Raw genomic sequence first — 110,417 nt, 5'->3', positions numbered from 1 at the left:
TGGAGACCATGTATGACGCGCCCGGCATCGGGCTGGCCGCCATCCAGGTCGGCATTCCGAAACAGATGCTGGTGATCGACCTCCACAAGGAGGGCGAGGAGAAACAGCCGCAGATATTCATCAATCCCGAGATCCTGCGCTCGTCGGACGAACGCTCGGCCTATGAAGAAGGCTGCCTGTCGATCCCGGATTACTATGCCGAGGTGGAACGGCCGGCGAAGGTCACCGTGAAATATGTCGACATCGCGGGCAAGGAACAGATCGTCGAGGCGGAGGGCTTGCTCGCCACCTGCCTGCAGCACGAGATCGACCATCTCAACGGCGTGCTCTTCATCGACTATATCTCGCGGCTGAAGCGCGAGATGGTGATCAAGAAATTCACCAAGGCGAAGATGCGGGCCTAATAGCCCGATCATTGATAATCCGATATTCTGGCACTATGATATCACTGATATCAAAGGAGCGAACGCATGGGCGATCTGCTAATCCGGAATGTGCCAGAGGATTTGAAGCGAGGGCTCGGACAAATCGCTAGCTCGACAGGCAGAAGCATGTCGGACGCGGCGAGAGAGATGCTCCGTCGCGGTATCCTCGAGCATCAGACGCAGGAGAACGAACTAGCCGCTGGGAATCCATACGAGCAATTACGGGCACTGTTCGCGCCTTTCGATGAGGAAAGCGACCAATTCTCCGAGATCATGGATGAAATCGAACAACAAAGAAAGAAGGACTTCGGTCGTCCTTTTAGCTTTGAGGAATGATAGTCCTCGATACCAACATCGTTTCCGAGACCAGCCGGCGGCTTCCGGATGCCGCCCTCGTGTACTGGCTTTCCATTCAACGCACGGAAGAACTATATCTGACGGACATGACAATTACCGAGCTTTTCTACGGCGGTGAAAAGCACCGTCTCAAGCACGGGTCCTCACGGTATCTCGACAATGCAAGGGAAATACTCGAAATCCGCTATGCTACGCGCATTCTCCGTTCGAGCAACGCCTCGTCCGCACTGGCGGGTTTAGTGAGAGCTCGGCGAGAAATGAATGGTCGCATGATGACAATCCAGGACGCCCAGATCGCCGCCATCTGCCTCTCCCACGGCGCCACGCTCGCCACCCGCAACACAAAAGACTTCGAAGGGCTTGATCTCTCGCTCGTAAACCCGTTTGAAGGCGCCTGAGATTTTCGAACGGACAGGCCGATGAGCTTACGCATCATTTTCATGGGAACGCCGGATTTTTCCGTGGCCGTGCTCAAGGCGCTGCATGAGGCTGGCCACGAGATTGTGGCGGTCTATTCGCAGCCGCCGCGTCCGGCCGGCCGGCGCGGGCTGGAGCTGACCCCCTCCCCGGTTCATCGCGCGGCCGAGGCGCTCGGCATTCCGGTGCTGACACCGCTGAATTTCAAGCAGGCCGAGGATGTCGAACGGTTCAGGGCGCTCAGCGCCGATGTCGCGGTGGTCGTAGCTTATGGCCTGCTGCTGCCGGAATCGATCCTCACCGGCACGCGGCTCGGCTGCTATAACGGCCATGCTTCGCTTCTGCCGCGCTGGCGCGGCGCGGCGCCGATCCAGCGGGCGATCATCGCCGGCGACAGCGAGACCGGCATGATGGTGATGAAGATGGACAAGGGGCTGGACACAGGCCCCGTTGCGGCGACCGCCCGGGTGGCGATCGGCGAGAACACGACTGCTGGCGAATTGCACGACGCTCTGTCGGAGACCGGTGCCCGGCTGATGGTCGAGGCCATGGCAAAGCTTGAACGCGCGGATCTGCCATTGACGCCGCAATCGGATAACGGCGCGCGCTATGCCGCCAAAATCGGCAAGGACGAAACCCGCATCGACTTCTCCAAAGCCGCCGAGGATGTCCACAATCACATGCGCGGACTCTCACCCTTTCCGGGCGCGTGGTTCGAGGCGGAGATCGGCGGCAAGGTCGAGCGCATCAAGGTACTGCATTCGGAGCTCGCGAGTGGATCGGCGGTTGCGGGCACGGTGCTCGACGACAATCTCGCGATTGCCTGTGGCTCCGGTGCCGTCCGGCTGACCCGGCTGCAAAAGGCGGGCGGCAAGCCACTCGATGCAGAGGAATTCCTGCGCGGCACGCCGCTCATCCATGGCATGAAAGTCGGCTGATGCCTCGTTTCCGCATGCTGGTCGAATATGACGGGACGCCCTATGTCGGCTGGCAGCGGCAGGACAATGGCCATTCCGTGCAGGGTGCGATCGAGAAGGCGATCCATTCGATGACCGGCGAATGGGTATCGCTGCGCGCCGCCGGCCGCACCGATGCCGGCGTGCATGCCTACGGTCAGGTCTGCCACGTCGATCTCGGCCGCCAATGGAAGGCGCAGACGCTTGCCAATGCCGTCAACGCCTACCTCGCGATGGCGAACGAGAAGGTCGCGATCATAGAAGCCGAGGAAGTGCCCGAGACCTTCGATGCACGCTTTGCCGCCACCAAGCGGCATTATCTATACCGCATCATTTCGCGGCCCGCGCCGATCGCCATCGAGGCGATGCGCGCCTGGCATATCAAGAAGCCGCTCGATCACGAGGCGATGCATGCGGCGGCCCAGATGCTGGTCGGCTATCATGATTTCACCACCTTCCGCTCGGCACGCTGCCAGGCGCGGAATCCCGCCCGCACCATGGAGCGGATCGACGTGAGCCGTAGCGGAGAGCTGGTCGAAATTCGCGCCTCGGCGCAGAGCTTCCTACACAACCAGATCCGTTCCTTTGCCGGAACGCTGAAAATGGTCGGCGAAGGCAAATGGACGCCCGAGGATGTGAAGGACGCACTGGAAGCCAAGGACCGCACGCGCTGCGGGCCGGTCGCGCCGCCTCACGGGCTCTATTTCATGACGGTCGATTACGGCGACGTATCACAGCTTCTCCGCTACGAACCGGACGACGAAGAAGACCTATAGATCCGGTAGCAGTGCCAGTGCCTGGGCGATCTTGTACTGGCTGAGTTGCGGCACGACGTAGAGCGTCAGCAACGAGGTAGCGCTCACCAGCGCGCTGCCGCCGACGATACGGTCGATGATCCGATAGGACAGAAATGCCGTCAGCAGCATTGACGCGAATTGGGTGCTCTCGGTGAGAAGCGCACTGCCCGGCACATAGATCTGGATGAGATTCTCGAACGAGAAAGCCCATTGCAGCGGCACGGCAAGCCAGTTGAGCGCGATGACGATGGCGGGCGCGAACTGGCCGAAGCCGCCAAAGCGAGCGACTACGAGGAATATGACGGTGGTGATGACCGTGCTTCCGTAATCCACCGCTGCGAGCTTGAAGTAGAAATCAACGCCAATGACACCCGGATCTGGATGAATCGACAGGACGAGCGTCTTGACCGCCAGATAGCTCAATAGCGTCGGCGGCAATACATAAACCAGCGACCACCAGGACCGCCAGAAACCCTGCTCGGTTAGATCGAGATAGCCCAAGCCTTCAGGTTTACCCTTGAGGACGAGCCAGAGTCCCCTGAGATAGTAGACGACCTCCTCAAGCCGCGGCATCGGCGAACCAGCGTGCGATGAAGGTCTCGTAGATCTGGGTCAGCGCCTCGAGATCGGCGACGGGCACGCATTCGTCGACCATGTGCATGGTCTGGCCGACCAGGCCGAACTCGACGACCGGGCAATAATCCTTGATGTAGCGCGCATCCGACGTGCCGCCCGTGGTGGAAAGCTTCGGCACACGGCCGGTGCGCTCCTCGACAGCGGCCGAAAGCGACGCGATCAGCCGGTCGTCGCGCGTGAGAAAAACCTGGCTCGGCCGCTCGGCCCAGACGATGTCGTAGCGTGCGGGCGGACGGTCGGGCCGGAGCGTGACGTTTGCCGCGCCAGCATTCAGGCGGCGGACGATCTCTTCCTGGATGGCTTCGGTCGTCCTGCTGTCATTGTGGCGGATGTTGAACGAGAAGGTGACCCTGGCCGGGATGACATTGGTCGCCTTGTTGCCGGTGTCGATGCTGGTCACTTCAAGATTGGACGGCTGGAAATCCGCCGTGCCGGTATCGAAAGGCGGATCCATCAGGGCCGCCGCCATGGCGAGCGCGGATCGCACCGGATTGTCGGCGAGATGCGGATAGGCAACGTGCCCTTGAACGCCATGCACCGTGACCGTGCCGGATACAGAACCGCGCCGGCCGTTCTTGATCATGTCGCCGAGCTGGTCTGGATTGGTCGGTTCGCCGACGAGGCAGGCATCCCACCGCTCGCCTTTCGCATGCGCCCATTCCAGCAGCTTGATCGTGCCGTTGATCGAGGGACCTTCCTCGTCTCCAGTGATCAGGAACGAGACCGAGCCTTTCGGTGCGCCACGCTTTTCGACATGCCGGGCGATGGCGGCGGCAAAGCAGGCGATCCCGCCCTTCATGTCCACCGCGCCACGTCCGTAAAGGATGCCGCCGTCGATCTCGGCGCCGAAGGGCGGATGCGTCCATGCGGCTTCGTCGCCGGCAGGCACGACATCGGTATGGCCGGCGAACATCAGATGCGGACCCGATGTGCCCAGCCGGGCATAGAGGTTCTCGATGTCAGGCGTGCCCTTCTCGGTCGCGATCACGCGTTCGACGGCAAAGCCGAGCGGCGCAAGCATCGCTTCAAGCGCGGAGAGCGCGCCGCCTTCGGCAGGCGTCACGGAGGGGCAGCGGATGAGGGTCTGGAGATTGGCAACGGGATCAGTCGTCATGATGTGAGAGCGATAGCCGATCGGCCAAAAACTGTCACGGGGAAAATCGGCTTTTCATTGCGGGCGGTTGGGATAGTCGCCGAAGTCGTTCGGCGGTCCGGATGGCCAGAACAGCTTGGCGGTGAGCATGATCATAGAGACGAAGCCTATGAGGCTGACAACGATCAGGTCGAGCGTGGAGGACGCCAGCATGGCATCATTGTCCTGCCGGCCGGCTGCGAACATCTGGCCGATGGCGACGGCCTGCGCACAAACCAGAACAGGAAAGCCATAACATAAGGTTGCCGGAATATCCGGCCCGACGGGCTGAACAGGAGCCAGAACATGCCGGGCTCCGGCGTTGGGTCTGCATCCCAACGCCCTCCGGAGATCAGTCTCGCAGAAGTTCGTTGATGCCGGTCTTGGAGCGAGTCTGCTCGTCGACGCGCTTGACGATGACGGCGCAATAAAGGTTCGGCGCGGGCTGGCCGTTGGGCATCGTCTTGCCCGACGCCATCGAGCCGGCGACGACCACCGAATAGGGCGGCACTTCGCCATATGTGACTTCACCGGTCGCGCGATCAACGATCTTGGTCGACTTGCCGATGAAAACGCCCATGCCGAGCACCGAACCTTCGCGCACGATGCAGCCCTCGACCACTTCCGAGCGGGCGCCGATGAAGCAATTGTCCTCGATGATCGTGGGGCCGGCCTGCAGCGGCTCCAGCACGCCGCCGATACCGACGCCACCCGAGAGGTGTACATTGGCGCCGATCTGGGCACAGGAACCGACGGTAGCCCAGGTATCAACCATGGTGTTGGCACCAACATGAGCACCGAGATTGACGAAGGATGGCATCAGGATCGCACCCGGCGCGATATAGGCCGAGCGGCGCACGACGGCGCTCGGCACGGCGCGGAATCCGGCCTTTTCGAACTCGTGGGCGCTCCAGCCGTCGAACTTGGAAGCGACTTTGTCCCACCAGACCGCATCGCCCGGGCCGCCCTTGATGATTTCCATCGGGTTCAGCCGGAAGGACAGCAGCACCGCTTTCTTGAGCCACTGGTGAACGGTCCAGGTGCCATCCTCGCCACGCGAGGCGGCGCGTGCCTTGCCGCTGTCGAGAAGATTGAGTGCGTGCTCGACGGCATCGCGGATTTCGCCGCGGGTCGAGACATTGACATTCTCACGGTCGTCGAAGGCAGCGTCGATTGTGCGTTCGAGCGAGGCAAGATCGGTGGCGGTCATGTCAATTCCTTAAACTTTGAAGGATTATTCTGGTCGAAAGAATGCGGCCTGTCGGCCGGGTCTATAGCGGATGGAAATGGCGATGGCAAAGGGGAAAACCGACAGTTTGAGACGCAAGGACGGCGCTTGGCAGCCTCTGGAAAGCAACCGCGTGGACAAGAGCCGCGCGGCGCAGGTGCCCGACACGCCGCAGACGCTTTCGCCGTCCTACAGGCTTGCCTATGCGGATCCGGATTTCCTGTGCAGCGAGGAACTCCGACCGCTGAGATTGCAACTCGAACTTATGAAGGTGGAGATGGCGCTGTCGGATCGCGACATACGCTCGACAGTAGTTCTGTTCGGCGGCGCGCGCATCCCGGCGCCCGGCCAGGAGGCGTGGGCGGCACGCAACGAAGTGCAGAAACGCAATCTGGAAGCTGCGTCCATCTATTACGACGAGGCGCGCCAGTTCGCCCGGCTCTGCGCGCAATGGTCGGCCGAGTATGACCATCGCGAATATGTGGTGGTGACCGGCGGTGGACCTGGTGTGATGGAAGCGGGAAACCGCGGCGCCGACGACGAGGGCGCGCCGAGCGTCGGGCTCAACATCGTATTGCCGCACGAACAGGCGCCTAACATCTATGTGACGCCCGATCTGGCGTTCAATTTCCATTATTTCGCGATCCGCAAGATGCATTTCATGATGCGGGCCAAGGCGATCGCGGTCTTCCCCGGCGGCTTCGGCACGCTCGACGAATTCTTCGAGGCCGTGACGCTGATCCAGACCGGGCGCATGGCGCGCATCCCGATCCTAATGTTCGGCGCGGAATTCTGGCGGAAGGTGATCAATTTCGAGGCTTTGGCCGAATTCGGCACGATCGCACCCGAGGACGTGGAGCTCATCCAGTTCGTCGACACGGCCAAGGAAGCCTTCGACATCGTGAAGGCCTATTACGCCGAAGAGCAGGCATGAAAAAGCCGCCCGTCAGAGGCGGGCGGCCCGGATGTCAGCTTGGCTGTTCGATCAGCGCTTGAAGTCGGCGGTGGTAATGTAGCCGTCGCCATCCTTGTCGCGCTTCTTGAACATGCGCTCGGAAACGCGCGTCAGTTCGCTCTCGGACAGCTTGCCGTCGCCATTGGCGTCGATCTTGTCGAAGCGCTTGGAGATCTTCTTGGCCGGGAACTTCACGAAATGAAGACGGCCTTCGCCGGCCGCGCGGGCCTGCTTGCGGTGGGCCTTCATCGTCGCCTTGGCATTGGAGATCTCGTCTGCACCCAGCGCGCCATCCTTGTTGATATCGAGCGCGGCGAAGGTCACGGCGATGCCGCGGGCCAATTCGCTCTCTGAGATCTTGCCGTCGCCATTGAGGTCGGCGCGCTTGATCATCCGATTGATGCGCTTTTCCTTCTTCGCCGGATCCTTGGCGGCGAAAGCGGGCGCGGTTGCGGTGACGGCAAAGACGCCGGCGATAGCGGCAATGAGTGCGGTCTTGATTTTCATGTCTGGGCCTTTCAGTCGATAGAGCAAGTCTATCCATAAACGCAGCGGTTGCTGCATGGTTGCTTCCTCTGGGGCGGCGCTGCGGGAACAAGAGACGATCGACCGCTCTGCCTGCCAAAGTTGAACCCGGTATAGGGCGTGCCGGCTGAACGCGGGCTGAACACCGGGTTCATCTGACATTTTTCGATTATTTGGAGGTTTTGAACAGCCGCACCGGACTGCCCGGCCCGCGCTTTATGATGCTCTTGGCTTCGAGATCGAGCTGAACCGCCTTGAGCCACCAACCCGCCTTGTCGCCGCCGGGAAAATACTCCTCGGACAGATGCGGCAGGAGGGCGTCCTTTGCCTCGACCACGGTCAGGCCGGGCGGACTGCCGGGGAGGATGGTCATCAGCGCTTCGCGCATCGCCATGTATTTGGCGCGGTTCACGCGCTCGGTGTGGTGCGGCGAGGTAATGCTTTCGATCGTGATCTTGTCATCGGTATCAGGCATTGATCTCTCCATTGACTGATATCTTCGGGCTCTTGAAACCCATGGCAATCCAGGCGCCGAGAAGCTTGGCGTAGAATCTTGCCGTTTGCAGCGCCCCGCTCGGTACGTCGCCCGCAAGGGCGGCGCCTTCCGGCCGGTCGCCGGTCATCGTGCGCAGATCGAGGGGCGGCAGAGTGCCCTCGGGCCACAGGCCTGCATAGAGGCTCAGCCAGTGACCACCCTCGAATTCGAGGAAGATCGGCGTGTTGCAGCAACTCGCGACGACGCGGCGCGTCTTGGAAGTTGGCGTGAGGCGAAACTCCCGGAGCAGTTCGCCGCCTTGGGCGAAGCGTATACGATCCTTGCGGTAGAGCACGAATTGCGTGCCGCCGTTGGCTTCCAGAATCGGGTGGGAAACGGGGAGCTTGTCGAGCCTGGCGCCCGCCTCGCGGCAACTGGTGCAATGGCATTCGGTACTGATGATCGGCGTGCGCTCCACTTCGAGATGGACCTTTCCGCAGGCGCAGGCGAGTTGGGAACCTTGTGTCATGCCAATACCTCCTCCGTATCGGGGCAGTTGAACAAAAGACGAATGTATCGACCGAGGTGATCGAGCGCTTCACGCGCCAGCTCGGCATCGTTTCCGGCCTTGGCAATCACGAACGCGCCTTGAAGGACGGTCTGCGTGTGACGTGCCAGGCTTTCGGCCGTCCAGTCGCCCGATATGCCGCGATCCTTCATGGCTGCGGCAATATCCCCCTCAAGGGTCGCGGCATGACCAAGCATATCGTCGCGACAGGCATCGCGAATCGCTGGCGATGTCGCGTGCATCTCCTGCACCATCGTACCGGCGAGACAACTGAACTCGGCAATATCACCTGTTATGATCGACTTGCGGAAAGCCACGTAAGCCAGAAGACGATCGAGCGGATCGTCTGGCGCATGGTACGGGGCATCGGCCAGCAGACCATCCGACGTCGCCTGCCAATGCCGCACGGCTGCTACGCCAAGGGCTTCCTTGGTCTTGAAATGGTGAAAATACGATCCCTTCGTCACTGCGGCGGCCTCGCAAAGGTCCTCCACGGACGTTGCGGCAAAGCCCTTGGCGCGGATGACATCGACAGCCGCATCCAGAAGCCTTGTTCTGGCGTCGCCACGTTCGGGATGTTGTTTGGTCTGTCTTGGCACGCATAATACATACCGTACGTACGGTATGTTTGCAAGCAGACAAACTTCGATGCATAGCGCACCCGCTGAAAACAGGTGCCATCAAAAGGTCGATGCTTTGAAACCTAGAGAATGGCTTTCAGGAAATCCGAGAGCTTGTTGGTGACGAAATCGATATTTCCGTCATCGTCGTTGTGCTCTTCCCAGCGCTCCAGGCCCTTGTAACCCGGCTCCGGCAGGATCAGCACAGTCTTCATGCCGAGCAGCCTGGGCACGACGAGATTGCGCGGCAGGTCCTCGAACATGGCGGCATGCCTGGTATCGACACGATGCAGGCTGGCGAACTTGTCGTAGGTCGCATTCGCCGGCTTGGGTACGAAATCGGCCGCGACGATATCGAAAATGTCTTCGAAATGGTCGAGCACGCCGAGCGCGCGGGCGGCGGCTTGCGCATGTTTTACCGTACCATTGGTGAAGATGAACTTGCGGCCCGGCAGCGCCTTGATCGCATCGGCAAGATCGGCATCGGCCAGCACCGGCGAATAATCGATCTTGTGTGCCGCATCCAGGAAGTGATGTGGATCGACGCCGTGATGGTGCATCAACCCGGCGAGCGTCGTGCCGTGCTCGTGATAGTATTTCTTCTGCAGCGCGCGCGCCTCGTCATAATCGAGGCCAAGGTAGTCGGCGACATAGGACGTCATGTTCCGGTCGATCTGCGCGAAGAGATCGACATGATGCGGATAGAGCGTGTTGTCGAGATCGAACACCCAGTCGGTCACATGGGCGAAATCGGCCTTCGATGGAAGCGAGGTTTCAGCGGTCATGGCCGTGGGGTTATGGCAGGGTGGCATGTTTGGCAAGGGCCATTGCCATCAACACTCCGCGAATCTCCCGCAATCCCGCCCGGATCGAGCCGCAATTCCGCTCCCTTCGGTTCGCTCAATGAGGGCAACGAAAACGGGGGACACTTCACATGCGCATCGTTCTGATCAATCCACCGCATACATCGATCGGCAGCCGCATTCCGGACGACCATCTGCCGCCGCTCGGATTGCTCTCGATCGGCGGGCCGCTGGCCGATGGCGGTCACGTTGTGCGGCTGGTCGATGCCGACCGGACCAATATGCAATTGGTGCGGATCGTCAGCGAGGCCTTGAGCGATGTGCCCGATGCGATCCTGATCGGACATTCCGGCTCGACGAGCGTGCATCCGACCGCCGCCCAGCTCTTCCGCATGCTGAAGGCGGTGCGGCCCGAAATCCTCGCCGTCTATGGCGGCGTCTTCCCGACCTATCACTGGCGAGAAATCCTCGCGGAATGCCCTGAGGTCGATCTCATCGTACGTGGCGAGGGAGAGGAGACGGCCGAACTGATGAATGCCGTCGAGGCCGGCCTGCCACTGGCCCGGATTGCCGGCATTGCTTTCCGCGATGCATCGGGCAAGGCGACCGCTAGCCAACCACGACAGGCCGCGAACGACCTCGACCGCTATCGCATCGGCTGGGAATTGATCGACCATAGGCTCTACAGCTATTGGGGCGGCAAGCGCGCCGTCATCATGCAGTTCTCGCGCGGCTGCCCGCATCTCTGCAACTACTGCGGCCAGCGGGGCTTCTGGACCCGCTGGCGTCATCGCGACCCGCAGGCATTCGCTGCGGAGATCGCCCGGCTCTATCGCGAGGAAGGCGTCGTTTTCATCAATCTCGCCGACGAGAACCCGACGTCGTCGAAGAAGGCGTGGAAGGCCTTTCTCGAAGCGATGATCGCCGAGAACGTGCCCGTCCAGATCGCGGGCTCGACCCGCGCCGACGACATCGTCCGCGATGCCGATATCCTGCATCTCTATCGCAAGGCCGGCATCGTGCGCTGGCTGCTCGGCATGGAAAGCACCGACGAGGCAACGCTGTCGATGATCCGCAAGGGTGGTGGCACATCAAAGGACCGCGAAGCCATCCGCCTGCTGCGCGAGCACGATATCATCTCGATGGGCACATGGGTCGTCGGCTTCGAGGACGACCGCTGGTCCGACCTCTGGCGTGGCTTCCGGCACCTGCTCGCCTACGATCCCGACCAGATCCAGATGCTCTATGTGACGCCGCACCGCTGGACGCCCTATTTCCGCATCGCCCGAGACAGGCAGGTGGTCGAACCCGATATCCGCAACTGGGACTACAAGCACCAGGTGCTCAAGATGAAGCACTTCCATCCGCTGATGCTGGTGCTGGCCGTGAAGGCGATCGAGGTTATGGTACAAGCCCGACCGAAGGCGCTCTATCGCATCCTGTTTCATCGCGACCCTGTGCAGCGCCATTCGATGCGCTGGTACACGAGGATGGGTCGCCGCGTCTGGTTCCGCGAAATGCTCGAGGCGCTCTTCCGCCGGCGTCTTCTCAAGAACGGCCCGGTGCTCCAATCCTTCTGGGGCGCACCGCAGGATGCCGAGGAGGAATCCATGATGCCGCCGCAGCGCCGGCCCAATCAGCCGGTCGGAGAGAAGGATATCGCCGCCTGATCAATTCAGGCGCGAAAGACCTGTGCATCCACAGCGTGCAGGCTTGCCCGCTTGCGAACGCCGTGCTTGTTATCCCCGGGAAAGCATGGCGAATAAGAAGGCGTCGCCGTCCGTAGGAAACCCGACACATCCATTTCGACGAAGGGCGGCCGATGGCATTTGGAACACGGGTTGAGGGAAATCTCCGGCGCGCGGAGTTCCGCGGCAATGCCGGTGAGTACTTCGGCATCTGGATCGTCAATATCCTGCTGACGATCATCACTCTCGGCATCTACGCGGCGTGGGCCAAGGTCCGCCGGATCCGCTACTTCCGCGGCAACACGTTCCTCGATGGACACTCCTTCGATTATCATGCCACCGGGCTGCAGATATTTCTCGGCTGGTTCATCGCCTTCGTAGTGATTTCCATCATCAACGTCGTCACCAGCGTCTACCCGCTGCTTGGCCTCGTGTCGCCCATCGCCTTCATGGCGATCCTTCCGTTCTTCATCGCCCGCAGCCTTCGCTTCAACGCACGTGTATCGAGCTATCGCAACATCCGTTTCGATTTCACCGGAAAGGCATGGGGTGCGTTCGTCTCCATCCTCCTGGGCGGCCTCGTCGCGGTCTTCTCCTTCGGCATCCTGGCACCCCTCGCCAGCAGGTGGAGCTATCGCTATATCTTCAACAACCTGCGCTACGGCGACCGCGGCTTCGAGACCAACCCTGGAGTCGGCGCGATCTATCGCGGCTGGCTGCTGCCGGCGCTGATGGTGGTGATGGGCCTGCTGCTGGCAGCCGCGATCGGCTGGCTGTATGTGGCGCCGTTCGTCCTTGATGTGACCAACAACATGGACCAATACAGCAAGGACGAGCAGGTCGGTCTGACGATCGCGGCTATCTATGCCGTGATCATCCCCATTATCCTCGTTTTCGTCGTGGCCGGCATCATATATCGCGTGGTGGTGCGCAACGTCGTGATGAACTCGATGCTCTTCGACAAGGTGCATCCGCTCCATAGCGACCTCTCGCGCGGCGGCTATTTCTGGATCGTGCTCTCGAACTTCCTGATAACAGTGTTTTCGCTCGGCCTGATGCGGCCCTGGGCGGCGGTACGGGAAGCGCGCTATTTGGCCGAGCACAGCGGGATAACCCTGAAGGGTGATGTCGGCGAGGTGATGTCCTCGATCCTTGCCTCCGGCTCTGCCTTCAGCGCCGAGTTCCTCGAGATAGAGGGTATGGACTTTGGCTTCTGACGGCGTCGAGATCGCACGCGGCACCTGGCACCCGCCGAAATCCAACGCGGCGATGGCCGCCACGCTGCTCGCCGATGGCGTGCGGCTTTCGATCCGGCTCGATGGCGATGGGGCCATCGCCTATCGCGACGAACTCCCGTCGGTCAAGGTTTCCGACAGGATCGGCAGCATCCCTCGCCGCATCATGCTGCACAACGACTCCACGTTCGAAACCCATGACAACGATGCGATCGACGGGCTGCTGAAAGCACACAGGGCCGATCGCAGCGGCTGGATATCGGAACTCGAACAGTTCCGGCCACGACTGATCGGGTTCGTCGTGCTCGTGTTCCTGTTGGCTACTCTCGTCTACCGCTACGCCCTGCCCGCGCTGGTGGAAGTCGCCGTGCTGGTGACGCCACCCGCCGTGCCTGGCTGGCTGGCCTCAGGTACGCTGGCGTCGCTCGACCAGACCATGCTCTCGGCCAGCAAGCTGCCACTTGCCGAACAGCAGAAGATCCGTGCCGGCTTCGATGAGATCGCTGGTTTCTCGACGCGCGGCAAGGCGAACTACAATCTGAACTTCCGCGATGGCGGCTTCATTGGGCCGAACGCGTTTGCGCTACCCGACGGCTCGCTCGTCATCACCGATGCGCTGGTCGAGATGGCAAAGGGCGACATGGAGATGATCCTCGGAGTGCTGGCGCACGAGATCGGCCATGTCGAGAAAAACCATTCGCTCAGGCAGATGTATCGCGCCGCAGGCCTTGCCGGGCTGATCATGCTGATCGCAGGCGATGTCGGCTCCGGCGGCGAAGAGGTGCTGACGGATGGCGCGGCCCTTCTCTCGCTCTCCTATTCGCGCAGCGCCGAGAGCGAGGCCGACCGGATTTCGGTGGATTTGATGTCCAAGGCCGGCCATGATCCGGCGGCGATCGGCCGGTTCTTCAAGCTGCTCGAGGATCGGCTCGGCGACAAGGGCGGCACCAGCATGCTGTCGACCCATCCCGGCACGCCGGAACGGCGCAACCAAATCGATGAATGGGCGAAGGAAGTTGGCGGCGGTGGGTAGCCAGGGCTTTTGCGGCATTTGCAAGCGGCCGCTGGAGATGCCGGATGATCCGATGTCCGCGGATTGTGGCGGCGATTGTTGGGGATGTATTGGCTTGTTGGAATCCGAAGGTGGCTTCCAACCATCTGTCGATGCTGTAGCTCAAGAAATCCGCGACGGATGGCGGGAGGAAAGCGGGACCGCAAAACGGCCCCGCTCCTAGATCAGTCTTACTCCGTAGCACCCTCATTGAAGCCGACCTTGTCGACCAATTCCGAAGCCTGCTTGCGGTTCTTGGCGATCTCGATCAGCGGCAGCGGATCGGGCTTGATCTCGCCGTAGCCCTTGACGATTGCCGACGGCTCGGCGCCGGGCAGCACGGGATATTCGAACACCTGTTCGGCATAGATCTTCTGCGCCTCGCCCTCCGACAGGAATTGCATCAGCCTGAGCGCGTTGTCCTTGTTCGGAGCGTTCTTCGCCATGGCCATGCCGGAGATGTTGACATGCGTGCCGCGATCGGCGGCGTTGGGGAAGATCACGCGCAGCGAATTGGCCCAATCCTTCTGTTCCGGCTCCTTGTCGTTGGTCATCATGACGCCGACATAATAGGTGTTGGCGATAGCGAGATCGCATTCGCCGGCGAAGATCGCCTTGGCCTGGCTGCGGTCGGAACCGTTGGGCTTGGTGACGAGATTGTTCTTGAGGCCGGTCAGCCACTTCTCGGTATAATCGGCGCCGTGATGGGCGATCATCGAGGCGATAAGGCCGATATTGTAGGAGTGCTGGCCGTCACGCATGCAGATCTTGCCCTTCCACTTGGGGTCGGCGAGCTCTTCATAGGTGATCGCGGTTTCCTTGACGCGCTCCTTCGAAGCATAGACCACACGGCCGCGCGTGGTCAGGCCGAACCAATTGCCCTCGGGGTCGCGGAAATTGGCTGGGATGTCCTTGTTGATGATGTCGTCGGTCACGGCCTGCGTGACGCCGCCATCCTTGGCTTCGGTCAGGCGGGCGATATCAACCGTGAGGATGACGTCGGCCGGCGAGTTCTCGCCTTCAGCCGTCATGCGCTCGACGAGGCCCTTGTCGAGGAAGAGCACGTTTGTCTTGATGCCGGTTTCCTTGGTGAAGGCATCGAGCAGCGGCTGGATCAGTTCAGGCTGGCGATAGGAATAGATATTCACTTCGCCATCGGCGAGTGCCGGAAAGGCGCCGAGAAGTGCCAGTGTTGCGGCGAGCGATGAGATGGAAGCCGTCTTGTGCATTGTGTCCTCCTGAACTTGACTTTTTGGGTTTACATTACCCTGCTCTAAACATCATCCGAGAGCCGCCCGTCAATGCCCAAAAGCAAATTCTAACATGATTGTGACTTTCAGCTTTTTGGAATTGTTCCAAACTGCGGAACGGTCTATATAGGCTGCAACAAACCCTCGAGGAGAATGGCATGCGGCTGACGAAGCAGACGAATTACGCAGTGCGCATCATGATGTATTGCGCCGCGAACGGCAGCAAACTCAGCCGCATCCCCGAGATCGCCAGGGCCTATGGCGTTTCCGAACTCTTCCTGTTCAAGATCCTGCAGCCTCTGCACAAGGCCGGCCTGGTGGAGACGCTTCGCGGCCGCAACGGCGGCGTGCGCCTGGGACGTGCCGCCGACAAGATCACGCTGTTCGACGTCGTTCGCGTCACCGAGGAGAATTTCTCGATGGCCGAATGCTTCGACGAAGGCGCCCAGGATTGCCCCCTGATCGACAGTTGCGGCCTCAATTCGGCTCTTCGTCGCGCGCTCAACGCCTTTTTCGACGTGCTGTCGGACTACACGATCGACGACCTGGTCAAGGCGCGTCCGCAGATCCACATGCTGCTCGGCCTCGAAGTTCCCACAACCGTTGCGGCGTAAAACATTCTCGGACGCAAATCCGCTGGCAATTTCATATCCGATGTTCTAACCGATTGAAAAAGACATCGAACGGGAGGCTCCGGATATGATCCTGTGCTGCGGGGAAGCGCTGATCGACATGCTGCCGCGTCAATCGACACTGGGCGAAGCGGCCTATGCGCCCTATGCCGGCGGGGCGATTTTCAACACGGCGATCGCGCTTGGCCGGCTCGGCATCCCTACCGGCTTCTTCACCGGAATCTCGGACGACATCCTGGGCGATGTGCTGCGCGAGACGCTCGCTGCCTCCAACGTCGATTTCGGCTTCTGTGCGATCTCGGGCCGCCCGACGACGGTGGCCTTCGTCAAGCTTGTCAACGGCTCAGCCACTTACGCCTTCTACGACGAGGGCACGGCGGGCAGGATGATCACGACGGATGATCTGCCGGCGCTTGGAGACGATGTCGAGGCACTGCATTTCGGCGCCATCAGCCTCATCCCCGACCCCTGCGGCCGCACTTACGAAGCACTGCTCGCCCGTGAGCACGAGGCCCGCGTGATCTCGCTCGATCCCAATATCCGTCCGGGCTTCATCAAGAACAAGCAATCCCACCATGACCGCATCATGCGCATGGCTGCACAGTCGGACATCATCAAATTCTCCGACGAGGATCTGGAATGGTTCGGCATGAGCGGCGACCATGATGCGCTGGCAGCACAGTGGCTGAATATCGGCCCCAAGCTGGTGGTGATCACCAAGGGCGCCGATGGCGCGGTGGGCTATACGAAAAACATGAAGGTCGATGTGCCGAGCGAACGGGTTGATGTGGTCGACACGATCGGCGCCGGCGATACGTTCGATGCCGGCGTGCTGGCATCGCTGAAGCGCGACGGCCTGCTCACCAAGTACCAGGTCGCGAACCTCGACCAGAAGGCCGTGCGCAATGCGCTGGCAATGGCGGCGAAGGTCGCCGCGGTCACCGTCTCCCGGGCGGGCGCCAACCCGCCCTGGGCACATGAAGTGGGACTGTAGGGGCCCAAGCTCAGGGAACGCGGCCCCAGCCAAGCAGCTTGTCGATCTGGCCAAGCGTATAGGTATAGCGCCGCACGACGGACTTGAACGGCCCCTTGTTGCCCTCGATGGTCGTCACGATACCGTTCTCATAGGACTCGACGATACCGATATGTCCCATCCATCCGGTCTTTGAACCGCGCCAGAAGACCAGGATGTCGCCCGGCTCAGGCGGGTTATTGACATCAGCCGTGTAAGTCCAGCCCTTAGCCTTGAACTTGGCCAACGTGTCCCGCGCGCCGGCTGTGGCGGCATAGGGCATGTGCCCGGGATTGCCGGTGTGGAAGCAGTAGGAGGTGAACGAAGCGCACCAGCTGTCGCCCGCTCCCGCGCCCGTCACGGCATGGTATTTCATGACATCGGGACCGTGGTTGTCGCTGCCGCTTTCGCCATTGCCAAGTTCCTGGCGGGCGACTTTCAGAGCGTTCCATCCCGCCGTCGAAACGGTAGCCGGCTTGGCGTTGTTGCCGGGAGCCGGGATCGCCGGTATCGTCGGCATCGGGATCTTGCCGAGAGCGACATCGAGCGCCCAGCGTGTCAAAGGCCCGACTTCGCCGTCGACCTTGAGCGGCATGAGATTAGGGCCGATATTTGCGGATTGGAACGCCATCACCGCGTCCTTGACCGTCTGGGTAAAGACATTTCCGGTGGTGCCGTTCGGCTTGAAGCCGGCGGCGGCAAGGTCGTTGATGAGCTGGAGGACCTGTATTCCGGCCAGCCCGAGTTTCAGCAATGCAAGCATGCTACTCTCCCCTGAAGACAATAAGCCTCGCACCGGCACCGACGAGCGGCGCAGTTTGGCTTGCGTTTCAACAACTTGGGTTCGTCCGGACTCCCGTGCATTACACTGGCACATTTATTTAAAATTGCAATAAATAATATATGCAACCTATTTCACGTTCAGGATGCAGGATTCCGGCTGCGGGTGGCAGTCAAAGGGATACATGTTCTGGAGAGGGATTACTAAGCTGACGACCAGCGGGACTGGTCTCAGAATTCCACTTCGAGCTCGATGATCTCGTCGGCCTCGGCGGTGGCGCCTTCGGCCCATTCCTTCATCAGGTCCCAAGCGAGCACCATGTCGCGGTAGGCGGCGAGCGCCGGGGGCAGATCGACGGCATAGGTGAGGAAGCGCGAACAGACCGGCGCATACATGGCGTCCGCGACGGTCGGCTTGTCGCCGAAGAGCCAGGGGCCGCCATAAGCGTCGAGACATTCCCGCCAGATCTCCTTGATGCGCTCGATATCGGGGCGTGCGCCTGTGAAGACCTTGAAGCTTTCATGCCGTGCCTTGATGTTCATCGGCAGCGCCGAGCGCATGTTGTGAAAGCCCGAATGCATCTCGCCGCTTACGGCCCGGCAATGCGCACGCGCCACGGCCTCCCTGGGGAGCAGCCCCTTCTTGGGGAAAACGTCGTTGAGATATTCCGCGATCGCCAGCGTATCCCAGACCGCGACACCCTTGTGGGTCAGCCTCGGCACCAGAACCGATGGAGAGAGCAGCAGCAGTTCCCGGCGCGCCTTGGGATCATCGAGATCGACCGGCAGTTCCTTGAAATCCAGCCCCGCCATCTTGCACAGCAGCCAGCCGCGCAGCGACCAGGACGAGTAATTCTTCGAGGAGATCGTAAGCGTCGTTTCCGGCATATCGGCTTATCCTGACAAGGATGCTGCGACCGCGATATATTATCTGGCCAGCCGGGAAAAAATGCACTAGTTTTTCGCATTGCACAATGAAAAATCGCGGCGGGCGGCTCATGCTTTACCAGGTCTACCAGCTTCAGGATGACTTCGCCGCGACATGGCGCCTCTGGGCGCGATCGATGCTCGGCCTGCTGAACACAGGCCTTACAGGCACAAAGCGCTTTTTCGCCGACGAGTATTTTGCCGCGCTGGAAATGATCTCCCGCTTCCAGCTGACCCACACACGGCCGGACTTCGCGATTGCGAAGGTGCCGAGCGGCAACAGCGAGGCCGAGGTCACCGAACAGGTGGCGCTCGACCTGCCTTTCGGCAAGCTGCTGCACTTCGCCAAGGATATCGAGACGCCACAGCCGAAAGTGCTGGTGATCGCGCCGCTGTCCGGCCATTTCCCCACCCTCTTGCGCGGCACGGTGGAAACGCTGCTGCGCGATCACGACGTCTACATCACCGACTGGACCAATGCCCGCGACGTGCCGGTCTCGGCGGGCAAGTTCGGCGTCGAGGACTATGTCGAATATATCATCCGCTTCCTCGAGGCGATCGGGCCGGGTGCGCATATCCTCGCGGTCTGCCAACCCTGTGTTCAGGGCCTCGTCGCGACTGCGGTGATGTCGCAGCAGAACCACCCCTGCACGCCGCGCTCGATGACGCTGATGGCAGGTCCGATCGATCCGCGCGAGAGCCCGACCGATGTCAACGAATTCGCAGTCTCCAAATCGCTCGGCTGGTTCCAGACTTCGGTGATCTCGACCGTGCCCATTCGTCATGCCGGCGGCGGGCGTCGGGTCTATCCGGGCTTCCTGCAGCTCGTCGCCTTCATGGCGATGAACATGGACCGCCACCGCAACGCCCACAAGAAGCTGTTCGAGCATCTGGCCAAGGGCGAGGTGAAGGAAGCCGAGAAGATCAAGACCTTCTACGACGAGTATTTCGCCGTGCTCGACCTCACCGAGGAATTCTATATCGAGACTATCGACCGGATCTTCCAGAAGGCCGAACTGGCGACCGGCGATTTCATGTATCGCGGCACCAGGGTCGATCCCGGCGCGATCCGCCGCACCGCGCTGCTGACGGTCGAAGGCGGCCGCGACGATATCTGCGCGCTCGGCCAGACGGCCGCGGCGCACGAACTCTGTTCGTCGCTCCGCCCTCATCTCAAGCGCCATCACCTGCAGGCCAATGTCGGCCATTACGGGGTGTTCAACGGCCGGCGTTGGGAGAACGAGATCTATCCCGTCGTGCGCAACCATATCCTGGCGATGGAATAGCGCGTGGCGTCGCGCTATGAGTCTTCTCTCACGGGAGGCACGAATGGCGGGCGAGACAAATCTGGAAAAGCTGTTGGCCTCGATGGAGCCTTCACTGCGCGACGGCGACTTCGTTTTCGCCACCGTTCCAGGCAAATCCGTGCCGCCGGGGCTCAACCCGATCGGCACCTTCATTGAAGACGAAGGCCTGACGCTGATATTGCCCGCCGGCGAGGCCGAGGCTCTTGCCGCCAGCGGCCCGATGCGGTGCATTACGCTTGCCGTGCATTCTTCGCTTGACGCGGTGGGCCTAACGGCCGCCTTCGCCACCGAACTCACCGCGCATGGCATCAGCGCCAACGTGGTCGCGGGGTATTATCACGATCATATATTTGTCGGCGCGGGCGAGGCGGAGAGGGCAATGGCTGCACTCAAGGCGTTGTCGGGGCGGTACAGGTAGACGCCAGCGCCGCGCCTACATCATATCTCGCGGCACGGTCTTCTCGAACGTCTTCTCGAAGAACTGCTTATCCCCGTCATAGGCCTTCACCTCAGCGCTGATCACCCAGTCCTGCTCGGTGCAGGTCATGCGCACGCTGGAAACCGTGCGGACGAACCAGCCGTCGCGGGCCATGTCACAGACCCAGCTCGCCTCGCCCGTCATGGAGAGCGGATCGCCTGATGTGATCGACCACTCCTCCTCGCGGATCTGGCGCGTGGCGAGCCCGGTGCCGGGATGCTCGTGGCGGCCGGTGTCCTCGTGGATGCGGTAGATGGTGGTTGCGGTAGAGAGCTCGCGGGTAACGCTGCGGCGCGTCGCCGATGGGATCTGCTCGAGATAGACCGGTAGCGGACTGGGATTTTCCGGTTCCTTCATCTCGATCCTCTCCGCCGCGCCGAGCTTGGGCATGGCAAGCGCGATCGAGCCGGTCTCGATGATGAGCGCTGCATCATGGGGCGGCGGCAGTATTACCGGCCAATAGGATGTCGAGAGCGAAAGCCTGATCCTGTGGCCGGGCGCGAAGCGGTAGCCGCAGGCATCGAGTTCCATTTCGATCTCGGTCCTGGCGCCCGGCACCAGAGGCTCGGGATGTTCGTTCGATGTGCGATGGGCGAGGTTGAGCACGCCGAAGGAGACGCGCAGCGCCGAGCCATCCGGATGCACGTCGACGATACGGGCGCAGAGATTGGCGAGCGGCGCATCCGAACTCAGCGTCAGCTTCAGCTTCGGCATGCCGAGATAATCGACGGCTTCAGTGAGGACAGCGGTCTCGAAGACCAGCGAACCTGCATCGTCACCACGCTGGTCGACTGCCATTTCGGCATCCGGCTTCAGCGTGAAATATTCGCCCGACGAGGTTCCGGTATCGAGTGGTGACTGGAGATGGACGGCACCCACGCCGCCCATGCCTTTTCCGAGCTTGCCATCGGCACCGACATGGAAGAGATCGGCCGCTGGCGCCGACCAAGTGTCCTTGGCGACCCAGAAACCGGGATCGAAATCGCGGCGCACGGCGGGCTTGACGGCATCCATGATATAGGCGCGCACCTGCGGCACGCTCTCGGCGCCGTTCTCCTCGCCGCGCAGCCAACGGTTCCACCAGCGGATCGCCTCGCCGAGGAAATCGACGCGCGGCTTCGGCCAGGCGAAATGCGGATATTTATGCACCCACGGGCCGATAATGGCCTTGGATTTCGCGCCGAGGCCGGTGACCGCCTTCAGCGGCGTGTTGCGGTAGCCATCGGCCCAGCCGGCGATCACCAGCGCGGGGATTTCGACATCGGCAAAATTCTCTGAAATCGAGCCGTGCTTCCAGAAATCGTCACGGCGCTGGTGCTGCAGCCATTCCTCCATGAAGAACGGCTCAGCCTCCAGACGCTCCTGCCACATGTCGCGCCAGCGGTTGCCCGTCAGATCAGGATCAGGCGAGCGGGACTGGTATGCAAGCATGGTTCCCGCCCAGGAAAGCTGGGCGGAGAGATGCGTGCCGTTCTTGTAGTGGATGTCGTCATTGTAGCGATCGACCGTCGAGGCGATCGAGATTACAGCCTTGAGCGCCTTCGGACGGAGCGCGGCCACCTGCAAGCAATTGAAGCCGCCCCAGGAAATGCCCATCATGCCGACCGAACCATTCGACCAGGGCTGGGCCGCGATCCATTCGATCAGTTCGACGGCGTTGGCGAGTTCCAGCGGCGTGTATTCACCGTCGATCACGCCGTCGGATTCGCCCGAGCCACGGATATCGACACGCACGCCGGCAATACCGGCCGCCGCGAACACCGGATAGGTCGATTCATCGCGCGGGCTGGTTCCATCACGCTTGCGGTATGGCAGGAATTCGAACACCGCCGGCACTGGGTCAGCCTCGGCATTGTCGGGCATCCAGATGCGGGCGGCGAGCCTTGTGCCGTCCTTCAACGTGATCCACTGGTTTTCGATCGTGGTGAAGGAACGGTCGGTCATGTTGGCCTCGTGTGAATTGTATAAGACCCCGCCACAAGCGAGTTGGGTGTTCACCCCTCACCAACTTCGGCCAAGCGATCGGCTTCGCCTCTCGCGGCCTTCGTATCCTCTCCCACAGGGGGAGAGGTAAGGTGCCCCGCTCTCGGCCTCGTTTGAGGCAAGGCGGTGCTGCGAGGTTTACCTCTCCCCTTGTGGGAGAGGATAGCAAGCCCGAACGAGACGAATGTCGAGTTCTTGGGCGCGCTTGGTGAGGGGTGAGCACCCACCTCATCGAAGCAGGGTCAGGAACTGAATCTCAATTCAACTTAGCGCGCCGCCACTCGAACGCAACACGAATTGCGGCCAAATCCCAGCCCAATCGCGCCCTACCACCCCGGCTGCATCGCCCCGGCGCGCACCCGGCCGATGCGCGGAAACACATTTATGTCGCGGCTCATCTCGTCCTCGACCACGCTCGGCGGCGTGATGTTGTCGAGGCAGGCGCTGATATGGGCGGTGATGGCATTGGTGAGCGAAGTCGAAAGACCCGGCCGCTTCATGATGCCGATCTGTACCGGCGCCAAAGGCGGAAAGCCATCGGGCTGGCCGAGCACCTTCATGCCGGTCCGGAGCGCCGATTCTGGCAAGACCGAGACCGCCATGCCGGCGAGCACGGCCGATGCAACCACGGTCGAAGACCAGCTGGTGAACAGGATCTGATATTCGCGGCCGATCGCATCGAGCGAGGCACAGGCGAGACGCCGCCACTGACAGTCGCGACGGCCGACCGCCAGCGGCACCGGCGCATTCTCCGGCAGTGGATGGTTGGCCGACATCACCCAGCAGAGCGGCTCGGTGCGCACGACCTCGGACTCACGCTCCAACGGATTGTGGGTGACAAGCGCGATATCGAGTTCGCCCTTCGACATCTTCTCGGCAAGGTCCACCGAGGGCTCGCAGACGATGTAGAGTTCGACATTGGGATGCGAGCGGGCGAAGCGCTGGATGATCTCCGGCATGTAGCGGTCGGCATAATCATCAGGCGTGCCGATGCGCAGCGTGCCTTCGAGGCGGTTGTCGTCGAAGGCCGCGACGGCCTCGTTGTTCAGCCGGATCATGCGACGGGCATAGTTGAGCAGCTTCTCACCCTCGGGCGTCAGTCGGTTGCCGCGGCCGTCCTTGACGAAGAGCGGCTTGCGGATGCGTTCTTCCAGCCGCCGCATCTGCATGGACACGGCCGACTGCGTCTTGAACACCCGGTCGGCGGCCTTGGTAAAGCTGCCGGCATCGGAAATGGCGACGAAGGTCTGCAACTGGTCTATGTCAAGCGGTGCGGTCATGGCCCAACCTATCCATCAGAGTGATTGATGATTACCATTAGAAACATTCGTTGGACTGATCAATAGATTTCTTGCATATTTTCAGCATCGAAAGCGATAGCTCAGGCCAAACAAACCACGGCCCGGGCGCCAAGGAGATACCAATGTCCATCTGTGAAGAAGCGCCCGCAAGCGCAATTGCGGGCAGAGGAAACCTATTGTCGAAATTCAACGCAACCGCGCTTCTTGCCTGGAGCGTTGCGGCACTCGGCACTTGGCGCAACCGGCGTGTGGTGGCTGACATGCGCGACTTCGACGACGCACAACTCGCCGATATCGGGTTGAGCCGTCGCGATGTCGAGATCGCACTTCAGGCGCCGATCAGCACCGATCCGACGCTGCATCTGATCGCCGCGCGCGACAATCCGCTGAAGGGCGTGCGCCATAGCTAATTCGTGGGGGCTCCCCGTCCCCACGCCGCCTGAAACCGTTCCGACCTCCCCCTTGAACCGTTTCCCCGCAGGGTGTCCGCCAAGCTACCCTGCATGACTGCCCGGTCCCGTTGCCTTCCCAAGCAACTGGCCGGGCTTTTTCTTTTTCAGATGTGCATGATGCTGACAGATAGTGGCAGGGGCCTGTCGTATAACGCTTGAATATGCATCGAGCCAATGCTGCGCAATTCGGCTCCGGCCGCATGGCAATGCCAACTCATTCACGCAGCCGGCGCACGACCTGACAAAGAAATTCAAAATGCCGGAGCCTATGCAGGTCCGGCCAGGAGATTTTCAAATGACGATGTTCAACGAAGCACACACATCGAGGATGACACTCCTCGACCGGCTCTCCGCCTTCGTCGCGGCGCTCGGCGGGATGCGCAGGACTCGAAGCGCGTTGCGCGATCTCGACGCGCTCGACGACAATCTGCTGCGTGACATCGGCCTCTCCCGGGGAGATATGCTCGATATCAGGACAGCACCGCTGTCTTCCGATCCCGATACGGTCCTCCGCCGCGCGCGGATGCGCAACATGTTCTGATCGCGACGTCGATCATTCCGGCATTGTGAACAGCGATATCTGGCCGCGAATGATCGTCTTGTAGTCTTCGAGGACAGTGTTTTTGTCCTGTCCGTCGGACAGCGCAAGCCTGACAGCACCGGTCGTGAGCTGGAACATCAGGAAAGCAACCCTACGGAAATCCTCATGGCGCGACGCCGGTACGAAGGGTCGGCCGGCCTCGCAGAAGCTGTCGGCCTGGCGGCGGGTGCTTTCGACATCGAGGTTCAACAGCGCCTTGTCGGCCTGGACAGCGTTGATCAGGTCGAGGATGGCCGGGTCCGAATGAACCCGCTCGAAGAAATAATCGAGCATGTCGGACGCCGATCGCTGCAACCCGTCGAGATCGGCCACCTCGGCGGCCCGGCCACCGATCGCGCCTTCGATCTCCTCCGTCCATTGCTGGAACAGCGTCGCGATAATCGCCGACTTGTTGGGGAAATATTGATAGACCGAGGAGATCGGCCCTCCTGCAAATGCCGCGATCTCGCGCATCTTGACGCCGTCGATGCCCTTTTCCCCGATCAGGCGCTTGGCGGCGGCGAGAATTTCTTCCACCCGCCCGCGACTTCGTTGCTGCTTGGGCGGGCGTCTCAGTTGACTATCCATGCGATACCGGTTCCACGCGTGACTGCGATCTGAATTGTAGCGGGTTATTACGCCCAGGGCTTCAAGCCGGTTCACACCGGGCTAAAATAAATCTTGCGAATATTGACAATTGCCAAAATAGGCGCCGCCGTTGTGGATAAGGGAAGGGATTGCTATAGGTCAGTCCCCTCCAACATGGACCTTCCCCGCATGCAGCAGATCGCCTTTCTCGGAACCGGATTGATGGGCGCACCGATGGCGCGCAACCTCCTCAAGGCAGGCTTTTCGGTTACCGCTTGGAACCGTTCGGCCGACAAGGCGGAGGCGCTGAAGACCGATGGCGCCACCGTCGCGGCTTCTGCGGCGGACGCTGTGCGGAATGCCGATATCGTCATCACCATGGTGTCCGACGGCAGCGCGGTGCGTGCGCTGCTCGATGGCGGCGTGGCCGATGCGATGAAGCCGGGCGCGATCCTGGTCGATATGAGCTCGATCAAGCCGCGTGAGGCGCGTACGCATTTCGACCTACTCAAGGCGAAGGGAGTAAGCGCATTAGACGCACCGGTTTCCGGCGGCACCAAGGGTGCGACCGACGGCACGCTGGCGATCATGGCCGGCGGCGAGGAAGACGCTTTTGAGACGGCTAAGGCGGCGCTTTCGGTAATGGGCCGCCCCACGCTGGTCGGCCCACCCGGCACCGGCCAACTCGCCAAGCTCGCCAACCAGGGCATCGTCGCCACCACCATCGGCATCGTCGCCGAAGCGATGCTGCTGATGCAATCGGCCGGCGCCGACATGAACCGGCTGCGCGAGGCGCTGAAGGGCGGCTTTGCCGATTCGATCATCCTGCAGCAGCACGGCAAGCGCATGGCCGACGGCGATTTCGTGCCCGGCGGGCGTTCGGCACTGCAGTTGAAGGATTTAAATAACTTGCGCGAGGAGGCCGAGAGCCTCGGGCTGGCGCTGCCGCAGGCGGAGTTGCAGCAGGCGCGTTATCATCGGTTTGTGCATGAGTTGGGTGGGGCGGATCTGGATCACGCGGGGCTGTTTCTGGAGCTGAAGGATCGGCAGAAGGGGTAAGAGAGACCCTTCTCCAACACTCAGTTCGACAGGTCTTGGCCCAAAGCGGGCTGAGTTTGCACTATCCAGCTAAACTCAATTTGCTTGCACGTCACGATGGTGCAAAAATCTTGAGATATGCGCCAGCTCTGCCAAACGCGACCATAGAATGATACATCAGAAAATTGACACCGAGCGACTGCGCCTAAGGCGATGGAAGCGCGAGGATCACGCTCCCTTTGCAGAACTGTGCAGCGACCCCTACGTGATGCAATTCATCGGCAACGGCTCGACTCGAACCGCTGAACAAGCAGGGCGATCCATTGCGTCGTTTGAAAGAGAATGGGACGAAAAGGGCTACGGCTTGTTTGCCGTTGAAGAAAAGCGAACAGGCGATTTGATAGGCTTTACGGGCTTGTCTAGGCCCGATTTTTTGCCCGAGATACTGCCTTCAATCGAAATTGGCTGGAGGTTTTCAAGGCCGTCCTGGGGCAAAGGCCATGCGAGCGAAGCTGCTGCCGCCGCCCTATCGTTCGGCGTTACTGAATTGGGTATCTCAGACATTGTAAGCATTTGCCAAATTGGGAATAGGGCTTCGGTGCGTATCATGCAAAAGCTAGGCATGGTTTTTGACCGCGAGACTATCGATCCAACCTGCGGGCGTGAGATTGAAGTCTACAGGCTTCCCGAGCAGCTAGAGTAAGTCTGGCGTAAATCAGACAGCCCTCTGGTGCCATTCCATAATGATAGATTACCTGCTCACTGATGACCGCTTTTGGGGCACGAATCTGCCCCTTGCCGTGGAAGGCACGTGGCGGATGCTCACTGTTTCGGCGCGAGACCATCGAGCAGGAAGTCGAGGCCCTTCCTGAAAGCACCATCCCAATCATTGTCCAACAGCAGGCGAGAGCGCTCGATCGTCGGGTAGTGTTCGCACAGGCGCGTAAGGCGCTCCTGGGCCGCGGCCTGGTCGTCGTCCGAGAGGTCGAAGCTGGCGCGGGTGATGGTGGCGCCGATCACATAATTCCAGAGCGACCATATCGCAACGTTCAAATCCGCGTCCGCTACGCCGGCGCCGGACAGTGTCTTGCTCAATAGTTCCAGGCGAATGAGAATGTTCGGGCCGAGCGACCGGCGCGGCAACAGCGATACCGACCAGGGATGCCGCAGCATGCTGGCGCGCCAGTCCTCGATCATATGAACGACGTCCCCGCGCCAATCTCTAGCCTCAGCGCCTTGCGCCGGCGCGCGATATTCGAGCACCGAGTCGAGGGCCAGATCGAAAACCTCGTCCTTGTTATCGACGTGCCAATAGAGGCTCATCGCGCCCGCGCCGAGGCGATCGGCCAGCCGCCGCATCTTCAATCCGTCGATCCCTAGGGCGTCCAGCAACTCTATCGCTGTCGCCACGATCCGCTCCAGCGAGAGGGGCGGTTCCTGCGAGGATTGTGGTGACATATCTTTCCGCTGAGGCCGTTTGCCCTCGGCGTCGCTACGTTTGGCTGCCATCCGTTTTCCTTGCTGACCAGAGCGTCGATTTAAGCTGGCAATATCGAAATGTCGATATTGAGCGATTGACTCGTACGACGTACGATGCGATTAAATCGTACGTCGTACGAGTCAATCATAACGGCAATAAACTGAAGTTCAATCCTGCAGGCCGCGAGCGTCGATTACTCGCAGTTCTCAGAGCCAGGAGAAAATCATGTCACGCGCAATCAGGCATCTGCTTATCGGAGGGCTAATCATCATGACCACGGGCGTTTCCACCCAGACAACGGCGAACGAGAACGATCGCAAGCTGACCATCGTCAATCCAAAAAACCTCTATGACCCGACGCCGAATGGCTACAGCACGGCGGTGATCGTGCCTGCCGGAGCCCGGGTGGCCTATATCTCCGGACAAGGCGGCCAGGACAGCACCGGCGCCCTGTCGCCGGACTTCGCCGTGCAGGTGAAGCAGGCCTATGCGAACCTACGCGCCGCGCTGGATGGGCTCGGTGCCAAGCCGGATCAAGTTGCCAAGCTAACGATCTTCGTGGTCGATCACGACATGTCCAAGCTTGGGGTGCTGACCCAGGAGGTCAAGGAAATGTTCGGCGACACGCTGCCGGCGCAGACCCTGGTTCCCGTCCCCAAGCTTGCGATCGACCCGATGCTCTTCGAGGTCGAGGCCATCGTTGTTCTGGAATAGTGGCGGCGAGAGATCAGGCGTCATCGTGGGGGCAAAGCTGCTTCCATTTGGAAGATTGGCGCGGGCTTTGGTATTCAGGCCCGCGCCGGCGCAGTCAGCGCCAGCACCTCGTCCGCCGGCCTGATCCTCAACCGCGTGATCCGGTTCTTCACCCGCTTCATCACGATGAAACGCTTGCCGTGGAAGGTGAACGACGATCGCTCCTCGGGGATCGACCGGCTTTCGTAGATCACCAGCCCGGCGATCGTCGTGGCGTCTTCGTCGGGCAACGCCCAGCCGAGCGCGCGGTTGAGGTCGCGGATCGACACCGCGCCATCGACCACCACAGAACCATCGGCCTCGCGCCGCACGCCGGAGAGGTCCGGCTGATGTTCATCGGAGATGTCGCCCAGCACTTCCTCGAGAATGTCCTGCATGGTGATCATGCCCTGCACCTCGCCATATTCGTCGACGACGACGGCGAAATGGGTGTTGCGGTGGAGGAACGCCGCGAGCTGGTCCTTCATGCTGGTCGTATCCGGCACGAACCAAGGCCGGTCGGCGATCTTCATGATGTCGAGCATTTCGGGCGTGCTACCCGGCACGGTCAGGGCGCGCAGGATATCCTTGGCGTGGATGATGCCGACGATATTATCGGTCTCGTCTTTCCACACCGGCATGCGCGTGAATGCGCTGTCGAGGATCGTCCGGACCGCGACCTCGGGCGGATCGTCGGCATTGATCGCCTTCATCACAGTACGATGGATCATGACGTCGGAGATCTCGCGCTCGTCGAGTTCCTGCCAGCTGTCGCGCTCCCGCGACGAGCCGTTGCCGTTGTTGTCTCGCGGCGCGTTGGCCTGGGCATCGCCGCCATTGCCCAGACGGCGCGGCTCGGTCTGTCCGTTGCCGGCGAGGCGACCAAGCCATGCGGCAAAGCGCGCGAGCCAGTTCATGCGCCTAGCCCTCCAGCTTTTCCCGGAGGAACGACAAGACTTCTGAGGCAGGCACATCGTCGGCGACGAAGGACTGGCCGAGGCCGCGCGTCAGGATGAAGGTCAGCTTGCCGCCCTTCACCTTTTTGTCCTGGGTGATGGCTTCGAGCAGCACCTCGGCCGGCGGCAATCCGCCCGGTATCTCGCCCATGGTGACCGGCAGGCCGACCTCGCGCAGATGCTTTTCCACGCGGCGGCCGAGATCGGGGCTTGCGAGGTTCATCCGCGCCGAGAACTGATGCGCCAGCACCATGCCGATCGACACGCCCTCGCCATGCACAAGCCGAGCCGAATCATATTGGGTCGCGGCTTCCAACGCGTGGCCGAATGTATGGCCGAGATTGAGCAGCGCTCGGCGACCGTTCTCGCGTTCGTCCTCGGCAACCACATCGGCCTTGGCCTGGCAGGAAATCGCGATCGCCTCGATCCGGGCCGCGCCGCCTTCGAACACCGCGCGCCAGTTCTTCTCCAGCCATTCGAAGAAATCCGGCTTGTCAATCAGGCCGTATTTGGCGACCTCGGCATAGCCGGCGCGGAACTCGCGCGGGGAGAGCGTATCGAGCACGTCGGTATCCGCCAGCACGAGGTCGGGCTGATGGAACACGCCGATCAGGTTCTTGCCATGGCGGGAATTGATGCCGGTCTTGCCGCCGACCGAGGAATCGACCTGCGCCAGCAGCGAGGTCGGGATCTGGATGAAACGCGTGCCGCGCCGCACGATGCCCGCCGCAAATCCGGTGAGATCGCCGATGACGCCGCCACCCAGCGCGATCACCGCATCGTTGCGCTCGATCTTGGCTTCCAGCACATGGTCGCAGGCCTTGATCAGCGGATCGAAGCTCTTGGTCTTCTCGCCCGCCGGCAGCGTCAGCGGGAACACCGATATGCCGGCTTCGCCGAGGCTCGCGGTGAGCGGCTCGAGATAGCGAGCGCCGACATGATCGTCGGTGATCACAGCCATGCGCTTGCCCTTGAGACGTGCTGCAATCTCGCTGCCTGCGCGCGCGATCAGCCCCGGTCCGATCAATATGTCATAGGACCGGTCGCCGAGTTCGACGCGGACGGTCTTTTCCAGTTCACTCATTGCCACTCTCATTTGCCAACGCAGCCACCGCACCGATCACTTCGGACGCGATCACGTCCTTCTTCTCGTCACGCGATTTGACCGTCAGATCGGCCTGCGCATAGGTCGGGTAGCGCGCGATCATCAGGTTCTCCAGCGTCTGCCTGGGATTTTCAGTCTTCAAGAGCGGCCGGTTGTCGCGCTTGATCACCCGTTCCCACAATGTTTCGAGATCGGCATCAAGCCAAAGCGACAGGCCGCTTGACTGGATCGAGGCGCGCGTATCGCCATTCATGAAGGCGCCGCCGCCGGTCGAAAGCACGCGCGGCCCAGTGCGGAGCAATCTTGTGATCACCCGGTTTTCCAGCTTGCGGAATTCCGGCTCGCCATATTTCTCGAAGAGTTCGGGAATGGTCATGCGCGATACGCGCTCGATCTCATGGTCGGAATCGATGAAGGGGATGCCCATCTCGGACGCCACCAGCTTGCCGATCGCCGATTTGCCGGCGCCCATCAGACCGACAAGCACGAGATTGCGCTTGCCGAGAACCCGCCGGGCGAGATCGGCCGCAGCACTGGTTCCGATGGTGGTTCCCTCCATGAAGCCTTTCCCGCATTGCATTCAAGTTCCTATGGGTAAAAGAACCGCAAGCGTCAAGGTGGCGAGCCGCATTCGCGCTTGCACAAGCTTGCCCGGCAACTCATAAATGACAGGGCCATTTCATCGAATCGCCGCAGGAACACCCAGCCAGCCAATGCCCACGCTTTTCCGCTTTCTCTACTGGTGTGCGCTGATAGCAGGTGTGGTCTATGCGATCCTCTTCGCGCTGGCCTATTTCGTGGAGCCGAAACCGCGCGACGCAACGATTGAAATCCCGTCCGAGCGGACCAATCCGCCGCCGCAATGAGGTGACGCCGTGCGCGATCTGTCCGCCGCCCATGCGGAAGCCTTTCTCGAAATGATGAGCGCCGAACGTGGTGCCGCGAAGAATACGCTTGTATCCTATGAGAGGGATCTCGACGAACTCTCGGCCTTTTTGAAGACCCGCAGCGCATCGCTGACATCCGCAGGCTCGCCGGACCTGCAGGCCTTCCTCAGTTACATGGCGCGCGAGGGCTACAAGGCTTCGTCACAGGCGCGACGGCTCTCGGCGATCCGGCAGTTCTACAAATTCCTCTATGCGGAAAATATTCGCGAGGACGATCCGTCGGGCATACTCGATGCGCCAAAGAAAGGCCGGTCGCTGCCCAAGACGTTGAGCGAGGAGGACACCAACAAGCTGCTGCTGCTGGCCGAACAGGAGGCCGCCCGCGAGGGACCGGGCAGGCTCGACCGGCTGAGGATGCTCGCTTTGCTCGAACTCTGCTACGCCACCGGCATGCGGGTGACCGAGCTCGTCTCGCTCCCTGCCCGCGTGCTGGGTGAGAACGGCCGGTTCCTGATCATCAGGGGCAAGGGCTCGAAGGAACGGCTGGTGCCGCTGACCAAGACGGCCGTAGCGGCCATAGCGGCCTATGGCGCGGAGCTGAAAGCCGTGCATGGCGACAAGGAATTCGCCTTCCTCTTTCCGGCTTCGAGCGCCACCGGCTACCTGCCTCGCCAGGTCTTTGCCCGCGACTTGAAGAGCCTCGGCACTCGGGCCGGCATCCGCGCGGCAGCGCTGTCGCCGCATGTGATCCGCCACGCATTTGCCAGCCACCTGCTCGCCAATGGCGCGGATCTGCGCGTGGTGCAGGAACTGCTGGGCCATTCCGACATTTCCACCACGCAGATCTATACCCATGTGCTCGATGAAAAGCTGCGTGAACTGGTCGAAACGCACCACCCCCTTGCAAAAACCACAAAAAACAGGGAATAGGATGCCGCGCGGCGGACAATGAAGCCGGAAACGGGTGACCATGCATAACTATCTCGATTTCGAAAAGCCGATCTCCGATCTCGAAGGCAAGATCATCGAGCTCAAGACGCTCGCCGAGCAGGACCAAAGCGTCGATACGTCGGACGAGATCGCGCGGCTTGAAACGCGCGTCCGCGACGCGATGGCCGATATCTATTCCAAGCTGACGCCGTGGCAGAAGACCCAGGTCGCGCGCCATGCGGACCGTCCGCATTTCATCGATTACCAGACGCAGCTGTTTTCCGAGTTCACGCCGCTGGCCGGCGATCGCAAATTCGCCAACGACGATGCGATCCAGGCGGGCTTCGCACGGTTCCGCGGCGAGCCCGTTGTGCTGATCGGCCAGGAAAAGGGCTCCGACACCAAAAGCCGCATCCGCCACAATTTCGGTTCGGCCCGCCCCGAAGGTTACCGCAAGGCGATCCGCATCATGGAACTGGCCGACCGTTTCGGCCTGCCTGTCATCACGCTGGTCGATACCGCCGGCGCCTATCCCGGCATCGGCGCCGAAGAGCGCGGCCAGGCCGAGGCTATCGCCCGCTCGACCGAGACCTGCCTCGGCGTCAAAGTGCCGATCGTCTCGATCATCATCGGCGAAGGCGGCTCCGGCGGCGCCATCGCGATCGCCACCGGCAACCGCGTCTACATGCTCGAACACGCGATCTATTCGGTGATCTCGCCCGAGGGCGCGGCCTCCATCCTGTGGCGCGATTCGACCCGCGCCAAGGAAGCGGCGCAGAATATGAAGATCACGGCGGAGGACCTGAAGTCGCTCGGCGTCATCGATGGAATCATCGCCGAGCCGATCGGCGGCGCCCATCGGGCACCTGAAAAGGCGATCGCTTCGGCCGGCGAAATCATCGCGTCGTCGCTCTCCGAACTGAAGGGCCGCAAGGACTTGCGCGAAGAAAGACGGCAAAAGTTCCTCGCAATGGGCCGTCAGCTCTGAAGTGCCACGATACCGCCCCAACTAGGCCACAATCTTTCCCTTTGAAAGACTTGGCGGTTTGCGCGGTATGAAGGTGAGCAGCAGTGGTTAACCGGATGTGAACAATCCAGTAACCAATTTTGACTTATAAGTTTCGCTTGGTATCATTACGCGCAAGAGCTTCCGGGCGCGCGTTTGCATAGTGGACATTGGTGGCATGCGGTTATCTCACGGACTTGTATTTGCTCTGGGACTGGGCTTGCTGGCGAGCTGCAATTCCCAGGATGCGCTCGTCGGGATCGAGCATGTGTCGAACCGCGTCGAGCATCCGCTTCCCGCCAAGATGCGCTCCAAGCTCGCCAAGATGAACCTTTCCATGTCGTCGCCGATCATGATGCGCATCTTCAAGGAAGAGGCGGTCATGGAAGTCTGGAAGGCGAATTCCCAGGATCGCTACCAGCTCGTCGCGACCTATCCAATCTGCGCCTGGTCCGGACAGCTTGGTCCGAAGAAGAAGGAAGGCGACCGCCAGGCGCCCGAGGGCTTCTACACGATAACGCCGGCACAGATGAATCCCAGTTCGAGCTACTATCTGTCGTTCGACATGGGCTATCCGAACAAGTTCGACCGTGCTTACGGCCGCTCGGGCCGCAACCTGATGGTCCATGGGGCTTGCTCTTCTTCGGGCTGCTATTCGATCTCGGACGCCGCGGTGCTGCAGGTCTATGCGTTTGCGCGCGATGCCTTCAAGGGCGGCCAGAAGAGTTTCCAGATTCAGGCCTTTCCGTTCCGCATGACGGCGGAGAACATGGCCAAGCGCCGTTCTTCCGAACATTACGAATTCTGGAAGAACCTCAAGACCGGCTACGACCATTTCGAGATCACCCACCGCCCACCGGTGGTCGATGTCTGCGGCAAGAAATACGCGTTCAATGAGGTCGGCGGCTGTAACTCGGGGACGCCTCCGGCGCTGACCGCAGCCTACCAGAGCTATTCCAAGAGCTACGAGCAGGCTTTCAACGCGTCAACGACGAAGTATTCGGCCGATTGGAAAGACACTGCCGAGTGGGACCGCAAGGCGCAGGAGCGCCTCGACCGGCGCATGGGCAAGGTCCGCGCGATCCCGAACGACGCCGATTATGTCGTGGTCGACGCGCAGGCCAAGAAATCCATGACCTCGGATGCCGTCGCGTCCTATTCCGAAGCGAAAAAGAAGGTCGAGGACATCAAGAAGGGCGTCCGGCCGACCGTCGAATATATCTCGGTCGCGGAAGTCGCCTACCGCAAGAAGCTCGCGGACGAAAAGCGCAAGGAAGACGAGAAGCTCGAAAAGCGCCTCGCCAAGGCAAGGATCCCGGTTCCCGAGCCCAATCCGATCAAGCCCGTGATGCAGGCTTATGTCGCCGAGGAACAGGACGAAGACGCGCCGTTCTGGAAGGTCTGGGAGCGCAAGATCAAATCCGCGCCGCCGGTCGAAGTAACGACTGCTGATCCGAACGCCTTGCCTGTCGTCGTCGATGGCACCGCCAAGACGGACGAAAAGAAGGCGATCAAGACCGAGGCTGTTGCGGCGAAGAAGCCGGCCGACGCCAAAGCAGATCAGGCCGAACAGGCTGTCCAGCCACCGGTCGCTGCCGCCGACAGCCAGCCCAAGGAAAAGCCATTCTGGAAGGTCTGGTAATATCCGTGGCGGACGACATTGCCGCCACGCTCGACCTGCGCGGGCTGAAATGCCCCTACCCCGTGATCAAGACCGAGAACCGGCTGGTCAAAATGGCTGCCGGCACCCTCATTTCCGTGGAAACCACCGATCCGCTTTCAGCCATCGACATCCCGCATTTCTGTAACGAGAACGGCCACGCGCTGGTATCGCAGGAGACGCTGGAGACGGGGCACAGGTTCGTGATCCGCAAGAGACTTGACTGAACTATCGGACTTCATGCATCTTATGCATATTGCATAAGAGCAGGAGGCCCCAATGCTGAAAGTCAGCGCAGCCGAATTCCAGCGCAATATCGGCAAATATCAGGACATCGCTCTTAGAGAACCGGTCGCGGTGACGCGTAACGGGCGTGAAGGAACGGTGCTGATCTCCGCCGACGAGTACCGCGACCTGCACAAGAATTATCGAAGAGTCATGCGACTGGAGGATTTCACCGAGGAAGACATTCGCGCCATCGAAAATGCCAGGCCTTCGCCAGAATCGAAGGCTTTCGACCATGAGGTGGAGGACTGACGGTGGCGCCGTTGCGGCCAATCCCCGGCCAAGTCATCCGGTATTCCTACCTCTGGGCCGACGAACATCGGCGCGGCCGCGAAGAGGGTGCGAAAGATCGACCGTGTGTGGTTATCTTGGCCGTCGAGAGCATGCAGGATGGCAATGAGTTCGTGACGGTGCTGCCGGTAACGCATAGCCCGCCCGGCAATCAGACGCATTCGATAGAAATTCCACACGCAACCAAGCTTCGTCTCGGACTTGACGATCAGCGTTCTTGGATCGTGCTCAGCGAAGCCAATCGCTTCACATGGCCAGGACCTGATATTCGGCCGGTTCCGGGTCAGACCTCAATGATCTACGGCGAACTTCCCAGCAAACTATTCGAACTCACACAGCAGCGCTTTCTGACAGCGCTTCGTGAGCAAAACACATCTCTAGTCCCCCGCACCGAATAGTGAACGCTCCATCTCCCACTTGCACTGTTGCAATTCTCGCCCCTTGGGATCATCTCTAATCCAACAGAGCCAGCCCTAGCGGGAAAAACATGTCTTCCAGTCAGGATTTATCACGCCGGGCCGCGCTCCAGATTCTTGGAACAGGAACACTCGCCATGACGCTTACCACAGCAGAACCCGCAGCCGCCCAGGCGGCCAAGCCGAGCTTCGCCGTTACCCGGCCCATCCATATCCGTTCGGTGGCGCTGAGGGTTCGCGACCTCCCGATGATGACCTCGTTCTACAGCCAGATCATGGGCATGGACGTGCTCGCGCAAACCGAGAGCGAAAGCGTTCTCGGCAAGGATGGCGAGATGCTCTTCACACTGAAATCCCGGCCCTCGGACGAGCCGGACGACGGCCGTTCCGCCGGCCTGTTCCACACCGCCTTCCTGATGCCGGACCGGGCGTCGCTCGGCCGCTGGCTGATCTTCGCGGTCAAGAACAATGTGCCTTTCACCGGCTTTTCCGATCACCTCGTGTCCGAAGCACTCTATCTCGACGATCCCGAGGGCAATGGCATAGAGGTCTATGCCGACCGCGCGCCAGAGAGCTGGCGCTGGAACGGCGACCAGATCGCCATGGCGACCGAACGTCTCGACATCGATAGCCTCGTCAGCGGATTGCCGGGCGATTCGACCATGCCCTTCGTGGCGCCGTCGGGCTTCCGCATCGGCCATGTGCACCTGCGTGTCGGCGATACGGCCAAGGCCGAGGATTTTTACATCAAGACCGCCGGCCTCGACATGATGGCGAAGATCCCCGATGCCAGCGCGATCTTCCTCGCCAATGGGCGCTACCACCACCATATCGGCGCCAATGTCTGGCGCAGCCGTGGCGCCGGCATGCGCAGCGAAAAGATGAACGGCCTCGACAATCTCGCCTTCTCGGTCTCCGAGCCATTGATGGACGGGCTGCGCGGACGATTGCGCGGCGCCGGTTCCGATTTCCACGAGAGCGGCGATACGATCGAAGCACTCGATCCCTGGGGTACGCGCGTGAAGTTCGTCAGCGCGGCTTGAGACGCAAGTGCGGCTCGGCCTACCGATCCCGTCTTAGAGCCTTCCATTTAACAATGAAAGGCTCTACACAAAATCGGCACTTGTGACGTCGGCGGCGTTGACCTTCAGCAGTACGAATATGTCACCATTGCCGAAATCGACGATCGTGTTCTTTCCGGACTGGCTGATGTCGGCGGATGCGAACGTGGCCTGGATGAAATCCGGTGCCGCACCACCGCCGTCGGCATCGAAGTCGTTGATCGTGTCGCGGCCCATCCCCGCCGCGAAAATGAAAGTATCGTTTCCGCCGCCGCCGATGAGAACATCGCGGCCCTCGCCGCCTTGAAGCTCGTCATCGCTGCCACGGCCGTTGAGGATATCATTGCCGTTGCTGGCGGTGAACGTGTCTTCCTGGTTGGTGCCGATATATTTCAGGCCGCTGGCGGCCAGACGGACGGCAAGTGACAGGGTGAATTCAGACATGTCTATACCGGCGAGTTGGCCGGGATCAATCCTGAGACCGGATAGCATTTGCAGCGGCGCACCATCGGGATCGGTGAACGTCACCTTCTGGATGGTCCCCGCGCTCAACCGACCCATGTCGTAATCGAAATTTTTGCCTTCGAAGAAGACCTTCTGGAAGGATGACGTGTCGAGACAGACGACCTTGCTCTTCGTACCCGAGAGCACGATCAGCGCCTCGACATCGAGCGCGGTATCGTAATAGGCATCGAATAGCTTCACCGTCGGCTTGGCCATGGTGATCTCCCTTGATCAATGATCCGTTGGCATTCGCTGTCCCGGCGGCATGCTTTGCGCTGGCGAGCCCTGTGTCAACCCTGCTTGGCCTTATTGCCAGATTTGGAACGAGATGGTCATGGAGGGTGCGGCCGGAACGGGGGCACGTCCCGGCCGCTGGAGGTCAGGCGAGTTTCTGTTTAAGAAACTCGACTGTCCTGGACCATGCGAGGTCCGCCGCTTGCCTGTTGTAGCGGGCGGACGACGTGTCGTTGTTGAAGGCGTGGTTGACGCCGTCATAGACGAAGATCTGGAAGTCCTTCTTGTTGGCCTCGAGTGCGGCCTTGTAGGCGTCGATGCCTTTATTAATACGGTCGTCGAGGCCGGCATAGTGCAGCATCAGTGCTGCACTGATCTTCGGCACCTCTTCCGCCGGCACCTGCGCACCGTAATAGGCGACGCCGGCCTTCAGGTCCGGCGACAGTGTCGCCAGCCGGTTTACCTGGCCGCCGCCCCAGCAGAAGCCGATGGCGCCGACATTGCCGGTCGAATTCTGGTGGCCCTTGAGAAATTCCACGGCCGCAACGAGGTTCGAGCCATAGATATCCTGCGTGATCGCGCCGATCATCTCGCGGGCCTTGTCCTCGTCTTCGGGCGTGCCACCCGAAGGCGAAAGCATGTCCGGCGCCATGGCCAGGAAGCCTTCGAGCGCCAGCCGCCTCGTGACATCCTTGATATGCGCATTGAGGCCGCGGTTTTCATGGATCACGATCACCGCCGGAAGCTTGGTCGCGTCCTTGGGCATGGCCGCATAGGCCTTGATGTCGCCCGGCGCGCCGCGATAAGTCAGGTCCGTGGTGGTCAGCCGATCGTCGTTCTCGGGAATGACCTCCGCTGCGGCCTTGCTGGCCGCGAGCATCGGGGCGATTGCGGCGGCTGCCGCGCCCGAGCCGGCCAGTGCCCGCAGTTTGCGCATGAAGTCGCGGCGATCGAGCGTCAGATGGGTATATTCATCATAGGCACTGATCATCGCCTGGGTGATTTTGGGATGTTCCAACGGCACGTCCTCCCTATTCACAGGTGTGCGAGCTTAAAGAAAGAACCCGCAAAGATCACGGCACGGGCGATCAAAACCGCATGCGCGCATTCAATTTAGCGTGATGAAACGCAATTGCCGGCGCTTGCGTTCCGTCGCGCTATTCGACATGCCAGCCGTGGCTGACGATCAGCGACTGGCCGGTCAGCGCGTTGGTCGGGAAAGCCGCGAAGAAGAACGCCGTCTCGGCGACATCCTCGATGGTCGTGAACTCGCCATCAACGGTCTGGCCGAGCATGACCTTCTTGATCACCTCCTCCTCGGATATGCCGAGCGTCTTGGCCTGCTCCGGGATCTGCTTCTCGACCAAGGGAGTGCGGACGAAGCCGGGGCAGATCACATTTGACCGGATAGCGAATGTACCGTTCTCCTTGGCGACCGAACGCGCCAGCCCGAGCAGTCCGTGCTTGGCGGTGATATAAGCCGATTTCGCGGGCGAAGCCTCCTTGGAATGAACCGAGCCCATATAGATGATCGCGCCGGACTTCTGCTTCTGCATATGCGGCAGGCAGGCCTTGGTGGTGAGGAAGGCGCCGTCGAGATGGATGGCCAGCATCTTCTTCCAGTCCGTGAAGGCAAAATCCTCGATGCGGTTGACGATCTGGATGCCGGCATTCGAAACCAGGATATCGACCGTGCCCCATTTGGCGACGACATCGGCGACGCCCTTGTTGACCTCGGCTTCGCTGGTCACGTCCACGGCGATGCCGATCGCCTCGCCCGGACCTTGGGTGTTAAGTTCGGTCGCGGCGGCATTGGCCGCTTCAATCTTGAGATCGGCGATCGCCACCTTGGCGCCCGCCGCGACATAACGCTTGGCGATGCCGAGGCCGATGCCGCTCGCGGCGCCGGTGACGATGGCGACTTTGCCCTTGAGGTCCATGATAGTCTCCTTCACGAATGCTGTTTGTCGTCTCTGCGGTGGTCGATGGACACGAAGCCATCGTCCGGGATTACGCGGTTCTGCCACTGGCGGGAAGCGAAGGTCTTTCGCACATCGTCGTAGCCTGCCTTCCAATGTTCTTCCATGGTCAGCCGCGAGAATTCGTTGTCCATGGAATGGGTCTCGTAAGGCTTGCGCGCGTAGATCAGATGCACTGCCCTCACCGCGCCGCGATCCTCCTGTTTCCGTAGGATCCTGACATCGCCATCATCGGTGAATTCGAGTGGCAGCCGGTCGAGCAAGCGCTTCAGCGCCTTTTCGTGGCGCTCGTTCCTGGCCGCCTCATTGGTGTTCATACGGGTGCGGCTGGAATAGCGGATCTCTTTTTCGCGGGCGAGCACATCCGACATGTCGCGCGGCATCATGCCCTTGGCGGAGAATAGGTCGACCTGGAAGACGCAGATATCGTCCACGGTCCGCCGCTCGTCGAGCACCCATTGGAACGGCGTGTTGGAAACCAGGCCGCCATCCCAGTAATATTTGCCGTCGATCTCGACGGGCGGAAAGCCGGGCGGCAGCGCGCCGGAGGCGGCAACATGGTGCGCCGTGATCGGCCTCGGGTCATATCTCTGACGGCAGGGATGATTGTCGAAATAGGCGAAATCGCCGGTGACGACCTCGACCGCGCCCAAGCTGAGGCGGACGGCACGGCGGTTGATCAGGTCGAAATCGACCAGCGTCTCCAGCGTCTCGATCAGCGGCGAGGTGTCGTAGAAGCTGATCGCGGCGTCGGGATCGGCGACATATTGCCAGGGCATCAGGCTGCGCGGCAGATAGAACCCGTTGACGCCGACCGCCGAGTTGAAGGCGGAGGAATATTCGTTCAGCCATTTGCGGATCAGCGGGCCGGTCTCGAATGGAAGCGTCTTCGGGCCGCCCGACGCCATTTCCCAGAACGCGCGCAGCTTTTCGACGCGCCTCTCCTCGGGATTACCTGATATGATCGCCGCATTGATCGCGCCGATGGAAATGCCTGCGATCCATTCGGGCCGGACGCCGGCATCGTGCAGCGCTTCATAGGCGCCCGCCTGATAGGCGCCCAATGCGCCGCCACCTTGCAGAACCAGGTATTTCTTGTCCTTGCCGAGGTCCATATGAACATCCTCGCGGAAGTGGCCCGCGCCTTTGCAGCGCAATATTCATATAGGGATCAGAGTGCGCCGCACAAATTAATTCAAGGCAATGTTCGCGGCAAGCCAGAGCCAGAGCAGGCCGTTGACGACAAAGCCCGCGATGAAGACGGGCACGCGGTGCCGCAACCGGTTCTGGCCGACATGGACGATCGCATGGGCGATTCGCAGAACCACGAAGATCCACGCAAGAATAACCGGTACGACGGTCGCATGCCCCGCGGCATAGGTCGCGATGCAGCCGGCGATGAAGAGCACCGGCAGTTCATACTGGTTGGTAAGGTTGTTCCGGAGGAAGAGCGTCTCGGCCGGCTCGGCCACATTGTCGCGGAACTGCGAAAGCCTCGCCTTTCCCGCCTTCACCGCAGCCTGCCTCCGGGTAAACAGCATGTAATAGAGGACGTAGATCAGAGCGACCTGCACGATCACAGGCCAGAAGATTGCGGTTGATTGGGTCATGAACGGCGCTGTCCGTGGCTTCGCCTAAAAGATCTTGAGATACAGATATACGAGCAATTGCGGCGCGGCGATCACCACGGCGGCGATATAGGCCCACAGTTTGACGATGGTTGTTCGCGATGCCTTGAGGACCCTGGCATCATCCGGCAGCGCCGGCAGGGCGTCGATCATCCGGCCGAGCTGGATATTTTCCAGGTAATCCCCGACCAGCGCAATCACTGTGGTGCCGATGCCGAGAACCTGCAGAGCCGGAATGAAATACGGAATCATCCGCGCCGTAGCGGGGTCTCCGGCAAACAACAAGTTTGCCGCGATGAAGACGAAACCAAGAATGGCCGGCACGCGAAGGTCGAGTTTTCGCACGCGATTGACGCGGTCCAGCTGGCCGGCATCGCCGCCCAGGTCTTTCAGGAAGGCGATGATCTCCGTGTCGTAGCCCGACAGGCGCAACTGGAGCCCCGTGAACCGGGGTGCCAGCCTGCGCATTTCCCAAAGGGTCATGCCCCCAAGCATAATGGCAGCCGCGATCAGGATCAGCCAGCCATGTTCTTCCATCAGCCGCCGCCGTGGTAGTTCGGGCTTTCCCGAGTGATGGTCACACCATGCGGATGGCTTTCGCGCAGGCCGGCGCCGGAGATGCGCACGAAAGTCGCCTTCTCCTGGAAATCCGGAATGTCCTTGCCACCGACATAGCCCATCGAGGCGCGAAGGCCACCGGCGAGCTGGTGCAGGACGGACGCGACCGGCCCCTTGTAGGCAACCTGTCCCTCGATACCCTCGGGCACCAGCTTCAGCGTATCGCGCACTTCCGCCTGGAAATAGCGGTCCGCCGAACCGCGCGCCATCGCGCCGACCGAGCCCATGCCGCGATAGGCCTTGAAGGAGCGGCCCTGGTAGAGATAGGTCTCGCCCGGGCTCTCGTCGGTCCCGGCCAGCAGCGAGCCGACCATGACGGCCGAGGCACCGGCGGCGATGGCCTTCGCCAGATCGCCCGAGAACTTGATGCCGCCATCGGCTATCACGGGAATATTCTGCTTCTGGGCCGCATCGACGGCGCCCATGATCGCGGCGAGCTGCGGCACGCCGACGCCCGCGACAATGCGGGTCGTGCAGATGGAGCCCGGGCCGATCCCGACCTTCACCGCATCCGCGCCCGCATCGATCAGCGCCTGGGTGCCATGCGGCGTCGCGACATTGCCGGCCATGATGCGGATCGAGTTGGAAAGCTTCTTGGCGCGGGTGACCGCATCCAGCACGCGCTGGGAGTGCCCATGTGCGGTGTCGATCACCAGCAGGTCGATGCCGGCATCGATCAGCCGTTCGGCCCGTTCGAAACCATCGTCGCCGACGCTGGTGGCAGCAGCGACGCGCAGACGACCCTGCGCATCCTTGGAGGCATTCGGGTTGAGCTGCGACTTCTCGATGTCCTTGACGGTGATGAGGCCGATGCAGTGACCCTCGTCATCGACGACCAGCAGCTTCTCGATGCGGCGATTGTGCAGCAGCCGCTTGGCTTCCGTCTGGTCGATCGTTTCCTTCACGGTGACCAGATTGTCCTTGGTCATCAGTTCATGGACCGGCTGGTCCGGATTGGTCGCGAAGCGCACATCGCGATTGGTCAGGATGCCGACCAGCTTGCCGGTGCGGGCAGTGCCGGTGCCGAGCACGACGGGAATGCCCGAGATCGAATAGGTCTTCATCAGGCCCAGCGCTTCGGCGAGCGTGCCATCGGGGCTGATCGTCACCGGATTGACGACCATGCCGCTTTCGAACTTCTTGACCTGGCGGACCTGCTCGGCCTGCTCGATCGGGGTGAGATTGCGGTGGATGACGCCGATGCCGCCGGCCTGGGCCATGGCGATCGCCAGCTTCGCCTCGGTGACGGTGTCCATTGCGGCCGAGAGAATGGGAAGGTTGAGTTCGATATCGGCCGCGATCCTGGTGGCGATATTGGTCTGCCCCGGCATGACCTCGGAATGACCCGGCTGCAGCAGCACATCGTCAAATGTGAGCGCTTCGAGTCCTGTCGCTGTTTCTATGAGACGTGCCATGCCATGCTCCTTGAATACAACCCGGGAACGGCTTGGGAGACCGCTGACGGGCGAAAAATCTATCGGAAGATGACGCGGGCTGGTAACACGAAGAAACGCCGAAGGGAACAGGCCCAAGCATGAATTTTCAATGAAAATCCGGAATAGCTGCGGCTCCGCATTTTCAAGCCTGCATGATGCCGGCTCAAGACGAAGCCGGCACCCGGCGACCTCTACTGTGTTGCTGGCCGTACCAACGGCTGCGGGATCGATCCCATCGGCGGAATGAACACCGAGAAGTCGTCACTTGCCGCAATCACTTTGGCGACCGGATCTTCCGCCGCATAGGCGGTCACGGGCACTTGCACGGGGTTGCTGCCGCCACTGAATTCGGCTTCGGCCATCGAACGCACCGAGGCCGCATTGAGAACCAATGCGCAGGCATTCGGCAGGGCCGACATCATCAGATGCTTCGGCTTGACGATCTTTGTCGGCTTCGTGGGCTTGGCCACCGGGCGTGGCTTTACCCGATTGAGCCATTCGGTCACCTGCTTGCCGCAGCCGCTATCCGGACCGGGATCGACCTGGTCCTCGCAGTTCACCGAACCGGCGGGGCACTTCATGCGGATATGGAAATGATAGTGATGTCCGTAGATCGGCCGCATCTTGGAGAGCAGCGCGCGATCACCGCCTTTCAGCGTATCGCACATCTTCTTCTTGATCGCAGGGTGCATGAAAACGCGCTCGACCCGAGGATAGCTCGCCGCGCGGACGATCAGGCGTTCATGCGCCTTGGACCATTTGCGGCTATCGACCGTCATCATGTCCCTCCTCAGCACCGAGGCTTCGGGAACGACCTCGCGTTCGTCGTAGCTCATCGTGTGCGAGGGCATCGGGGTCAGCCATATGTCGGCATCGAGGCCGATCTGGTGCGAAGCGTGGCCGGACAACATCGGGCCGCCGCGCGGCTGCGAAATGTCGCCGATCATCAGGCCGTTCCAGCCGTCCTCGGCCCTGGATTCGCGGGCGAGACGCTCGACGAGCGCGATCATATCCGGATTGCCCCAGCGCCGGTTGCGCGAGAGGTGGATGACCTGCCAGGCCGGTCCATCGACGGGGATGGCGATGCCGCCCGCAAGGCAGCCCTTGGCGTAGAAGCCGAGCGACTGCGTCGGCTGCTTGGAGGGCAGGTTCTGCTTTCCGAAAAGCTGCTTTGCCGGCACGGCATCCGCCGCGAGCACTGCAGCGGGAACGGCCAAGACCGACATGATCAGCGCCAGAAGCCGGAAACAAAATGACTTCACATCGTTATCCCTAGTCAGGAGTTCCCGCCCCACGGGAACGTGATTTGCCTCGCAGTCTAACCAATTCCATGATTCTGGTGAATCCGTGGTGAATGTGAAAAGAGGCCCTCGGCAGCCACTAAATTTGCCATGATCGCTTTTTCTATGCGAGTGTTGCCGCAAATCGGCAGTGAGATCGGAAGGACGGTATAGATGCGTTTGCTTGTTTCGGGGTTGCGCGGGGGATTTTCAGCGGCGCTTGTTGCGCTTTCCCTGGCCTGGCCGTCCATGGCGGCGGACCTCAACTGGACCAACGGCATCTCGGTCATCGGCGAGCTCAAATATCCCCCGGGCTTCAAGCATTTCGACTATGTGAATCCGACCGCACCAAAGGGCGGTGATCTCAGGCTCACCGAACTCGCGACCTTCGACAATCTCAACCCGGTGATCAACAAGGGCAATATCGTGCTCGGCATCGGCCTCGTCTACGAGACCCTGATGAAAAGCTCGCTCGACGAGTCCTTTTCAAGCTACGGGCTGATCGCCGAGAGCATCGCCTATCCGGCCGACTTTTCGTCGGTCTCCTTCAAGCTCAATCCCAACGCGAAATGGGCGGATGGCCAGCCGGTCACGGTCGATGACGTGCTCTTCTCCTTCGAGAAGGCCAAGGAATACGACCAGTCCAAGCTGTTCTATTACCAGCACGTCAAGGCCGGCAAGAAGACCGGCGACCGCGAGGTCACCTTCGAATTCGACCTCAAGGGCAACCGGGAACTTCCCGCCATCATGGGCCAGTTGATCGTGGTGCCGAAGCATTGGTGGGAGAGCACGGGTCCCAATGGCAAGAAGCGCGATATCAGCGCGACCTCGCTCGAACTCCCGATGGGCTCTGGAACCTACAAGATCAAGTCGATGAAGCCGGGTTCGTCCATCACCTACGAACTGCGCGACGACTATTGGGGCAAGGACCTGAACGTCAATATCGGATACGACAATTTCCGCACAATCAACTACACGTTCTTCTCCGACATCAATGTGGAATTCGAGGCTTTCCGCGGCGGCAGCAGCGACTACTGGTCCGAGAACGAGGCCAAGCGCTGGAAGACCGCCTACGATTTCCCAGCCGTCCGTGATGGCAGGATCAAGAAGGAGGAACTGGAGAACGACTATCGCAATTCGGGCGTACTCGTCGGCTTCATTCCCAATCTTCGCAGGGAAATGTTCAAGGACCAGCGCGTCCGCGAAGCGTTGAACTACGCCTTCGATTTCGAGGAGTTGAACCGCACCATCTTCTACATGCAGTATTCCAGGATCAATTCCTATTACTACGGCTCGGAACTCGCCTCGTCCGGCTTGCCGCAAGGCAAGGAACTCGAAATCCTCAACGAGGTGAAAGACCTGATCCCGGCCGATGTCTTTACCGAAGAATACAAGAATCCGGTCGGGGGCGAACCGAAGAAGTTCCGCGACAACCTTCGCAAGGCCGTCGCACTTCTTAAGGAAGCAGGCTACGAAATCCGGGGCCGCGACATGGTCAACGTGAAGACCGGCAAGCCGCTGGCCTTTGAAATCATGCTCAACACGCCCGTGATCGAACGCATCGCCTTGCCCTATGCGCAGAACCTTCAGAAGATCGGCATCAAGGCAACCGTGCGTTCGGTGGATTCCTCGCAATTCGTCGAGCGCTCCCGCAAGCGTGACTTCGACGTGCTTTACACGGGCTGGGCTCAGTCGCTCAATCCTGGCAACGAGCAGGCCGAATACTGGGGATCCAAATCCGCCGCCACCGACGGCACGCAGAATTATGCCGGCATTTCCGACCCCGGCATCGACAAGCTGATCCAGCGGGTGATCTTCTCCAAGGATCGTGACGAACATGTCGCAGCGACCAAGGCACTGGACCGGGTGCTGCTCCACCATCACTATGTCGTGCCCAGCTATACGCTGCGCTATGCCCGACTCGCCTATTGGGACAAATTCGACCGGCCGAAGCCGCTTCCCAAATATTCGAGCGGCTTTCCGTCGATCTGGTGGGCCAAGCAATAGCGGGCCTCGCGAAAGCCTTGCGATTTAAGACGAGATGGCATTCTTAAGCCCGAGCTCCGAATCAACGAAATCGGGGTTCGGAATTTCCAGGGAGAATGAGTTGGCGGCAGCAAAAACCCTGCACCGAAAGACGGAGACCTGAATTGGGAGCCTATATCCTGAGGCGCCTGGCGCTGATGATCCCCACGCTTTTCGGCATCATGCTGTTGTCATTCACGATCGTTCAATTCGCGCCCGGCGGACCGGTCGAACAATTGATCGCGGAGCTCACCGGTCAGGACAGCGGCGACCGGCTGTCGGGCAACACGTCTGATCTGACGAGCTTCGACGGCGGATCGTCCGAGGCGTCGGGGCGCTACCGGGGCGCCCAGGGTCTGGATCCGGAGCTCATCAAGAAGCTCGAGGTGCAATTCGGCTTCGACAAGCCCGCCTACCAGCGCTTCTTCGAGATGATGTGGAATTATGCCCGGTTCGATTTCGGCCAGAGTTTCTTCCGCAATGAGTCGGTGCTCAACCTGATCATCGAGAAGATGCCGGTATCGATTTCGCTCGGGCTCTGGATCCTGCTGCTTTCCTACGCCATTTCCATCCCGCTCGGCATTCGCAAGGCGGTCAGCGACGGCTCCACCTTCGACGTATGGACGTCGGGCGTGGTGATCGTCGGCTATGCCGTTCCCGGCTTCCTGTTCGGCATCCTGCTGATCGTGCTGTTTGCCGGCGGTTCTTTCTACGACTGGTTTCCATTGCGCGGCATCGTGTCCGACAACTGGGATCAGTTGCCGTGGCCTGAAAAGATACTGGATTACATCTGGCACATGACGCTGCCCGTCGTGACGCTGGTGCTCTCATCCTTCGCCACCACGACGCTGCTCACCAAGAATTCCTTCATCGACGAGATCCGCAAGCAATATGTGGTGACCGCGCGCGCCAAGGGGCTGACGGAGCGCAAGGTTCTCTACGGCCATGTCTTCCGCAATGCGATGCTGATCGTGATCGCAGGCCTGCCCGGCGCCTTCATCTCCGCCTTTTTCGCCGGTGCGCTTCTCATCGAGAACGTCTTCTCGCTCGATGGTCTCGGCAAGATGGGTTATGACGCGGTGGTCAAGCGCGACTACCCGATCGTGTTCGGCACGCTCTATATCTTCTCGTTGACCGGCCTGCTGATCGGGCTGCTCTCGGACCTCATCTATACCTGGGTCGATCCGCGCATCGACTTCGAAAAGCGGGAGGTCTGACATGTCGGCCTCCGTGAAGAAACCCTGGCTGAGCCCGATCAATCAGCGACGCCTGCAGAATTTCAAGGCCAACAAGCGCGGCTACTGGTCGCTCTGGCTATTTCTCGTCCTCTTCGTTCTCAGCCTGTTTGCCGAACTGATCGCCAACGACAAGCCGGTCATGGTCTATTACAAGGGCGAAATACTGTTCCCGGTCGCCATCGATTACCCCGAGGAGAAGTTCCTCGGCGAGGCGGGCTTCCTCGCGATTACCGATTATCGCAGCGACGAATTGCGCGATGAAATCAATGCGAATGGCTGGATGATCTGGCCGCCCATCCGCTACACCTACGCGACCGCGAACTCCTATGTGCCTCATTCGGCGCCGACCGAGCCCTGGTGGCTTATCCCCGACACGGCCTGCTCCGGCTATCCCGAGGGAGATGCCGATCCCAACTGCAATTCCGGCAACCTCAACTGGCTGGGCACCGATGACGGTGCCCGCGATGTGCTGGCGCGCGTCATTTACGGTTTCCGGATTTCGGTTCTCTTCGGCCTGTCGCTCACCGTGCTTTCAGCCGTCGTCGGCGTCGGCGCCGGCGCCGTGCAGGGCTATTTCGGCGGACGGGTCGATCTGTTCATGCAGCGCTTCATCGAGATCTGGTCGTCCATGCCGGTGCTCTACATCCTGATGATCCTCGCCGCGGTCCTGCCGCCCGGCTTCATGATCCTGCTCTTCATCCTGCTGCTCTTCTCCTGGACCGGCTTCGTTGGGATCGTTCGCGCCGAATTCCTGCGCGCGCGCAATTTCGAGTATATCCGCGCCGCGCGCGCACTGGGCGTCGGCAACGCGACGATCATGTGGCGCCACATGCTGCCCAATGCCATGGTCGCGACGCTGACCTTCCTGCCATTCATCCTCTCGGGGTCGATCACCACGCTGACCTCGCTCGACTTCCTCGGCTTCGGCATGCCGCCCGGCTCCCCCTCGCTCGGCGAACTGGTCAGCCAGGCGAAGAACAACGTGCAGGCGCCCTGGCTCGGCTTCACCGCCTTCTTCACGCTGGCAATCATGCTGTCGCTACTGATCTTCATCGGCGAAGCCGTGCGCGACGCGTTCGATCCGAGAAAGACGTTCCAATGAGGCAAACTCGCTTTTTCCCAGGGTTTGACCTATCTTTGCATCAGGAGACGAAGGGTCCGATGCCATGAACAAGATCGTACGCGAACATTATCCCGTATCGAAGCTGCCGGAAGAGCTGAAAAAGGAGTTCGAGGGCGTGGCCACCGTGCGCCTTGTCTTGGAGGAAACCCCTGCTATCAGCGGTGCTGCAGCGCTGGAGGCACTTGAAGCGAAATATCAGGCGCATGCGGCGAACCTGGCATCCGAGGGTCCAATCGACTTCAGCCGGCATCGTGGAAAGACCACAATTGCGGAAGCGGTCGCGAGGGTACGCGAGCTGCGTGACGAGTGGGATGATGAATGACGCGAGGCTCTGTCTATTTGGACACGAATGTCATCATCGCGATCATGGAAGCTCCGCCGTCGGACGCGGCGGCCATTCAGGACTTTTGGAAGCAGCAGCTTGGCCGAGTTGCGCTGAGTTTTCATACAAGCGAATTGTCGCTCGCTGAGTTGCTCGTCGCGCCATATCGGCGCGAGGACCGATCTCTTGTGCATGATTATCTGCGCCTCTTTGCAGACCGGCATACTCTCGCCGTCCATATGGTGAGCCGGGCAATCCTCGATGTCGCCGCCGTTATCCGTTCTGGTCGCAAAATGAAATTGCCAGACGCCATCCATCTGGCGACCGCATCCGCCACGAGTTGTTCTCATTTCCTCACGTTCGACGAGGGATTTTCTGACCTCAGTGCTGATAGCCATCCATTCTTTGAAGACATCAAGCTATCACCTGTCCACATCGTTCGCCCCGATTCAGCCTCCCTCGCCGAACTCACACGGACCCTCTCATGACCGAACCGCTCCTCTCCGTCCGCGATCTCTCGGTCGCCTTCCACCAGGGCGGCAACACCTCGATTGCGGTCGATCATGTGTCCTTCGATATCGCCAAGGGCGAGATCGTGGCGCTTGTGGGCGAGTCCGGCTCGGGCAAGTCGGTCACCGCCAATTCGATACTCAAGCTGCTGCCCTACCCCTCGGCCAGCCACCCGTCGGGCGAGATCATCTTCAAGGGCAAGGACCTTCTCAAGGCCCGGCCGGAAGAGCTGCGCCATGTGCGCGGCAACGATATCACGATGATCTTCCAGGAGCCGATGACCTCGCTCAATCCGCTGCACAACATAGAGCGGCAGGTCGGCGAGATCCTCCAGTTGCATCAAGACATTTCGCGCGAGAATGCCCGCAAGCGCGTGATCGAACTGCTCAACGAGGTCGGCATCCACGAGCCCGAGAAGCGGCTGGGCGCCTTTCCGCACGAACTCTCGGGCGGCCAGCGCCAGCGCGTGATGATCGCGATGGCGCTCGCCAACCGGCCGGAACTACTGATCGCCGATGAGCCGACCACCGCGCTCGACGTCACCGTGCAGGCGCGCATCCTCGAACTGCTCGCCAAGCTCAAGGCCGATCATGGCATGTCGATGCTGTTCATCACCCACGACCTGGGCATCGTGCGCAAGTTCGCCGACCGCGTCTGCGTGATGACCAAGGGCAAGATCGTCGAGACCGGACCGACGGCCGAAATCTTCGCCGATCCCCAGCACGAATATACCAGGCACCTGCTCGCCGCCGAGCCCAAGGGTGAACCGCCGGAATCGGACGCCTCGAAGCCGATCATCATCGAGACCGACGATCTCAAGGTCTGGTTCCCGATCAAGACCGGCTTCCTGCGCCGCACGACCGATTACGTCAAGGCGGTGGATGGCGTCGATCTCAGCCTCAAGGCCGGCCATACGCTCGGCATCGTCGGCGAATCCGGCTCCGGCAAGACGACGCTCGGCCTCGCCATGACGCGGCTGATCGCGTCCGAGGGCCGGGTTGCCTTCGTCGGCCAGGACATCCAGAGTTACAGCTTTTCCGACATGCGGCCGCTGCGCCGCGAGATGCAGATCGTCTTCCAGGATCCCTATGGTTCCCTATCACCGCGCATGTCGGTTGCCGATATCGTCGGCGAGGGGCTGTCGGTCCACGAGCCGGGGATCAGCAACGAGGCACGAGACACGCGCGTCTCCGAGGCGCTTGCGGAAACAGGCCTCGATCCCGAGACACGGCATCGCTATCCGCACGAATTCTCGGGCGGCCAGCGCCAGCGCATAGCGATTGCGCGGGCCATGGTGCTGAAGCCGAAATTCGTCATGCTCGACGAGCCGACCTCCGCGCTCGACATGAGCGTGCAGGCGCAGGTGGTCGAACTGTTGCGCGACCTGCAGGCGAAGCACGATCTCGCCTATCTCTTCATCTCGCACGATCTCAAGGTCGTGCGGGCGCTCGCCAATGACATCATTGTGATGCGTAACGGCAAGGTGGTGGAACACGGCGCCGCGAAAGACCTTTTCGCCGATCCGAAGGAGGACTATACAAAGGCTCTCCTCGCCGCCGCCTTCAACATCGAAGCCGCGCCGGTTCCCCCCGCTTGAATACAGGTTTGCCATGTCCGCCAAGAGTCCCGTCATCGTCGATCTCCGCTTTCATCCCGAGCAGGTGCGCGAAGGCCTGAAGAACGCCTTTCCCGGCCGTGAGGTGATCAACCGGGCCGATCCGTCGAGCCGCGATCGCGATCTCTCGGGCGTCGATTATGCCGTGCTGTGGAAGCCGCTCGACGACCTCTTCCTGCGCGCCAAGGATCTGAAAGTGCTGTTCTCCGGCGGCGCCGGCGTCGACCACGTCCTGCAACTGCCCGGCCTGCCCGACCTGCCGCTGGTTCGCTTCGTCGATCACACGCTGACCACCCGGATGAGCGAATGGATCGTCATGCAGTGCTTGATGCATCTTCGCCAGCATGTGGCCTACGAACGCCAGCGCGCCAAGAAGGTCTGGGCGCCGCTCACCCAGCCCGAGGCCTCCGAACTCACGGTCGGCATCATGGGCATGGGCGTGCTCGGCACCGACGCCGCGCGCAAGCTGAAGATCATGGGCTTCAATGTCGTTGGCTGGTCGAAGAGCAAGAAAGACATCCAGGGCGTCGAAACATTCGCCGGTCCGGAACTCGATGCGTTCCTCGGCAAGGCAGACATTCTCGTCGGCCTGCTGCCGCTGACCGATGAGACACGCGGCATCTTCAATGCCGGCCTGTTTTCAAAACTTCGCCGGGGTGGGGCGCTTGGTGCACCCATCTTCATCAATGCCGGCCGCGGCGGCAGCCAGGTCGAGGCCGACCTCCTCAAGGCGCTGCAGACCGGCGTGCTGAAAGGCGCGTCGCTCGATGTCTTCGAGACCGAACCGCTGCCGTCGGCATCGCCTTTCTGGACGATGGACAATCTCGAGATGACGCCACATTCGGCAGCCGATTCCGATATCCGGGCGTTGTTTGCCCATGTCGAACGCCAGATCGAGCGCTTCGAAGCGGGCCAGGCGCTGGAGAATCTCGTGTCGCGGGACGCGGGCTATTAATCGCGGCTGTCAGCCATCAATTCTTCCTCCAGTCGGGCGTTACCGGCCTCAGGCAATGAAGGTGATCTGATATCGAGCGAGGCTCACTATCTCGCTCCGGCCGGACGGCCGGAGCATCGTGTCTGAAGTCATCGTTGGTCACTGATTGGCCAGCTTGTCCCTGAGCCGCGCATCCCGCGCCTCGATTTCAGGCGTCATTTCGTTTGCGAAATCCGCCATCTCGAATACCTGGCGGATTTCGAGTTCACTCGGGCCAGGCATCGGATTGGGGCAGCGCTTGGCCCATGCGACCGCCTCGTCCATGTCCTTGACCTGCCAGATCCAGAAGCCGGCGATAAGCTCCTTGGTTTCGGCGAAGGGACCGTCGATCACGAAGCGGCTGGCGCCGTCGAAGGCGATGCGTTTGCCGCGCGACGAGGGATGGAGGCCCGCACCGTCCTTCATGATGCCGGCATTGACCAGTTCCTCGTTGTACTTGCCCATGGCTTCCAGCAGTTCCGTCGACGGCATGGTGCCCGCTTCGCTGTCCTTCGTCGCCTTTACGATAACCATTACTTGCATCGAATTTCTCCTGTTTGAACCTCAAGGGATCGCATTCCCTGCCTGAACGACGCTTGAACTCTTCCGCTGCCGACATCGGCACGAAAAGAATTTGCTTCAATCGAGAAAAATCACATCCATGGCCGTGGGCAATTCGAAATCGCCATGCGGCATGGCAGTGAGTTTGCCACTCTCGAAGTCGCGCGAGAACAGCGTGACATTGCCCGATTTGTTGTTCGCGACCGCCAGAACGCGGCCAGTGCTGTCAAGCCGGATCGCGCGCGGGAACTTGCCGCCGCAGGGCACTTCCTCGCGATAGCGCGCCGTGCCGGTTTCCGGATCGATCCAGAAGATCGCGACCGTGTCAGGGCCACGGTTGCCCATCATTAGGTAGCGCCCGTCAGGCGCGATCACCAGCCCCGAGGGATAGTTGGCATTCTTCGTTCCCAGCCTGTTGACCGCACCCTTGCCGGGCACCTTGGTGGCCGCATCCGAATCCACGATATCTGCCGTGCCCGCCGCCGGATCGTAGCGCAGGGTCACCAGTGTCGAATCGAGTTCGGTACAGACATAGATGAGCGGCTCCCTGGGATGGAACGCGCAATGGCGCGGCCCGGAACCGGCCGGCAATTTGATCTGCGAGGCGAAGCCAAGAGCACCGGACGCGGCATTGAAATGATAGAGCCACAGGCCATCGGTGCCGAGATCGACTGCCGCAAGCAGCCGGTTATCCGGACTGAACGCCACGCAATGGGTGTGCGGCGTCGCCTGCCGATCCCGGTCGGGACCGCTGCCATCCTGCCGGGCGGACGCCGCCAGATCGCCGAGCATGCCATCGACCTGAATCGGGAACACGGCGACCGAGAGATCCTGGCCCTTCGGCTCGCCGCGATAATTCGCCACCGCAAGCCAGCGCCCGGTCTGGTCGATGGCGAGATGCACGGCCGCATGGCCGCCGGTCCCGACGCTGCCAAGCAAAGTGAGGCCATCGGCATCGAGCCGCAACGCGCTGATCCTGCCTTCCGCGCTGTTTTCGGAGGCGACGTAGAGCACCTTGTGCAGGCTCGACACGGCGAGGTAGGAGGGATCGGGCGCCGCATGCGAGACGAAAACCGGCTGTGGGGCGGCGCTTTCGTCACTCGAAAACAGCGTGGCCGCCGGCTTCACTGCGCGGCCGTGCCTGTCCCTGCCCTTTGCCGATGCTGTTGCAAACCGCATTTGCGTCCACCGTTTCGAATTCCGATTTCCGTCTATCCCATGCCGCGGCGTTTGGGTCCAGCATGCTATACAGCGGCATTAAATTGACGTTTACGTAAAATGTTGATAGCCGCCGATTTCCCTTGCAGGATCAGGTGACATTGCCCATCTTGAATAGAACGGCGCGGTTGGGGAGCCGCCCGGTGACGTGGAGGAGAAAAGCATGACGGGCGCACCCCCCGCAACGGAAGACCGGTTCGCCGGAAGGCATTGGCTCAAATCGTATCCGGCAGGCATTCCGGCCGAGATCGGGCCGCTCGAACACACATCCGTAGCCGGTCTCTTCGAGGAGAGCTGCAGGAAATTCGCCTCCAAGACCGCGTTCATCTGCATGGGCAAGACCATGACCTATGCGGAACTCGATCGCGAGTCGGCGAAGGTCGCGGCATGGCTTCAGGCGCGCGGCCATGTGAAGGGCGACCGCATCGCCGTCATGCTGCCCAATGTGCTGCAATATCCAGTGGTGACCATGGGCATCCTGCGGGCCGGGCTGACGGTCGTCAACGTCAACCCGCTCTACACGCCGCGCGAACTCGAATACCAGCTCAAGGATTCCGGCGCGACAGGCATATTCGTGCTGGAGAATTTCGCCCGCACGGTGCAGCAGGTAATTGCCAAGACCCAATTGAAGACGGTGGTCGTCGGCACGATGGGCGACATGCTGGGCCTCAAGGGCCATATCGTCAATTTCGTCGTCCGCACGGTCAAGAAGCTGGTGCCCGAATGGTCGCTGCCGGGGCATGTGCCGTTCAAGTCACTCATGGCGAGTGGCGGCGATTTCAAACGACCCGACATCGCCCTCGATGACGTCGCCTTCCTGCAATATACCGGCGGCACGACGGGCGTTTCAAAGGGTGCGGTGCTGACCAACCGCAATGTGCTCTCGAATGCCGTGCAGAGCACCCTCTGGCTCACCGCCGCCTACAAGATGAAGGGCGCCGACACGTCCAACATCCTTTATGTCTGCCCGCTGCCGCTCTACCACATCTTCGCGCTGACCGTGAACATGGTGATGGGGATGAGCGAGGGCGCGGCCAACCTGCTGATCCCCAATCCGCGTGACATTCCCGGCTTCGTCAAGGAACTCGGCAAGTACAAAGTCAATTTCTTCCCCGGCCTCAACACGCTGTTCAATGCGCTGGCCAACAATGAGGATTTCAAGAAGCTCGATTTCTCGGCCCTGATGCTCACGGTCGCGGGCGGCATGGCCTGCCAGCGCGCTGTCGCCGACAAGTGGGAGGCTGCGACCGGCAATGTCATCCTCGAGGGTTACGGCCTCTCGGAAACCTCGCCCGTGGCCGCCGTCAATCCGCCGGGCTCCACCGTCTTCTCGGGCACGATCGGCCTGCCGATCCCCTCCACCGAGTTCGATATCCGCGACGATGACGGCAGAACGGTGCCGCTCGGCCAGGTCGGCGAGATCTGCATCCGGGGTCCGCAGGTCATGGCCGGCTACTGGAACCGGCCGGAGGAAACAGCAAGCGTCATGACCCCGGACGGCTATTTTCGCACCGGCGACATGGGCTTCATGGACGATCGCGGCTTCATCAAGATCGTCGACCGCAAGAAGGACATGATCCTGGTCTCGGGCTTCAACGTCTATCCCAACGAGGTCGAGGAGGTCGCGGCCACCCATCCCGGCGTGCTGGAAGCCGCCGCCATCGGCGTGCCGGACGAGCGCACCGGCGAAGCGGTCAAGCTCTTCATCGTCCGCAAGGATCCGACGCTGACCGCCGAGATGATCAAGGAATTCTGCGCCCAGGGCCTGACCAACTACAAGCGACCGCATCTCGTGGAATTCCGCGATAGCCTGCCGAAAACGAATGTAGGGAAGATTTTGCGGAAGGAACTCAGAGGGTAACGCCGCCATCCCTACTCCACGATCTTCCAGTACGAATCCTTCTGGATCACCTTGCCATCGCGGAACGTGTAGAAGTCACAGCCCCGGACGTGCTTTCTCACCCCGTCCGGCGTGGTCCCCGTGAGCGTCCACTTGGACATCCCGGTATTGGCCACCTCATCGGCGAAATGTTCCCCCTCGCCATAATGGACATCCGGCAAGCCCTCGAACCGGGTCGCGAGCGCCGCGCGCACACTGGTCTTGCCCTCGAAACGCGTGCCCCAGGGCTCGCCTCCCCTCGGCATCTGCAGAACGCAATCGTCGGCGAGGAACGCCATGATCCGGTCGAGGTCATGTGCGTTGAAGGCATCGCATAGCGAAACCAACGTCGATCGGATATCCATCGCTCCCTCCATTCGGCGGAATGGTTTCACGCCGGCACAATACTATGGACGGGTTCTTTCATGTAGATAACTATCACTAGGACGAATCCGTCATGACGGTCTCATTCCGTCTTGTTACAATCGATTGAAATGAGTAGCGTCCCGCCGCATCCACGAAGGAGAAACGCCATGCCCGCGATCGTCGAACAGCTCAGGCAAGCCGCCAATTCCACCAAGGCCACCGAGATCCGCGAGGCCTTCGCGGCCGATCCGCAGCGCTTCGAAAAATATCATGCCTGGTTCGAGGATCTGCTGATCGATTACTCCAAGACAGCGATCAACGACACGATCCTCGGCCTGCTCAAACAGCTGGCGGCGGAAGCCGGCGTTGCCGCCAAGCGCGAGGCGATGTTCAAGGGCGAGATCATCAACATCACCGAAAAGCGCGCCGTTCTGCACACCGCGCTGCGCAACCGTTCCAACACGCCCGTGATGGTCGATGGCAAGGATGTGCTGCCTGACGTCAACGCCGTGCTGATCGCCATGGGCAAGTTCGCCGATGGCATCCGGTCCGGCCGCCTCAAGGGCGCGACCGGCAAGAAGATCACCGATGTCGTCAATATCGGCATCGGCGGCTCCGACCTTGGCCCCGCGATGACGACGCTGGCGCTGGCGCCCTATCACGATGGCCCGCGCCTGCACTATGTGTCCAACATCGACCCCGCCCATATCGCCGATACGCTGAAGCTGGTCGCGCCGGAAACCACCCTTTTCATCATCGCGTCGAAGACCTTCACCACGATCGAAACAATGACCAATGCCCAGACGGCGCGGCGCTTCATCGTCGATGCGCTCGGCGAAGGCGCAGTGCAACATCATTTCGCCGCCGTCTCGACGGCGCTCGAAAAGGTCGACGCCTTCGGTATCGATCCCATCCGCGTTTTCGGCTTCTGGGATTGGGTCGGCGGCCGCTACTCGATCTGGTCGGCCATTGGCCTACCGCTGATGCTCGCTGTCGGGCCTGATAATTTTTACAAGTTCCTCGATGGCGCCCATGCGATGGACAACCATTTCCGCTCGGCGCCGTTGAACAAGAACTTGCCCATGCTGCTCGGCCTGATCGGTTTTTACCAGCGCAACGTGCTGGGCTATACGTCCCGCGCCGTGATCCCTTACGACCAGAGGCTGTCGCGTTTCCCCGCCTATCTACAGCAGCTCGACATGGAATCGAACGGCAAGGGTGTGGTGATGGACGGCTCGCCGGTCAAGGGATCGTCCGGGCCGGTGGTCTGGGGCGAGCCCGGTACCAATGGCCAGCACGCGTTTTTCCAACTGCTGCACCAGGGTACCGATATCATCCCGGTCGAGTTCATGATCGCCAAGGAAGGCTTCGAGCCGGATCTGCGCTATCAGCACGAACTGCTGATGTCCAACTGCGTGGCGCAAAGCCAGGCGCTGCTCAAGGGCCGCACAGTCGCCGAGGCGAAGGCGCAGCTCCTCGCACAGGGCTGGGACCCGGCCCAGGCCGACACGATCGCGCCGCACCGCTATTTCTCGGGCAATCGCCCCTCGATCACCTTCGTCCACGACAAGCTCACCCCCTTCGCGCTCGGCCGCCTGATTGCGCTCTATGAACACCGGGTCTTCGTCGAAGGCGTGCTCTTCGGCATCAACAGCTTCGACCAATGGGGCGTGGAACTCGGCAAGGAACTCGCGACGGGACTGCTGCCAGTGGTTCAGGGCAAGAAGGGCACCGAGGGGCTGGATAGTTCGACGGTGGGGTTGGTTGCGGCGTTGAGGGGGTAAGCAGAGACCTAGACCCTCTTGCATTGAATTTGACCCGGTTCTGTTGGCTGAGGCGGAGTCGGATATTCGTTCGGCCGGCGCGCGTCGTAGCCCAGCTCTACGGCCAAGCCGGCCGAACGAATAGGTGGCCCGCTTCAGCCAACCCGGTGGGCCGGGCATCTTTCCGCCTTGATCAGAGGCGATCGGCTCGGACGTATATCTGGATATGCCCTTCGCCAATCGCCTCTGCCCAGACGAAAACCTGCTCCGGCAGAACCGGGTCAAATTCAATGCAAGAGGGTCTAAAACCCCAGATCAAATCCATCCGAATCCATGAATTCCGAGCCGAAGGCGCTGCCCGAGGTTTCGAGTTCGGCGTGAAGCTCCTCGATATCGCCGGTGATCCAGATACCCGTGAACGCGACGAGGAACCGCCGCTCCCGCACCGCCGCCCAGGGCCTGAGCAGGCCGAGGCTGAGGATCGTGACGACGGTGTTCGAGATCAGAATCCATGCGTAGCGCATGCGCGGGATATCGCTGACCAGCCGGTGCTTGCCGTCGAAGGTCGCCGCACTCCACATGACATTGCGCACGCCGGTGCGGTAGACGATCAGCATCAGGTAATAGGCGAGCAGGAAGGGAATGATTGCCACATAGCTGAAGAGCATGTGAAAGATCGCGCGCCACCAGCTGTCGAGCATGATCTCTCTCGGCATCAGTGAGAACTCTTTGCTCAGGACATAGGCCATGACGACAGAAGCCGGCAGCAACCCGACGATCAGCACGACGGCCGGCAGCCAGATCGTCTTGTAGATCGACCAGATTCTGCCCGTGGTCTCGAACCGCCTCCCGCCATAGCTCACGCCGTCGAACATATAGCGGTAGTAAATCTTGCTGAAGATCGGCGCCAGCAGCCCGACGGAGAAGAGGCCGAGCAGGCCGCCCAAGAGAACGCTGATATAGGCCTTGCTTAGCTTGCCGTGGAAGTGGAAGCGCAGATTGCGGTAACTCGTCACCTTGGCCTTGAAGCGCAGCGCGCGCTCGACGAGCCAGGGGAAAATACCCAGCACGACGGCGAGCACACCAAGCGAGGCGAGCGGGTAGGTATCGACGATCAGGTTATAGCCGATCAGATAGACCGCTACGAGCAGCCAGCCCTTGAGCAACTGCCCGCCGGTCGCATGGTAGTCGAAGGCAAATCCACTCAGCGTGGTGTTGGCGTGGAAATAGCGGTTGCGCCGCACCTTGGCCCAAGGCGCGTAGAGACCCAGGGTGAGAAGCGTAAAAAGCGTGTTGACGACCCAGATGCCGAAATATTCACGCGCGTTGCCATGGAATTCGGCCCGATGCAGCACGTGCGTTTCTTCAAGGCGGCGTTGCTGGGTGAAAAGCCCCGCCGCCTGTTCCTCGCGGCGTATGCGATCACTCTCGGCGCCGTCGATGACGGCTATGTCCATGACCATGCACGCTTCCTCAGACCGGCGCGTCGGCGCCTTGACACCGCATATTCACCACAAAGTTGCAGGACGGGCAAGGCCGCGTTCGACCTGCTTCCGCACGGCGTATGTGTTTCTCTGTGGAAGACGTATCAGGAACTCGATCACATCGAGGTGGCGGTGTTGAGGGAGCGGCAACGAAAAAGGGCCGAGCTTTGGCTCGACCCTTCCCTCGATGCGGAAAACAGGTGGCGGTCCCGCCTTCACGCATCCATGACAGGCACGAAGCCTCCGCTGACCCGGCGCGACTCATCCTGCGGCGGGTTGCCCTGGTGCATGCGCGGATCGGTGAATATCTTCTGCCAGGCGGCATCGCGCACGGCCTTGGAGGGCCACTCGACCCAGGAGAAGACCACCGCCTCGTCGGCACCGGCATTCACCGAGCGGCGGAAGTCCGTGACCTTTCCATCGGGAATATTGTCGCTCCACGCATCGACGATCCGCGTCGCACCGTGTTCGGTCAGGATAGCGGCGACGGTATTGGCATAGGACAAATACGCATCCTTGCTGTCCTTGGGTGTCGGCACCAGCGAACCGTCAATATAGCCGGCCTTTCCGCGTTGGCCCTTCTCGAGAACTCCATCGAACCCGCCCCAGATCATGCGCTGGCCATCGAACGGCATGTCCTTGCCGAGTTCGGCCATGCGCGGATCGGACATGATCTTCTTGGTGGCATCGTCGGCGGCGGATTTCGAGGCATATTCGTGCCAGGAAAACACGATCTTTTCCTCAGGTGTCGCCTTCACCGCACGGCGGAAATCCGTGCGTTCGCCTTTCGGCACATCATCATCCCATGCCTCGACCTGGCGCGCGGCGCCAAATTCGCGAAACAGCGGCTCACCTGATTTGGCCGAGTCGATATAGGCCTGCCGGTTGGTCGCCGGCACGGCGCAGACAAATCCTGAAACGTAGGTCATGACTTTCTCCTCTCTGGTATTCCCCCGTTGGGAAGCGTCGGCTCCTAAAAAGGCATTCTGTTGACATTTAGGTTGATATCAACATAATTAAGCCATGTCAAATCAGTCGCCCGTCCCCTTCGAAACCACGCTGCATGTCAGGGACCATTGCCTCTGCCTCGCCGCCCAGCGTGCCGCACGCTCCCTTGCCCGGCGATTCGACGAAGCTCTCAAACCGGTCGGCATTACCAACGGCCAGTTCTCACTGCTGATGTCGCTCAATCGACCCGAGCCGCCGACGATCGGCGGCGTGGCCTCCCTGCTTGCCATGGATCGCACGACGCTGACGGCGAACCTCAAGCCGCTGGAGCGGCGGGAGTTCGTTGAACTCCTGGCCGATACGAGGGATCGCCGCAGCCGGCGGATCAGGCTCACGGATGCCGGCATGACCATACTCAACGCGGCATTGCCGATCTGGATCGGCACGCATGCGGAAATCGACGAGCGGCTCGGCGATGCCGAGGTGTCGGCGTTGAGAGCGGGTCTGCGGGCGGTGGCATGAACGCTCGATTTCGAAGGTGACCGGCGACGGAGCAATTCTTCATCCGGCGGAAGACCTCAATTGCCCGCCTGAGGCAGATGCTCTATTGTCAAGCGTGCCAAGAGCTTGACAATAACTGCCGCACGATCACTCATAGTGCGCGGACGTAATTGCCGTCGTTACTTGGACGCCCGGAGTTGTGCGAATACACTCATACTACGCTCTGAAAAATATCCAACCGACGAAGACTGCCCGCCACCGGCTGTAGGGTTTCCTCGGGGCAGTGCGAGCGGGAAAGCACAATCGCCGTCACGAACATCATGATTTCGAACAGGGAGAAGATTGATCATGTCACTCAGAATCAACGACATTGCACCTGACTTCACGGCAGACACCACCCAGGGGCCGATCTCGTTCCACGAATGGCTGGGCACATCCTGGGGCGTCCTGTTCTCGCATCCCAAGGATTTCACGCCCGTCTGCACGACGGAACTGGGCTACATGGCCCGGCTGAAACCGGAATTCGACAAGCGGAACGTCAAGATCATCGGTCTATCGGTCGATCCGGTCGACAGGCACGCTGGCTGGGCTGCCGACATCGCCGAAACGCAGGGCTATGCGCCGAACTTCCCGATGATCGGCGATCCGACGCTTGCTGTTTCCAAGCTCTATGACATGCTCCCGGCCGCCGCCGGCGACAGTTCGGAAGGCCGCACGGCTGCCGATAACCAGACCGTCCGCAACGTCTACGTCATCGGGCCGGACAAGAAGATCAAGCTTCTGATCTCCTATCCCATGACCACCGGCCGCAACTTCGACGAGGTGCTCAGGGTGATCGACTCCCTCCAGCTCACAGCCAAGCATCGCCTTGCCACGCCGGTCAACTGGCAGCCGGGCGACGATGTGATCATTGCCGGCTCGGTCACCAATGACGAAGCCAAGCAGCTCTATCCCGAAGGCTGGAAGGAACCCAAGCCCTATATCCGGATCGTGCCGCAGCCGCTTTAGGGCAGACGTCCGGCTGGACATACGCGCAGATCGATGGAGTGAACCATGTTGTTTCGACAGCTTTTCGATAGCGCTTCGGGAACATACACCTACCTCATCGCCAGCAGGCCCGGCGGTGAGGCCCTGATCATCGATCCGGTCCTCGAAAAGGTCGACCGCTACCTGCAGCTCGTGCGCGAGCTGGACCTCAAGCTGGTCAAGGCGGTCGATACCCATCTTCATGCCGATCACATCACCGGCCTGGGGGCGCTGCGCGACCAGACCCATTGCATCACCGTCATGGGCGAGCAGACCAAGGCCGATGTCGTCGCCATGCGGGTCGCCGAAGGCGATCGCGTCGCCATCGAGGGCCTGAGCCTCGACGTGCTCTACACACCGGGCCACACCGACGATTCCTATTCATTCGTCATGGGCGGCCGTGTCTTCACGGGCGATACGCTGCTGATTCGCGGCACCGGCCGCACCGATTTCCAGAACGGCGATCCGCGGGCGCAGTACGATTCGATCTTCAACAAGCTCCTGCGCCTGCCCGACGACACGCTGCTCTATCCGGCCCATGACTACAAGGGCGACACCGTGTCCACGATCGGCGAGGAGAAGCGCTACAACCCGCGACTGCGCGTGAAGTCGATCGATGAATATGTCGACCTGATGAACAATCTGAACCTGCCCAACCCCAAGATGATGGACGTCGCCGTGCCTGCCAATATGCGCGTCGGCCTTCACCAGGACGAGGTCGCCCGTAAGGGCTGGGCGGTGTCGCCAAGGGATGCGCGCGCGCTGCAGGGCCGCCCCGATGTCGCCATCGTCGACCTCCGCGAAAGAAGCGAGCGGGAACGGCACGGGATCATATCGGGATCGCTGCATGTGCCCTATCCGGATCTTGTCGAGAGCCTCGGCGCAGGCGGCGTCCTGCACGAACTAGCCGCTGCCACCGGCAAGCGGATCGTCTTCTACTGTGCCTTCGGCGAACGCTCGGCAATGGCCGTGCAAGCCGCGCAGGACGCCGGCCTATCAACCGCCTGCCATATCGAAGGCGGCATCGACGCCTGGAAGAAGGCCGATGGGCCGGTGGCTTCTTAGCCCGAGGTTTCGGAGGCCGTCGAAGCGCTAAACACTCTCGATGATCTTGTCCCTGGCGGCGCTGCTCAGAAACGCCGATCTGGTAAGACCTGCCCTGCTGGCGGCGTCATCTATCGCCTCCAGCAATCCGGCATCGATCGAGAGATTGGCTTTCACAGGTCTGCCCTTTTCCTGAATAAGAGGAACGATGGCAAACACACTCCCCTCTTCAAGCTGTTCCCCGACCTCATCATCGATCCTCAAGTCTTCGATCGATCGCGCAACCGGAGGCGCATCCTGCCCAACCCAATCAGAGAGAGCCAACACGGCGTTCCTGAGGGCCTCTTCGTGTGTTGCACCCATAGCGGTACAGCCCGGTGCATCGGGAAATACCACGCCATAGGCTCCGGGTTTTCCGTCAACGAGCGCGATATAGTGTGCCATGACTTCTGTCCTTGGAATAGGAGGGGTAGCACGCCGGCTTAATGCCAACCCGCCGCCTTCGATATGGAACGGGCAACGCCCTTGCTGACTGTCCGATGTCTCGGGACTTGTATCGTGCGATGCCCGTCTTTTACGAAGTTGTCGTGTTCCTTGCCGCCGATGTTCTGCCATCCCTCCTGTTCGAGGCGGCTAACGATCTTCCGGCGATCGTCTTCGAATCTAGGCATCCGACGCTCGCCCTTCAATGCGCAAATATTTACGCATTCCGACCCCTAAGTCAATTATCTCGAGTCGAAATACAAAAAGCCGGCGGAGAGATCCCCGCCGGCTTGGTAGTCTTCTGTACGAGCAGCGATGCCCCGCTTACTTCATCGTCGGGATCGAGAACTCCGCGCCATCCTTGATGCCCGACGGCCAGCGGCTCGTGATCGTCTTGGTCCGCGTCCAGAACTTGAACGAGTCCGTACCGTGCTGGTTGAGGTCGCCGAATGAGGAGGACTTCCAGCCGCCGAAGGAGTGATAGGCGAGCGGCACCGGGATCGGCACGTTGATGCCAACCATGCCGATGTTGATGCGGGATGCGAAGTCGCGGGCGGCGTCGCCGTCGCGGGTGTAGATCGCGACGCCGTTGCCGTATTCGTGCTTCATCGGCAGTTCGAGCGCGTCCTCGTAGTTCTTGGCGCGGACGACCGAGAGCACCGGCCCGAAGATTTCCTGTTTGTAGATGTCCATATCAGGGGTGACATGGTCGAACAGGCAGCCGCCGACGAAATTGCCGTTTTCGTAGCCCTGGAGCTTGAAATCGCGGCCATCGACGACGAGCTTTGCGCCTTCCTCGACGCCCTTGTCGATCAGGCCAAGGATGCGCTGCTTGGCCTCCTTGGTCACGACCGGGCCCATGTCGGCCTTGTCGTCGGTATAGGGGCCGATGCGCAGCGATTCCACCATCGGGGTCAGCTTGTCGATCAGGTGGTTGGCGGTGTCCTCGCCGACGGGGACGGCAACCGAGATCGCCATGCAGCGCTCGCCGGCCGAGCCGTAGCCCGCGCCGATCAGGGCCTGGGCGGCCTGGTCGAGGTCGGCATCCGGCATGATGATCATGTGGTTCTTGGCGCCGCCGAAGCACTGGGCGCGCTTGCCGTTCATCGCCGCCGTGCCATAGACGTAGCGGGCGATCGGGGTCGAGCCGACGAAGGAGACGGCGGCGATATCCGGATGGGTCAGGATCGCATCGACCGCGCCCTTGTCGCCGTTGACGACGTTGAGGATGCCGGCCGGAAGGCCTGCCTCGATCATCAGTTCGGCAAGGCGGATCGGCAGCGACGGATCGCGCTCGGAGGGCTTGAGGATGAAGGCATTGCCGCAGGCGATGGCCGGAGCGAACATCCACATCGGGATCATGCCGGGGAAGTTGAACGGGGTGATGCCGGCGCCGATGCCGACGGCCTGGCGGATCGAATACATGTCGATGCCGGGGCCGGCGCCTTCGGTGAATTCGCTCTTGGTCAGGTGCGGCGCGCCGGTGACGAATTCGCAGACTTCCAGGCCGCGGATCACATCACCCTTGGCGTCCTCGATCGTCTTGCCATGCTCGCGCGACAGCATCTCGGCCAGTTCGTCCATGTTGTCGTTGAGCAGAGCCACGAACTTCATGAATACGCGGGCGCGGCGCTGCGGGTTGGTCGCCGCCCATTTCGGCTGCGCTGCCTTGGCATTCTGCACGGCGGCGTCGAGTTCGGCGTCGCTTGCCAGCGCCACCTCGGCCTGGATTTCGCCGGTTGCGGGGTTGAAGACATTGGCCTTGCGGCCCGATGTGCCGGCAACCTGCTTGCCGCCGATGAAATGCCCGATCTGATACATGGGATCCTCCTTGATCTCTATGGCGCGGAGTTTACGCTTCAATTTGCACAAAGCAATGGAATGGAATAAGCATCCGTTGTGCATGGATTGAAGTAAGGATGGTGCTATCATGGATGGCAAGATCGTCAAAATTGCGGAACTGGAGATCGATCCGGAGCAGATCGACGCCTATCGCGCGTTGCTTGCTGAGGAGATCGAGGCGTCCGTCGATCTGGAGCCCGGCGTGCTGATGCTGCATGCGGTGGCGGAGAGGGAACGGCCGGCGCAGATCAGGATACTGGAGGTCTATGCTGACAGGACAGCATATGAGGCGCATCTGCTGACGCCGCATTTTCTCAAGTACAAGACGGGTACCGCTGGCATGGTGAAGTCGCTCAGGCTGGTGGATGTCGATCCGGTGATGATGCGGGGGAAGTGATGGCCGACCTCTCCTTATGCAAAAACGCACCCCTTACCAAGCGCGCCCAAGAACTCGACTTCGTCTCGCTCGGGCTTGCTATCCTCTCCCACAAGGGGAGAGGTAAACCCGCAGCGCCGCCTTGCCTCAAACGAAAGTCGAGAGCGGGGCACCCTACCTCTCCCCCTGTGGGAGAGGATACGAAGGCCGCGAGAGGCTTCGTAGCCGGCGTCGCCAAAGGCGACGGCAATCGATCCAGTGGATCGATTGAAGGCGAAGAAGGCCCGAGCGCGTCGCCGCGCGAGGGCTGGGCCGATCGCTTGGCCGAAGTTGGTGAGGGGTGCGACCACGCCCAGATACGCGCATGAACTGGGACGACGTCCGCATCTTCCTTGCCGTCGCCCGTTCGGGCCAGATCCTTGCCGCCTCCAAGCGGCTGGGGGTCAACCATGCCACCCTCTCCCGCCGCCTCACCGCGCTGGAAGAGGCATTGAAGACGCGGCTCTTCATCCGCCGCACCAATGGCTGCGAACTCACGGCGCAGGGCGAGATGTTCCTCGCGTCGGCCGAGCGGATGGAAACCGAGATGCTCGCGGCGCAATCGAGCCTCGGCCGTACCGATACCGCGATTGCCGGCACGGTACGGATCGGCGCGCCCGATGGCTTCGGCGTCTCCTTCCTCGCACCGCGCATGGGGCGACTGATCGAGCGGCATCCGGAGCTGCGCATCCAACTCGTGCCCGTGCCGCGCGCGTTTTCGCTTTCGAGCCGCGAGGCCGATATCGCCATTACCCTGGAACGTCCCGAACAGGGCCGGCTCGTCTCGTCGAAACTCACCGACTATACACTCGGCCTCTATGCCTCCCGCGCCTATGTCGAGGCCCATGGCGCGCCAGCCGACGCCGAGGCGCTCAAATCGCATCGCCGTGTCGGCTATGTCGAGGACCTGATCTTCTCGCAATCGCTGAACTTCACCGGCGAGGTGATGCGCAACTGGGATGCCGGCTTCGAGATATCATCCGCCACGGGCCAGACCGAAGCAGTCCGCGCCAGCGCCGGCATCGGCATCCTGCACAATTACATCGCCCGGCAGTATCCAGACCTCGTCCGCGTCCTGCCCCAAACGTCGATCCAGCGTACCTACTGGACGGTCTTCCACGAGAGCGCCCGCGACCTCGCCCGCGTCCGCATCGTCGCCGATTTTCTCCACGAGATCGTGCGCGAGGAACGCGGCATATGGTAAATGGATCACTATTAACTCTGTGACGTATATATTTCACCTCGGCACTCCCCACGCCCTATAAATCAGACCCCGGACGCGTCTATACGAAGCGGATGGACTTGAGGGGACGGACGTGAAGCAGAAGATCAAATTTTCCAGCAAATTGCGGTACTGGTTCGACAAGACCATGGCGGCCGGCACCGGCGCGCTGATCGGCTGGCTGGGCATCATCTCGCTCGCGATCATCCTTGCCTTCGGCGCCATCATCGCGATCACCGGCATTGCGCAGGAGGGCGGGGAAAACCTGAACTTCGCCGAGGCTGCGTGGGAAACGCTGATGCGCACGCTGGACGCCGGCACGATGGGCGGCGACACGGGCTGGGTGTTCCGGGGCGTCATGCTGCTGGTGACGCTCGCCGGCATCTTCGTCGTATCGACCCTGATCGGCGTGCTGAGCTCCGGCATCGAAAGCAAGCTCGATGAATTGCGCAAGGGCCGTTCCGAGGTGCTGGAGAAGGACCATACGATCATCTTCAACTGGTCGCCCTCGATCTTCGACGTGATTTCCGAACTCGTCATCGCCAATGAAAGCCGCAGGCGACCGCGCATCGTCGTCATGAGCGACAAGGACAAGGTGGAAATGGAGGAGGAGATCGCCGCCAAAGTGCCCGATCTCAAGAACACCAAGGTCATCTGCCGTCATGGCGACCCGACCGATCTCTACGATCTCGCGATCGTCAATCCAAACGCCTCGCGTTCGATCGTGATCCTGTCGCCGGAAGCGGCCGATCCGGATTCCAGCGTCGTCAAGACGATCCTGGCGCTCACCCAGAATCCCAGCCGCCGCGACGAGAAATACCGGATCGCCGCCGAAATCCGCGACCCCGCCAACGCCGAGCTCGCCGAGATCGTCGGCGGCGGCGAGGCGCAGCTGGTGCTGGCCGATGACCTCATTTCCCGCATCGTCGTCCATTCCAGCCGCCAGCCGGGCCTGAGCGCGGTCTATACCGAACTGCTCGATTTCGACGGTTCCGAGATCTACACGGCGGAGGAGCCGAAACTCGAAGGCAAGTCGATCGCCGAGGCCGCGATGTCCTACGAGACCAGCACCGTCATCGGCATTGTCTCACCGGAGGGCCAGGTCGATCTCAACCCTGATAAAGCGCATAGGATCGAGAAGGGCGAACGCCTGATCCTGGTCGCCGAGGACGACGACGCCATCACCTACAAGCCCTTCACCGGGTCGATCGACCGGTCGCTGATCCGCAAGGCCGGGGAACCTCGGATTGCGCCCGAGCGCACGCTGCTGCTCGGCTGGAACCGCCGCGCACCGATGATCGCCTCGGAACTTTCGCGCTTCGTCGCGCCCGGCTCGGTGCTGACCATCGTCGCCGACACACCCGATCTCGCCGCCAAGGCCAGCCATATCCGCCTTAACGGCGACAACCTGGCGCTCGACGTCCGCGAGGGCGATTCCTCTTCGCGCGCCGAACTCAGGGCGCTCGATCCCCTTTCCTACGATCACGTTCTGGTGCTCGGCTACAACGAGGACCTTGACCCGCAGCCCGCCGACACCCGCACGCTGGTCACGCTTCTGCATCTGCGCCAGATCGCCGAAAGCGCGGGCAGGCATTCGAGCGTGGTCAGCGAAATGATCGATATCCGGAACCGCGAACTCGCCGAGGTCAGCAAGGCCGACGACTTCGTGGTCAGCAACAAGCTGGTCAGCCTGATGCTCGCCCAGGCGGCGGAGAACGAATACATCACCCGCATCTTCGGCTGCCTGCTCGACGAGGACGGCTCGGAGCTCTACCTCAAGCCCGCGACGGACTATGTCGAAGCCGGCGTCGAGGTCGATTTCTATACGGTCACAATATCAGCCATGCTGCAGGGCCAGACGGCCATCGGCTACCGCCGGCGCAACGGCGGGGGCACATGGTCGGTCAGCATCAATCCGTCGAAGTCGGCGAAAATCACCTTCGCGGATGGCGAGCAGGTCGTGGTTCTGTCGCCGAACTGACCCCACGCGTACGCCGCCGGCAAGGGCCCCTTGACTGATCGCGCACCTTGCTGCCCCATAGGGTTACATGTCCCCGAGGGAGATCCGACCGCATGGAGCCACTCGTCGTCAATCTCGGCCTCGCGCTCGCCATCGGCCTGCTGGTCGGGCTGGAGCGCGGTTGGCGGGAACGCGAGGCTCCGGCGGGCAGCCGGACGGCCGGCATCCGTACTTATGGCATTTCAGGCCTGCTCGGCGGCATCATGGCGGCCCTTGGTGCCGCCGCCCAGAATTCCCTGATCCTGCCCGTTGGCTTTCTCGGTTTTGGCGCCGTCTTCGCCTGGTTCAAGTGGCAGGAGTCCGTGGAGGACGACAATTTCAGCGTCACCGGCGTCGTGGTCGCGCTGGCGGTCTTCGCGCTCGGGGCGCTCGCGGTCTCCGATCGCGCCACCGAGGCGGCCGCTGCTGGTGCGGCGCTGGCGGCGATCCTGGCCAGCCGGGAAATGCTGCATGGCCTGCTCACGAAGCTGAGCTGGCTCGAGGTCCGCTCGGCGCTCATCCTTGCCGTGATGACGGCGGTCGTGCTGCCGCTCCTGCCGTCCCAGCCGATCGATCCCTGGGGTGCGATCAATCCGCGAGAAATCTGGATCTTCACCATCCTTCTCGGTGCGTTCTCCTATCTCGGCTATATTCTCACCCGCATCGCCGGACCTTCGCGCGGCATGATCTACAGCACGTTGGCCGGGTCGCTGGTTTCCTCGACGGCCATGACACTGTCGCTTGCCCGTGCCGAAGGCAGTCCACGGCGCCGGTCGGGTGCCGCCAGCCTTGCCGCCATGGTGTCGATTCTGCGCGTGCTCGCCTATTCATCCTTCGTGGCGCCTGCGGTCATGGCAATCGTGCTGCCCGCCGCACTCGCCGCCGCAGCCACATTTGCACTTTCGGGCTGGCTCCTGATCACCCACACGCCGGAGGGCGAAGCCGCCGCGCAATCGGACCGCAATCCGCTCGAGACGAAAACCATTGCCCTTTCGGCCGTCATCTATGCAGCCATGTCGCTGGTCGGCGCACTCTCCGCCATTTATCTCGGCTCCGAAAGCCTGCCGATCACGGCCGCGATTACGGGAATGGCGGATGTCGATGTCGCCGTGCTTTCCATGCTGCGACTGCAGGGTGGCGCCATCGCGGCGGAGATTCTGGCACTCGCTGTTCTAGCCGCCTTTGCATCCAATGCGCTTTTCCGTGTGATCAGCGCGGCAACCATCGCACCACCCGGCTTTTCGATACCGCTCGGCATCGTCACGCTGCTCGCGATCGGGCTTGGTTTCGCCGTCCACATGCTGGTACCGGCCCTCCCCCTGCCCATCCCCAGATAACGCATTTCAAAAATCGTGGAAAAAATTTCGCGATACATGTTGCCAACCACCAATCTCGTTCCTAGATATCAGTTGCCAACCACATATATCTTGGAGAGCTTGCCATGAATTCCCTTTGGAGCCCGACCACACTCGGTCACATCAATTTGCCGCATCGCCTGGCGCTCGCCCCGATGACCCGCAGCCGCGCCAATGCCGATGGCACCCCCACCGGCCTCGTTCCCACCTATTACGCCCAGCGCGCCTCGCTTGGCCTGTTGATCACCGAAGGCACCCAGCCCTCGGAAGACGGCCAGGGCTACATGCTGACACCCGGTATCCATAGCCAGGAGCAGGTTGCTGCCTGGAAGAAAGTCGCCACTGCCGTCCATGCTGAAGGCGGTCATATCTTCATGCAGATCATGCATGCCGGCCGCATGGGCCATGTCGACAACACCCCGCACCATCGCGATCTTCTCGCTCCTTCGGCAATCGGCGCCAACCAGCCGATGTACACGCCGACAGGTCCGCAGACGACATCCGCGCCGCGCGAGATGACTGTCGATGACATCAAGCAGACGGTTCAGGATTTCCGCCAGGCCGCCCGCAATGCGATCGATGCCGGCCTGGACGGCGTGGAAATCCACGGCGCCAACGGTTACCTGATCAACCAGTTCCTTGCCCCCAACGCCAACATCCGTACCGATGCCTATGGCGGCACGATCGAAAACCGCGCGCGCTTCGCGCTCGAAGTGGCCCGCGCCATCGTCGATGAAATCGGTCCTGAGCGCACCGGCATCCGCCTGTCGCCCGGCTTTGCCATCGGTGGCCTGGAAGATGGTCCGGAGGGCGAGGATCTCTATCGCTACCTGATCAGCGAACTCAACAAGCTGGGTCTGGTTTACCTGCACATCCACCACTTCGGCAACGATACGTTCCTTGCCGATGTCAGAGCCCGCTGGTCGCAGAAGCTGCTCGTGCTGCGCTACGACCGGCCGCTGCAAGACATCGCCTGGGATGTGGAGATGGGCCTTGCGGACATCGTCCCTGTCGGCCGCTGGGGCCTGGCAAACCCTGATTTCGTCGAGCGCCTCAAAGCCGGCGCCGAACTCAACGAACCTGATGCGTCGACCTTTTACTCCGGCGGTGCTAAAGGCTATATAGATTATCCGACCCTGCAACAGAGCCCAGCCGTGGCGGTTGCCTAAACAACGATGGTAGAGAAATGGAAGACGCCTGCGAGTCCCTCAATCTTGCGCCCTGCGCTTGTCTCAAGACGGATTACCCGGTGAGCTTCGCCATCTTCGCCCTCGCCCGGTCGCACCGGGCGAAGGCTGCCAGCATGCTGGCTGATATCGGCCTGTTTCCGGGCCAGGAAATCCTGCTGATGCAGCTCGCCGAGAAGAACGGCGAGGCGCAGAAATCGCTCTGCGAGTCGATCGGCCTCGACCATTCGACCGTGGCCAAGTCGGTCGCCCGGCTGGAGCGCGACGGCCTGATCGAACGGCGGAAGTGTCCCAGTGACGGCCGCATCTCGCAGGTCCACCTGACCCGCGAAGGTCGCGAGATGACCGACCGGATCACCCGCGTCTGGGCCGAACTCGAACGCCAGACCGTCGAAGGCCTGACCGCCGAGGAACAGGCGCAACTGATGGCCGCCGCGAAGAAAATCATGCCACAGATGCAGATGGCCCCGGCGGCCGCTGCTTCTTGATTGCACAGCGCATCGCCGCTTGCGGGTCACATAAATCTTGCGCGGCGTTTCGCACGAATGCCGCCTCCCCCTCGACCCCGCCGATCCGCCTTCCTATATTGGTCACTCAGCCAATGGAGCGAGAATCGTGACCGGTATCCAGCATATTCCCCTGAAACGCATCGATGGAACGACAGCACAGCTCGGCGATTACGCCGGCAAGGTGCTGCTTGTGGTCAATACAGCCTCCAAATGCGGCCTGACCGTTCAGTACGAGGGGCTCGAAGCACTCTATCGTGCCCGCCACGAGCAGGGTCTCGAAATCCTCGGCTTCCCCGCCAACAATTTCAAGGAACAGGAGCCCGGCTCGGACCAGGAGATCGCCACCTTCTGCCAACTCAACTATGACGTGACCTTCCCGATGTTCGCCAAGGTCTCGGTAAAGGGCGAGGATGCCCACCCGCTCTACCACGCGCTGACCACGAAACACCCTGACATGAAGGGTGCCGAAACCTTCCGCCAGCGCATGATCGAGTCCGGTCAGGGACCGGAAAGACCGGAAGACGTGCTGTGGAATTTCGAAAAGTTCCTGATCTCCCGCAAGGGCGAGGTCATCGGCCGATATTCGCCCAACATGAAGCCGGATGATCCGGTGCTGGTGGGCGATATCGAGAAGGCGCTGGCGGAGTAGGCTGGCGCTGTCACCTGCCGGACGCTGCCCCTCACCCTAACCCTCTCCCCGTAAGAACGGGGCGAGGGGACGCTAGCGGCACCAACCGTGCCACGAGTCCCTTCTCCCCGTCCTCACGGGGAGAAGATGCCGGCAGGCAGATGAGGGGCTTTTTCCCGAGCATCTAGTGCCCGCCTCCTCACTTCATGTCATAAATATCGATCGGGAAGTATTTCGCGTTGATCTTCTGATACGTCCCATCGGCGCGGATGGCGTCGATCGCCGCGTTCAGCTTGGCCACCAGTTCCTTGTCTTCCAGCCTGACCGCGATGCCGGCGCCCTTGCCGATCCACTTCTCATCGGTGATCGGCTTGCCGATCAGTTCGCAGCACTTGCCGTCTTCGCTTTTCAGCCAGGCCATCAGCGGCAGCATGTCGCCGGTCGCGAGATCGAGCCTGCCATTGACCATGTCGAGATTGACCTCGTCCTGGGTCGGATAAAGCTTGATATCGGCATCCGGGTAGGTCGCCGTTGCAAATTCCGCCTGGGTCGTACCGGATTGCGCGCCGATCGTCTTGCCCTTCATGCCCTCATTGGTGAAGTCGGTGATGCCCGATCCCTTCGGCGCGATGTGGGTCATCGGCGCCTTGAAGTAGGGTTTCGTGAAGGCGACCTTCTCGGCACGCTCGGGCGTAATGAACATCGAGGCGATCATGAAGTCGAACTTCTTGGCCTGCAGCGCCGGGATGATACCGTCCCAATCCTGCGTCACGACAGTGCATTCGACCTTCATCTCGGCGCACAGCGCCATGCCGATATCGATGTCGAAGCCGCCGACCTTGCCGGATGCGTCGATGAAATTGAACGGCGGATAGGCGCCTTCGGTGCCGATCACCAGCTTCTCGGCCGCCTGGGCGGAAAATGCGGATAGTGCGGCGAATGCCGCCGCGAGCAGGATTTTCTTCATGACAATTCCCCTGTTGCTGATGCCTTTGCGGCATCTTGCGATCAATCCTATGCGCCGGACCGGCATAAATGAAATAGATAGTTGAAATAGTCGCTATCAACCTGAATGATGTGGATAGGCATAAGGAGATCGATGAATGGCCGAAAGCCGGCTTGAGCGCTTCGCACATAATCTCGACTGGAACCTGTTGCGCACCTTCGTGGTCGTGGTCGAGGAGGGCTCGATCACGGCGGCCGCCAATCGTCTGCTGCTGCAGCAACCGGCCGTCTCGATGGCGCTCAAACGGCTTGAGCAGACGGCCGGTCACCGCCTGATCGACCGCCGACCGGGCCGCTTCGAGGTGACCGAGGCCGGCGAGCGGCTGCACCGCCAGGCGCGTGAGATCTTCGCCGCCGTGGTGCGCCTGCCTGATGCACTCGAAAGTGCGGGCACCGACATTTCCGGCCATGTCAGCATCCATTCGGTCAGCCATGTCCATCATCCGGGATGGGACGCGCGGCTGGCCTCCTTCTTCGACAGCCACCCCAAGGTGACGATGAGCGTTACCATCGAGACCACCGCCGATGTCATCAGCGCCGTCGAGCGCGGCCTTGCCAGCATCGGCCTGTGCGACGGCATCATCCCGCCCGGCCTCGACAAGCTGCTCTACAAACGCGAGTTCTATGCCCTCTATTGCGGCCGAGGCCACCGGCTGTTCGGTGTCAGGGATGCCGCGCTCAACGACCTGCGCGGCGACTACTACGTCGCCTTCACCGCCGATGTGCTGGGTGGCCAACACATGAACGCAGTGACCGCGGTGCGGGCAATCGGCTCGTTCGGACAGGAAGTGCGCGCCGTCTCCTCGCATGTCGAGGAGGTCACGCGGCTGATCGCGGCCAATGTCGGCATCGGCATGCTGCCGACGCACCTTACCCAGCCCATGGTCGCCGAGGGCGTGCTCTGGCAGCTGCCGCCCTATGACAGCCTGCCGGAAACCGACGTCTTCATCATCACCAATCCCGCCGCCATGCTGAACCCGGCAGAGCGTGCATTCCTCGCCCACATGCAGGGGCTGGAGCCACTGATCCACATCTAGATGAGCATCAATTTGGCTTATGTCGGTCTTTCCTCCTATAAATTTGAACGCGGTCGCGTCTGCCTGTAGCTCTCGTCTGGGGAGAGCGCCATGCAGACTTACGACATCGCAATCATCGGCGGCGGCATTGCCGGCCTGTCGCTTGCCTATTTCCTGGCGGGCCGGCGCTCGGTGGTCGTGCTGGAGCAGGAAGATGCGCTCGGCTACCACGCGACCGGCCGCTCCGCCGCCGAGTTTGTACTGCGCTACAACAGCGAGGAAGTCTGCAAGCTGGCGGCGATTTCCCGCCCGTTCTTCGATACGCCCCCAGACAGCTTTTCCGCAGTGCCCCTGCTCCGCCAACGCGGCGGCATCACCATTGCCAATGCCGAGAAAGCCGGACGACTCCGCGCCCGGTTCGAGGCGGAGGCGCCCCACGCGCCGCTGACGCTGATGACGCCCGACGAGGCTATCGCGCGGGTGCCTTTCCTCGATCCGGCCTATGTTGCCGCGGCCTTCTACGATCCGGAATTCTGGGACATCGAGGTCGAAAGCCTGTTCCAGGGCTTTGTGAAGAATGCGCGGCGGGCGGGCACAGAGATCCGGACCGGCGCCGGCGTGCGCGATATCCGCGACGATGGCCGGCGCTGGCGGATCGAAACCGCCGGCGGCACGCTCGCGGTCCGCATGCTGGTCAATGCTTCCGGCGGCTGGGCCGACGGGGTCGCCGCCATGGCGGGTGTCCGGCCAAAGGGCATCTTGCCGCACCGGCGCACCGCTGTGCTCGTCGACGTTCCCGGCATGGACCTCGGCGCCATGCCCGAGATCAACGAGTTGGACGAGGAGTTCTACTTCAAGCCCGACGCCGGACGCCTGCTCGTCTCGCCCGCCGACGAGACGCCGTGCGAGCCGGCCGACGTGCAGCCCGAGGAAATCGACATCGCCTGGGCGGTGCATCATTTCGAGGAAGCCACGACGGTCAAGGTCGATCGCGTCGCGAAAAGCTGGGCCGGCATGCGCAGCTTTGCCCCCGACCGACTGCCGGTAATCGGGTCGGCACCCGACAATCCCCGCTTCTTCTGGCTCGCGGGACAGGGCGGCTACGGCATCCTCAGCTCGCCCGCGCTCGGCGCGCTTGCCGCTTCGATGCTTTGCGAAAGCACTGTCCCGGAGAGCTTTTCGCATGCATCGCTCGATCCCGCGCTCTTCTCGCCCGGCCGTTTCTGAATTAGGTTGGGCCGAAGCGTATGGAGGTTCGGCATGGTGTGGTCGGCGCAGCAATATGTGAAATTCGAGGACGAGCGCACGCGGCCGCCGCGCGACCTGCTGGCACAGGTGCCGCTCGAACATGTCTCGCGCGGCATCGACCTCGGCTGCGGGCCGGGCAATTCCACCGAGCTTCTGGTCGAGCGCTTCGGTCCCGACGCGATCTCCGGCCTCGACAGCGACGACGACATGCTGGCGGCCGCGGCCAAGCGGCTGCCCTATACGACGTTCCACAAGGCCGATCTCGCGACATGGCAGCCGGACCGGCCGCAGAACCTGCTCTTCGCCAATGCCGTGTTCCAGTGGCTGCCCAACCATCTCGATATTTTCGAACGCCTGATGGGCGGGCTGGCGACGGGTGGCGTGCTGGCGGTGCAGATGCCCGACAATCTCGACGAGCCGAGCCATCGCGCGATGGAAGACACGGCGCATGACGGGCCGTGGGCGCCGCTCTTCGAAGGGCAATCGATCCGCCGGGCGCCGCTGCCGGCGCCATCGGCCTATTACGATCGGCTGGCGCCGAAGGCATCGCGCGTCGAAATCTGGCACACGATCTACAATCATCCGCTCACTGACGCCGCGGCGATCGTCGAATGGGTCAAGGGCTCGGGCCTGCGGACCTATCTCGACCATGCCGGCCCCGAGCATCGCGACGGCTTCCTGAAGGCCTATTCCGCGCGGTTGGAAAAGGCTTACCCCAGGACGGCCGATGGCAAGGTTCTGTTCCGGTTTCCCAGGCTGTTCATCGTGGCGGTGCGCTAACCATCCTTTCCATCTTCGGCACCCAGCCCCTTCCAAAGCCCTTGCTCAGCAGTTGTTCGGCCGCCGCAAGCTCCTGGCGCAGGAAGGCGCAGTCCTCGATCAGCGTCGCGATCGTCGCGATCGGGTCGCCATCGTGCCAGGCGAGCGCCTGGGCGACCTCGTCCTCCGGCTGGAGAGGCGTCGGCTCGGCGAAAAGGCGCAGTTGTCCATCCCCTTGTGCTGTCACGAGAGGTCTCCTTGATACTGTGTAATGCTGACGGACATCCGTCTTGCCGATGGAATATGTTCCTATTTTGTTCTATTCCGCACGATGAGTCAAGAACGGACTTTGCGATTTGGGAATCTGCTCTTATGATTAGACATAATCAGGATTTGCATCATGGATCATCGCGACATCATTGCCTCGCTGACGCCGGAACAGCGCGACCGGCTGACGGAAAAATCCGACGCCGCGGGGTTGGCGCATCTCGCCGTGCACTGGGGGCTGATCGTGCTCTTGGGTGTGCTGATCGCGATACGCGTGCCGTTCTGGTGGGCGCTGATGCTGCCGCAGGGGATATTGATCGTCTTCCTGTTCACGCTGCTGCATGAGGCCGTGCACCGGACGCCGTTTGCCAGCGAGTGGCTGAACGACTGGGTCGCTCGGGTCTCCGGCTTCATGCTGAGCCTTGGCGCGGACTGGTTCCGCTATTTCCATTTCGCGCACCATCGCTACACACAGGATCCGGACAACGATCCGGAGTTGGCCGGGCCGAAGCCGGAAACGATGGCGCAATATATCGTCCACGTCTCGGGCCTGCCGGTGTGGTGGGGGCAGGTCAAAGGCGTGGTGGTGCACGCGTTCGGTGGTGGGAAGGCGTCGTATATTCCTGGTAAGGGCGAGGCGAAGGTGCGGCGCGAGGCGCAAGTCATCCTGGCGCTTTATGCGGTGCTGATCGCCGGCTCGCTCTGGCTCGGGACCGATGTGCTGCTCTGGGTGTGGATTATCCCCGCACTCCTCGGCCAGCCGTTCCTAAGGCTCTACCTGCTGGCCGAGCATGGGCGGTGCCCGTTCGTCGCCAACATGCTGGAAAACACGCGGACGACGGCGACGAACTGGCTGGTGCGCAGGCTCGCCTGGAACATGCCCTATCACGCCGAGCATCATTCCTATCCGAGCGTGCCGTTTCACCGGCTGCCGGAATTCCATGAGATCGTCGAGAACCATCTCAAGGTGACGGAAGACGGCTATGTCAGGTTCAACGCGAAATACATCGAAGGCTTGCGCTGATCACTTGACCAACGCCGACTTCCTCTCGGCATATTCTGCCGCGGCGGCCTCGTCGGCGAAGCCGATGAAGAACATGTTGAGGCGGTGCTCATCGGCCTCGCCACGGCGTTGGTAGGCCATCTCGATGGTCATGGTCGGGTGGGCGAAGCTTTCGCTCATGTCGCGGACCGTGTCGAATTTTCCCGGCGGGCGCTTGCCGTTCCAGGCGAGGAAGGCGCCGTTGGCGGCGAATTTCTCGACGCCGGCGAAGAAGGCGTCCTTCTCGGAGGCCTGGCCCTTGCGCAACGCGGCGTCGCGGACCTGGTAGGTCTCGTCGTTCTGGGTGGCGCTCGTCATGATGATGCAGCCGGCGGGATCGCGGTTGAGCGCGACGCCGCCCCGCAGCCCGAACCTCGTGAAGGCGGATTTCCGCTTGTGGTATTCGGCGAGCAGGCCGGCGATTTCGGCCACCAGTTCCGTCTGCGATTGATAGGCCATGTGATATCCTCGAATTCTTCGCTGGGCGCGGGATTAGCACAAAGATCGGCGAAAGGCAGCGGTTTTTGCATCATTCGGCGCCAACCGGCACGCTGCCGAGAACGAACTTCTTCCAACTCCGCGCGCCGATGGTGCGGGTGGCTTCCTCCACGGTCGCCTGCGGATCGGCCAGCAGCGTCTTGACATTGGCCTCGTAGGCCAGGGCTGCGCGGCTCTGCATGTCGTGCGGCAGGGTGTTGAAGCAGAAGGGCATCAGCGTCTCGTCGGCGCGGACGCGGGTGATATCCATCGGCGCCAGGCGCAGTGCCCGTGTGTCATCCATCGCAACAAGCGGGCCGGTGCAGCAGCCGTCGCGCCGACACTTGCGCAGCGGGCACCTGATATGGGCGAATTCGGCATTCAGGCACTGGCGCAGCATGGCGGGCGCCCAGTGGTTGAAGTTTCTGGCGCTGACGGGATGTTTCATATCGGGCCTCGCAAAATGGATCTCGGGAAAATGGACACGGCTATACGGTCACGCGGCCGGTTTTCGGTCCGTGGCTTGGGGGAGATTTCGGACGGAGCGCCTTCTGGAGCCTCTCTGTTTGTTTATATGTTGCGCCAGAAGGCGCCCCGCTCACGCATTTATCCCATGCAACTCCGGTTCCTCTGCGTCACCGAACGGCCTGGTACCGCTCAGGTTCTCGAACCCGTCGGCATCCGATGTACGTATCCCGCCATCCATCGCTGACATGGCGTTTGCGGGACCATCACCCCCGCATTCCGTTCGGGCCTCCAATGCCTCACAGGCACGCCCGGGCCTTTTTCAGCCCGGAGGAGAACCATTCTCTGCATGAGCCCCGCGCGCGGTCTTGCGTCACGACCGCACGAAGGCACATGGCCCGCCTCGCCGGGTGACGCCACCCGGTGTATCCGACGACGGAACGAGAGGAATGTAGCACGAGGGTGTGGGGATGGGAAGAGGTTTTGTGAATATTTTCCTATTTTTGGCTTTTCGGTTGGGGATGGCTTTCACCCCTCACCAAGAAAACCTAAGCTTTTTCAATGAAAAAGCAGGTTTTCTATCCTCTCCCGCAAGGGGAGAGGTAGACTCATGGATCGCTTTCGCTCATCCCACCGATCTACGAAAACTTCCATCTGTAAATGTCTCCCCGTCGCTTCCCAGAATCGGAAAGGTAACCACGACGCCGTCACCCCTTTGAAGAGAGGTAACCGCGATATCGCCGCTTTCGATCTCGGCCTGCATCCTTCCGAATGACACATAATCGCTATGTATGGTGAACCCATCATACATGCTTGATTGGCGCTTATAAGCACGTGGTTCCGTTCTTGACACACGGGTCATTGCATCCAACAGTCCGCTAAGTATTACAATGGGAACAGACAACGGGGCATCTTCGGTGTCAGGCAACGTGCTCCAAAGAATAGCTGCCGCCCTATCGCACTTTACGACGTCAGAAATAAGCTGCCTGAGGGCGACGGTATAAGAACGCATTTGTTCCGAGCCGGAATGCAGGCTCATATTTATGGCGCACTTGTCGTCGCCGAGTGGCCGCATTAGCGAAAAGCAGTGCAGATAGCGTTTCGACTCCAAGTGACGGGTGAAGACGGGGACTAATTCATTCATATCGTGCTTGATAGCGTTGCAAATAAGGCCCCAATCGCGCCGGTGGCTCTTGATTGTTTTGTCAAACTGCCTCTTCGCGTCCTTGCCGAACTTGAACGCTTGCCCTAAATCCTCGTAAGCCTCGAAGGTTTCTGCGGCCACGTAGCAAAGCTTTTCGAACGCATTCTTGAGTGGTGTAGACTCAACTTCGGGATGCCCGGGCTCGGGCAGCTTATCAACGTAATTCAGAATAATTTCAGCGCAAGCAACGATGTCCTCAGAAAGCCGGGAAACTTTGGTGCGAACCGCTCTCCTAGGATCTAACTTGAGTTCATCAAATTTTATTTTTCGATTTTCGATACTCGATAAGAAGGGGGATACAATTTCATTACTCTTGATCTTTACATCAAATGACATCGTGGCACCTTATTAGCCAGAAATTATGGAATCAATTTTACGCGCAGGATCGAATTATAGGAACTCCGCCCCTATCGCCTTTTCGTATCAAGCCGCCTCGGACCCACCGTAACGCAGTGCTTCCATTTCAGCGACGTCTTCTGAGAAGTCGAGTATCATCTGAATAGGCGACGATGCCGGATCTCTATCGTTGAAATGGTCGACATCCTGTTTAATTTGAAAGCAATCATCAGAAATGGACTTGCGCCGCTGGGCGAATGATCGTTCCATGAAAGAGCGAGGCGCGCTGTCGATATCTGCCCACAAGTTAAGCTGCGCACCTCCAATTGCTTCTCTTACCGAGTGCTTTGATCGATATTTTCGACCTTTCTCATCCACCCGCTTCTCATGTCGTAGACTCTCAGCAAGTGCTTCGCGACAAAGCTTGGAAACATCTCTTGGTTGAGGAAAGAAAAGACGTTTCCGGATTGCCCATTCCGCCACCTCGTCAAGAGATACTGGTGACGCACTAACTTCGGCAATATAGCGATTAAAAATGCCCTGCATCTGCTCAGTGTAAGACACCATAGGGTCTCTCCGGTTAGAGTTCTGCCGCTGCGACACTACCCCAACCATCGGTTACGGCTTTTGCAGTCAAGAATTTACGCACAGGCACTTGGTATTTACGAAGATAGTCGAATCTTTTCATCTTGTGTTGAAGTTGACCGACAACAATTCCGGGATGGACATGCATTAATGCAGCAAAGCCTAATACATCTCTCTCGGCGAAATACGGATGCTTTCGAGTAAAAAAGGATTCCATCTTCTGACGCGGCACACAGAAATCGGCAGCCGCAGCATTCGCGATACGCTCGGCCTCTTCCACGCCGGAATCGGCGGACGCATGTTCGCCGACGAGATGATCGACGATCCAATCATCACCTTTTCCGTCGCCCCGCAAAACATGCTCAATTTCGTGACGTACAACAAACCAGAAATTGTCCAGACGATCGTATAAAGTTGACATCCCAATGACAGGACTTTCGTCATTGAGCCAAGTACATACGGCATCTATCTTTGCACCTGGAAGCAGCTCCACTACGACAAATCTAACGCCGCATTCCATGAGGATTCTTGGAACTTCTCCAACGGCTTCCGGATCAATCATCAGGCTGCGCAAACGTTGAAGCGCGATTTTCAGCTTCTCACTATCAAATGGTGGCAGTTGAATTTGGCGTGAAAGTTGCCGCACTCGATAAACCCAGGCTAGTTGATGCGGCGGCACGCTATCGTAGTGTGTTTTCTTAGCAGCGAACGAAATCGAACTGATCTCATTTTCATTCGCAACTTCAAAAAATCTATCTACTTGGAGCCTGAGTAAGGATGCCTCAGAATCTTCTATCCAGCCACGTCGGATCATATCTCGGACTGGAAACATCACTTGAAGCTCAGCACGTGCGCGCACGCCAGGATCGGGTGTCCGAGCATTCGAAAGATCATATTGGCTTTGAAGATTTGCAAAGAACTCGGGATTAACCCCAAAGGCGTCGCCTAGAAGCAGGGCCATGTCTGGCGTGATAGCCCGTTTCCCCGCCAGCAAAGGGCTTAATTGTTGCTCAGTTTGACCTAAGATGAAAGCTAAGTCGCGCTGTGTCCATCCTCTTACATCAAGTTCGTGCTTAATGAAGACTCCTGGCGACTGCAGCCCGACTGATTTCAGTTCATCCATCAAGCCGACTCCCGGCTGCATTCTTTCATGCTGACTACAACAACGCGTGTGGAATCCTGTTCGATTTGGAACTGCATGTTCATCTCCCATTCTGGTGTTACAAAAATCGTGTGCTCAACGTCCGAGCCGCGGGAAGTTTCGCGATACCCGAGGCTCTTCCAGCCCTGCAGCGTACCAATGTCTGGTGCAGCGCGCAGGAGTGTCAATTTGAGCCGAGCAGACTGGATTACAGCAATAGGCAGCTTTGTCTCTGCAGCCCTATCGGTCTCAATCAGCGCAAGTTTTCGCGTCAGAAATTCAATTTTCATTGCCGTACAATAAGCGAACCACGCTCAATAGTCAACGACTTAACGGGATGCGTTAAGTCGTTTATTTTCAAATAGTGGCAGCTTGAGCTGATGGGAAGGCGTCGATTGGGTATTGACGATGACGCCCTTTATCCCACCAGCCTCACTTGCAATCAATTCCCCATCGCAGCCGTACTTCCGCAGCGTAGCCAGCGAAGGCGAGCAGGGACGCCGATGGCTTGGGAGCGGCACCAGATCCTAGGCACAAGGCCTAGGATGACGTCGCGTGTGTGTGTTCGTGACGCGCGTCGCCGGAGCGTCGGGCTGAGAGTTGCCCCTCATCTGCCTGCCCTTCTCCCCGCAGGCGGGGAGAAGGGACTCGTGGCGCGGGCGGAACTGTGGGCTCCCTCTTCTCCCCTTGGGGAGAAGTGCCGAGCGTAGGCGAGGCGATGAGGGGTTCTCACAACCCGGCTTGGCGCTTCGCGCAACCCCTCATCCGGCCTTCGGCCACCTTCTCCCCAGGGGGAGAAGAGGGAGCAAGAGGCTCCACCGGCGTTCCACCAGCGCGGTCGCGCGACTGCTGACACTTTCTGTCATGATCGGGCGGTATCCGTGACGCTCTTCCCCCGCCAGGAAGCGCTGCAAAATCCGGTGCATCGGCCCTTGACCTCCACGCGGCTCCGCCAGTCGCGGCGATGGGGCGGTGCGCCGGAATTTGCTGCTAGGGCGGGCGAAAATAAGTCAGGCCCCGGGCCGCTTCCGGCATGGCGCAATCTTTGACTCACGCTCTCCTCATGCTAACAAAGCGCCATGCAAAAAGGTGATCATCTCTTCCTCGTCGATGGCTCGGGCTATATTTTCCGGGCGTTCCATGCGCTGCCCGCGCTGACACGCAAATCCGACAAGCTGCCGGTGGGCGCGGTTGCCGGGTTCTGCAACATGCTGTGGAAACTGCTGGTGGATGCGCGCAACACCGAGGTGGGCGTGACGCCGACGCATTTCGCGGTGATCTTCGACTATTCCTCGACCACGTTCCGCAAGGAGATCTACCCCGAATACAAGGCCAACCGTTCGGCGCCGCCGGAGGAGCTGATTCCGCAATTCGGGCTGATCCGCGAGGCGACGCGGGCGTTCAACCTGCCCTGCATCGAGATCGAGGGATACGAGGCCGACGACATCATCGCCACCTATGCGCGCCAGGCCGAAGCCACGGGCGCCGAGGCCACCATCATCTCGTCGGACAAGGACCTGATGCAGTTGGTGACCGAACGCGTCCACATGTATGACGGCATGAAGGACAAGCAGATCTCGATACCCGAAGTCATCGAGAAATGGGGCGTGCCGCCCGAAATGATGATCGACCTGCAGGCGCTGACCGGCGACAGTACCGACAACGTGCCGGGCATTCCCGGCATCGGGCCGAAGACAGCCGCCGCGCTGCTGCTCGAATACGGCAGTCTCGACACGCTGATGGAGCGCGCCCACGAGATCAAGCAGGAGAAACGGCGCGAGAACATTCTCGCCGCCCGCGAACTGGTGAAAATCTCGAAGCAACTGGTGACGCTGAGGCTTGACACGCCGGTGACCATGCCGCTCGCTGATCTGGCGCTCGAAAAGCAGGACGGGCCGAAGCTGATCGGGTTCCTGAAAGCGATGGAATTCACCACCCTGACCAAGCGCGTGGCCGACGCCTGCGACTGCGACGCCAATGCGATCGAGGCGGCCAATGTGCCCGTGGTGTGGGATGGCGCAGCGCGGGGCCCGGATCTCGATGCCGGCCAGGGTGCGGGCATTCCGCTGCCGGAGGGTGTGAAGGCGCCGGCAGCCTCGGGCAAGACGGTCAGCGACGGCGCCGAAGCGGGCTATGCGGTGGCGGGGCTGGCGAAGAGCCGGCGCGAGCATTTTGCCACGGCGCCGATCGATCATTCGACCTATGAGACGGTGCGGGACGTTGCGGCGCTGGAACGCTGGATCGCGGCTGCGCGCGAGACCGGCGTGGTCGCCTTCGACACGGAGACCAATTCGCTCGACCCGATGCAGGCGGAGCTTGCGGGCTTCTCGCTGGCGATCGCGGATAATGCCGAGAACCCGGCGGGGCGGAAGATTTCCGCCTGCTACGTGCCGGTGGGGCACAAATCAGGTCACGGCGACCTGCTCGGCGGCGGCATTGCCGAGGGCCAGATTCCGGTGCGGGAGGCGCTCGGACTGGTCAAGCCGCTGATGGAAGACCCCACCGTGCTGAAGGTCGGCCAGAACATCAAGTATGACTGGCTGGTGATGAAGCGCCACGGCATAGTCGTCGCGCCCTTCGACGATACGATGCTGATGAGCTACGTGATCGACGGCGGCGTCAACACCAATCACGGCATGGATACGCTTTCCGAACGCTGGCTGGGCCACAAGCCGATCGCCTACAAGGACGTCACCGGCTCGGGCAAGAGTTCGGTGACGTTCGATCTCGTCGATATCGCGAAAGCGACGGCTTACGCAGCCGAGGATTCCGACATCACGATGCGGCTGTGGCTGGTGCTGAAGCCGCAGGTGGCAGCCAAGGGATTGGTAAGTGTCTACGAACGTTTGGAGCGGCCGTTGGTGCCGGTCATCGCCCGGATGGAGGAGCGCGGCATCTCGGTCGACCGGCAGGTTCTGTCGCGGCTTTCGGGGGAACTCGCGCAATCGGCGGCGCGCTACGAGGAAGAGGTCTACCAGCTCTCGGGCGAGCGGTTCAACATCGGCTCGCCCAAGCAGCTCGGCGATATTCTCTTCGGGAAAATGGGCTTCGATTCCGGCGGCGGCAAGACCAAGACCGGGCAATGGTCGACCTCGGCGCAGGTGCTGGAGGATCTCGCGGCGGCCGGTCACGAACTGCCGCGCAAGATCGTCGACTGGCGCCAGTTGACCAAGCTCAAGAGCACTTATACCGACTCGCTGCCGGGCTATATCCATCCCGATACCAGGCGGGTGCATACGAGCTACGCGATGGCGGCGACGACGACGGGGCGGCTGGCTTCATCCGAGCCGAACCTGCAGAACATTCCGGTGCGCACCGCCGAGGGGCGCAAGATCCGCACCGCCTTCATCGCCGAGCCGGGCCATGTGCTGATCTCGGCCGACTACAGCCAGATCGAGCTTCGGGTGCTGGCGCATTTCGCCGATATTCCACAGCTCAAGCAGGCCTTCGCCGACGGCATCGACATCCATGCCATGACGGCGTCGGAGATGTTCGGCGTGCCGGTCGAGGGCATGCCGTCGGACGTGCGCAGGCGCGCCAAGGCGATCAATTTCGGCATCATCTACGGTATTTCCGCGTTTGGGCTGGCGAACCAGCTGTCGATCGAGCGTTCCGAGGCGGGCGATTACATCAGGAAGTATTTCGAGCGCTTCCCCGGCATCAAGGACTATATGGATGGTTCCAAGGCCAAGGCGCGTGATCTCGGTTATGTCGAGACGATCTTCGGCCGGCGCATCCACTATCCGGAGATCCGTTCGTCCAATCCATCGGTCCGGGCGTTCAACGAGCGCGCCTCGATCAACGCGCCGATCCAGGGTTCTGCCGCCGATATCATTCGCCGCGCGATGATCAAGATGGAGCCGGCACTCACTAAAGCCAAGGTCAATGCCCGCATGCTGCTGCAGGTGCATGACGAACTGATCTTCGAATCGACCGAGGCGGAAGCCGAAGGCGCGATTCCGATTATTCGTCAGGTGATGGAACATGCGGCGATGCCGGCGGTGGACATGGCGGTGCCGCTGGCTGTGGATGCACGGGCGGCGAAGAATTGGGACGAGGCGCATTGAAGGGTGTCCCTGCGGCCTCTTGCTTCACTCCAAGATGCTTATAGACGAAGCGGCGAAACGCCACGAAGAATGCTGGCCTGGCAGCTGATGATCCATTGCTGCCGTGATCTCTTTGGCTGCTTTCGGCACGAAGCGGACATGGTGACACAAACCGCAAAGGACGGTTTAGCGCCCTCATATCGGCCACAGAGCCTGCGGTGGGGTCTGCCCGAAAGCTGACGTCGATCAAGGTAGGCTTCAACGGCATCAGAAGACGGTGGCCGGGATTATGCTACCGCTGCTGAATTGGAATTTACTTGCCAAGGGAGGCGGATCATCGTGCTTGCGAGCGCAACTTCGGTTGCGGCATACCAAGGGCCGCTGCCGCCTTTCCATCATCCCCAGTTCTTGGGACTATTGCAGACACGACAGCGCCGCATTCTTGTGAGAGGCACGCGCTGCCGGGCGCCGGGGACCACCACCCGCCACATTCCTTCCAGAGATCGAGGCACCGTTTAAGATTTGTTGACCATATTTCTTCATGCTTTGCCCGTTCGGCGCAGTTGCGGGAGTCATCGCTCCGCACTCCGTTGGGAGCGTAACGACCTGCGGACAGTGTTTTCACGGCCGCGTCAAGTAACGAGTATCGGATAACTTTAGTCATGGCGTCTCAGAACAAGTCCGCGCATTCCGCGTCGAAATCCCGCCGAGGTCGTTCCCTCGGTATCGCTGTGAGTGCCTTGCTTTCCTGCAGCGTTATCGCCGGATCCGCCTGGGGCCTCGCTTCGACGCTCAGTGTAATGCACGAGGCGGCTCGCACATTGTCCGAAAACATGAGCCTCGCCACGCCTCTCCATCGCAAGGTAGCGGTGGCAGGCGAACGCCGCCTCCCGCGCATGCTGAGAGCCGCCAAGTCCTCGCGCATTTCGAAGCCGTCGGAAAGCGAGATTCGCCGGGCCCAGCTTACCGTCGCCGCAATCCGGATGGCGCACCAGCGCAGCCTTACGGCCCAACTCGCCTTTGCGGAAAACCGCAGGAATGCCGAGAAAGCAAAGATCGTGGCCGCGCTTGCGCGCACAAAAAGTTCGGTGGAACGGGAAGAGAAGATCAGCGGCACGCGATCTTTGGTAACCGCACTCTTGGAAGATGTTCCTGTCCGCGACATCCAGCCCTTCGGCCTTGTGTTGGCGAAACCCGACACGGAAGAAGACGTGGCTCTCCCCAGCCAGATTCCGCTGCCTGAAGCCAGACCATTGATCGAGACGGTCGTTACCGATCAAAAGCCAGCCGACGAAAAACCAGTCGCGCGCAGTAACCGTGACAAGAAGGAAGACGCGAAAGACGTTGCCTATGCAAAGCCCGAGCGCTCGCTGTTCAGCGATCTGTTCAAGAGCAAGAACAGCGACACCGCCTGGCCGGGGAAGGGCACGAAGGTCGCGATCTATGACGTTTCCAACGCGACCGTCTACCTGCCCGATGGAACCAAGCTGCGCGCCCATTCCGGCATAGGCAGAATGCGCGACAATCCACGCTACGAGCACGTTACAATGAAAGGCCCGACGCCCGCCGGCATCTATCGCCTGTCGATGCGCGAGAAGCGCTTTTACGGCGTGGAGGCAATCCGCATGACGTCGATCGACGGGCGCGACCCGAAGAACCGAACCGGACTCCTGACGCATACCAATTTGCTGCGCGGTCAGAAGGGCTCGCACGGCTGTGTCGCCTTCCAGAACTATCAACCATTCCTCAAAGCCTTCAAACGCGGTCGGATTACGATGCTGGTCGTGGTGCCGGAGCTACCGTCATCACGTACGCAACTCGCCGCGCTCTATCGCAAGGCTGGCGCCTGATCGGTCTCCAAGCAGCCGTTCCCTACCGCGCGGTCGAGCGATCAGGCGCCCCATCACCCCTCCGCCCTCAACCCCTTCGTCTGCTCAAGCATCCAGTCCCTGAACAGCTTGATCTTCGGCATGTTCCGGCGGCTGGTGGCGTAGACGAGCCAGTAGCTGTGGTCATCCGTGCCCATGGTCTTGAACGGTTGGATCAGGCGGCCGTCGGCGATGTGGGACTGATAGAGATTGCTGGTCAGGATCGCGGCGCCCTGGCCGGCGACGGCCGATACCGCTTCGTAGAACTGGGCGCCCAGGGTCGGGCCTGGCCGGACGAGGTCCGGCCTGAATTCGCTGCCTGCAGCCTTGAACCAGTTGACCCACCAGGGATCGGTGTGGCCGAGCAACGGGACCTTATAGAGATCGGCGGGCTGCCTGATGCCACCGACGCTTTCGGCCAGCCGGGGGCTGAGCATGGGCGTATAGTGCCCCGTGAACAGGAAGTGCGACGTCAGCCCCGGCCATTCGCCGACGCCGACCCGGATGCCGATATCGAGGTCCTCCTTGGTGAAGTCGACCATGCGGCTCGATGTGTCCAGCGTCACGATAATATCGGGATGCGCCTGCTGGAACAGGCCCAGCCGCTCCGACAGCCAGTTCGACGCGAAGGTCTGCATGGTGGAAATCGAGAGCTGGCCGGCGGCGCCGCCCCGGGCGGACTGATAGGCTTCCGACAGCAGCGAGAAGGCCTGCGTCGCCTGGGCGGCGAGCGCGGCCCCGGTTTCCGTCAATATCACCTGCCGCCCTTTCCTGGTGAACAGCGGGGTGCCCACCCGCTCCTCCAAGAGCTTGATCTGGTAGCTGACGGCAGCCTGGGTCATGCCCAATTCTTCCGCCGCGCGCGTGAAGTTGCGCCACCGGGCGGCGGCCTCGAAGACGCGAATAGCGGGAAGCGGTGGTAGCTGCCAGGCCATCGATCGATAAAGCCCCCTTATGATTGGTGTCGGATCTTCGATTGGAAACAAGGCGATGAAGCGCGGATACTATCCTCACTCAATAGCGTTCGAAAAGGACTATTCCGATGAATATGATCGCAGCGTCCGTGAAACAATCGCCATTCGCCAAGCTCGTCGGCGCGATGTTGGGCTGCTTGTCCAGGTACTCGAAGCCGCGGCAGAGGCCGCTCTATGTCAACGTGGATGAGTTCACGCCGCACCTGCAGCGCGACATGGGCTTTCCCGGTGGACGCGGCATACCGGGCGCCAGAAGCGGCCTCGACGCTGGCGACCTGAAGGCGCGGGATTTGATGCGGTGAAGTCCTCACGCGCCTGCTTAGGGCGCGTGGTGTTACTGTCCTACCGAGCCGAGTTCGCAAAAATCCGGTCTCATGTTTTCTGGACGTAATCGTCCGGCGTGAAGAGTTCCATCGAGCCGAAGCCGCGGATCTCGTGTTCGCCGAGCGCCCGCAGCTTGCGGCGGCTTTCCATGTTGGCCGCGGGGCCGACGCAGATCGTGGTGCCGAGGAACTTGTTGGCGTCCTGCAGCCGCGCGGCGAGATTGATGGAATTGCCGTGGGCGGTGTAGTCGAGCTTGCCCGCCATGCCGACCTCGCCGAGGACAGCGATGCCGGTTTCGATGCCGAGCCGGGTGCGGCCGAAATCCTGGGCCTGGAAATTGGGCCGGGCGCGCATTTCCTCGGTGAGGCGGGAGATCGCCAACGCGCAATCGATGGCCTTGTTGACATGGTCCTTGAGGTCTTCCGGCGCGTTGAAGAAGGCATGCACGGCATCGCCCACGACCTTGTCGACCATGCCGCCGTGATCGGCGACCAGCTTGTTGACCTCGGCGAAATAGACATTGAGGAGCGCGACCAATGCCTGTGGCTTGACCCGGCCGGCAAGCGTCGAGAAGCCCTCGATATCGGTGAACAATGCCGTGACCTGCCGCTCCTCGCCGACCACTTGGTGGGTGCCGAGAGTATCGAGATAGCGGTTGACCACCGCACTTGGCAGATATTGCGAGAAGCGCTGGCGGGCGACCTTTTCGATGCGGCGGGTTTCGGCAAATTGCGAGAACGCCGCAACGATCAGGACCACGGCCAGCATGAAGGAAACCGTGAAGCCATCGGTGAGCCAGCTCGTGCGGGTATAGATGACGTAGGACGCGGCGATCGTGACCAGGATGACGCAGATCCCGGTGGTGAAGATCACCCACGGCCGGAAGCGGACAGTCATCAGCGCGATGATCAGGCCGGCAAGCAGCGTATAGCCCGCTTCGAGCGTGATGAAGCCCTCGTCGCGCAGCGGCACGAAATTGGTGAGGATCGAATTGGCGAGATCCGCATGGATCTGGGTCGAGGCGACAAGCTGGGCTCCGGCACTTTCCCTGAGCCCGCCGAGATTGGGCAGTGAAGAACCGATGAAGACGATCTTCTCCTCGAAGAGCCGCGAGGGCACCTCCGACGTCAGGACATCGATGGCCGAATAGGTGCGGCTGTCGATCTCACCCTGACGGCTGGCGACGAAGCGCATCGAGCCATCTTCCGCAAGGCTGAAGATTTCCTTGCCGAGCTTGAGCCAGGGCGGCGTGCCGCCAAGCAGCGGTGTTTTGACGTCGTAATAGCGGCGCACCGCTTCCAGGCCGAGCGCCGGATAGGGTTCGGAACCGACAATGGAGAACGCCTGGACGCGGCGGACGCGGGAATCCTCGTCGCCGATCAGGAAGGATGCGCCGGTGGATGCGGCCTTCTGCTGGAAGACCGGGCATGAAGCCTCGGCCCCCGGAAGAAACCAGAAATCCGGCACGGTCAGTGACTTGGCGATCGCCAGCGGCGGCAGCGGCCGGGGCGACTGGCCCTCGACATCGGAGAGCAGGAAACCGAGCAGCGCCGGCGCCTTGCCCATGGCGGCGGCGAGTTTTATGTTGGTCGCATCCTCGGGATTGCAATCGGTGGAGAAGACGAGATCGAAGGCGATGACCGAGGGGTTGTCGGCGGCGATCTTCTCGACCAGTTCGGCGGTGTTGGCGCGCTGCCACTTCTGGTCGGGAACGGCTGCATAGGACTTGCGGTCGATATCGATGACGACGATGGCCGGCGATGCCGGCACCGACACAATCTGGGTCAGGCGATCGAAATAGAGCTCGCGCCCGCCTTCCAGCCAATCGTCGGGCATGAGGATGACAAGCAGCGCGGCCGCGATGCTTGCCAATATGCCGACGTGAAATGGCCTGATGCGGAGGGTCATGCTGCCTGTTTACACAATTGTACAAGGGTTGGCAGGGGGATTTGCTCTCCCGCTTCTCCCCTTGGGGAGAAGGTGGCGCGTAGCGCCGGACGAGGGGTTGCGCGACGCGCAGAGCAAGCGGCTGAGAACCCCTCATCGCCTCGCATACGCTCGGCACTTCTCCCCAAGGGGAGAAGAGGGAGTGCGTGGCAACGCCACATCTCCATATGCGACAGCCCTCCCCCTGCGAAGGAGATGCCCGGCGGGGCAGAAGGGGGTGGATGATCTGGAAGCTGTCCCTGCTTCAATGCTGGTCCCCTAGTCCTCGTCGGGCTCCGCCAGATGGGTGAGCCGCCTTATGTTGCAATCGATCACATTGCCTTTACGGGTGATGGCGCCCTGTTCTTCGAGGGAGAGGATCGAACGGTTGACCTTGGGCCGGCTGGCGCCAAGAATGCCGGCGATCTCGGTCTGGCTGAGCGCGATATGCAGGCTCGCTTCATCGGGCAGTTCGTCGCCGTGAATATGGCGCAGCGTAGCGAGGAAGAAGCGCGCCACGCGGCTGTCGAGATCGTAGAGCGCGATGGTCTCGAGCTGGTCGGTGGTGTCCCTCAGCCGCTTGCAGAGATAGCGCATCACGGCTTCGGCGGCATCCGGGTTGCGGGTGATGAGGTTCATGAATTCGGACTTGCCGATCACATAGCCTTCGGTCAGCACGGAAGCCGTGGCATCGGCGGAGCGGGGCTCACCATCAAGCACCGCCATTTCACCCAGCAGCGTGCCGGGCTCGAGATGCCGGAGCGACAGTTCCTTGCCCTGCGAGGTGATGAGCGACAGCTTGATGCGCCCTTCGGTCACCAGGATCATGTAGTTGCCATCGTCGCCGCGCTGGAAGATGACGGTGCCGGAGGGCCACTTGCGCCACTGCGCCAGCGTCGCGACCTCCGCGACCAGTTCCTTGGAAAATTCCTCGAAGATGGGAAACGACCGCCAGAAGGCGGGAGACTTGTTGATTTCTGCCATTCTGAATGCCCCATGCAAGACGGACGGCAAAGCCGCTGGCGACAAACTATAGCATGCGAGGGAAATGTTAAGGGGGAAGCGGTTGTTTTGATCAGGTGGCATTCGAGGCTCGCCCCCGATGTGACGCTTCTAGAGGCAGAAAAAAGTGGCTCGCAATGAAATTGGAAGGCTCAGCGCATCACACGCCCCCTCAAGGCACACGTTATTGTTGCGTTTGCTCCATTTTTGAGTATTATCCTACAACCATTATCCTTCACCGCCAGTTTGAGACGATGCAAAATCATAGTTTTGTAGTAGCACTCGACAGACTTGATCCTGTTTCTTTTGGACCAGGAACAAGAGCCTAACTGGTCAGTGAAGCCCGCGAAGACTTGCCTCATCTTTGTTCATGGCTACGGAGGTCGAGCGCTCGAGACGTGGGGTGACCTTAAAGATTTGTTGCTTGAATCCCCCTCGATTGATCAATGCGATATAGTTTTTCTCGGCTATGAAAGTCGCTCAAAGCAAGCGTCCGCATCATCCGCATTGATTTACAATGCCGTCAACAGGATTGTTGATCATACAAACGATATTTTGGAGTTGTCCGGCACTGATATTCGCAGCGATGACTTTGAATATGAAAATGTTGTATTGGTTGGACATTCACTTGGAGGAGTTTTAGTTCGAGACGTACTAATCAATCTACATAGAGAAGGGAAATCCTGGGCAAATAGATCGAAAATAATGCTTTTTGCCCCTGCACATTCCGGCGCCATCGCGCTGGATCTTGTAAGCCGAGCAGGCTTATTGAGCAGTCTGCTTCGACCTATAGAGATCGTTCTGTTCGCAACAAGTCCGGTGCTGCGCGACATGGAGATCGAATCTCCATATTTGACAGGCCTCAGGGAGCGCGCAAGGGATCTCGGTCCTCTCGCGGCGGCGCGGTTCGTCGTTCATGCTACCGGTGACAGTGTTGTGAGTTCAAATCAGTTTTGCGCGGATCCGATGTCCGTCTTTTACAGTAATCAAGATCATATATCATGTTGCAAGCCAATCAAGACAGCGTTTCTCAACCCTCTCGAAGATATATTGGCGTACTATCATGGATGAAGATCGGCGTTTCCTGAGGCAGAGAAATTTCAAGCAGATATCGAGCAGATTGATCAGGAATTCGGAACTTAGAGCGATTTCTGAAATCAGGAAAATGACTCCAGAAGAACGTCGCATCGCCCTCCGCGACTGGCGTATCAAGCCCATATATAAGAAATCTGAAGTAAAACTGAGAGACGATTTGGACAACGTGCTTCACGCCTGCGGCATCTTTGAAGTCGGATTCATGCTGGGCGTTATCGAGCCGAACAACAGCTTCCTGACAGATGACATTGTGCCCCTGCTCGAATTGACCGAGGTGAAGACATATTATACCGACTACTATCCAATCGCACTCCCGAGCAAATTTCTAAGGAGACTCAACGATCGAGGCGTGATCTATGCCGATCGATTCGATACTGCGACTTTCGACAAACTTCTTTGCTTGAAACGTATTTCGACGATCCAAGGCTGGGGGTCTTCCTGAGTTATCTGGACGGGTTTTATTTCTATGAAGATGATACCAATTTCGATAACCTCATGGAGGCAGTGACCAAAAAGAAAACAATCGCCCGCGCATTGACTACCGCGAGTGACGACAGAACACCGCTCCAACAAGGACTTTGCGGCCTTGAACGATTTTTATTCTTTTGCACCGATTTCGATGGTTTTCTCAATGAAATACATGGCGACAGCGCACTTAGCACAGCTGTCTTTCAGCTATACGAGTATTGGTTTTCCGTCCTTAAGGAAGAGATGATCGACTTAGTAAGCAACGCCTTGGAGACCATAGACACACCAGATCAGGCGAGTTTGGAGCGGCTGCCGGAATTCTCATCAATGATGTCATTGTTCTCGAAAGCATCGGATCATCGATTGTGAAGCCTGCGGTGCGCTGGCACCTTGCCCGCGTGATCGACATAGTATGCGGGCGAGGCGACCAAGCCGCAACTAGAGCGCTTCATTGTTAAATGGAATCAGTTCTGTTGGCTTAAACGGAGTCGGATGGTCGATCGGCCGGCCCGTTTCAGCCAACCCCAAGGGCCGGGCATCTTTCCGCCAGGCCCTGCGGCGCCGGCCTCGGCCGTACCTCAGGGTACGACGCTCGCCCGCCGCCTTGGTCCTGACGAAAACCTGCTCCGGCAGAACTGCTTCCATTTAACAACGAAACGCTCTAAGCCGCGCGGCCGCTGAGGGCCGAGATGAGGTTTTCCGGATCGCGGACGCCGTGGCGATAGAGCTGGATCAGCGAGCGGGCCAGGAAACGTGCCTGCGCATCGTCGTCCTTCAACTCATATTCGATGCTGAGCTGTTCGAAGGCCTTGCGCAGGGCCTCGAGATCATCCGGCTTGAACATGCCGATATCCTGCATCTCGAACAGATAGAGCATGAAGCCTCCTCCACCACGACCCCTTAAACGTAACATGACGGTGGCACGAGGGCGAGGAAGATTTTGCCGCAGGAATGCCCGATAGCAGACGCGCTTTCTACATTCCGGCGGGTACGAGCTGGCCGAGCAGCCGGGCGAGATCGGCCTGGCGGCGGCAGCCGGTCTTGGCGAGCACGCTTTTCAGCTGGGAGCGGACGGTCTCCACTCCCTTGGCGCCCATGAGCGCGATCTGCTCGACGGTCTGGCCGGAGCCGATCCTGGCCGCGAGGTCGGCCTCGGTGGCGGTGAGGTCGAACAGCGCCTGGAGCAGCGGCGTGTGCGTGGTCGGTGCGCGGCTCGCCTGGGTCAGAACGAGGATCGCCGCGGCCTGGTTGAACAGGTCATGGGCTGCACGACGGACCGGCACGATATGCAGCACGCCGGGCATGTTCTCGCCCTGCGGCCTTAGCGGAATGGAGCGCACGCCGGTATCGGACAGGATCATGGCAAGCGAATCGGCCAGTTGCCGGTCGCCGTTGCGATCATGGAGGGCGATCCGGTCGGAGAGCCGCGTCGTCCAGAAGGATTCATCGCGTTCGAACTGGGCGTTGCCGACCAGGACGGAGCCGTTCTGCCTAACGGCGCAGGCGGCGAAGCCGAGACCCGCAAGCGTTTCCACCGATGTCCTGGCGCGCTCGAAAGAAAGGCGGGCCGACAGCATGGCCGAGCGGGCAAGATGCGGGCGCAGGCCATCCAGGCGGATGATCGTTTCAGTGCTGTACGGGCCTTGCTTGTGATCGCCTTCGGCATGGAAGATGATGTTCTGCATCTCGGGCAAATGGATGACGGTCGCGGTGCCGCGGCCAAAGCCATTGGGAATGAGGTAATCCGCATAGACGGGGGTCTTGAGAATCTCTTCTTCCGTGAAGACATCGCGATCCGTCAGGAAGCCTGGATGCGAACGCGCGAGCAGACGCCGCGTGCGCTCCATGCCGCCTTCATGCTTGTAGTTCTCCTGCACGAGAGTGTCGGCGACTGCAGACGAGGTCAGCCATTTGAGCTCGTCACCCTTCACCGAAACCATCACGCCTTCGCGGCTTTCGGCGATGCCGGCAAAGTCCCTGAGAACGTCGGGCCAGAAGCCCGGCAGGACTGACGCTTCGTAAATGCGATCGACGATATCCTCACGCGGCGCTGGAATCATTCAGATCTCTCCAGGGTATATTGCTACTATGAGAGGCATGAAAAAGCCGGTCAAGTGCCTGGCGATCGAGGCCGCGATCGTTCGAAACGCCGGCTGGAGCGAGATTGTTCGACCTGCTAAAGTCAATGCTGACTTCTTATGGATGGAAACCGGATGACGACCGACCCTCTTACACCAGCCGAGATCGAGCGATACGGGCGGCATATATTGCTGCCGGAGATCGGCGGGGCGGGACAGCAGAGATTGAAGAACGCCGCCGTGCTGGTGATCGGCGCCGGCGGACTGGGCTCGCCGGTGCTGGAATATCTCACGGGCGCCGGTGTGGGCACGATCGGCATCATCGACGACGACACGGTCACGCTCTCCAACCTGCAGCGGCAGATGATCCACGGCACGCACAATGTCGGCGACAGGAAAACGCGGAGTGCGGCAGGCCGCATCCGCGAGCTCAACCCCAACGTGGTCATCGACCGGCACGAGATCCGGTTCAGCGAGGAGAATGCCTCCGGGCTGGTCTTCGGCTACGACCTGCTGATGGACGGATCGGATAATGTCGCCACCCGCTATGCAGCAGCCGATGCGGCGGAGAAGGCGCGCATTCCGCTGGTGAGCGGCGCGGTCGGCCGCTTCGATGGCTCGGTGACCGTTCTGAAGCCCTATGAGACGGGGCCGGACGGAAGACTCAATCCCGGATATCGCGACCTTTTTCCCGAAGCCCCGCCCGAGGGCATGCTGCCTGCCTGCGCCGAGACCGGCATCATCGGAGCGCTGACCGGCGTGATCGGGACGCTGATGGCGATGGAGGCGATCAAGCTGCTGACCGGCGCCGGCGAACCGCTTGTGGGCCGGCTGATGATGTATGATGCGCTTGCCGCCCGGTTCGACGTGGTGAAGTATAGGAGACGGGGATAAATTCCCGCCGCATGGCGCGGAAGGCACTGCCGATGGAGCCACCGCCGCCGCATTGACGCGGGCGCGCGATAGAACCGGCTGGCGGGGTGCCACGACAGCGCCGGGCGTGGTATGGCTTACGAGCCCGAGAGGCCGCCCGCACACCTTGCCTGTGACGTTATCAACCGCCTGGAGGGATAGCAGTATGGCCAACATCAACCAAACCGTGGATTCGATTGGAACCGGCGTTCGCTTTCAATTTGCCGCCGCCGGCGACAGCTACCATGTTTTCTCGTCGGTTCATGTGGAATCGACGGACACTTATGCAATCTTCGGCGACGAGGGAAGCCAGCATGTTTTCGTATATGGATTTGTGACGGCGGCCGTATTTTCGATCTTTCTGACCGGAGGCAGCAACGAGGTTTACATCGGCCGGTCAGCTGTCATTCGCTCGACGATATCGGGCGCAACCGACACGAATGTATTGGTGATGGGCGGGAACAATACCGTCACCAACCACGGCGCGATAACGTCTCCTTCCACCGTTGGACTGATCTTGAACGGAGGCAATAACGAAGTGCTCAACACAGGCGGGATCGAGGGCTCCAGCGGGGTTTTCCTTGGAGTGTTCGGCGTCCCGGGAGACCGCTTCGTCAATGAAGGCATGATTTCAGCAAACGACTACGATGACGCGAACCAGGATTTTCGGTTCAACAACGGCGTGTATGTGGAAGGCGATGATTCTGTCATTGTCAACCGGGCCGGCGGCAAGATATCCGCCATTTCCAGCGAGGGCGCGGGCGTTGCGATAGGCGTTTACGCGACAACCGGCGGCGATGGATCACATGTCGAAAATCAAGGCACGATCCAATCGCGTCAATGGTATGGCGTCGATTTCGCCAATATGGTGGATGCTGAAACCGCCAGCCTTGAAAACCATGGCACCATCAAGGGCGGCAGCGGCGCGTTCAGGGGCAATGCGAGCGGCGAGGTGATCATCAACAGGGGCAGGATGATCGGCGATGTCGAGCTCGGCGCGGGAGACGACGTGTTCGACGGCGACAAGGGCAGCGTCAAGGGCGCGATCCTCGGTGGCTCAGGCAACGACTACATCTTTGGCGGCAAAGGCAACGAATCCATCAATGGCGGGCTCAACGACGACATCATCGTCGGAGGTAGGGGCAACGATACGCTGTTCGGCGATTCCGGCATCGATACCTTCGTTCTCCGCACGGGCTTCGGCCGGGACGTTGTCCAGGACTTCATCGACGGCACCGACCTGATCGATTTGTCTCGTCTGAAAGATGTCAGGAATTTCAACGATCTGGAGGACAACCATCTCGAGAAACATGGCAACGACATGTGGATCGTCGCCAAGGGCGGCGATGGGCTGATACTGAAGAATGTTGCGCCGGGAGACGTGGACGGGGCCGATTTCATATTCTAAAGCGTGTCGAAGCGATCCGGAGCGGCGGCGTTGCGTGTTGCACGCGTTGCGCTAATCTCTCTTGAGTTGTGCGATTCGACGGAAGCCGAATGACCGAAAAGACCGGCCAGAACCCCTATCGCCACGTCCAGCGTGTGCTGGTGGCGCTCGCCGTCATTCAGCTCTTCTACTGGTTCTTCGCAGCGGACGACATCCTGAATGCTAATCGGGCGGCGCGTTTTCTTGCCAGGGAGGATCCCGGGGCTTTCCTGGTGCCGACGCCCTGCCTTTTCTTCCGTGGAACGGAGGACGAGGACTTCGTTCGCGGTTCCGGGAACACAAGATGGTCCGCCGGCGATGAGGACGTGTGCTGGTACACACAATCCACATTCGCGAAATACTTTCCAGAGTTGCAGGGGCCTTCGAAGGAACAGACGATCGCCATGCAGGTCAACAGAACTGGCATGGACGTGAACAGGCCGGACCCGGACTGGACCCTGATCGTGACCGCGATCTGGTCGCTGGTGATCGCATACCCGATCGGCGTCGTGGCGGCGGTTCTCTATTGGCTTGCGCGAACCCAGAATCCGGAACTGGCCAGGAAGGCGCACGGGCCCCGGCCGGAAACGTGGAAGTGGGAACGAAAATCCTGAAGCGTCTCTGAAACTTCTCCGCCCCTACTCCCGTAGATGCATCATCGGTGCTGCATTCCGGGAGGAACGGATATGGATACGCACGAAATGTCAGGCGCGGGCAACTGGATCAATGCCTTTGCGGTCTCGATCCTGATCTGGGCCGCAGTCATCGCCGGGCTGTCGATGCTTTGACACGCCGACCCGGCATTGAGCCCTCCCCGCCAGGCGGGGAGGGTCGATGACGCAAAAGCGTCAGACGGCGAAGGTGAAGTCGGTATCGACCAACGACGCTTCCAGAACGCCGTCAATGATCAGGATGTCGTCACCGACCTTGATCCGGACGCTGCCGCCGACATCCGTCGCGTTCTCCAGCAGAGTGGCGAAATCAGCGATTGCCGCCCAGCCCGACAGGTCGATCCTGTCTTCGGCGACCACAAAATCGGCGATCGTGTCCTTGCCACCCGTGGCGCCGAACACGAAAGTGTCGATGCCCGCGCCGCCCGTCAGGACGTTGTCGCCCTTGTTGCCGGTGAGCGTGTTGGCGAGAGTGTTGCCGGTGCCGTCGATGTCTTTGCTGCCGGTGAGTACGAGATTTTCGACATTGTCCGTGAGCGTGTAGGTGAAAGCGGACTTGACGGTGTCGATGCCAAAGGACACGACAGCGTCCCCATTGTCCACATCGATATAATCCGCACTTTCGATGAGCTTGTCGGTCGCCTTGCCGACGATCAGCGTGTCATCGCCCATGCCGCCGAAAATCTTGCCGGTGAGCTTGCCGCCGACATGGTCGAACGTGTCGTTGCCGTCGCCAAGAACGACGTTGCCCTTGATCAGGCCGGCGGTGTTCGTCATCACGTCGTCGCCGGCACCGAGGAAGACGTCGCCATAGATCTTGCCGCTGTTCGTGACGGTTTCCACGCCGGCGAAACCGAAGATCGCCGCAGACGAAATCGGGAGGAGAGCCGCCATTTCGTCGGGAAGGACCAGCGAGAGCGTTACCCTGATCGTCCCCGCATTGGTGATGGTCGAAGACATGCCTTCCATCGAGAGGGCGCCCATGCCGATGACGCCGGAGATGATCTCCGCGCCCTTCGCGTTGATCAGCGTCATGTCGGGGGACATCAGGCCGAGCATCCCGACGGCGGCAATGATACTGCCGTCGTTCTGGAGCTTGAGCGTGCCGAATTCGACTGGTTCCTCGCCGGTGGGAATGGTGCCGCCGATAATGCCGACGAGGCCCTCGATTTCACCGTTCTTGCCGTTCTTGAGCACCTGGTTGTCAGTCTGGAAACCGGCAATGCCGATCAGTGAATCGATGCCGCCGTTATTGGTCAGCTTCGTGGTGGTGGCAGCGCCAGGAGCAGCCCCCAAGGGCGCTGCGAATGCAGGCGCGAACCCTCCAAGGTTGAGGCTGCCGGACAACATGCCCACAACGCCGGCGTCAATGTCGCCGCTATTGGTCACGGAGGAGCCCAGACCGGTTATACTGACGCCAAACAGGCCGTTGATCTCCGCACCCTTGGCGATCGTCACCTTGCTGTGGTGGCCGGCGGCATAGACAGTGCCGATGGTGAGACTATCAAAGATGTCTTCCGACATATCCGAAATGTTGGTGATACCGATGCCGAGGCCGGCACTCAGTTCGGCGGTCTTTCCGATCTTTATATCGGTGCCATTGCCGAAAGTGGCCACGGCGCCCAGCAGACCGGTGACCTTGCCGTCGATCTTGTAGCTGTTGCCCGAGATATCGGGGGTGGTCGCGATATCCTCGGCGATGCCGTAGCCGAACAGCAGGCTGAAGCTCGTGGGCGCCTCTTCCCCTTCCTCGGGAATGAGGTCGCTCAAATCGATATCGCCGCCGTAGTGAACGAACGCTTTCTTGTCGAGCTCGATCTCGCTGTCGGAGGCGGTAATGATCTGGCTTTCATCGTGGAAGCCCTTGATTTTGATGGCCATGCTGAAATCTCCCGAAAATCGTTGTCATTATAAATTCAGGTAAAGGCCGCTCATGAATGTTCCGGCCAGCGGGATGCCGTCGCAGATTGGCGCGCCAAACGGCCGCGAATGCTGCGGTGAAACCTGCCGTCGAATATTTCATGGGCACCGTGACGATTGTCCCGACCGCGTCGGCCGCCCTCCCGCAAGTCCCGTGGATCGCAAGGCGATGCAGGACAAGCGCGACAACCTATACAGGAACAAAAACTGTTATACCAGATGCACGGCCGTATTATTCAGTATATATAATTTTACTGAAATATATCGCCGAAACGGTTCTCTTTTTAGCTTGGCGCCAGTGCGGTTTCCGTTCGCTGGTCGGCTAGTCCCGCCCGGGAAGCACGCGATCCGGCGGACGGTGGCCGTCGAAATAGGTACGGATATTGATGATCACCTTGTCGCCCATGTCGATGCGGCCTTCGATAGTCGAGGACGACATGTGCGGCAGCAGCACGACCTTGTTCTCGTGGGCCAATTTTAGCAGCTTGGGGCTCACCAGGGGCTCGTTCTCGAAGACATCGAGGCCGGCGCCGGCGATCTTGCCCTCGCGGATGCATTTGATCAGGGCGGTCTCGTCGATGACGCCGCCGCGCGAGGTGTTGACGATGTAGCTGGTGGGCTGCATGAGCGCCAGGCGTCGCGCCGATAGAAGATGGTAGGTGGCCGGCGTCGAGGGGCAGTTGACCGAGACGATATCGACGCGGGCGAGCATCTGGTCGAGGCTGTCCCAGTAGGTGGCTTCCAGCGCGGTCTCGGTGGCGGCGCTGACGCGATGGCGGTTGTGGTAATGGATGCCCAACCCGAAGGCCTTGGCGCGACGGGCGACGGCGGTGCCGATACGGCCCATGCCGATAATGCCCAGGCGTTTTCCCCATATGCGGTGACCGAGCATCCAGGTCGGCGACCAGCCTTCCCAGTCACCCTTCGAATCGGTCAGAATGCGGGCGCCTTCCGCCAGCCTGCGCGGCACGGAGAGGATGAGCGCCATGGCCATGTCGGCGGTGTCCTCGGTCAGCACGCCTGGAGTATTGGTGACGGTGATGCCCTTTTTCGCGGCGGCCTCGACATCGACATGGTCGATGCCGTTGGAGAAGCTGGCGATCAGCTTGAGGCGGGGGCCAGCCTCCTCGATCAGGCTTGCATCGATGCGGTCGGTGACAGTCGGCACCAGCACGTCGCACCGGCGGACCGCGGCCAGCAATTCCTCGCGGCCGCGCGGCCGGTCATCGATATTGAGTTCGGCGTCGAACAGCTCGCGCATCCGCGTCTCGACGATGTCGGGCAGCTTGCGGGTGATATAGACCGTCGGCCTCGTCTTCACTGTCATTGCGTGTGTCCCAAGTCCCAAATCCGGCCAGTCGTTGACCGCTCCTTAACCAAGTTGCGCGACACTCGCTGGCACATTCTCTACTCATAATCAGACGCGCGGGCGATGGCAAACGTCATGACTGGACTTTGGAAGAAGGCAACGATCGGTACAATCCTCATCGGGTTGATGGTGGCGCTCGCGCCGGCGTCCTTCGCCGAGACGACCAAGCTCAATACCGGCCTGCCGCTGCCGCGATTCGTCACGATCAAGTCGAGGAAGGTCAACCTCCGGGTCGGGCCCGGCCTCGACTATGCCGTGTCCTGGCGCTACCTGAAAGCGGGCGTTCCGGTGGAAGTGACGCAGGAATACGAGAACTGGCGCCGCATCCGCGATGCCGACGGCGCCGAAGGCTGGGTGTTCCATTCCATGCTGTCTGGCGACCGCAGCGCGATCGCAGCCCCGTGGATGAAGGACAAGGGCCAGGACATTTTCGTCAATATGCGCGCCGACGGGGCCGAAACAGGCAACGTCATCGCCAAACTGCAGCCAGGCGTCGTCGTCAAGCTCGACGAATGCAATGGCGAATGGTGCCTGGCCGAAGCATCCGACACCGAGGGCTGGGTGAGCCAGGCCGAGATCTGGGGTGCCTATCCCGGCGAGGCTTTTACAAAATAATGCCGACTTGCTGCGCCGCCTGCTTGAGTGGCGACTGCATGCGCGGGCCGATCTGCTGGATCACCAGGCCCGCCGCGAGGCTGCCGAGGCGGCCGCAATCGGCGAGTTCGAAGCCGTTGGTGTAGCCGAAGAGGAAGCCCGCGGCATAGAGATCACCCGCACCGGTCGTATCGACGACCTTTTCCACATTCAGCGGTTCGATGAGGTAGCGCTGGCCGCCCGCGAGAATGATCGAGCCGTGCTCGCTCATGGTCACGGCCGCCATCGTGCAATCCTTGCCGAGTTCGGTGAGCGCGGTATCGAAATCCTCCGTCTGGTAGAGCGCGAGCGCCTCATGGCGATTGGCGAAGACGATATCGACGGTGCCCGAGCGCATGAGATCGAGGAATTCGCCGCGATAGCGATCGACGCAGAAACTGTCCGAGAGCGTCATCGACGTTTCCTGGCCATGCGCGTGGGCGATGCGGGCGCATTCGCGGATCGCTTCCTTGGCGCGCGGCGGATCCCAGAGATAGCCTTCGAAATAGGTGACGCGGGATTTCGCCACGACATCCTCCTGGACGTCCTCCGGTCCGAGTTCGACGCAGGCGCCGAGATATGTGTTCATCGAGCGCTCGCCATCCGGCGTGACGAAAATCATCGAGGTGGCGGTGGGCGGGGTGCCGCCGAGCGGCTTCGTCGCGAAATGCACGCCCTGGGCATTCATGTCATGGCGGAAGATTTCGCCGAGCTTGTCGTTCGAAACCTTGCCGAAATAGGCCGCCTTGCCGCCGAAGCTCGCCACACCCGCCGCCGTATTGCCGGCACTCCCGCCCGACATTTCGATCGCCGGTCCCATGCGGGAATAGAGCAACGCCGAGCGGTCCGCATCGATCAGGTTCATCGCACCCTTGGTGATGGTGTTGTCGACGAGGAAATCCTCCTCGCAGCGCGCGATGATATCGACAATCGCATTGCCGACGGTAAGCACATCAAATTTCGTCATTGCCAAGCTTTCGAAGCCAAGGGGGAGTCTTTTCGAGTGAGCTATGGACGAAAAGTTTTGACGGGAAAAGCGGAAAAGCCGTGCAAGCCAGCTTCTCCCGCAGAATTTTCGTCGCTGACGGCTCAAGGCTTGCGCTGAATTGGACAAGTGACCAGAGCGCTTCATTGTTAAATGGAATCAGTTCTGTTGGCTTAAACGGAGTCGGATGGTCGATCGGCCGGCGCGCGTCATAGCCAAATCTACGGCCAAGCCGGCCGATCGATCAGGCGGCCCGTTTCAGCCAACCCGAAGGGCCGGGCATCTTTCCGCCAATCCCTGCGGCGTCGGTCTCGGCCGTACCTGAGGGTACGACGCTCGCCCGCCGCCTTGGTCCTGACGAAAACCTGCTCCGGCAGAACTGCTTCCATTTAACAATGAAACGCTCTAATGATCGCCGGACTTTCCCTTTCGCTTCTCCTGCCGGCCCGTCATGTCCCCCCAGCATCGATCCTTCCTCTCCGCGATCGCCAAGAACGGCGCCGTTGTCGCGCTTGTCGGCATGCTGCTCTTCGCGCTTAACGACACGATGGGCAAGTGGCTGGTCGCGACCTATTCGGTGGGACAGGTCGTGGCGCTGCGTTCGCTAGCGGCTCTGATCGTGCTCGCGCCTTTCGTCTGGTGGATGGGCTGGCGACCATTGTTCCAGGTCGAAAAGCCGCGGATGCAGGCCGCACGTGCCGTGGTTTCGACGATGGAAACGATGGCCTTCTATCTCGCGGTCTTCTACCTGCCGCTCGCCGACGTGATGACCTACTGGCTGGCGGCGCCTATCTATATCGCGGCACTCTCGCCGCTGCTGCTCGGCGAGCATGTGGGTTGGCGGCGCTGGACGGCGATCGGCGTGGGCTTCCTGGGTGTCGTCATCGCTCTTCAACCTTCGCCGGCCATGTTCCAGTCGCCGGCTGCAGCGGTTTCCATCATCGGAACACTGCTTTTTGCCTTTCTGCTGATCTCGGGACGGTCATTACGAAATACGCCGGATACGGTGCTGGTGTTCTGGCAGAATGTCGGGGGGCTCGTAATCGGCATGGTCTTCGCACTCTTCGACTGGGTGACACCGAGCGTGCATCACCTCGTTCTACTCGGGCTGCTCGGCGTGGTGGCTATGACAGCGCATGCCCTCATCAACCGGGCGCTGAAGCTGACGGATGCCAGCGTGGTCGCGCCGCTGCAATATACGCTGCTGTTCTGGGCGATCGTCTTCGGCTTTATCTTCTTCGGCGACCTGCCGACGGTGCCGATGATGATCGGGGCGGCGCTGATCATCGCGTCAGGGCTGTTCATCTTCTTCCGCGAGCAGCAGCTCGGCAAGAAGGACAAGGTGCTGCCGGCGATCCCGGAATAGCGCTTTTGCCGGTTTTCAGCTGTCCAGAATAAAACAATAAATACAATTCATTCCGTCATACAAATGCCTTGACGCGCGGCCAATCCAAGCCTTGTATCCTAGAGTGCCTGACAAGATCTGGCGGGTCGGCTGACCGGTATCTTTCGCCGCCTGCGTCGTTGCTGATCCTCGCCGATGCCCTTTGGCATCGACTGCGGTCAGCGCCTCGCAGACAAAGAGATCTCCTCGGTCATCCTCAACCGCCAGATCTTGTCAGGCACTCCAAGCAGAAAAGACAATTCCAAGGTATCGCCATGTCCGCGCTTTCAGCACCGATCATCATTCTCAACCCCGCCGATGATGTCGGTGTCGCACGCCAGAAGATCGGCAAAGGGGAAGCCACGGGTTACGATGGGCTGATGGCGAAGGACCTGATCGGGCGTGGGCACAAGGTGGCGCTGAAGGCGATCAAATCAGGCCAGGAGGTGCATAAATTCGGCCAGGTGATCGGCGTGGCGACATCGGATATCGAGCCGGGGCAGCATATCCACCTGCATAACCTTGAGATGATTCCCTCCGAGCACGAATACCAGATGGGCGGCAGCAATCGCGACGAGGGGCTGCTGCCGGTGGCCGAGCGTCGGACATTCATGGGCTTCGATCGCGGCCCGGGGGGCGTCGGCACGCGCAACTATATCGGCATCATTTCGTCGGTGAACTGTTCCGCCACGGTATCGCGCTACATAGCCGACCATTTCAACCGGTCAGGCGGGCTCGAGGGTTTCGACAATATTGACGGCGTGGTGGCGCTGACCCATGGCGGCGGCTGCGCGCTCAACACCAAGTCCGAGGGTTATCGGATCCTGACGCGGACGATCCAGGGCTATGCACGGCATCCGAATTTCGGCGGCATATTGATGATCGGGCTTGGCTGCGAGACCAACCAGATCGCGCCGATCCTCGAACATTACAAGCTGGCGGAGGGCGCGTTGCTGCGCACCATGACGATCCAGCAATCAGGCGGTACGCGCAAGACGATCGAGGCGGCGCAGGAGATCATTCGCGACATGCTGCCGACCGTGAATGCGGTGAAGCGCACGGAGCAGCCGCTATCATCGCTGAAGCTGGCGCTGGAATGCGGCGGTTCCGACGGCTATTCCGGGATTTCGGCAAACCCGGCGCTTGGCGTGGCATCCGACTTGCTGGTCAGGCATGGCGGCACCTCGGTGCTGGCCGAAACGCCCGAGATCTATGGCGCCGAACACCTGCTGACGCGGCGCGCCGTCTCGCCCGCCGTGGCCGAGAAGCTGCTCTCGCGGATCGACTGGTGGCGGGACTATACGGCGCGCAATGGCGACGAGCTCAACAACAACCCTTCCTATGGCAACAAGCAGGGCGGGCTGACGACCATCTTGGAAAAGTCGCTCGGCGCGGTGGCCAAGGGCGGCACGATGCCTTTGAAAGCGGTTTATGAGTATGCCGAGATCGTCACCGAAAAGGGCTTCGTGTTCATGGACACGCCCGGATACGACCCGGCGGCGGTGACCGGCCAGGTGGCGGGCGGCTGCAACGTGATCTGTTTCACCACCGGCCGCGGTTCGGTCTCGGGCTTCAAGCCGGCGCCCTGCATCAAGATCGCCACCAATACCGAGATGTACGACCATATGGACGAGGATATGGACATCAATTGCGGCAGCGTGGTCACCGGCGAGGAGACGATCGAGCAGGCGGGCATACGGATATTCGAGGATATTATTGCCGTTGCGTCGGGCAAGAAGACGTCGAGCGAGATTTATGACTACGGGGATAACGAGTTCGTGCCGTGGCAGGTGGGGGCGATTACGTAATTATCTGCTTACTATGTGGGTTTAACCCCTCACCAACTTCGGCCAAGGGCTCGCTCCGCTTGCCCGGCCTTCGTATCCTCTCCCACAGGGGGAGAGGTAAACTCGTGGCATCGCCCTCGCCCCAAATGAAGGTCGAGCGTTGGGCACCTTACCTCTCCCCTTGTGGGAGAGGATAGCAAGTCCGCACGAGGCAAAGCCAAGTGCATGGACGCGCTTGGTGAGGGGTGAAACTCACTGCTTACACGCAAACGCCGCCTTCAAATTCGCCGGCGCCTGATCCGAGCATGACGCCTTCTCCAGCGCCGTCTTGCAGCCCCCGGAGAGCTTTGCCGCATTGTCGATCAGGCAGGAAATCGCCTTGTCGCGGGAGAGCACCATGCCGCAATTGGCTTTCACATCAGCCTGGCATTTGGCGCGGATTTCGGCGCGGCCATCGGCTTGGGCGGCGATGGGGAGCGCAAGGAAAGTGGCTGCAAAAAGCACACGGATCAGCATGAAAACTTCCTATGTAACGTAATCTAATACTTACGGATATTGCACGCCCGACGTCGCGAGATAGACCGCGTAGAGCGATTGCGTCGCGCAGATGAAAAGCCTGTTGCGGCGGGGGCCGCCGAAGGTGACGTTGGCGACGCCTTGCGGCACCAGGATTTTTCCGAGCCGCGTGCCATCGGGCGCGAAGCAATGGACGCCGTCGCCGGCGCTGGACCAGATATTGCCCTCGACATCGATACGGAAGCCATCCGGCAGGCCGTTGTCGATGGCGCAGAACTCGCGGCCGTTTCTCACGGTCTTGCCATCGACGACATCGAAGACGCGGATATGGCTCGGATGCTCCGGGTCATGGCTGAAGGCGGAATCGGCGACATAGAGCAGGCTTTCATCCGGCGAGAAAGCGAGGCCATTGGGCTGGGTGAAGTCGTCGAGAACGACGGTCACTTCGCCGCTCATCGGGTCGATGCGGTAGACATTGTTGGTCTTCTGCTCGCGGTCGCCCCGGTAGCCTTCATAGTCGGACATGATGCCGTAGCTGGGGTCGGTGAACCAGATCGAGCCGTCGGAGCGCACGATGACATCGTTGGGCGAATTGAGCTTCTTGCCTTCATAGCTGTCGGCGAGAACCGTCTGCGTGCCGTCGATCTCGGTGCGCACGACCCGGCGGCCGCCATGCTCGCAGGACACGAGGCGGCCCTGGCGGTCGCGGGTGTTGCCGTTGGTGAAATTGGATTTTTCGCGATAGACCGAGGCGCCTCCACCCGGCACCCAGCGCATGATCCGTTCGTTGGGAATATCGCTCCACAGCAGCATGTTGGCATCGGCAAACCAGACCGGGCCTTCCGCCCAGCGCATGCCTGTATGGAGTTCATCGAGCCTGGCGCTGCCCACGGTCAGGTAACGGAAACGGTCGTCATCGATCCGGTAGATCGATCCATTGTCTTCGGCCATCGTCAGTCTCCCCCGCGACGATTGAAGTGCAGCGATAGCGCTACCATGGCCATACCAATATTTCGCGAAGGTGAATCGGGCAACAGGATTCTGCCATGGCGCCGCTCATGGCGGCTCGGGGGAAGGCTCGGTCATTGCAAGCCTCAGCCCGACCCGCAGGTGCTCGAGGTCTTCCTCGTGCTCGAACTCGGTCCACTTTTGCGCTTGATCGAGGATGTCGGACGCATCAGCCGTTTCCAGAAAGCGGGCAAGGGCATCTGTGGCTTCGGACGGCCTGCCGCACATGGCGCAGCAGGCCGCGAGCCACAAGCTGTGAAACGGTCCAAGCTCGGTGCCGAGCATGGTTTTTCGCGCCTCGTCATAACAGCCAAGCATGTAAAGCGTGTAGGCGCGGTCGAGATCGTACCAATAGGGTCGAAACGGGTTGAGGGTGATCGCCTTGTCCATCCAGGCCAGTCCTTCCGCCGGCCGACCGCGCATGGCAATGACAAAACCAAGCTGGACGAGTGTATCGGCATCGTAGGGATTGATGTCATAGGCGCGGTGCAGGCAACGTTCCGCGGCCTCATGCTCGCGCAGATAGAGCCTGACCAGTCCCATGATGCGATGACACCGTGCCTCCTCGGGTTCGAGGGCGATCGCGAGATTGACCCGGTCGCGCGCCGCCTCCAGCGCCGGGCGCGGCGAGGCCCCGTAGTCGGCGATAATGACGTCGGCCAGCGCCAGGTAGGCATGCGCCACCGCACAATCCGGATCGAGTGCGATGGCCTTGAGGAAGTGGTCTCGCGCCCGCTCGTTGACGCCCGGGCCATAGGTGCGCAGGAAGGCGACGCCGCGCGCGAAATTCTCGAAGGCGGCGAGGTTCGACGTACCGGGTTTAGCCGTCTGCTGAACGCCCTGGTCGATATTCGAGACCAGCCGGGAAATGATGGTGACCGCGATCTCGGCATTCATCGAAAAGAGATCGGCTTCGGCGAAATCGAACTGGCTGCCCCAGATCCGCTGGCCGGTCGGCGCGTGGGTGAGCGTAACCGAAGCAAGCAGGCGCCCATCGGCCCGCAGCGCCGACCCCTCGACGATGAATTCGGCGCCGAGCATTTCGGAGATTTCCTTGAGCGGCGGCCGACTGCTGGCGGGAAAGGAAAAGGCGGAATTTCTCGCTATAACGGTGATCGTCTTGAACCGGGCCAGGCCATAGGTGATCTCATCGACCATGGCATCGATCAGCGCGTCATCGGTGTTGTCGGGCCCGCGATTGCGGAACGGCAGGATCGCGATCGAAGGAAAAACCTGTTCCGGCAGGCCGGCGGCAGGAACCGCCGCTTCCGACGCGAGCAGATAACCCCGCTTGGGCACTGTCCTCAGCATCGCTTCGGCACCCGTCCCAAGCACCTTGCGCAGTTCGCTCACGCATTGCGTCAACGAATCCTCGGAAACGAACAGGCCGGGCCAGACTGCCTGCAGCAACTCATCCTTGGAAATGACGCGGCCGCGATTGTGAGCGAGATGGCAGAGGAAGGCGAATGTCTTGGCACGCACCGGCACCACTTCGCCGGAGCGGCGCAGCACACCGCCGGCCGCATCCAGCCTGAACTCGCCGATCTCGATGGCTGCATC

Annotated in this window: 115 protein-coding genes (2 of these 115 only partly in view); 61 read left to right on the top strand and 54 right to left on the bottom strand. The window is 60.9% G+C overall.

The window, feature by feature from the left end:
* From def to truA, 5 genes are all read left to right on the top strand, one after another.
* On the top strand, positions 1-404 hold the 3' portion of the coding sequence (def, locus tag IHQ71_RS01790; RefSeq protein ID WP_258160185.1) for a peptide deformylase. The gene continues 106 nt to the left of window position 1, outside the view; the window shows 404 of its 510 coding nt (coding positions 107-510); its start codon lies beyond the left edge, outside the window; it ends in the stop codon at positions 402-404.
* Between the two features lie 66 nt (positions 405-470).
* Positions 471-761 carry a plasmid stabilization protein gene (locus IHQ71_RS01785; protein WP_258160184.1) on the top strand — a complete coding sequence of 97 codons (291 nt, stop codon included), beginning with the start codon at positions 471-473 and terminating at the stop codon, positions 759-761.
* Positions 758-1,180, top strand: coding sequence for a PIN domain-containing protein (locus tag IHQ71_RS01780; RefSeq protein WP_258160183.1), 423 nt, complete (start codon positions 758-760; stop codon positions 1,178-1,180). The genes IHQ71_RS01785 and IHQ71_RS01780 overlap by 4 nt, the downstream gene beginning before the upstream one ends.
* A gap of 21 nt (positions 1,181-1,201) precedes the next feature.
* On the top strand, positions 1,202-2,137 hold the full coding sequence (fmt, locus tag IHQ71_RS01775) for a methionyl-tRNA formyltransferase (protein WP_258160182.1): 936 nt from the start codon (positions 1,202-1,204) through the stop codon (positions 2,135-2,137).
* A complete protein-coding gene (gene truA, locus IHQ71_RS01770; protein ID WP_258160181.1) occupies positions 2,137-2,931 on the top strand; it encodes a tRNA pseudouridine(38-40) synthase TruA in 795 nt (264 codons plus the stop codon). Before fmt ends, truA begins: the two co-directional genes overlap by 1 nt.
* On the opposite strand, the gene IHQ71_RS01765 is transcribed toward truA, so the two are convergent.
* From IHQ71_RS01765 to dapD, 4 genes are all read right to left on the bottom strand, one after another.
* Entirely contained in the window at positions 2,926-3,525 is a 600-nt protein-coding gene (locus IHQ71_RS01765; protein WP_258160180.1) for a hypothetical protein, read from the bottom strand. The two genes, truA and IHQ71_RS01765, sit on opposite strands and share 6 nt — an antisense overlap.
* Positions 3,512-4,705, bottom strand: a complete 1,194-nt coding sequence (dapE, locus tag IHQ71_RS01760; protein WP_258163004.1) for a succinyl-diaminopimelate desuccinylase — start codon at positions 4,703-4,705, stop codon at positions 3,512-3,514. Before dapE ends, IHQ71_RS01765 begins: the two co-directional genes overlap by 14 nt.
* A gap of 51 nt (positions 4,706-4,756) precedes the next feature.
* Positions 4,757-4,894, bottom strand: a complete 138-nt coding sequence (locus tag IHQ71_RS01755) for a hypothetical protein (protein WP_258160179.1) — start codon at positions 4,892-4,894, stop codon at positions 4,757-4,759.
* 178 nt (positions 4,895-5,072) lie between these two features.
* Positions 5,073-5,930, bottom strand: coding sequence for a 2,3,4,5-tetrahydropyridine-2,6-dicarboxylate N-succinyltransferase (dapD, locus tag IHQ71_RS01750; protein WP_258160178.1), 858 nt, complete (start codon positions 5,928-5,930; stop codon positions 5,073-5,075).
* An 82-nt stretch (positions 5,931-6,012) separates the two neighbouring features.
* Here dapD and IHQ71_RS01745 point away from each other — a divergent pair, with 82 nt between their 5' ends.
* Entirely contained in the window at positions 6,013-6,882 is an 870-nt protein-coding gene (locus tag IHQ71_RS01745; RefSeq protein WP_258160177.1) for an LOG family protein, read from the top strand.
* Positions 6,883-6,933: 51 nt separating this feature from the next.
* Here IHQ71_RS01745 and IHQ71_RS01740 read toward each other — a convergent pair whose 3' ends face one another.
* The 5 genes from IHQ71_RS01740 to IHQ71_RS01720 form a co-directional block, all read right to left on the bottom strand.
* Entirely contained in the window at positions 6,934-7,410 is a 477-nt protein-coding gene (locus tag IHQ71_RS01740) for an EF-hand domain-containing protein (protein ID WP_258160176.1), read from the bottom strand.
* 187 nt (positions 7,411-7,597) lie between these two features.
* A complete protein-coding gene (locus IHQ71_RS01735; protein ID WP_258160175.1) occupies positions 7,598-7,903 on the bottom strand; it encodes a DUF6958 family protein in 306 nt (101 codons plus the stop codon).
* Positions 7,896-8,432 (bottom strand): GFA family protein, encoded by a 537-nt coding sequence (locus IHQ71_RS01730; RefSeq protein WP_258160174.1) that lies wholly within the window; start codon positions 8,430-8,432, stop codon positions 7,896-7,898. The genes IHQ71_RS01735 and IHQ71_RS01730 overlap by 8 nt, the downstream gene beginning before the upstream one ends.
* Complete coding sequence (locus IHQ71_RS01725; RefSeq protein ID WP_258160173.1) at positions 8,429-9,070, bottom strand: TetR/AcrR family transcriptional regulator; 642 nt, start codon at positions 9,068-9,070, stop codon at positions 8,429-8,431. Before IHQ71_RS01725 ends, IHQ71_RS01730 begins: the two co-directional genes overlap by 4 nt.
* 104 nt (positions 9,071-9,174) lie before the next feature.
* Positions 9,175-9,876: a pyrimidine 5'-nucleotidase gene (locus IHQ71_RS01720; protein ID WP_258160172.1), complete on the bottom strand. Its 702-nt coding sequence runs from the start codon at positions 9,874-9,876 to the stop codon at positions 9,175-9,177.
* A gap of 149 nt (positions 9,877-10,025) precedes the next feature.
* On the opposite strand from IHQ71_RS01720, the gene bchE reads away from it, so the two are divergent.
* The 3 genes from bchE to IHQ71_RS01705 all read left to right on the top strand — a co-directional run bounded on the left by bchE (position 10,026) and on the right by IHQ71_RS01705 (position 13,850).
* Positions 10,026-11,564: a magnesium-protoporphyrin IX monomethyl ester anaerobic oxidative cyclase gene (bchE, locus tag IHQ71_RS01715; protein WP_258160171.1), complete on the top strand. Its 1,539-nt coding sequence runs from the start codon at positions 10,026-10,028 to the stop codon at positions 11,562-11,564.
* A 152-nt stretch (positions 11,565-11,716) separates the two neighbouring features.
* A complete protein-coding gene (locus IHQ71_RS01710) occupies positions 11,717-12,799 on the top strand; it encodes a YjgN family protein (RefSeq protein ID WP_258160170.1) in 1,083 nt (360 codons plus the stop codon).
* A complete protein-coding gene (locus tag IHQ71_RS01705; RefSeq protein ID WP_258160169.1) occupies positions 12,789-13,850 on the top strand; it encodes a M48 family metallopeptidase in 1,062 nt (353 codons plus the stop codon). The genes IHQ71_RS01710 and IHQ71_RS01705 overlap by 11 nt, the downstream gene beginning before the upstream one ends.
* 209 nt (positions 13,851-14,059) lie before the next feature.
* Here IHQ71_RS01705 and IHQ71_RS01700 read toward each other — a convergent pair whose 3' ends face one another.
* Positions 14,060-15,097 (bottom strand): Fe(3+) ABC transporter substrate-binding protein, encoded by a 1,038-nt coding sequence (locus IHQ71_RS01700; protein ID WP_258160168.1) that lies wholly within the window; start codon positions 15,095-15,097, stop codon positions 14,060-14,062.
* Positions 15,098-15,276: 179 nt separating this feature from the next.
* Between IHQ71_RS01700 and rirA the strand changes: the two genes are divergently transcribed.
* Both rirA and IHQ71_RS01690 read left to right on the top strand, forming a co-directional pair.
* Complete coding sequence (gene rirA, locus IHQ71_RS01695; RefSeq protein WP_258160167.1) at positions 15,277-15,732, top strand: iron-responsive transcriptional regulator RirA; 456 nt, start codon at positions 15,277-15,279, stop codon at positions 15,730-15,732.
* Between the two features lie 85 nt (positions 15,733-15,817).
* Positions 15,818-16,744, top strand: coding sequence for a carbohydrate kinase (locus tag IHQ71_RS01690; RefSeq protein ID WP_258160166.1), 927 nt, complete (start codon positions 15,818-15,820; stop codon positions 16,742-16,744).
* Between the two features lie 10 nt (positions 16,745-16,754).
* Here the strand turns inward: IHQ71_RS01690 and IHQ71_RS01685 are convergent, their stop codons facing one another.
* Together IHQ71_RS01685 and IHQ71_RS01680 are read right to left on the bottom strand one after the other, a co-directional pair.
* Complete coding sequence (locus IHQ71_RS01685; protein ID WP_258160165.1) at positions 16,755-17,525, bottom strand: CHAP domain-containing protein; 771 nt, start codon at positions 17,523-17,525, stop codon at positions 16,755-16,757.
* A gap of 248 nt (positions 17,526-17,773) precedes the next feature.
* Positions 17,774-18,430 carry a glutathione S-transferase gene (locus IHQ71_RS01680; protein ID WP_258160164.1) on the bottom strand — a complete coding sequence of 219 codons (657 nt, stop codon included), beginning with the start codon at positions 18,428-18,430 and terminating at the stop codon, positions 17,774-17,776.
* 110 nt (positions 18,431-18,540) lie between these two features.
* On the opposite strand from IHQ71_RS01680, the gene IHQ71_RS01675 reads away from it, so the two are divergent.
* Together IHQ71_RS01675 and IHQ71_RS01670 are read left to right on the top strand one after the other, a co-directional pair.
* Positions 18,541-19,755 (top strand): polyhydroxyalkanoate depolymerase, encoded by a 1,215-nt coding sequence (locus IHQ71_RS01675; protein WP_258163003.1) that lies wholly within the window; start codon positions 18,541-18,543, stop codon positions 19,753-19,755.
* 43 nt (positions 19,756-19,798) lie between these two features.
* Positions 19,799-20,194: an ACT domain-containing protein gene (locus IHQ71_RS01670; protein WP_258160163.1), complete on the top strand. Its 396-nt coding sequence runs from the start codon at positions 19,799-19,801 to the stop codon at positions 20,192-20,194.
* 15 nt (positions 20,195-20,209) lie between these two features.
* Here IHQ71_RS01670 and IHQ71_RS01665 read toward each other — a convergent pair whose 3' ends face one another.
* Both IHQ71_RS01665 and IHQ71_RS01660 read right to left on the bottom strand, forming a co-directional pair.
* Entirely contained in the window at positions 20,210-22,198 is a 1,989-nt protein-coding gene (locus IHQ71_RS01665; protein WP_258160162.1) for a CocE/NonD family hydrolase, read from the bottom strand.
* A gap of 365 nt (positions 22,199-22,563) precedes the next feature.
* Entirely contained in the window at positions 22,564-23,517 is a 954-nt protein-coding gene (locus IHQ71_RS01660) for a LysR substrate-binding domain-containing protein (RefSeq protein ID WP_258160161.1), read from the bottom strand.
* 197 nt (positions 23,518-23,714) lie between these two features.
* Between IHQ71_RS01660 and IHQ71_RS01655 the strand changes: the two genes are divergently transcribed.
* Both IHQ71_RS01655 and IHQ71_RS01650 read left to right on the top strand, forming a co-directional pair.
* The gene (locus IHQ71_RS01655) at positions 23,715-23,948 is read left to right on the top strand and encodes a DUF1127 domain-containing protein (protein ID WP_258160160.1); all 234 of its coding nucleotides are present in this window, start codon (positions 23,715-23,717) and stop codon (positions 23,946-23,948) included.
* A 337-nt stretch (positions 23,949-24,285) separates the two neighbouring features.
* Positions 24,286-24,531 (top strand): DUF1127 domain-containing protein, encoded by a 246-nt coding sequence (locus IHQ71_RS01650; RefSeq protein ID WP_258160159.1) that lies wholly within the window; start codon positions 24,286-24,288, stop codon positions 24,529-24,531.
* A gap of 12 nt (positions 24,532-24,543) precedes the next feature.
* Here IHQ71_RS01650 and IHQ71_RS01645 read toward each other — a convergent pair whose 3' ends face one another.
* Entirely contained in the window at positions 24,544-25,158 is a 615-nt protein-coding gene (locus IHQ71_RS01645) for a TetR/AcrR family transcriptional regulator (protein ID WP_258160158.1), read from the bottom strand.
* Positions 25,159-25,347: 189 nt separating this feature from the next.
* On the opposite strand from IHQ71_RS01645, the gene IHQ71_RS01640 reads away from it, so the two are divergent.
* Complete coding sequence (locus tag IHQ71_RS01640) at positions 25,348-26,217, top strand: NAD(P)-dependent oxidoreductase (protein WP_258160157.1); 870 nt, start codon at positions 25,348-25,350, stop codon at positions 26,215-26,217.
* Positions 26,218-26,365: 148 nt separating this feature from the next.
* On the top strand, positions 26,366-26,899 hold the full coding sequence (locus IHQ71_RS01635) for a GNAT family N-acetyltransferase (protein ID WP_258160156.1): 534 nt from the start codon (positions 26,366-26,368) through the stop codon (positions 26,897-26,899).
* 119 nt (positions 26,900-27,018) lie between these two features.
* Here IHQ71_RS01635 and IHQ71_RS01630 read toward each other — a convergent pair whose 3' ends face one another.
* Complete coding sequence (locus tag IHQ71_RS01630; protein WP_258160155.1) at positions 27,019-27,705, bottom strand: TetR/AcrR family transcriptional regulator; 687 nt, start codon at positions 27,703-27,705, stop codon at positions 27,019-27,021.
* A gap of 196 nt (positions 27,706-27,901) precedes the next feature.
* On the opposite strand from IHQ71_RS01630, the gene IHQ71_RS01625 reads away from it, so the two are divergent.
* Complete coding sequence (locus IHQ71_RS01625; RefSeq protein ID WP_258160154.1) at positions 27,902-28,390, top strand: RidA family protein; 489 nt, start codon at positions 27,902-27,904, stop codon at positions 28,388-28,390.
* A 74-nt stretch (positions 28,391-28,464) separates the two neighbouring features.
* On the opposite strand, the gene IHQ71_RS01620 is transcribed toward IHQ71_RS01625, so the two are convergent.
* The 3 genes from IHQ71_RS01620 to IHQ71_RS01610 are packed head-to-tail and all read right to left on the bottom strand — an operon-like array spanning position 28,465 to position 31,028.
* On the bottom strand, positions 28,465-29,325 hold the full coding sequence (locus tag IHQ71_RS01620) for a transporter associated domain-containing protein (RefSeq protein ID WP_258160153.1): 861 nt from the start codon (positions 29,323-29,325) through the stop codon (positions 28,465-28,467).
* 4 nt (positions 29,326-29,329) lie between these two features.
* Complete coding sequence (aroB, locus tag IHQ71_RS01615; protein WP_374989943.1) at positions 29,330-30,448, bottom strand: 3-dehydroquinate synthase; 1,119 nt, start codon at positions 30,446-30,448, stop codon at positions 29,330-29,332.
* Entirely contained in the window at positions 30,441-31,028 is a 588-nt protein-coding gene (locus IHQ71_RS01610; RefSeq protein WP_258160151.1) for a shikimate kinase, read from the bottom strand. Before IHQ71_RS01610 ends, aroB begins: the two co-directional genes overlap by 8 nt.
* Before the next feature lie 154 nt (positions 31,029-31,182).
* Between IHQ71_RS01610 and IHQ71_RS01605 the strand changes: the two genes are divergently transcribed.
* The 8 genes from IHQ71_RS01605 to IHQ71_RS01570 all read left to right on the top strand — a co-directional run bounded on the left by IHQ71_RS01605 (position 31,183) and on the right by IHQ71_RS01570 (position 36,987).
* Positions 31,183-31,335 (top strand): hypothetical protein, encoded by a 153-nt coding sequence (locus IHQ71_RS01605; protein ID WP_258160150.1) that lies wholly within the window; start codon positions 31,183-31,185, stop codon positions 31,333-31,335.
* A 9-nt stretch (positions 31,336-31,344) separates the two neighbouring features.
* Positions 31,345-32,286, top strand: a complete 942-nt coding sequence (locus IHQ71_RS01600; RefSeq protein ID WP_374989942.1) for a site-specific tyrosine recombinase XerD — start codon at positions 31,345-31,347, stop codon at positions 32,284-32,286.
* A 40-nt stretch (positions 32,287-32,326) separates the two neighbouring features.
* Positions 32,327-33,274, top strand: coding sequence for an acetyl-CoA carboxylase carboxyltransferase subunit alpha (locus IHQ71_RS01595; protein ID WP_258160149.1), 948 nt, complete (start codon positions 32,327-32,329; stop codon positions 33,272-33,274).
* 196 nt (positions 33,275-33,470) lie between these two features.
* Positions 33,471-34,934: a L,D-transpeptidase family protein gene (locus IHQ71_RS01590; protein WP_258160148.1), complete on the top strand. Its 1,464-nt coding sequence runs from the start codon at positions 33,471-33,473 to the stop codon at positions 34,932-34,934.
* Between the two features lie 5 nt (positions 34,935-34,939).
* Positions 34,940-35,179 carry a sulfurtransferase TusA family protein gene (locus IHQ71_RS01585; protein WP_258160147.1) on the top strand — a complete coding sequence of 80 codons (240 nt, stop codon included), beginning with the start codon at positions 34,940-34,942 and terminating at the stop codon, positions 35,177-35,179.
* 52 nt (positions 35,180-35,231) lie between these two features.
* Complete coding sequence (locus tag IHQ71_RS01580; RefSeq protein ID WP_258160146.1) at positions 35,232-35,489, top strand: type II toxin-antitoxin system Phd/YefM family antitoxin; 258 nt, start codon at positions 35,232-35,234, stop codon at positions 35,487-35,489.
* A 2-nt stretch (positions 35,490-35,491) separates the two neighbouring features.
* Entirely contained in the window at positions 35,492-35,926 is a 435-nt protein-coding gene (locus IHQ71_RS01575; RefSeq protein WP_258160145.1) for a type II toxin-antitoxin system PemK/MazF family toxin, read from the top strand.
* Between the two features lie 155 nt (positions 35,927-36,081).
* Complete coding sequence (locus IHQ71_RS01570; protein WP_258160144.1) at positions 36,082-36,987, top strand: VOC family protein; 906 nt, start codon at positions 36,082-36,084, stop codon at positions 36,985-36,987.
* 63 nt (positions 36,988-37,050) lie between these two features.
* Here the strand turns inward: IHQ71_RS01570 and IHQ71_RS01565 are convergent, their stop codons facing one another.
* From IHQ71_RS01565 to mepA, 8 genes are all read right to left on the bottom strand, one after another.
* On the bottom strand, positions 37,051-37,725 hold the full coding sequence (locus IHQ71_RS01565) for a calcium-binding protein (RefSeq protein WP_258160143.1): 675 nt from the start codon (positions 37,723-37,725) through the stop codon (positions 37,051-37,053).
* A gap of 163 nt (positions 37,726-37,888) precedes the next feature.
* A complete protein-coding gene (locus IHQ71_RS01560) occupies positions 37,889-38,761 on the bottom strand; it encodes a dienelactone hydrolase family protein (RefSeq protein WP_258160142.1) in 873 nt (290 codons plus the stop codon).
* A gap of 139 nt (positions 38,762-38,900) precedes the next feature.
* On the bottom strand, positions 38,901-39,683 hold the full coding sequence (locus IHQ71_RS01555) for a 3-hydroxybutyrate dehydrogenase (RefSeq protein ID WP_258160141.1): 783 nt from the start codon (positions 39,681-39,683) through the stop codon (positions 38,901-38,903).
* Between the two features lie 11 nt (positions 39,684-39,694).
* On the bottom strand, positions 39,695-40,837 hold the full coding sequence (locus tag IHQ71_RS01550; RefSeq protein WP_258160140.1) for a patatin-like phospholipase family protein: 1,143 nt from the start codon (positions 40,835-40,837) through the stop codon (positions 39,695-39,697).
* A gap of 75 nt (positions 40,838-40,912) precedes the next feature.
* Positions 40,913-41,332: an MAPEG family protein gene (locus tag IHQ71_RS01545; RefSeq protein WP_258160139.1), complete on the bottom strand. Its 420-nt coding sequence runs from the start codon at positions 41,330-41,332 to the stop codon at positions 40,913-40,915.
* A 24-nt stretch (positions 41,333-41,356) separates the two neighbouring features.
* The gene (locus IHQ71_RS01540; RefSeq protein WP_258160138.1) at positions 41,357-41,887 is read right to left on the bottom strand and encodes a hypothetical protein; all 531 of its coding nucleotides are present in this window, start codon (positions 41,885-41,887) and stop codon (positions 41,357-41,359) included.
* A complete protein-coding gene (guaB, locus tag IHQ71_RS01535) occupies positions 41,887-43,383 on the bottom strand; it encodes an IMP dehydrogenase (protein ID WP_258160137.1) in 1,497 nt (498 codons plus the stop codon). The genes IHQ71_RS01540 and guaB overlap by 1 nt, the downstream gene beginning before the upstream one ends.
* Positions 43,384-43,595: 212 nt before the next feature.
* Entirely contained in the window at positions 43,596-44,630 is a 1,035-nt protein-coding gene (mepA, locus tag IHQ71_RS01530) for a penicillin-insensitive murein endopeptidase (protein ID WP_374990071.1), read from the bottom strand.
* 228 nt (positions 44,631-44,858) lie between these two features.
* On the opposite strand from mepA, the gene IHQ71_RS01525 reads away from it, so the two are divergent.
* The 7 genes from IHQ71_RS01525 to IHQ71_RS01495 all read left to right on the top strand — a co-directional run bounded on the left by IHQ71_RS01525 (position 44,859) and on the right by IHQ71_RS01495 (position 52,472).
* Positions 44,859-46,691, top strand: a complete 1,833-nt coding sequence (locus IHQ71_RS01525; protein ID WP_374989941.1) for an extracellular solute-binding protein — start codon at positions 44,859-44,861, stop codon at positions 46,689-46,691.
* A gap of 143 nt (positions 46,692-46,834) precedes the next feature.
* Complete coding sequence (locus IHQ71_RS01520; protein ID WP_258160135.1) at positions 46,835-47,926, top strand: microcin C ABC transporter permease YejB; 1,092 nt, start codon at positions 46,835-46,837, stop codon at positions 47,924-47,926.
* 1 nt (position 47,927) lies between these two features.
* Positions 47,928-49,049 carry an ABC transporter permease gene (locus IHQ71_RS01515; RefSeq protein ID WP_258160134.1) on the top strand — a complete coding sequence of 374 codons (1,122 nt, stop codon included), beginning with the start codon at positions 47,928-47,930 and terminating at the stop codon, positions 49,047-49,049.
* A 64-nt stretch (positions 49,050-49,113) separates the two neighbouring features.
* Entirely contained in the window at positions 49,114-49,392 is a 279-nt protein-coding gene (locus tag IHQ71_RS01510; protein ID WP_258160133.1) for a hypothetical protein, read from the top strand.
* Positions 49,389-49,880, top strand: coding sequence for a PIN domain-containing protein (locus IHQ71_RS01505; RefSeq protein ID WP_258160132.1), 492 nt, complete (start codon positions 49,389-49,391; stop codon positions 49,878-49,880). Before IHQ71_RS01510 ends, IHQ71_RS01505 begins: the two co-directional genes overlap by 4 nt.
* A complete protein-coding gene (locus IHQ71_RS01500; protein ID WP_258160131.1) occupies positions 49,877-51,499 on the top strand; it encodes an ABC transporter ATP-binding protein in 1,623 nt (540 codons plus the stop codon). The genes IHQ71_RS01505 and IHQ71_RS01500 overlap by 4 nt, the downstream gene beginning before the upstream one ends.
* A gap of 13 nt (positions 51,500-51,512) precedes the next feature.
* Positions 51,513-52,472, top strand: a complete 960-nt coding sequence (locus IHQ71_RS01495) for a glyoxylate/hydroxypyruvate reductase A (RefSeq protein ID WP_258160130.1) — start codon at positions 51,513-51,515, stop codon at positions 52,470-52,472.
* Positions 52,473-52,610: 138 nt separating this feature from the next.
* Here the strand turns inward: IHQ71_RS01495 and IHQ71_RS01490 are convergent, their stop codons facing one another.
* Entirely contained in the window at positions 52,611-53,033 is a 423-nt protein-coding gene (locus IHQ71_RS01490) for a YciI family protein (protein WP_258160129.1), read from the bottom strand.
* A 96-nt stretch (positions 53,034-53,129) separates the two neighbouring features.
* A complete protein-coding gene (locus tag IHQ71_RS01485) occupies positions 53,130-54,230 on the bottom strand; it encodes a lactonase family protein (protein ID WP_258160128.1) in 1,101 nt (366 codons plus the stop codon).
* A gap of 202 nt (positions 54,231-54,432) precedes the next feature.
* Between IHQ71_RS01485 and IHQ71_RS01480 the strand changes: the two genes are divergently transcribed.
* Positions 54,433-56,130, top strand: coding sequence for a long-chain-fatty-acid--CoA ligase (locus tag IHQ71_RS01480; protein WP_258160127.1), 1,698 nt, complete (start codon positions 54,433-54,435; stop codon positions 56,128-56,130).
* An 11-nt stretch (positions 56,131-56,141) separates the two neighbouring features.
* On the opposite strand, the gene IHQ71_RS01475 is transcribed toward IHQ71_RS01480, so the two are convergent.
* Positions 56,142-56,513: a nuclear transport factor 2 family protein gene (locus IHQ71_RS01475; RefSeq protein WP_258160126.1), complete on the bottom strand. Its 372-nt coding sequence runs from the start codon at positions 56,511-56,513 to the stop codon at positions 56,142-56,144.
* A 168-nt stretch (positions 56,514-56,681) separates the two neighbouring features.
* Here IHQ71_RS01475 and pgi point away from each other — a divergent pair, with 168 nt between their 5' ends.
* On the top strand, positions 56,682-58,298 hold the full coding sequence (gene pgi, locus IHQ71_RS01470) for a glucose-6-phosphate isomerase (RefSeq protein WP_258160125.1): 1,617 nt from the start codon (positions 56,682-56,684) through the stop codon (positions 58,296-58,298).
* A 281-nt stretch (positions 58,299-58,579) separates the two neighbouring features.
* On the opposite strand, the gene IHQ71_RS01465 is transcribed toward pgi, so the two are convergent.
* Positions 58,580-59,740 carry a YjgN family protein gene (locus IHQ71_RS01465; RefSeq protein WP_258160124.1) on the bottom strand — a complete coding sequence of 387 codons (1,161 nt, stop codon included), beginning with the start codon at positions 59,738-59,740 and terminating at the stop codon, positions 58,580-58,582.
* A 236-nt stretch (positions 59,741-59,976) separates the two neighbouring features.
* Positions 59,977-60,690, bottom strand: a complete 714-nt coding sequence (locus IHQ71_RS01460) for a DUF1428 domain-containing protein (RefSeq protein ID WP_258160123.1) — start codon at positions 60,688-60,690, stop codon at positions 59,977-59,979.
* A gap of 94 nt (positions 60,691-60,784) precedes the next feature.
* Here IHQ71_RS01460 and IHQ71_RS01455 point away from each other — a divergent pair, with 94 nt between their 5' ends.
* The 3 genes from IHQ71_RS01455 (at position 60,785) to IHQ71_RS01445 (ending at position 63,301) form a co-directional block, all read left to right on the top strand.
* Positions 60,785-61,231 carry a MarR family winged helix-turn-helix transcriptional regulator gene (locus IHQ71_RS01455; RefSeq protein WP_258160122.1) on the top strand — a complete coding sequence of 149 codons (447 nt, stop codon included), beginning with the start codon at positions 60,785-60,787 and terminating at the stop codon, positions 61,229-61,231.
* 327 nt (positions 61,232-61,558) lie between these two features.
* Entirely contained in the window at positions 61,559-62,218 is a 660-nt protein-coding gene (locus IHQ71_RS01450) for a peroxiredoxin (RefSeq protein WP_258160121.1), read from the top strand.
* Between the two features lie 45 nt (positions 62,219-62,263).
* Complete coding sequence (locus IHQ71_RS01445) at positions 62,264-63,301, top strand: MBL fold metallo-hydrolase (protein WP_258160120.1); 1,038 nt, start codon at positions 62,264-62,266, stop codon at positions 63,299-63,301.
* A 27-nt stretch (positions 63,302-63,328) separates the two neighbouring features.
* On the opposite strand, the gene IHQ71_RS01440 is transcribed toward IHQ71_RS01445, so the two are convergent.
* The 3 genes from IHQ71_RS01440 to IHQ71_RS01430 form a co-directional block, all read right to left on the bottom strand.
* Entirely contained in the window at positions 63,329-63,724 is a 396-nt protein-coding gene (locus tag IHQ71_RS01440; RefSeq protein ID WP_258160119.1) for a type II toxin-antitoxin system HicB family antitoxin, read from the bottom strand.
* A gap of 38 nt (positions 63,725-63,762) precedes the next feature.
* On the bottom strand, positions 63,763-63,951 hold the full coding sequence (locus IHQ71_RS01435) for a type II toxin-antitoxin system HicA family toxin (protein WP_258160118.1): 189 nt from the start codon (positions 63,949-63,951) through the stop codon (positions 63,763-63,765).
* Between the two features lie 136 nt (positions 63,952-64,087).
* The gene (locus tag IHQ71_RS01430) at positions 64,088-65,584 is read right to left on the bottom strand and encodes a CoA-acylating methylmalonate-semialdehyde dehydrogenase (protein WP_258160117.1); all 1,497 of its coding nucleotides are present in this window, start codon (positions 65,582-65,584) and stop codon (positions 64,088-64,090) included.
* A 109-nt stretch (positions 65,585-65,693) separates the two neighbouring features.
* Between IHQ71_RS01430 and IHQ71_RS01425 the strand changes: the two genes are divergently transcribed.
* The 7 genes from IHQ71_RS01425 (at position 65,694) to IHQ71_RS01395 (ending at position 72,941) form a co-directional block, all read left to right on the top strand.
* Positions 65,694-66,002, top strand: coding sequence for a putative quinol monooxygenase (locus IHQ71_RS01425; protein ID WP_258160116.1), 309 nt, complete (start codon positions 65,694-65,696; stop codon positions 66,000-66,002).
* A gap of 343 nt (positions 66,003-66,345) precedes the next feature.
* The gene (locus tag IHQ71_RS01420; protein ID WP_258160115.1) at positions 66,346-67,224 is read left to right on the top strand and encodes a LysR family transcriptional regulator; all 879 of its coding nucleotides are present in this window, start codon (positions 66,346-66,348) and stop codon (positions 67,222-67,224) included.
* 112 nt (positions 67,225-67,336) lie between these two features.
* Positions 67,337-69,223, top strand: coding sequence for a hypothetical protein (locus IHQ71_RS01415; protein WP_258160113.1), 1,887 nt, complete (start codon positions 67,337-67,339; stop codon positions 69,221-69,223).
* A gap of 92 nt (positions 69,224-69,315) precedes the next feature.
* Complete coding sequence (locus IHQ71_RS01410; protein ID WP_258160111.1) at positions 69,316-70,578, top strand: DUF4010 domain-containing protein; 1,263 nt, start codon at positions 69,316-69,318, stop codon at positions 70,576-70,578.
* Positions 70,579-70,682: 104 nt separating this feature from the next.
* A complete protein-coding gene (locus tag IHQ71_RS01405) occupies positions 70,683-71,765 on the top strand; it encodes an alkene reductase (protein WP_258160110.1) in 1,083 nt (360 codons plus the stop codon).
* 80 nt (positions 71,766-71,845) lie between these two features.
* Positions 71,846-72,271 carry a MarR family winged helix-turn-helix transcriptional regulator gene (locus IHQ71_RS01400; RefSeq protein ID WP_258160109.1) on the top strand — a complete coding sequence of 142 codons (426 nt, stop codon included), beginning with the start codon at positions 71,846-71,848 and terminating at the stop codon, positions 72,269-72,271.
* Between the two features lie 127 nt (positions 72,272-72,398).
* Positions 72,399-72,941, top strand: coding sequence for a glutathione peroxidase (locus IHQ71_RS01395; RefSeq protein ID WP_308737899.1), 543 nt, complete (start codon positions 72,399-72,401; stop codon positions 72,939-72,941).
* Positions 72,942-73,119: 178 nt separating this feature from the next.
* Here the strand turns inward: IHQ71_RS01395 and IHQ71_RS01390 are convergent, their stop codons facing one another.
* A complete protein-coding gene (locus IHQ71_RS01390) occupies positions 73,120-73,887 on the bottom strand; it encodes an ABC transporter substrate-binding protein (protein WP_258160108.1) in 768 nt (255 codons plus the stop codon).
* Between the two features lie 136 nt (positions 73,888-74,023).
* Here IHQ71_RS01390 and IHQ71_RS01385 point away from each other — a divergent pair, with 136 nt between their 5' ends.
* The 3 genes from IHQ71_RS01385 (at position 74,024) to tam (ending at position 76,969) form a co-directional block, all read left to right on the top strand.
* Positions 74,024-74,962: a LysR family transcriptional regulator gene (locus IHQ71_RS01385; protein ID WP_258160106.1), complete on the top strand. Its 939-nt coding sequence runs from the start codon at positions 74,024-74,026 to the stop codon at positions 74,960-74,962.
* Positions 74,963-75,052: 90 nt separating this feature from the next.
* The gene (locus tag IHQ71_RS01380) at positions 75,053-76,168 is read left to right on the top strand and encodes an FAD-binding oxidoreductase (protein ID WP_258160105.1); all 1,116 of its coding nucleotides are present in this window, start codon (positions 75,053-75,055) and stop codon (positions 76,166-76,168) included.
* Positions 76,169-76,201: 33 nt separating this feature from the next.
* A complete protein-coding gene (gene tam / locus IHQ71_RS01375) occupies positions 76,202-76,969 on the top strand; it encodes a trans-aconitate 2-methyltransferase (RefSeq protein ID WP_258160104.1) in 768 nt (255 codons plus the stop codon).
* Here tam and IHQ71_RS01370 read toward each other — a convergent pair.
* Positions 76,950-77,195, bottom strand: coding sequence for a hypothetical protein (locus IHQ71_RS01370; protein ID WP_308737898.1), 246 nt, complete (start codon positions 77,193-77,195; stop codon positions 76,950-76,952). The genes tam and IHQ71_RS01370 overlap by 20 nt on opposite strands.
* 153 nt (positions 77,196-77,348) lie before the next feature.
* Here IHQ71_RS01370 and IHQ71_RS01365 point away from each other — a divergent pair, with 153 nt between their 5' ends.
* Positions 77,349-78,239, top strand: coding sequence for a fatty acid desaturase family protein (locus tag IHQ71_RS01365; RefSeq protein WP_258160103.1), 891 nt, complete (start codon positions 77,349-77,351; stop codon positions 78,237-78,239).
* Here the strand turns inward: IHQ71_RS01365 and IHQ71_RS01360 are convergent, their stop codons facing one another.
* From IHQ71_RS01360 to IHQ71_RS01335, 6 genes are all read right to left on the bottom strand, one after another.
* On the bottom strand, positions 78,240-78,716 hold the full coding sequence (locus IHQ71_RS01360) for a hypothetical protein (RefSeq protein ID WP_258160102.1): 477 nt from the start codon (positions 78,714-78,716) through the stop codon (positions 78,240-78,242).
* Between the two features lie 70 nt (positions 78,717-78,786).
* Entirely contained in the window at positions 78,787-79,182 is a 396-nt protein-coding gene (locus IHQ71_RS01355) for a hypothetical protein (RefSeq protein ID WP_258160101.1), read from the bottom strand.
* A 642-nt stretch (positions 79,183-79,824) separates the two neighbouring features.
* Entirely contained in the window at positions 79,825-80,739 is a 915-nt protein-coding gene (locus IHQ71_RS01350; RefSeq protein ID WP_258160100.1) for a hypothetical protein, read from the bottom strand.
* 87 nt (positions 80,740-80,826) lie between these two features.
* Positions 80,827-81,306 (bottom strand): hypothetical protein, encoded by a 480-nt coding sequence (locus IHQ71_RS01345; protein ID WP_258160099.1) that lies wholly within the window; start codon positions 81,304-81,306, stop codon positions 80,827-80,829.
* A 13-nt stretch (positions 81,307-81,319) separates the two neighbouring features.
* Entirely contained in the window at positions 81,320-82,447 is a 1,128-nt protein-coding gene (locus tag IHQ71_RS01340) for a HigA family addiction module antitoxin (RefSeq protein ID WP_258160098.1), read from the bottom strand.
* A complete protein-coding gene (locus tag IHQ71_RS01335; RefSeq protein WP_258160097.1) occupies positions 82,447-82,755 on the bottom strand; it encodes a hypothetical protein in 309 nt (102 codons plus the stop codon). The genes IHQ71_RS01340 and IHQ71_RS01335 overlap by 1 nt, the downstream gene beginning before the upstream one ends.
* A gap of 789 nt (positions 82,756-83,544) precedes the next feature.
* Between IHQ71_RS01335 and polA the strand changes: the two genes are divergently transcribed.
* Together polA and IHQ71_RS01325 are read left to right on the top strand one after the other, a co-directional pair.
* Positions 83,545-86,532: a DNA polymerase I gene (gene polA / locus IHQ71_RS01330; RefSeq protein ID WP_258160096.1), complete on the top strand. Its 2,988-nt coding sequence runs from the start codon at positions 83,545-83,547 to the stop codon at positions 86,530-86,532.
* An 800-nt stretch (positions 86,533-87,332) separates the two neighbouring features.
* Entirely contained in the window at positions 87,333-88,361 is a 1,029-nt protein-coding gene (locus tag IHQ71_RS01325) for a DUF2778 domain-containing protein (protein ID WP_258160095.1), read from the top strand.
* A gap of 53 nt (positions 88,362-88,414) precedes the next feature.
* Here IHQ71_RS01325 and IHQ71_RS01320 read toward each other — a convergent pair whose 3' ends face one another.
* Positions 88,415-89,314: a LysR substrate-binding domain-containing protein gene (locus tag IHQ71_RS01320; protein WP_258160094.1), complete on the bottom strand. Its 900-nt coding sequence runs from the start codon at positions 89,312-89,314 to the stop codon at positions 88,415-88,417.
* Positions 89,315-89,421: 107 nt separating this feature from the next.
* On the opposite strand from IHQ71_RS01320, the gene IHQ71_RS01315 reads away from it, so the two are divergent.
* The gene (locus tag IHQ71_RS01315) at positions 89,422-89,655 is read left to right on the top strand and encodes a hypothetical protein (protein ID WP_258160093.1); all 234 of its coding nucleotides are present in this window, start codon (positions 89,422-89,424) and stop codon (positions 89,653-89,655) included.
* 70 nt (positions 89,656-89,725) lie between these two features.
* On the opposite strand, the gene IHQ71_RS01310 is transcribed toward IHQ71_RS01315, so the two are convergent.
* Complete coding sequence (locus IHQ71_RS01310; RefSeq protein ID WP_258160092.1) at positions 89,726-91,585, bottom strand: CHASE2 domain-containing protein; 1,860 nt, start codon at positions 91,583-91,585, stop codon at positions 89,726-89,728.
* 297 nt (positions 91,586-91,882) lie between these two features.
* Positions 91,883-92,587 carry a Crp/Fnr family transcriptional regulator gene (locus tag IHQ71_RS01305; protein ID WP_258160091.1) on the bottom strand — a complete coding sequence of 235 codons (705 nt, stop codon included), beginning with the start codon at positions 92,585-92,587 and terminating at the stop codon, positions 91,883-91,885.
* Positions 92,588-92,896: 309 nt separating this feature from the next.
* On the opposite strand from IHQ71_RS01305, the gene IHQ71_RS01300 reads away from it, so the two are divergent.
* The 3 genes from IHQ71_RS01300 to IHQ71_RS01290 are packed head-to-tail and all read left to right on the top strand — an operon-like array spanning position 92,897 to position 94,537.
* A complete protein-coding gene (locus IHQ71_RS01300; protein WP_258160090.1) occupies positions 92,897-93,676 on the top strand; it encodes an alpha/beta hydrolase in 780 nt (259 codons plus the stop codon).
* Positions 93,669-94,142: a hypothetical protein gene (locus tag IHQ71_RS01295; protein WP_258160089.1), complete on the top strand. Its 474-nt coding sequence runs from the start codon at positions 93,669-93,671 to the stop codon at positions 94,140-94,142. Before IHQ71_RS01300 ends, IHQ71_RS01295 begins: the two co-directional genes overlap by 8 nt.
* 53 nt (positions 94,143-94,195) lie before the next feature.
* The gene (locus tag IHQ71_RS01290; RefSeq protein ID WP_258160087.1) at positions 94,196-94,537 is read left to right on the top strand and encodes a hypothetical protein; all 342 of its coding nucleotides are present in this window, start codon (positions 94,196-94,198) and stop codon (positions 94,535-94,537) included.
* 292 nt (positions 94,538-94,829) lie between these two features.
* Here IHQ71_RS01290 and IHQ71_RS01285 read toward each other — a convergent pair whose 3' ends face one another.
* Together IHQ71_RS01285 and IHQ71_RS01280 are read right to left on the bottom strand one after the other, a co-directional pair.
* A complete protein-coding gene (locus tag IHQ71_RS01285; protein ID WP_258160086.1) occupies positions 94,830-95,045 on the bottom strand; it encodes a hypothetical protein in 216 nt (71 codons plus the stop codon).
* 97 nt (positions 95,046-95,142) lie between these two features.
* Positions 95,143-96,228: a helix-turn-helix transcriptional regulator gene (locus IHQ71_RS01280; RefSeq protein WP_258160085.1), complete on the bottom strand. Its 1,086-nt coding sequence runs from the start codon at positions 96,226-96,228 to the stop codon at positions 95,143-95,145.
* Positions 96,229-96,381: 153 nt separating this feature from the next.
* Between IHQ71_RS01280 and moeB the strand changes: the two genes are divergently transcribed.
* The 3 genes from moeB (at position 96,382) to IHQ71_RS01265 (ending at position 99,198) form a co-directional block, all read left to right on the top strand.
* Complete coding sequence (moeB, locus tag IHQ71_RS01275; RefSeq protein ID WP_258160084.1) at positions 96,382-97,140, top strand: molybdopterin-synthase adenylyltransferase MoeB; 759 nt, start codon at positions 96,382-96,384, stop codon at positions 97,138-97,140.
* A gap of 184 nt (positions 97,141-97,324) precedes the next feature.
* Complete coding sequence (locus tag IHQ71_RS01270) at positions 97,325-98,566, top strand: calcium-binding protein (RefSeq protein WP_258160083.1); 1,242 nt, start codon at positions 97,325-97,327, stop codon at positions 98,564-98,566.
* 89 nt (positions 98,567-98,655) lie between these two features.
* Positions 98,656-99,198, top strand: a complete 543-nt coding sequence (locus IHQ71_RS01265; protein WP_258160082.1) for a hypothetical protein — start codon at positions 98,656-98,658, stop codon at positions 99,196-99,198.
* Between the two features lie 234 nt (positions 99,199-99,432).
* On the opposite strand, the gene IHQ71_RS01260 is transcribed toward IHQ71_RS01265, so the two are convergent.
* Together IHQ71_RS01260 and IHQ71_RS01255 are read right to left on the bottom strand one after the other, a co-directional pair.
* Positions 99,433-101,136, bottom strand: a complete 1,704-nt coding sequence (locus IHQ71_RS01260; RefSeq protein WP_258160081.1) for a hypothetical protein — start codon at positions 101,134-101,136, stop codon at positions 99,433-99,435.
* Positions 101,137-101,497: 361 nt separating this feature from the next.
* Positions 101,498-102,502, bottom strand: coding sequence for a D-glycerate dehydrogenase (locus IHQ71_RS01255; RefSeq protein WP_258160080.1), 1,005 nt, complete (start codon positions 102,500-102,502; stop codon positions 101,498-101,500).
* Positions 102,503-102,619: 117 nt separating this feature from the next.
* Here IHQ71_RS01255 and IHQ71_RS01250 point away from each other — a divergent pair, with 117 nt between their 5' ends.
* Positions 102,620-103,159 (top strand): SH3 domain-containing protein, encoded by a 540-nt coding sequence (locus IHQ71_RS01250; protein WP_374989940.1) that lies wholly within the window; start codon positions 102,620-102,622, stop codon positions 103,157-103,159.
* Here the strand turns inward: IHQ71_RS01250 and IHQ71_RS01245 are convergent.
* Positions 103,149-104,144 (bottom strand): adenosine kinase, encoded by a 996-nt coding sequence (locus tag IHQ71_RS01245; RefSeq protein WP_258160078.1) that lies wholly within the window; start codon positions 104,142-104,144, stop codon positions 103,149-103,151. The two genes, IHQ71_RS01250 and IHQ71_RS01245, sit on opposite strands and share 11 nt — an antisense overlap.
* Positions 104,145-104,613: 469 nt before the next feature.
* Here IHQ71_RS01245 and IHQ71_RS01240 point away from each other — a divergent pair, with 469 nt between their 5' ends.
* Positions 104,614-105,528: a DMT family transporter gene (locus tag IHQ71_RS01240; protein ID WP_258160077.1), complete on the top strand. Its 915-nt coding sequence runs from the start codon at positions 104,614-104,616 to the stop codon at positions 105,526-105,528.
* Between the two features lie 293 nt (positions 105,529-105,821).
* Positions 105,822-107,354, top strand: a complete 1,533-nt coding sequence (locus IHQ71_RS01235; RefSeq protein ID WP_258160076.1) for a UxaA family hydrolase — start codon at positions 105,822-105,824, stop codon at positions 107,352-107,354.
* Positions 107,355-107,585: 231 nt separating this feature from the next.
* Here the strand turns inward: IHQ71_RS01235 and IHQ71_RS01230 are convergent, their stop codons facing one another.
* From IHQ71_RS01230 to IHQ71_RS01220, 3 genes are all read right to left on the bottom strand, one after another.
* Positions 107,586-107,849 carry a hypothetical protein gene (locus tag IHQ71_RS01230; protein WP_258160075.1) on the bottom strand — a complete coding sequence of 88 codons (264 nt, stop codon included), beginning with the start codon at positions 107,847-107,849 and terminating at the stop codon, positions 107,586-107,588.
* A gap of 30 nt (positions 107,850-107,879) precedes the next feature.
* Positions 107,880-108,800 carry an SMP-30/gluconolactonase/LRE family protein gene (locus IHQ71_RS01225; protein WP_258160074.1) on the bottom strand — a complete coding sequence of 307 codons (921 nt, stop codon included), beginning with the start codon at positions 108,798-108,800 and terminating at the stop codon, positions 107,880-107,882.
* 105 nt (positions 108,801-108,905) lie between these two features.
* A protein-coding gene (locus tag IHQ71_RS01220) for a winged helix-turn-helix domain-containing tetratricopeptide repeat protein (protein WP_258160073.1) crosses the window boundary here: on the bottom strand, positions 108,906-110,417 show its 3' portion. The gene runs 6 nt beyond the window's last position; only the last 1,512 of its 1,518 coding nucleotides appear in the window; the start codon falls outside the window, past its right edge — the gene reads right to left on this strand; the stop codon is at positions 108,906-108,908.

This window comes from Rhizobium sp. TH2 (assembly GCF_024707525.1).
Lineage (GTDB): Bacteria > Pseudomonadota > Alphaproteobacteria > Rhizobiales > Rhizobiaceae > Rhizobium_E.
The sequence above is the reverse complement of the archived record's forward strand: the minus strand, read 5'-3'. Positions and strand labels throughout refer to the sequence as shown.

What these genes read in the sequence shown, in the direction of transcription:
- IHQ71_RS01635 (WP_258160156.1), top strand. Translation starts at nt 26,366, where the DNA reads ATGATACATCAGAAAATTGACACCGAGCGACTGCGCCTAAGGCGATGG.
- IHQ71_RS01490 (WP_258160129.1), bottom strand. Translation starts at nt 53,033, where the DNA reads ATGCAAGTAATGGTTATCGTAAAGGCGACGAAGGACAGCGAAGCGGGC.
- IHQ71_RS01540 (WP_258160138.1), bottom strand. Translation starts at nt 41,887, where the DNA reads ATGGAAGAACATGGCTGGCTGATCCTGATCGCGGCTGCCATTATGCTT.
- IHQ71_RS01435 (WP_258160118.1), bottom strand. Translation starts at nt 63,951, where the DNA reads ATGCCTAGATTCGAAGACGATCGCCGGAAGATCGTTAGCCGCCTCGAA.
- IHQ71_RS01445 (WP_258160120.1), top strand. Translation starts at nt 62,264, where the DNA reads ATGTTGTTTCGACAGCTTTTCGATAGCGCTTCGGGAACATACACCTAC.
- IHQ71_RS01290 (WP_258160087.1), top strand. Translation starts at nt 94,196, where the DNA reads ATGGAGGCAGTGACCAAAAAGAAAACAATCGCCCGCGCATTGACTACC.
- pgi (WP_258160125.1), top strand. Translation starts at nt 56,682, where the DNA reads ATGCCCGCGATCGTCGAACAGCTCAGGCAAGCCGCCAATTCCACCAAG.
- IHQ71_RS01605 (WP_258160150.1), top strand. Translation starts at nt 31,183, where the DNA reads ATGCCCACGCTTTTCCGCTTTCTCTACTGGTGTGCGCTGATAGCAGGT.
- IHQ71_RS01550 (WP_258160140.1), bottom strand. Translation starts at nt 40,837, where the DNA reads ATGGACCTCGGCAAGGACAAGAAATACCTGGTTCTGCAAGGTGGCGGC.
- IHQ71_RS01720 (WP_258160172.1), bottom strand. Translation starts at nt 9,876, where the DNA reads ATGACCGCTGAAACCTCGCTTCCATCGAAGGCCGATTTCGCCCATGTG.
- IHQ71_RS01405 (WP_258160110.1), top strand. Translation starts at nt 70,683, where the DNA reads ATGAATTCCCTTTGGAGCCCGACCACACTCGGTCACATCAATTTGCCG.
- truA (WP_258160181.1), top strand. Translation starts at nt 2,137, where the DNA reads ATGCCTCGTTTCCGCATGCTGGTCGAATATGACGGGACGCCCTATGTC.
- IHQ71_RS01390 (WP_258160108.1), bottom strand. Translation starts at nt 73,887, where the DNA reads ATGAAGAAAATCCTGCTCGCGGCGGCATTCGCCGCACTATCCGCATTT.
- IHQ71_RS01495 (WP_258160130.1), top strand. Translation starts at nt 51,513, where the DNA reads ATGTCCGCCAAGAGTCCCGTCATCGTCGATCTCCGCTTTCATCCCGAG.
- IHQ71_RS01660 (WP_258160161.1), bottom strand. Translation starts at nt 23,517, where the DNA reads ATGACCGCACCGCTTGACATAGACCAGTTGCAGACCTTCGTCGCCATT.
- IHQ71_RS01745 (WP_258160177.1), top strand. Translation starts at nt 6,013, where the DNA reads ATGGCAAAGGGGAAAACCGACAGTTTGAGACGCAAGGACGGCGCTTGG.
- IHQ71_RS01640 (WP_258160157.1), top strand. Translation starts at nt 25,348, where the DNA reads ATGCAGCAGATCGCCTTTCTCGGAACCGGATTGATGGGCGCACCGATG.
- IHQ71_RS01245 (WP_258160078.1), bottom strand. Translation starts at nt 104,144, where the DNA reads ATGACGAAATTTGATGTGCTTACCGTCGGCAATGCGATTGTCGATATC.
- IHQ71_RS01450 (WP_258160121.1), top strand. Translation starts at nt 61,559, where the DNA reads ATGTCACTCAGAATCAACGACATTGCACCTGACTTCACGGCAGACACC.
- IHQ71_RS01665 (WP_258160162.1), bottom strand. Translation starts at nt 22,198, where the DNA reads ATGACCGACCGTTCCTTCACCACGATCGAAAACCAGTGGATCACGTTG.
- IHQ71_RS01500 (WP_258160131.1), top strand. Translation starts at nt 49,877, where the DNA reads ATGACCGAACCGCTCCTCTCCGTCCGCGATCTCTCGGTCGCCTTCCAC.
- IHQ71_RS01365 (WP_258160103.1), top strand. Translation starts at nt 77,349, where the DNA reads ATGGATCATCGCGACATCATTGCCTCGCTGACGCCGGAACAGCGCGAC.
- IHQ71_RS01380 (WP_258160105.1), top strand. Translation starts at nt 75,053, where the DNA reads ATGCAGACTTACGACATCGCAATCATCGGCGGCGGCATTGCCGGCCTG.
- IHQ71_RS01595 (WP_258160149.1), top strand. Translation starts at nt 32,327, where the DNA reads ATGCATAACTATCTCGATTTCGAAAAGCCGATCTCCGATCTCGAAGGC.
- IHQ71_RS01295 (WP_258160089.1), top strand. Translation starts at nt 93,669, where the DNA reads ATGGATGAAGATCGGCGTTTCCTGAGGCAGAGAAATTTCAAGCAGATA.
- IHQ71_RS01730 (WP_258160174.1), bottom strand. Translation starts at nt 8,432, where the DNA reads ATGACACAAGGTTCCCAACTCGCCTGCGCCTGCGGAAAGGTCCATCTC.
- IHQ71_RS01305 (WP_258160091.1), bottom strand. Translation starts at nt 92,587, where the DNA reads ATGGCAGAAATCAACAAGTCTCCCGCCTTCTGGCGGTCGTTTCCCATC.
- IHQ71_RS01475 (WP_258160126.1), bottom strand. Translation starts at nt 56,513, where the DNA reads ATGGATATCCGATCGACGTTGGTTTCGCTATGCGATGCCTTCAACGCA.
- IHQ71_RS01320 (WP_258160094.1), bottom strand. Translation starts at nt 89,314, where the DNA reads ATGGCCTGGCAGCTACCACCGCTTCCCGCTATTCGCGTCTTCGAGGCC.
- IHQ71_RS01455 (WP_258160122.1), top strand. Translation starts at nt 60,785, where the DNA reads ATGTCAAATCAGTCGCCCGTCCCCTTCGAAACCACGCTGCATGTCAGG.
- IHQ71_RS01555 (WP_258160141.1), bottom strand. Translation starts at nt 39,683, where the DNA reads ATGGACCTCAAGGGCAAAGTCGCCATCGTCACCGGCGCCGCGAGCGGC.
- IHQ71_RS01335 (WP_258160097.1), bottom strand. Translation starts at nt 82,755, where the DNA reads ATGAAAATTGAATTTCTGACGCGAAAACTTGCGCTGATTGAGACCGAT.
- IHQ71_RS01700 (WP_258160168.1), bottom strand. Translation starts at nt 15,097, where the DNA reads ATGCACAAGACGGCTTCCATCTCATCGCTCGCCGCAACACTGGCACTT.
- guaB (WP_258160137.1), bottom strand. Translation starts at nt 43,383, where the DNA reads ATGGCACGTCTCATAGAAACAGCGACAGGACTCGAAGCGCTCACATTT.
- IHQ71_RS01385 (WP_258160106.1), top strand. Translation starts at nt 74,024, where the DNA reads ATGGCCGAAAGCCGGCTTGAGCGCTTCGCACATAATCTCGACTGGAAC.
- IHQ71_RS01710 (WP_258160170.1), top strand. Translation starts at nt 11,717, where the DNA reads ATGGCATTTGGAACACGGGTTGAGGGAAATCTCCGGCGCGCGGAGTTC.
- IHQ71_RS01440 (WP_258160119.1), bottom strand. Translation starts at nt 63,724, where the DNA reads ATGGCACACTATATCGCGCTCGTTGACGGAAAACCCGGAGCCTATGGC.
- IHQ71_RS01340 (WP_258160098.1), bottom strand. Translation starts at nt 82,447, where the DNA reads ATGGATGAACTGAAATCAGTCGGGCTGCAGTCGCCAGGAGTCTTCATT.
- IHQ71_RS01350 (WP_258160100.1), bottom strand. Translation starts at nt 80,739, where the DNA reads ATGTCATTTGATGTAAAGATCAAGAGTAATGAAATTGTATCCCCCTTC.
- bchE (WP_258160171.1), top strand. Translation starts at nt 10,026, where the DNA reads ATGCGCATCGTTCTGATCAATCCACCGCATACATCGATCGGCAGCCGC.
- IHQ71_RS01755 (WP_258160179.1), bottom strand. Translation starts at nt 4,894, where the DNA reads ATGCTGGCGTCCTCCACGCTCGACCTGATCGTTGTCAGCCTCATAGGC.
- IHQ71_RS01515 (WP_258160134.1), top strand. Translation starts at nt 47,928, where the DNA reads ATGTCGGCCTCCGTGAAGAAACCCTGGCTGAGCCCGATCAATCAGCGA.
- IHQ71_RS01620 (WP_258160153.1), bottom strand. Translation starts at nt 29,325, where the DNA reads ATGAACTGGCTCGCGCGCTTTGCCGCATGGCTTGGTCGCCTCGCCGGC.
- IHQ71_RS01360 (WP_258160102.1), bottom strand. Translation starts at nt 78,716, where the DNA reads ATGGCCTATCAATCGCAGACGGAACTGGTGGCCGAAATCGCCGGCCTG.
- IHQ71_RS01240 (WP_258160077.1), top strand. Translation starts at nt 104,614, where the DNA reads ATGTCCCCCCAGCATCGATCCTTCCTCTCCGCGATCGCCAAGAACGGC.
- IHQ71_RS01485 (WP_258160128.1), bottom strand. Translation starts at nt 54,230, where the DNA reads ATGCGGTTTGCAACAGCATCGGCAAAGGGCAGGGACAGGCACGGCCGC.
- rirA (WP_258160167.1), top strand. Translation starts at nt 15,277, where the DNA reads ATGCGGCTGACGAAGCAGACGAATTACGCAGTGCGCATCATGATGTAT.
- IHQ71_RS01345 (WP_258160099.1), bottom strand. Translation starts at nt 81,306, where the DNA reads ATGGTGTCTTACACTGAGCAGATGCAGGGCATTTTTAATCGCTATATT.
- IHQ71_RS01740 (WP_258160176.1), bottom strand. Translation starts at nt 7,410, where the DNA reads ATGAAAATCAAGACCGCACTCATTGCCGCTATCGCCGGCGTCTTTGCC.
- IHQ71_RS01675 (WP_258163003.1), top strand. Translation starts at nt 18,541, where the DNA reads ATGCTTTACCAGGTCTACCAGCTTCAGGATGACTTCGCCGCGACATGG.
- IHQ71_RS01480 (WP_258160127.1), top strand. Translation starts at nt 54,433, where the DNA reads ATGACGGGCGCACCCCCCGCAACGGAAGACCGGTTCGCCGGAAGGCAT.
- IHQ71_RS01580 (WP_258160146.1), top strand. Translation starts at nt 35,232, where the DNA reads ATGCTGAAAGTCAGCGCAGCCGAATTCCAGCGCAATATCGGCAAATAT.
- IHQ71_RS01690 (WP_258160166.1), top strand. Translation starts at nt 15,818, where the DNA reads ATGATCCTGTGCTGCGGGGAAGCGCTGATCGACATGCTGCCGCGTCAA.
- IHQ71_RS01625 (WP_258160154.1), top strand. Translation starts at nt 27,902, where the DNA reads ATGTCACGCGCAATCAGGCATCTGCTTATCGGAGGGCTAATCATCATG.
- tam (WP_258160104.1), top strand. Translation starts at nt 76,202, where the DNA reads ATGGTGTGGTCGGCGCAGCAATATGTGAAATTCGAGGACGAGCGCACG.
- IHQ71_RS01505 (WP_258160132.1), top strand. Translation starts at nt 49,389, where the DNA reads ATGACGCGAGGCTCTGTCTATTTGGACACGAATGTCATCATCGCGATC.
- IHQ71_RS01565 (WP_258160143.1), bottom strand. Translation starts at nt 37,725, where the DNA reads ATGGCCAAGCCGACGGTGAAGCTATTCGATGCCTATTACGATACCGCG.
- IHQ71_RS01780 (WP_258160183.1), top strand. Translation starts at nt 758, where the DNA reads ATGATAGTCCTCGATACCAACATCGTTTCCGAGACCAGCCGGCGGCTT.
- IHQ71_RS01765 (WP_258160180.1), bottom strand. Translation starts at nt 3,525, where the DNA reads ATGCCGCGGCTTGAGGAGGTCGTCTACTATCTCAGGGGACTCTGGCTC.
- IHQ71_RS01260 (WP_258160081.1), bottom strand. Translation starts at nt 101,136, where the DNA reads ATGGCCATCAAAATCAAGGGCTTCCACGATGAAAGCCAGATCATTACC.
- mepA (WP_374990071.1), bottom strand. Translation starts at nt 44,630, where the DNA reads ATGTCGGTCTTGGCCGTTCCCGCTGCAGTGCTCGCGGCGGATGCCGTG.
- IHQ71_RS01310 (WP_258160092.1), bottom strand. Translation starts at nt 91,585, where the DNA reads ATGACCCTCCGCATCAGGCCATTTCACGTCGGCATATTGGCAAGCATC.
- dapD (WP_258160178.1), bottom strand. Translation starts at nt 5,930, where the DNA reads ATGACCGCCACCGATCTTGCCTCGCTCGAACGCACAATCGACGCTGCC.
- IHQ71_RS01510 (WP_258160133.1), top strand. Translation starts at nt 49,114, where the DNA reads ATGAACAAGATCGTACGCGAACATTATCCCGTATCGAAGCTGCCGGAA.
- IHQ71_RS01645 (WP_258160158.1), bottom strand. Translation starts at nt 25,158, where the DNA reads ATGGATAGTCAACTGAGACGCCCGCCCAAGCAGCAACGAAGTCGCGGG.
- aroB (WP_374989943.1), bottom strand. Translation starts at nt 30,448, where the DNA reads ATGAGTGAACTGGAAAAGACCGTCCGCGTCGAACTCGGCGACCGGTCC.
- IHQ71_RS01315 (WP_258160093.1), top strand. Translation starts at nt 89,422, where the DNA reads ATGAATATGATCGCAGCGTCCGTGAAACAATCGCCATTCGCCAAGCTC.
- IHQ71_RS01280 (WP_258160085.1), bottom strand. Translation starts at nt 96,228, where the DNA reads ATGATTCCAGCGCCGCGTGAGGATATCGTCGATCGCATTTACGAAGCG.
- IHQ71_RS01425 (WP_258160116.1), top strand. Translation starts at nt 65,694, where the DNA reads ATGGATGGCAAGATCGTCAAAATTGCGGAACTGGAGATCGATCCGGAG.
- fmt (WP_258160182.1), top strand. Translation starts at nt 1,202, where the DNA reads ATGAGCTTACGCATCATTTTCATGGGAACGCCGGATTTTTCCGTGGCC.
- IHQ71_RS01465 (WP_258160124.1), bottom strand. Translation starts at nt 59,740, where the DNA reads ATGGTCATGGACATAGCCGTCATCGACGGCGCCGAGAGTGATCGCATA.
- IHQ71_RS01545 (WP_258160139.1), bottom strand. Translation starts at nt 41,332, where the DNA reads ATGACCCAATCAACCGCAATCTTCTGGCCTGTGATCGTGCAGGTCGCT.
- IHQ71_RS01670 (WP_258160163.1), top strand. Translation starts at nt 19,799, where the DNA reads ATGGCGGGCGAGACAAATCTGGAAAAGCTGTTGGCCTCGATGGAGCCT.
- IHQ71_RS01265 (WP_258160082.1), top strand. Translation starts at nt 98,656, where the DNA reads ATGACCGAAAAGACCGGCCAGAACCCCTATCGCCACGTCCAGCGTGTG.
- IHQ71_RS01735 (WP_258160175.1), bottom strand. Translation starts at nt 7,903, where the DNA reads ATGCCTGATACCGATGACAAGATCACGATCGAAAGCATTACCTCGCCG.
- IHQ71_RS01590 (WP_258160148.1), top strand. Translation starts at nt 33,471, where the DNA reads ATGCGGTTATCTCACGGACTTGTATTTGCTCTGGGACTGGGCTTGCTG.
- IHQ71_RS01355 (WP_258160101.1), bottom strand. Translation starts at nt 79,182, where the DNA reads ATGAAACATCCCGTCAGCGCCAGAAACTTCAACCACTGGGCGCCCGCC.
- IHQ71_RS01460 (WP_258160123.1), bottom strand. Translation starts at nt 60,690, where the DNA reads ATGACCTACGTTTCAGGATTTGTCTGCGCCGTGCCGGCGACCAACCGG.
- IHQ71_RS01610 (WP_258160151.1), bottom strand. Translation starts at nt 31,028, where the DNA reads ATGGAGGGAACCACCATCGGAACCAGTGCTGCGGCCGATCTCGCCCGG.
- IHQ71_RS01630 (WP_258160155.1), bottom strand. Translation starts at nt 27,705, where the DNA reads ATGGCAGCCAAACGTAGCGACGCCGAGGGCAAACGGCCTCAGCGGAAA.
- IHQ71_RS01235 (WP_258160076.1), top strand. Translation starts at nt 105,822, where the DNA reads ATGTCCGCGCTTTCAGCACCGATCATCATTCTCAACCCCGCCGATGAT.
- IHQ71_RS01250 (WP_374989940.1), top strand. Translation starts at nt 102,620, where the DNA reads ATGACTGGACTTTGGAAGAAGGCAACGATCGGTACAATCCTCATCGGG.
- IHQ71_RS01570 (WP_258160144.1), top strand. Translation starts at nt 36,082, where the DNA reads ATGACGCTTACCACAGCAGAACCCGCAGCCGCCCAGGCGGCCAAGCCG.
- IHQ71_RS01255 (WP_258160080.1), bottom strand. Translation starts at nt 102,502, where the DNA reads ATGACAGTGAAGACGAGGCCGACGGTCTATATCACCCGCAAGCTGCCC.
- IHQ71_RS01225 (WP_258160074.1), bottom strand. Translation starts at nt 108,800, where the DNA reads ATGGCCGAAGACAATGGATCGATCTACCGGATCGATGACGACCGTTTC.
- moeB (WP_258160084.1), top strand. Translation starts at nt 96,382, where the DNA reads ATGACGACCGACCCTCTTACACCAGCCGAGATCGAGCGATACGGGCGG.
- IHQ71_RS01420 (WP_258160115.1), top strand. Translation starts at nt 66,346, where the DNA reads ATGAACTGGGACGACGTCCGCATCTTCCTTGCCGTCGCCCGTTCGGGC.
- IHQ71_RS01270 (WP_258160083.1), top strand. Translation starts at nt 97,325, where the DNA reads ATGGCCAACATCAACCAAACCGTGGATTCGATTGGAACCGGCGTTCGC.
- IHQ71_RS01650 (WP_258160159.1), top strand. Translation starts at nt 24,286, where the DNA reads ATGACGATGTTCAACGAAGCACACACATCGAGGATGACACTCCTCGAC.
- IHQ71_RS01430 (WP_258160117.1), bottom strand. Translation starts at nt 65,584, where the DNA reads ATGTATCAGATCGGGCATTTCATCGGCGGCAAGCAGGTTGCCGGCACA.
- IHQ71_RS01785 (WP_258160184.1), top strand. Translation starts at nt 471, where the DNA reads ATGGGCGATCTGCTAATCCGGAATGTGCCAGAGGATTTGAAGCGAGGG.
- IHQ71_RS01525 (WP_374989941.1), top strand. Translation starts at nt 44,859, where the DNA reads ATGCGTTTGCTTGTTTCGGGGTTGCGCGGGGGATTTTCAGCGGCGCTT.
- IHQ71_RS01410 (WP_258160111.1), top strand. Translation starts at nt 69,316, where the DNA reads ATGGAGCCACTCGTCGTCAATCTCGGCCTCGCGCTCGCCATCGGCCTG.
- IHQ71_RS01680 (WP_258160164.1), bottom strand. Translation starts at nt 18,430, where the DNA reads ATGCCGGAAACGACGCTTACGATCTCCTCGAAGAATTACTCGTCCTGG.
- polA (WP_258160096.1), top strand. Translation starts at nt 83,545, where the DNA reads ATGCAAAAAGGTGATCATCTCTTCCTCGTCGATGGCTCGGGCTATATT.
- IHQ71_RS01285 (WP_258160086.1), bottom strand. Translation starts at nt 95,045, where the DNA reads ATGCTCTATCTGTTCGAGATGCAGGATATCGGCATGTTCAAGCCGGAT.
- IHQ71_RS01685 (WP_258160165.1), bottom strand. Translation starts at nt 17,525, where the DNA reads ATGCTTGCATTGCTGAAACTCGGGCTGGCCGGAATACAGGTCCTCCAG.
- IHQ71_RS01230 (WP_258160075.1), bottom strand. Translation starts at nt 107,849, where the DNA reads ATGCTGATCCGTGTGCTTTTTGCAGCCACTTTCCTTGCGCTCCCCATC.